107 protein-coding genes and 1 pseudogene (2 of these 108 running past the window's edge) are annotated in these 112,916 nt (G+C 68.5%); 57 read left to right on the top strand and 51 right to left on the bottom strand.

The window, feature by feature from the left end; all coding sequences use genetic code 11:
• Both BC102111_RS11155 and BC102111_RS11150 read right to left on the bottom strand, forming a co-directional pair.
• Positions 1 to 656, bottom strand: partial view of an IclR family transcriptional regulator gene (locus BC102111_RS11155; RefSeq protein WP_101624355.1) — the 5' portion only. The gene continues 94 nt to the left of window position 1, outside the view; only the first 656 of its 750 coding nucleotides appear in the window; the start codon lies at positions 654 to 656; its stop codon lies beyond the left edge, outside the window.
• Positions 657 to 754: 98 nt separating this feature from the next.
• Positions 755 to 1,957: a CaiB/BaiF CoA transferase family protein gene (locus BC102111_RS11150; RefSeq protein WP_101624354.1), complete on the bottom strand. Its 1,203-nt coding sequence runs from the start codon at positions 1,955 to 1,957 to the stop codon at positions 755 to 757.
• A gap of 75 nt (positions 1,958 to 2,032) precedes the next feature.
• Between BC102111_RS11150 and BC102111_RS11145 the strand changes: the two genes are divergently transcribed.
• From BC102111_RS11145 to erm, 7 genes and pseudogenes are all read left to right on the top strand, one after another.
• A complete protein-coding gene (locus BC102111_RS11145) occupies positions 2,033 to 2,446 on the top strand; it encodes an acyl-CoA thioesterase (RefSeq protein WP_063248991.1) in 414 nt (137 codons plus the stop codon).
• A 147-nt stretch (positions 2,447 to 2,593) separates the two neighbouring features.
• Positions 2,594 to 3,211: an HAD domain-containing protein gene (locus BC102111_RS11140; RefSeq protein ID WP_101624353.1), complete on the top strand. Its 618-nt coding sequence runs from the start codon at positions 2,594 to 2,596 to the stop codon at positions 3,209 to 3,211.
• On the top strand, positions 3,208 to 4,065 hold the full coding sequence (locus BC102111_RS11135; protein ID WP_101624352.1) for a glutamate racemase: 858 nt from the start codon (positions 3,208 to 3,210) through the stop codon (positions 4,063 to 4,065). Before BC102111_RS11140 ends, BC102111_RS11135 begins: the two co-directional genes overlap by 4 nt.
• 102 nt (positions 4,066 to 4,167) lie before the next feature.
• Positions 4,168 to 5,430 carry a slipin family protein gene (locus BC102111_RS11130; RefSeq protein WP_101624351.1) on the top strand — a complete coding sequence of 421 codons (1,263 nt, stop codon included), beginning with the start codon at positions 4,168 to 4,170 and terminating at the stop codon, positions 5,428 to 5,430.
• 56 nt (positions 5,431 to 5,486) lie between these two features.
• The gene (locus tag BC102111_RS11125; RefSeq protein WP_101624350.1) at positions 5,487 to 6,083 is read left to right on the top strand and encodes an HdeD family acid-resistance protein; all 597 of its coding nucleotides are present in this window, start codon (positions 5,487 to 5,489) and stop codon (positions 6,081 to 6,083) included.
• A gap of 63 nt (positions 6,084 to 6,146) precedes the next feature.
• Positions 6,147 to 6,620 (top strand): VOC family protein, encoded by a 474-nt coding sequence (locus BC102111_RS11120; protein ID WP_009377508.1) that lies wholly within the window; start codon positions 6,147 to 6,149, stop codon positions 6,618 to 6,620.
• Between the two features lie 500 nt (positions 6,621 to 7,120).
• A pseudogene (gene erm, locus BC102111_RS11115) lies at positions 7,121 to 7,894 on the top strand (23S ribosomal RNA methyltransferase Erm); the annotation flags it as partial.
• A gap of 363 nt (positions 7,895 to 8,257) precedes the next feature.
• On the opposite strand, the gene BC102111_RS11110 reads toward erm, so the two are convergent.
• From BC102111_RS11110 to BC102111_RS11090, 5 genes are all read right to left on the bottom strand, one after another.
• A complete protein-coding gene (locus BC102111_RS11110; RefSeq protein WP_095375150.1) occupies positions 8,258 to 8,920 on the bottom strand; it encodes a metal-dependent transcriptional regulator in 663 nt (220 codons plus the stop codon).
• A 4-nt stretch (positions 8,921 to 8,924) separates the two neighbouring features.
• Complete coding sequence (locus tag BC102111_RS11105; protein WP_101624348.1) at positions 8,925 to 9,956, bottom strand: sucrase ferredoxin; 1,032 nt, start codon at positions 9,954 to 9,956, stop codon at positions 8,925 to 8,927.
• A gap of 56 nt (positions 9,957 to 10,012) precedes the next feature.
• On the bottom strand, positions 10,013 to 11,221 hold the full coding sequence (locus BC102111_RS11100) for a cupin domain-containing protein (RefSeq protein ID WP_009377514.1): 1,209 nt from the start codon (positions 11,219 to 11,221) through the stop codon (positions 10,013 to 10,015).
• A complete protein-coding gene (locus BC102111_RS11095) occupies positions 11,218 to 11,607 on the bottom strand; it encodes a BatC protein (protein WP_081590988.1) in 390 nt (129 codons plus the stop codon). The genes BC102111_RS11100 and BC102111_RS11095 overlap by 4 nt, the downstream gene beginning before the upstream one ends.
• A gap of 224 nt (positions 11,608 to 11,831) precedes the next feature.
• Positions 11,832 to 12,494, bottom strand: coding sequence for a hypothetical protein (locus BC102111_RS11090; protein ID WP_009377516.1), 663 nt, complete (start codon positions 12,492 to 12,494; stop codon positions 11,832 to 11,834).
• A 227-nt stretch (positions 12,495 to 12,721) separates the two neighbouring features.
• Between BC102111_RS11090 and BC102111_RS11085 the strand changes: the two genes are divergently transcribed.
• Positions 12,722 to 14,257: a lipase maturation factor family protein gene (locus BC102111_RS11085; RefSeq protein ID WP_101624347.1), complete on the top strand. Its 1,536-nt coding sequence runs from the start codon at positions 12,722 to 12,724 to the stop codon at positions 14,255 to 14,257.
• 226 nt (positions 14,258 to 14,483) lie between these two features.
• On the opposite strand, the gene BC102111_RS11080 is transcribed toward BC102111_RS11085, so the two are convergent.
• A complete protein-coding gene (locus tag BC102111_RS11080) occupies positions 14,484 to 15,743 on the bottom strand; it encodes an Nramp family divalent metal transporter (RefSeq protein WP_227007131.1) in 1,260 nt (419 codons plus the stop codon).
• A 129-nt stretch (positions 15,744 to 15,872) separates the two neighbouring features.
• Here BC102111_RS11080 and BC102111_RS11075 point away from each other — a divergent pair, with 129 nt between their 5' ends.
• From BC102111_RS11075 to BC102111_RS11050, 6 genes are all read left to right on the top strand, one after another.
• Positions 15,873 to 16,490 (top strand): TetR/AcrR family transcriptional regulator, encoded by a 618-nt coding sequence (locus BC102111_RS11075; RefSeq protein WP_101624345.1) that lies wholly within the window; start codon positions 15,873 to 15,875, stop codon positions 16,488 to 16,490.
• A gap of 52 nt (positions 16,491 to 16,542) precedes the next feature.
• Complete coding sequence (locus tag BC102111_RS11070; RefSeq protein WP_101624344.1) at positions 16,543 to 16,902, top strand: DoxX family protein; 360 nt, start codon at positions 16,543 to 16,545, stop codon at positions 16,900 to 16,902.
• Positions 16,903 to 17,121: 219 nt separating this feature from the next.
• Positions 17,122 to 17,937: a class I SAM-dependent methyltransferase gene (locus BC102111_RS11065; RefSeq protein WP_009377521.1), complete on the top strand. Its 816-nt coding sequence runs from the start codon at positions 17,122 to 17,124 to the stop codon at positions 17,935 to 17,937.
• Between the two features lie 385 nt (positions 17,938 to 18,322).
• Positions 18,323 to 18,754 carry a hypothetical protein gene (locus BC102111_RS11060; RefSeq protein WP_095375159.1) on the top strand — a complete coding sequence of 144 codons (432 nt, stop codon included), beginning with the start codon at positions 18,323 to 18,325 and terminating at the stop codon, positions 18,752 to 18,754.
• A gap of 69 nt (positions 18,755 to 18,823) precedes the next feature.
• Positions 18,824 to 20,317: a cryptochrome/photolyase family protein gene (locus BC102111_RS11055; RefSeq protein WP_101624343.1), complete on the top strand. Its 1,494-nt coding sequence runs from the start codon at positions 18,824 to 18,826 to the stop codon at positions 20,315 to 20,317.
• A gap of 347 nt (positions 20,318 to 20,664) precedes the next feature.
• Entirely contained in the window at positions 20,665 to 22,071 is a 1,407-nt protein-coding gene (locus tag BC102111_RS11050) for a uracil-xanthine permease family protein (RefSeq protein ID WP_101624342.1), read from the top strand.
• Here the strand turns inward: BC102111_RS11050 and BC102111_RS11045 are convergent.
• The 3 genes from BC102111_RS11045 to BC102111_RS11035 form a co-directional block, all read right to left on the bottom strand.
• Complete coding sequence (locus BC102111_RS11045; protein ID WP_095375162.1) at positions 22,059 to 23,126, bottom strand: LacI family DNA-binding transcriptional regulator; 1,068 nt, start codon at positions 23,124 to 23,126, stop codon at positions 22,059 to 22,061. The two genes, BC102111_RS11050 and BC102111_RS11045, sit on opposite strands and share 13 nt — an antisense overlap.
• A gap of 65 nt (positions 23,127 to 23,191) precedes the next feature.
• Positions 23,192 to 23,902, bottom strand: a complete 711-nt coding sequence (locus tag BC102111_RS11040; RefSeq protein ID WP_095375163.1) for a sulfite exporter TauE/SafE family protein — start codon at positions 23,900 to 23,902, stop codon at positions 23,192 to 23,194.
• Positions 23,899 to 25,401: an amidohydrolase family protein gene (locus BC102111_RS11035; RefSeq protein WP_009377527.1), complete on the bottom strand. Its 1,503-nt coding sequence runs from the start codon at positions 25,399 to 25,401 to the stop codon at positions 23,899 to 23,901. The genes BC102111_RS11040 and BC102111_RS11035 overlap by 4 nt, the downstream gene beginning before the upstream one ends.
• Before the next feature lie 202 nt (positions 25,402 to 25,603).
• Here BC102111_RS11035 and BC102111_RS11030 point away from each other — a divergent pair, with 202 nt between their 5' ends.
• Together BC102111_RS11030 and BC102111_RS11025 are read left to right on the top strand one after the other, a co-directional pair.
• Positions 25,604 to 26,929, top strand: coding sequence for a methyltransferase domain-containing protein (locus BC102111_RS11030; RefSeq protein ID WP_180960623.1), 1,326 nt, complete (start codon positions 25,604 to 25,606; stop codon positions 26,927 to 26,929).
• A gap of 104 nt (positions 26,930 to 27,033) precedes the next feature.
• Positions 27,034 to 27,384, top strand: coding sequence for a hypothetical protein (locus tag BC102111_RS11025; protein ID WP_101624341.1), 351 nt, complete (start codon positions 27,034 to 27,036; stop codon positions 27,382 to 27,384).
• Positions 27,385 to 27,440: 56 nt separating this feature from the next.
• On the opposite strand, the gene trpS is transcribed toward BC102111_RS11025, so the two are convergent.
• Positions 27,441 to 28,487 (bottom strand): tryptophan--tRNA ligase, encoded by a 1,047-nt coding sequence (gene trpS / locus BC102111_RS11020; RefSeq protein WP_101624340.1) that lies wholly within the window; start codon positions 28,485 to 28,487, stop codon positions 27,441 to 27,443.
• 332 nt (positions 28,488 to 28,819) lie between these two features.
• On the opposite strand from trpS, the gene BC102111_RS11015 reads away from it, so the two are divergent.
• A complete protein-coding gene (locus BC102111_RS11015) occupies positions 28,820 to 29,200 on the top strand; it encodes a VOC family protein (RefSeq protein WP_101624339.1) in 381 nt (126 codons plus the stop codon).
• 36 nt (positions 29,201 to 29,236) lie between these two features.
• Here the strand turns inward: BC102111_RS11015 and BC102111_RS11010 are convergent, their stop codons facing one another.
• Positions 29,237 to 30,937, bottom strand: a complete 1,701-nt coding sequence (locus BC102111_RS11010) for an ABC1 kinase family protein (RefSeq protein ID WP_101624338.1) — start codon at positions 30,935 to 30,937, stop codon at positions 29,237 to 29,239.
• Between the two features lie 116 nt (positions 30,938 to 31,053).
• Complete coding sequence (locus BC102111_RS11005; protein ID WP_101624337.1) at positions 31,054 to 31,539, bottom strand: DUF2306 domain-containing protein; 486 nt, start codon at positions 31,537 to 31,539, stop codon at positions 31,054 to 31,056.
• Positions 31,540 to 31,621: 82 nt separating this feature from the next.
• On the opposite strand from BC102111_RS11005, the gene BC102111_RS11000 reads away from it, so the two are divergent.
• The gene (locus BC102111_RS11000; RefSeq protein WP_101624336.1) at positions 31,622 to 32,311 is read left to right on the top strand and encodes a MerR family transcriptional regulator; all 690 of its coding nucleotides are present in this window, start codon (positions 31,622 to 31,624) and stop codon (positions 32,309 to 32,311) included.
• A 15-nt stretch (positions 32,312 to 32,326) separates the two neighbouring features.
• On the opposite strand, the gene BC102111_RS10995 is transcribed toward BC102111_RS11000, so the two are convergent.
• The 10 genes from BC102111_RS10995 to BC102111_RS10950 all read right to left on the bottom strand — a co-directional run bounded on the left by BC102111_RS10995 (position 32,327) and on the right by BC102111_RS10950 (position 46,169).
• Positions 32,327 to 33,187, bottom strand: coding sequence for an IclR family transcriptional regulator (locus BC102111_RS10995; RefSeq protein WP_101624335.1), 861 nt, complete (start codon positions 33,185 to 33,187; stop codon positions 32,327 to 32,329).
• Between the two features lie 3 nt (positions 33,188 to 33,190).
• Entirely contained in the window at positions 33,191 to 34,588 is a 1,398-nt protein-coding gene (locus BC102111_RS10990; RefSeq protein WP_101624334.1) for a formimidoylglutamate deiminase, read from the bottom strand.
• Positions 34,585 to 35,874 carry an allantoate amidohydrolase gene (locus BC102111_RS10985; protein ID WP_101624333.1) on the bottom strand — a complete coding sequence of 430 codons (1,290 nt, stop codon included), beginning with the start codon at positions 35,872 to 35,874 and terminating at the stop codon, positions 34,585 to 34,587. The genes BC102111_RS10990 and BC102111_RS10985 overlap by 4 nt, the downstream gene beginning before the upstream one ends.
• Position 35,875: 1 nt before the next feature.
• Entirely contained in the window at positions 35,876 to 37,597 is a 1,722-nt protein-coding gene (hutH, locus tag BC102111_RS10980) for a histidine ammonia-lyase (protein WP_101624332.1), read from the bottom strand.
• 123 nt (positions 37,598 to 37,720) lie between these two features.
• Complete coding sequence (locus tag BC102111_RS10975; protein WP_101624331.1) at positions 37,721 to 39,040, bottom strand: YjiH family protein; 1,320 nt, start codon at positions 39,038 to 39,040, stop codon at positions 37,721 to 37,723.
• A gap of 20 nt (positions 39,041 to 39,060) precedes the next feature.
• Entirely contained in the window at positions 39,061 to 40,302 is a 1,242-nt protein-coding gene (gene hutI / locus BC102111_RS10970; RefSeq protein WP_095375171.1) for an imidazolonepropionase, read from the bottom strand.
• 97 nt (positions 40,303 to 40,399) lie between these two features.
• The gene (gene hutU, locus BC102111_RS10965) at positions 40,400 to 42,157 is read right to left on the bottom strand and encodes a urocanate hydratase (protein ID WP_101624330.1); all 1,758 of its coding nucleotides are present in this window, start codon (positions 42,155 to 42,157) and stop codon (positions 40,400 to 40,402) included.
• A gap of 268 nt (positions 42,158 to 42,425) precedes the next feature.
• Entirely contained in the window at positions 42,426 to 43,520 is a 1,095-nt protein-coding gene (locus tag BC102111_RS10960) for a zinc-binding dehydrogenase (protein ID WP_180960622.1), read from the bottom strand.
• Positions 43,521 to 43,820: 300 nt separating this feature from the next.
• Positions 43,821 to 44,540: a DUF1345 domain-containing protein gene (locus tag BC102111_RS10955; protein WP_101624480.1), complete on the bottom strand. Its 720-nt coding sequence runs from the start codon at positions 44,538 to 44,540 to the stop codon at positions 43,821 to 43,823.
• A 135-nt stretch (positions 44,541 to 44,675) separates the two neighbouring features.
• Positions 44,676 to 46,169: an amidase gene (locus BC102111_RS10950; protein ID WP_101624329.1), complete on the bottom strand. Its 1,494-nt coding sequence runs from the start codon at positions 46,167 to 46,169 to the stop codon at positions 44,676 to 44,678.
• A 74-nt stretch (positions 46,170 to 46,243) separates the two neighbouring features.
• Between BC102111_RS10950 and BC102111_RS10945 the strand changes: the two genes are divergently transcribed.
• Positions 46,244 to 46,786: an AAA family ATPase gene (locus BC102111_RS10945; protein ID WP_101624328.1), complete on the top strand. Its 543-nt coding sequence runs from the start codon at positions 46,244 to 46,246 to the stop codon at positions 46,784 to 46,786.
• 31 nt (positions 46,787 to 46,817) lie between these two features.
• Here the strand turns inward: BC102111_RS10945 and BC102111_RS10940 are convergent, their stop codons facing one another.
• The 4 genes from BC102111_RS10940 to BC102111_RS10925 all read right to left on the bottom strand — a co-directional run bounded on the left by BC102111_RS10940 (position 46,818) and on the right by BC102111_RS10925 (position 51,667).
• Positions 46,818 to 48,014 carry a pyridoxal phosphate-dependent aminotransferase gene (locus BC102111_RS10940; RefSeq protein WP_101624327.1) on the bottom strand — a complete coding sequence of 399 codons (1,197 nt, stop codon included), beginning with the start codon at positions 48,012 to 48,014 and terminating at the stop codon, positions 46,818 to 46,820.
• Positions 48,015 to 48,156: 142 nt separating this feature from the next.
• Positions 48,157 to 48,516, bottom strand: coding sequence for a cupin domain-containing protein (locus BC102111_RS10935; RefSeq protein WP_101624326.1), 360 nt, complete (start codon positions 48,514 to 48,516; stop codon positions 48,157 to 48,159).
• Positions 48,513 to 50,162, bottom strand: coding sequence for a N,N-dimethylformamidase beta subunit family domain-containing protein (locus tag BC102111_RS10930; protein WP_101624325.1), 1,650 nt, complete (start codon positions 50,160 to 50,162; stop codon positions 48,513 to 48,515). Before BC102111_RS10930 ends, BC102111_RS10935 begins: the two co-directional genes overlap by 4 nt.
• Positions 50,162 to 51,667, bottom strand: a complete 1,506-nt coding sequence (locus BC102111_RS10925; protein WP_101624324.1) for an APC family permease — start codon at positions 51,665 to 51,667, stop codon at positions 50,162 to 50,164. The genes BC102111_RS10930 and BC102111_RS10925 overlap by 1 nt, the downstream gene beginning before the upstream one ends.
• A 141-nt stretch (positions 51,668 to 51,808) precedes the next feature.
• On the opposite strand from BC102111_RS10925, the gene BC102111_RS10920 reads away from it, so the two are divergent.
• A complete protein-coding gene (locus BC102111_RS10920) occupies positions 51,809 to 52,453 on the top strand; it encodes a TetR/AcrR family transcriptional regulator (protein WP_176472398.1) in 645 nt (214 codons plus the stop codon).
• A 2-nt stretch (positions 52,454 to 52,455) separates the two neighbouring features.
• On the opposite strand, the gene BC102111_RS10915 is transcribed toward BC102111_RS10920, so the two are convergent.
• Positions 52,456 to 52,818 (bottom strand): cupin domain-containing protein, encoded by a 363-nt coding sequence (locus BC102111_RS10915; RefSeq protein WP_095375180.1) that lies wholly within the window; start codon positions 52,816 to 52,818, stop codon positions 52,456 to 52,458.
• Between the two features lie 165 nt (positions 52,819 to 52,983).
• On the opposite strand from BC102111_RS10915, the gene BC102111_RS10910 reads away from it, so the two are divergent.
• Both BC102111_RS10910 and BC102111_RS10905 read left to right on the top strand, forming a co-directional pair.
• A complete protein-coding gene (locus BC102111_RS10910; protein ID WP_101624323.1) occupies positions 52,984 to 54,435 on the top strand; it encodes an NAD(P)/FAD-dependent oxidoreductase in 1,452 nt (483 codons plus the stop codon).
• Positions 54,436 to 54,614: 179 nt separating this feature from the next.
• Entirely contained in the window at positions 54,615 to 55,784 is a 1,170-nt protein-coding gene (locus BC102111_RS10905) for a pyridoxal phosphate-dependent aminotransferase (protein ID WP_101624322.1), read from the top strand.
• Positions 55,785 to 55,987: 203 nt separating this feature from the next.
• On the opposite strand, the gene BC102111_RS10900 is transcribed toward BC102111_RS10905, so the two are convergent.
• The 3 genes from BC102111_RS10900 to BC102111_RS10890 form a co-directional block, all read right to left on the bottom strand.
• Positions 55,988 to 56,173: a CsbD family protein gene (locus BC102111_RS10900; RefSeq protein ID WP_009377555.1), complete on the bottom strand. Its 186-nt coding sequence runs from the start codon at positions 56,171 to 56,173 to the stop codon at positions 55,988 to 55,990.
• Between the two features lie 70 nt (positions 56,174 to 56,243).
• Complete coding sequence (locus BC102111_RS10895; RefSeq protein WP_009377556.1) at positions 56,244 to 56,528, bottom strand: GlsB/YeaQ/YmgE family stress response membrane protein; 285 nt, start codon at positions 56,526 to 56,528, stop codon at positions 56,244 to 56,246.
• A gap of 189 nt (positions 56,529 to 56,717) precedes the next feature.
• Positions 56,718 to 57,374 (bottom strand): homing endonuclease associated repeat-containing protein, encoded by a 657-nt coding sequence (locus tag BC102111_RS10890; RefSeq protein ID WP_205772182.1) that lies wholly within the window; start codon positions 57,372 to 57,374, stop codon positions 56,718 to 56,720.
• Between the two features lie 175 nt (positions 57,375 to 57,549).
• Between BC102111_RS10890 and BC102111_RS10885 the strand changes: the two genes are divergently transcribed.
• Positions 57,550 to 57,771 carry a hypothetical protein gene (locus BC102111_RS10885; RefSeq protein WP_101624320.1) on the top strand — a complete coding sequence of 74 codons (222 nt, stop codon included), beginning with the start codon at positions 57,550 to 57,552 and terminating at the stop codon, positions 57,769 to 57,771.
• Positions 57,768 to 58,064: a hypothetical protein gene (locus BC102111_RS10880; RefSeq protein WP_146001418.1), complete on the top strand. Its 297-nt coding sequence runs from the start codon at positions 57,768 to 57,770 to the stop codon at positions 58,062 to 58,064. Before BC102111_RS10885 ends, BC102111_RS10880 begins: the two co-directional genes overlap by 4 nt.
• Before the next feature lie 36 nt (positions 58,065 to 58,100).
• Here the strand turns inward: BC102111_RS10880 and BC102111_RS10875 are convergent, their stop codons facing one another.
• Positions 58,101 to 59,714 (bottom strand): AMP-binding protein, encoded by a 1,614-nt coding sequence (locus BC102111_RS10875; protein ID WP_101624318.1) that lies wholly within the window; start codon positions 59,712 to 59,714, stop codon positions 58,101 to 58,103.
• A 174-nt stretch (positions 59,715 to 59,888) separates the two neighbouring features.
• On the opposite strand from BC102111_RS10875, the gene BC102111_RS10870 reads away from it, so the two are divergent.
• Together BC102111_RS10870 and BC102111_RS10865 are read left to right on the top strand one after the other, a co-directional pair.
• Positions 59,889 to 60,707 (top strand): helix-turn-helix transcriptional regulator, encoded by an 819-nt coding sequence (locus BC102111_RS10870; protein ID WP_101624317.1) that lies wholly within the window; start codon positions 59,889 to 59,891, stop codon positions 60,705 to 60,707.
• A 46-nt stretch (positions 60,708 to 60,753) separates the two neighbouring features.
• Complete coding sequence (locus BC102111_RS10865) at positions 60,754 to 63,882, top strand: DEAD/DEAH box helicase (RefSeq protein ID WP_101624316.1); 3,129 nt, start codon at positions 60,754 to 60,756, stop codon at positions 63,880 to 63,882.
• 29 nt (positions 63,883 to 63,911) lie between these two features.
• Here BC102111_RS10865 and BC102111_RS10860 read toward each other — a convergent pair whose 3' ends face one another.
• The 4 genes from BC102111_RS10860 to BC102111_RS10845 form a co-directional block, all read right to left on the bottom strand.
• Positions 63,912 to 64,889 (bottom strand): cation diffusion facilitator family transporter, encoded by a 978-nt coding sequence (locus BC102111_RS10860; RefSeq protein ID WP_176472400.1) that lies wholly within the window; start codon positions 64,887 to 64,889, stop codon positions 63,912 to 63,914.
• A gap of 138 nt (positions 64,890 to 65,027) precedes the next feature.
• The gene (locus BC102111_RS10855; RefSeq protein WP_101624315.1) at positions 65,028 to 66,437 is read right to left on the bottom strand and encodes an aspartate ammonia-lyase; all 1,410 of its coding nucleotides are present in this window, start codon (positions 66,435 to 66,437) and stop codon (positions 65,028 to 65,030) included.
• Complete coding sequence (locus BC102111_RS10850) at positions 66,434 to 67,774, bottom strand: flavin-containing monooxygenase (protein WP_095375191.1); 1,341 nt, start codon at positions 67,772 to 67,774, stop codon at positions 66,434 to 66,436. Before BC102111_RS10850 ends, BC102111_RS10855 begins: the two co-directional genes overlap by 4 nt.
• A 254-nt stretch (positions 67,775 to 68,028) precedes the next feature.
• Complete coding sequence (locus BC102111_RS10845) at positions 68,029 to 68,949, bottom strand: LysR substrate-binding domain-containing protein (RefSeq protein WP_101624314.1); 921 nt, start codon at positions 68,947 to 68,949, stop codon at positions 68,029 to 68,031.
• A gap of 123 nt (positions 68,950 to 69,072) precedes the next feature.
• Between BC102111_RS10845 and BC102111_RS10840 the strand changes: the two genes are divergently transcribed.
• The 9 genes from BC102111_RS10840 (at position 69,073) to BC102111_RS18210 (ending at position 80,719) form a co-directional block, all read left to right on the top strand.
• Positions 69,073 to 69,555 carry a RidA family protein gene (locus BC102111_RS10840; protein WP_095375193.1) on the top strand — a complete coding sequence of 161 codons (483 nt, stop codon included), beginning with the start codon at positions 69,073 to 69,075 and terminating at the stop codon, positions 69,553 to 69,555.
• A complete protein-coding gene (locus tag BC102111_RS10835; RefSeq protein WP_095375194.1) occupies positions 69,552 to 70,235 on the top strand; it encodes a DUF1028 domain-containing protein in 684 nt (227 codons plus the stop codon). Before BC102111_RS10840 ends, BC102111_RS10835 begins: the two co-directional genes overlap by 4 nt.
• Positions 70,232 to 71,452, top strand: a complete 1,221-nt coding sequence (locus BC102111_RS10830; protein WP_232252543.1) for a M20 family metallopeptidase — start codon at positions 70,232 to 70,234, stop codon at positions 71,450 to 71,452. The genes BC102111_RS10835 and BC102111_RS10830 overlap by 4 nt, the downstream gene beginning before the upstream one ends.
• Before the next feature lie 84 nt (positions 71,453 to 71,536).
• Positions 71,537 to 72,934 (top strand): MFS transporter, encoded by a 1,398-nt coding sequence (locus BC102111_RS10825; protein ID WP_095375292.1) that lies wholly within the window; start codon positions 71,537 to 71,539, stop codon positions 72,932 to 72,934.
• Between the two features lie 100 nt (positions 72,935 to 73,034).
• On the top strand, positions 73,035 to 74,543 hold the full coding sequence (locus BC102111_RS10820; protein WP_095375195.1) for an aldehyde dehydrogenase family protein: 1,509 nt from the start codon (positions 73,035 to 73,037) through the stop codon (positions 74,541 to 74,543).
• A gap of 431 nt (positions 74,544 to 74,974) precedes the next feature.
• Positions 74,975 to 76,522, top strand: a complete 1,548-nt coding sequence (locus BC102111_RS10815) for an aspartate aminotransferase family protein (RefSeq protein WP_095375196.1) — start codon at positions 74,975 to 74,977, stop codon at positions 76,520 to 76,522.
• 136 nt (positions 76,523 to 76,658) lie between these two features.
• A complete protein-coding gene (locus BC102111_RS10810) occupies positions 76,659 to 78,080 on the top strand; it encodes a purine-cytosine permease family protein (RefSeq protein WP_095375197.1) in 1,422 nt (473 codons plus the stop codon).
• A 224-nt stretch (positions 78,081 to 78,304) separates the two neighbouring features.
• On the top strand, positions 78,305 to 79,342 hold the full coding sequence (locus BC102111_RS10805) for a DUF2891 family protein (RefSeq protein ID WP_095375198.1): 1,038 nt from the start codon (positions 78,305 to 78,307) through the stop codon (positions 79,340 to 79,342).
• A gap of 288 nt (positions 79,343 to 79,630) precedes the next feature.
• On the top strand, positions 79,631 to 80,719 hold the full coding sequence (locus BC102111_RS18210) for a beta family protein (RefSeq protein WP_095375199.1): 1,089 nt from the start codon (positions 79,631 to 79,633) through the stop codon (positions 80,717 to 80,719).
• A 41-nt stretch (positions 80,720 to 80,760) separates the two neighbouring features.
• Here BC102111_RS18210 and BC102111_RS18205 read toward each other — a convergent pair whose 3' ends face one another.
• The gene (locus BC102111_RS18205; protein WP_141236317.1) at positions 80,761 to 81,339 is read right to left on the bottom strand and encodes a sce7726 family protein; all 579 of its coding nucleotides are present in this window, start codon (positions 81,337 to 81,339) and stop codon (positions 80,761 to 80,763) included.
• Between the two features lie 228 nt (positions 81,340 to 81,567).
• On the opposite strand from BC102111_RS18205, the gene BC102111_RS10795 reads away from it, so the two are divergent.
• From BC102111_RS10795 to BC102111_RS10780, 4 genes are all read left to right on the top strand, one after another.
• A complete protein-coding gene (locus BC102111_RS10795) occupies positions 81,568 to 82,002 on the top strand; it encodes a (deoxy)nucleoside triphosphate pyrophosphohydrolase (RefSeq protein ID WP_095375200.1) in 435 nt (144 codons plus the stop codon).
• A 299-nt stretch (positions 82,003 to 82,301) separates the two neighbouring features.
• On the top strand, positions 82,302 to 82,910 hold the full coding sequence (locus BC102111_RS10790; RefSeq protein WP_232252542.1) for an HNH endonuclease: 609 nt from the start codon (positions 82,302 to 82,304) through the stop codon (positions 82,908 to 82,910).
• Between the two features lie 99 nt (positions 82,911 to 83,009).
• A complete protein-coding gene (locus BC102111_RS10785; protein WP_095375201.1) occupies positions 83,010 to 83,741 on the top strand; it encodes a hypothetical protein in 732 nt (243 codons plus the stop codon).
• A gap of 108 nt (positions 83,742 to 83,849) precedes the next feature.
• Positions 83,850 to 84,110 (top strand): hypothetical protein, encoded by a 261-nt coding sequence (locus BC102111_RS10780; protein WP_101624313.1) that lies wholly within the window; start codon positions 83,850 to 83,852, stop codon positions 84,108 to 84,110.
• 65 nt (positions 84,111 to 84,175) lie between these two features.
• On the opposite strand, the gene BC102111_RS10775 is transcribed toward BC102111_RS10780, so the two are convergent.
• Positions 84,176 to 85,486: an Nramp family divalent metal transporter gene (locus BC102111_RS10775; protein WP_101624312.1), complete on the bottom strand. Its 1,311-nt coding sequence runs from the start codon at positions 85,484 to 85,486 to the stop codon at positions 84,176 to 84,178.
• Between the two features lie 59 nt (positions 85,487 to 85,545).
• On the opposite strand from BC102111_RS10775, the gene arr reads away from it, so the two are divergent.
• On the top strand, positions 85,546 to 85,953 hold the full coding sequence (gene arr, locus BC102111_RS10770) for an NAD(+)--rifampin ADP-ribosyltransferase (protein ID WP_101624311.1): 408 nt from the start codon (positions 85,546 to 85,548) through the stop codon (positions 85,951 to 85,953).
• 102 nt (positions 85,954 to 86,055) lie between these two features.
• Here arr and BC102111_RS10765 read toward each other — a convergent pair whose 3' ends face one another.
• The 3 genes from BC102111_RS10765 to BC102111_RS10755 form a co-directional block, all read right to left on the bottom strand.
• Positions 86,056 to 86,538, bottom strand: coding sequence for a carboxymuconolactone decarboxylase family protein (locus tag BC102111_RS10765; protein ID WP_101624310.1), 483 nt, complete (start codon positions 86,536 to 86,538; stop codon positions 86,056 to 86,058).
• 43 nt (positions 86,539 to 86,581) lie between these two features.
• Entirely contained in the window at positions 86,582 to 86,956 is a 375-nt protein-coding gene (locus tag BC102111_RS10760; protein ID WP_009380084.1) for a GNAT family N-acetyltransferase, read from the bottom strand.
• Positions 86,957 to 87,025: 69 nt separating this feature from the next.
• Complete coding sequence (locus tag BC102111_RS10755) at positions 87,026 to 88,117, bottom strand: pirin family protein (protein WP_101624309.1); 1,092 nt, start codon at positions 88,115 to 88,117, stop codon at positions 87,026 to 87,028.
• A gap of 148 nt (positions 88,118 to 88,265) precedes the next feature.
• Between BC102111_RS10755 and BC102111_RS10750 the strand changes: the two genes are divergently transcribed.
• Positions 88,266 to 89,522, top strand: coding sequence for a glutaminase (locus BC102111_RS10750; protein WP_101624308.1), 1,257 nt, complete (start codon positions 88,266 to 88,268; stop codon positions 89,520 to 89,522).
• A gap of 57 nt (positions 89,523 to 89,579) precedes the next feature.
• Here the strand turns inward: BC102111_RS10750 and BC102111_RS17810 are convergent, their stop codons facing one another.
• The 3 genes from BC102111_RS17810 to BC102111_RS10735 all read right to left on the bottom strand — a co-directional run bounded on the left by BC102111_RS17810 (position 89,580) and on the right by BC102111_RS10735 (position 92,959).
• On the bottom strand, positions 89,580 to 90,077 hold the full coding sequence (locus BC102111_RS17810; protein WP_180960621.1) for a MarR family winged helix-turn-helix transcriptional regulator: 498 nt from the start codon (positions 90,075 to 90,077) through the stop codon (positions 89,580 to 89,582).
• 542 nt (positions 90,078 to 90,619) lie between these two features.
• A complete protein-coding gene (locus tag BC102111_RS10740; RefSeq protein WP_101624306.1) occupies positions 90,620 to 92,176 on the bottom strand; it encodes a PepSY-associated TM helix domain-containing protein in 1,557 nt (518 codons plus the stop codon).
• A gap of 132 nt (positions 92,177 to 92,308) precedes the next feature.
• Positions 92,309 to 92,959, bottom strand: a complete 651-nt coding sequence (locus tag BC102111_RS10735) for a hypothetical protein (protein ID WP_232252541.1) — start codon at positions 92,957 to 92,959, stop codon at positions 92,309 to 92,311.
• 229 nt (positions 92,960 to 93,188) lie between these two features.
• On the opposite strand from BC102111_RS10735, the gene BC102111_RS10730 reads away from it, so the two are divergent.
• From BC102111_RS10730 to BC102111_RS10700, 7 genes are read left to right on the top strand one after another with little or no spacing between them, the layout of a single operon-like run.
• Positions 93,189 to 95,036, top strand: coding sequence for a dihydroxyacetone kinase family protein (locus BC102111_RS10730; RefSeq protein WP_232252540.1), 1,848 nt, complete (start codon positions 93,189 to 93,191; stop codon positions 95,034 to 95,036).
• Complete coding sequence (locus BC102111_RS10725) at positions 95,033 to 95,488, top strand: ribose-5-phosphate isomerase (RefSeq protein WP_009380091.1); 456 nt, start codon at positions 95,033 to 95,035, stop codon at positions 95,486 to 95,488. The genes BC102111_RS10730 and BC102111_RS10725 overlap by 4 nt, the downstream gene beginning before the upstream one ends.
• 3 nt (positions 95,489 to 95,491) lie before the next feature.
• Complete coding sequence (locus tag BC102111_RS10720) at positions 95,492 to 96,343, top strand: triose-phosphate isomerase family protein (protein ID WP_101624303.1); 852 nt, start codon at positions 95,492 to 95,494, stop codon at positions 96,341 to 96,343.
• A complete protein-coding gene (locus tag BC102111_RS10715; protein WP_009380093.1) occupies positions 96,340 to 97,095 on the top strand; it encodes a GntR family transcriptional regulator in 756 nt (251 codons plus the stop codon). Before BC102111_RS10720 ends, BC102111_RS10715 begins: the two co-directional genes overlap by 4 nt.
• A 19-nt stretch (positions 97,096 to 97,114) precedes the next feature.
• Positions 97,115 to 98,056: a sugar phosphate isomerase/epimerase family protein gene (locus tag BC102111_RS10710; protein ID WP_101624302.1), complete on the top strand. Its 942-nt coding sequence runs from the start codon at positions 97,115 to 97,117 to the stop codon at positions 98,054 to 98,056.
• Positions 98,053 to 98,841: an SDR family NAD(P)-dependent oxidoreductase gene (locus BC102111_RS10705; protein ID WP_101624301.1), complete on the top strand. Its 789-nt coding sequence runs from the start codon at positions 98,053 to 98,055 to the stop codon at positions 98,839 to 98,841. The genes BC102111_RS10710 and BC102111_RS10705 overlap by 4 nt, the downstream gene beginning before the upstream one ends.
• A gap of 15 nt (positions 98,842 to 98,856) precedes the next feature.
• Complete coding sequence (locus BC102111_RS10700; RefSeq protein ID WP_101624300.1) at positions 98,857 to 99,738, top strand: NAD(P)-dependent oxidoreductase; 882 nt, start codon at positions 98,857 to 98,859, stop codon at positions 99,736 to 99,738.
• Positions 99,739 to 99,744: 6 nt separating this feature from the next.
• On the opposite strand, the gene BC102111_RS10695 is transcribed toward BC102111_RS10700, so the two are convergent.
• Positions 99,745 to 100,536 (bottom strand): enoyl-CoA hydratase/isomerase family protein, encoded by a 792-nt coding sequence (locus BC102111_RS10695; RefSeq protein WP_101624299.1) that lies wholly within the window; start codon positions 100,534 to 100,536, stop codon positions 99,745 to 99,747.
• A gap of 110 nt (positions 100,537 to 100,646) precedes the next feature.
• Positions 100,647 to 101,861: a CaiB/BaiF CoA transferase family protein gene (locus tag BC102111_RS10690; RefSeq protein ID WP_101624298.1), complete on the bottom strand. Its 1,215-nt coding sequence runs from the start codon at positions 101,859 to 101,861 to the stop codon at positions 100,647 to 100,649.
• Between the two features lie 151 nt (positions 101,862 to 102,012).
• Between BC102111_RS10690 and BC102111_RS10685 the strand changes: the two genes are divergently transcribed.
• The 5 genes from BC102111_RS10685 to BC102111_RS10665 all read left to right on the top strand — a co-directional run bounded on the left by BC102111_RS10685 (position 102,013) and on the right by BC102111_RS10665 (position 106,929).
• Positions 102,013 to 102,741, top strand: a complete 729-nt coding sequence (locus BC102111_RS10685; protein ID WP_101624297.1) for a GntR family transcriptional regulator — start codon at positions 102,013 to 102,015, stop codon at positions 102,739 to 102,741.
• Positions 102,742 to 102,803: 62 nt separating this feature from the next.
• On the top strand, positions 102,804 to 103,775 hold the full coding sequence (locus BC102111_RS10680) for a tripartite tricarboxylate transporter substrate binding protein (RefSeq protein WP_063248693.1): 972 nt from the start codon (positions 102,804 to 102,806) through the stop codon (positions 103,773 to 103,775).
• A complete protein-coding gene (locus BC102111_RS10675; protein ID WP_101624296.1) occupies positions 103,772 to 104,803 on the top strand; it encodes a 4-hydroxythreonine-4-phosphate dehydrogenase PdxA in 1,032 nt (343 codons plus the stop codon). Before BC102111_RS10680 ends, BC102111_RS10675 begins: the two co-directional genes overlap by 4 nt.
• Positions 104,800 to 105,402 (top strand): tripartite tricarboxylate transporter TctB family protein, encoded by a 603-nt coding sequence (locus BC102111_RS10670; RefSeq protein ID WP_101624295.1) that lies wholly within the window; start codon positions 104,800 to 104,802, stop codon positions 105,400 to 105,402. Before BC102111_RS10675 ends, BC102111_RS10670 begins: the two co-directional genes overlap by 4 nt.
• A 9-nt stretch (positions 105,403 to 105,411) precedes the next feature.
• On the top strand, positions 105,412 to 106,929 hold the full coding sequence (locus BC102111_RS10665) for a tripartite tricarboxylate transporter permease (RefSeq protein WP_095375216.1): 1,518 nt from the start codon (positions 105,412 to 105,414) through the stop codon (positions 106,927 to 106,929).
• A gap of 103 nt (positions 106,930 to 107,032) precedes the next feature.
• Here the strand turns inward: BC102111_RS10665 and BC102111_RS10660 are convergent, their stop codons facing one another.
• Together BC102111_RS10660 and BC102111_RS10655 are read right to left on the bottom strand one after the other, a co-directional pair.
• Positions 107,033 to 107,866 (bottom strand): aldo/keto reductase, encoded by an 834-nt coding sequence (locus tag BC102111_RS10660; protein ID WP_095375217.1) that lies wholly within the window; start codon positions 107,864 to 107,866, stop codon positions 107,033 to 107,035.
• A 141-nt stretch (positions 107,867 to 108,007) separates the two neighbouring features.
• Entirely contained in the window at positions 108,008 to 108,421 is a 414-nt protein-coding gene (locus BC102111_RS10655) for an MmcQ/YjbR family DNA-binding protein (RefSeq protein ID WP_232252539.1), read from the bottom strand.
• Positions 108,422 to 108,467: 46 nt separating this feature from the next.
• Between BC102111_RS10655 and BC102111_RS10650 the strand changes: the two genes are divergently transcribed.
• Positions 108,468 to 108,872 carry an arsenate reductase ArsC gene (locus BC102111_RS10650; protein WP_095375218.1) on the top strand — a complete coding sequence of 135 codons (405 nt, stop codon included), beginning with the start codon at positions 108,468 to 108,470 and terminating at the stop codon, positions 108,870 to 108,872.
• Positions 108,873 to 108,968: 96 nt separating this feature from the next.
• Here the strand turns inward: BC102111_RS10650 and BC102111_RS10645 are convergent, their stop codons facing one another.
• Positions 108,969 to 110,240: an NAD(P)-binding domain-containing protein gene (locus tag BC102111_RS10645; protein WP_101624294.1), complete on the bottom strand. Its 1,272-nt coding sequence runs from the start codon at positions 110,238 to 110,240 to the stop codon at positions 108,969 to 108,971.
• An 86-nt stretch (positions 110,241 to 110,326) separates the two neighbouring features.
• Here BC102111_RS10645 and BC102111_RS10640 point away from each other — a divergent pair, with 86 nt between their 5' ends.
• The 3 genes from BC102111_RS10640 (at position 110,327) to BC102111_RS10630 (ending at position 112,415) form a co-directional block, all read left to right on the top strand.
• Entirely contained in the window at positions 110,327 to 110,695 is a 369-nt protein-coding gene (locus BC102111_RS10640) for an ArsR/SmtB family transcription factor (protein WP_101624293.1), read from the top strand.
• Positions 110,685 to 111,209: a GNAT family N-acetyltransferase gene (locus BC102111_RS10635; RefSeq protein ID WP_095375221.1), complete on the top strand. Its 525-nt coding sequence runs from the start codon at positions 110,685 to 110,687 to the stop codon at positions 111,207 to 111,209. Before BC102111_RS10640 ends, BC102111_RS10635 begins: the two co-directional genes overlap by 11 nt.
• Before the next feature lie 96 nt (positions 111,210 to 111,305).
• Positions 111,306 to 112,415, top strand: a complete 1,110-nt coding sequence (locus BC102111_RS10630) for an alcohol dehydrogenase catalytic domain-containing protein (RefSeq protein ID WP_095375222.1) — start codon at positions 111,306 to 111,308, stop codon at positions 112,413 to 112,415.
• Position 112,416: 1 nt separating this feature from the next.
• On the opposite strand, the gene BC102111_RS10625 is transcribed toward BC102111_RS10630, so the two are convergent.
• Positions 112,417 to 112,916, bottom strand: the 3' portion of a protein-coding gene (locus tag BC102111_RS10625; protein ID WP_095375223.1) for an HpcH/HpaI aldolase family protein. Its footprint extends 259 nt past the window's final position; the window shows 500 of its 759 coding nt (coding positions 260-759); its start codon lies off the right edge, out of view; it ends in the stop codon at positions 112,417 to 112,419.

The following is a 112,916-nucleotide window of genomic DNA, read 5'->3' as shown; positions in this document are numbered from 1 at the left end:
CGCATCGTCGGTCCGGAGATGCCGACGGCCGCGACGACCTGGTCATCGGTGCCGAACACGGGAGCGGCGAGCGCGTCGAGACCCGGTTCGAACTCCTCGTGAGCGACGGCGTACCCGCGGTCGCGCACCTCGGCGAGGTCGGACATGAGCTCCCTGCGCGACCCCACGGTCCGCGCGGTGAGCCGTTCGAGCCGGCCGGTGGGCACGGGAATGGCGCCGAACGCATACATCACCTTCCCCAGCGCCGAGGCGTGCGCGGGCACGGTGACGTCGGCCCAGTTCGTCGCCCCGAGGACGAAGGTCGAATCGACCTGCGCGACCTGGACGACCGCGTTCGAGCTCGGCACGGCGAGGTTGACGGTCTCCCCCGTCTCCTCGCTCACCCGCTGGAGGATCGGATCGGCGGCGGCGACGAGGGTCTCGACCCGGTCGAAGCGGGAGGCGTACGTCGCGAAGAGGGAGCCGCCGCGGTAGAGGCCGGCGGAGTTGCGTTCGACGAGGCCGTTGCGCTCGAGCGCGGAGAGCAGCCGGGACACCGTCGATCGGGCCAGCGACGTCGCCTCGACGACGTCGGTGTACGAGATCGGTTCGTCCGCGGTGACGACGAGGGAGAGGATCTCGGCCGCCCGGTCGATCGACTGCGTCCCATTGCTCATACTGCTCAGCTCCGTCGGGGAAAGTTCATCCGGCTGCGCCGCGGCGCTCCGGCGCCACTCACCCTACCGCACCGTCCGGACGGGGCGGGTCGTGGTCGTCATCGGCCGAGACCTGCGATCACCTGGGCGGTGTCGTCCCCGATCCTCGGAGCCCGCCGAGGTGACCGCCCGGTCCCAGCGCCTGCGAACCGGGGCGCGGGGGCGGGCTGGTCGACGCCGTCGGCGTCGGGGGCGAAGAGCCCGCGCGCGACGTTGTGGGCATCGGCCTTCGCCTCGGCCATCGTGAGGACAGGTTCGACGCACGCGTCACGGTCGGCGAAGAGGGTCTCGAGTTCGGTCAGGGAGCGCGCAGCGATCGCCGGGGCGATGATCGCGCGCAGGGCCGGCCAGTGCTGCGGCTGCCAGTGGTCGAGGGACTCGAGCGGTTCGGGAAGCTCGTCCTCGAGGCCGAGAGCTCGGACGAACTCGTTGAAGAAGGGCCGCTCGATGCACGCGACGGAGAGGTGGCGACCGTCGGCGGTGGGATAGACGTCGTAGAACGGGGCCCCGGAGTCGAGGAGGTTGTGGCCCCGGGCGTCGTGGCGCCACAGGCCCATCGCGGCGAAGCCGTGCATCATCGCATAGAGGAGGTTCGCGCCGTCGATCATCGCCGCATCGACGACCGTGCCCTCCCCGCTAACCCGGGCCCGGGTGAGTCCCGAGAGGACGCCGACGACGAGGAGCATGCCCCCGCCCCCGAAGTCGCCGAGGAGGTTGGCCGGGAACTGGGGCGGACCGTCCGCGCGCCCGAGCTGCGCGAGCAGACCGGTCGAGGCGATGTAGCCGAGGTCGTGGCCGGCCTTCTGCGACTTCGGCCCGTCCTGCCCGTAGCCGGTGATGCGCCCGTAGACGAGGGCGGGGTTGAGGGCCTGGAGGTCGTCCGGTCCGAGGCCGAGGCGCTCCGCGGCCCCGGGTCGGAAGCCTTCGACGACGATGTCCGATCGTGCGGCGATGGCGCGGGCGAGCGCGATTCCCTCAGACGTCTTGAGGTCGGCGATGACGGACTTCTTGCCACGGTCGAGGACGGGGTTCATCGCCTCCCCCGTGGCCTGAGGCGGGTCGAGGCGGATGACCTCGGCACCGAGGTCGGCGAGCATCATCGTCGCGAACGGACCCGGTCCGATGCCGCCGAGGTCGAGGACGCGGACCCCGTCGAGCATCCCCGAGTCCGACGCCGAGGCGGTCGTGTCCGTCGCCGAGGTGGTCGGGTCGCTCGCGGTCCCGGGTGCGCTCCTCGTGCCCGTCTCCGGTGGCATCGTCATCGATTTCCCTTTCCTCGGCCCATCCTGATTTACTGTAGAACGTTCGATCAGTTTCGACAACGGAAGCGGTGCGGAGTGAAGACATTCGAGTACTCTCCCGAGGTGCGCTGGTCCGACCAGGATCTGCTCGGGCACGTCAACAACGCGCGGATGATCACACTCATCGAGGAGTGCCGCGTGCGCTGGCTCCACGAGGAGAAGGCCACCCACATCACCGGCGGCGGACTCCTCGTCGCCCACCAGTCGATCGACTACCTCATCCCCGTCATGTACGGCCCCGAACTCAGGCTCACGGTGAGCGTCAAGCGCATCGGCACCTCGTCGTTCACGGTGAATACGATCGGCGAGCAGAGCGGGAGGAAGGTCTTCGACTCCGACGTCGTCCTCGTCCACATCGACCGTCAGACCGGGCGCCCGACCCCGCTCACCGACGACATCCGCGCCGTCTTCGAGCCCTACCTCGCCATCGAGGACGGGCTGGACGAGTAGCACCCCTGGCGCGGTGGGCGAGCGGACAGGCGAACATCCCGGCACATCGCGCCCAGACCGCCCTCAGCAGGTGGGCGGTATCCTGGGATCGAACGTCGACCTGGGCTCAGACTAGCCGGTCGCCCCCGCCGCTCTCAGGAAGGAACGATGGCAGCTGCATCCTCGTCGCCGGTCTCGGCGCGTCGGCAGGCCCGCCATGTCACCGTCTTCCTCGACGTCGACGGCGTCCTCAACTCCTACCCCGTCCCGCAGCTGCGGCTCATGACCGAAGGCCGGAAGAAGCTGCAGGCCTGGGACTTCGAACTCCACTACCGGCCCGCGGTCATCGAGTTCTTCGACCGCCTCGTCGAGACCCACGAGGTCGATGTCGTCTGGCTCTCGACGTGGTCGAGGCGGTGCAAGACCGAGCTCGAACCGAAGTTCGGTCTGCGCAACTCCTTCGACGTCATCGAGATGCCCGATGACACGCACAACCGCTACGCGAACGACCCGGAGAAGTGGTGGAAGGCCCGCGCCATGGAGGAGTGGCTCGACTCGCACGGCCACCAGCGCGCGGTGTGGATCGACGACGATCTCGCCGCCCCTGTGACCAGGCAGTACTTCACGGAGAGGTACTCGGCGCAGCGCCTGAAGATCATCGCCCCCGACTTCGCCCACGGTCTGACCAAAGCGCATCTCAAGGAGATCAGGGAGTTCGCGCACCCGCGCTCGAAGCCGGTGACTGCCGACGATGACGCCTCTGACGAGGACACCGACCACGCATGACCCGCATCGGACTCCTCGACTCGGGCCTCGGGCTCCTCGGCACCGCCGACGCGCTCTTCCACCTCGCCCCGCACGCCGACCTCGTCCTCGCGATGGACCCCGACCACACCCCCTACGGCAGCCTCAGCCCGCAGGACCTCGAGGAGCGTGTGCTCACCTCGGCGGCTCTGCTTGCCGAATGGGAGCCCGACGCGATCGTCATCGCCTGCAACACCGCCTCGGTGCAGGCGCTCGAGGCCGTGCGCGCCCGCTACGAGCCGGCGATCCCCGTCATCGGCACGGTCCCGGCGGTGAAGATGGCCGCCGGCACCGGGCAGGACTTCGCGGTGTGGGCGACCCCGGCGACGACCGGCAGCTCCTACCAGCGCACGCTCATCGAGACCTTCGCCGGCGACCTCTCCGTCGCCCAGATCGCCTGCCCCGGACTCGCCGAGGCGATCAACGCCGCCGATGTCACCACGATCGACGCCGCGATCGAGGCGGCGCTGTCACAGATGGACCCGGGGATGGAGACGATCGTCCTCGGCTGCACGCATTACGGCCTCGTCGCCGACCGGATCACCGCGGCCCGCGCCGGCGCGATCACCCTCTTCGACTCCCCCGTCCCCGTCGCCAAGCAGACCCTGCGCCGGATCGGTCTCGAACACGGCGGGCAGGCAGCTCCCGCCAGCCACCAGGCGCCCGGCGATTCGGCACCCGGCGGAGCCGGCACCGAAGGCGACGACGGCACGGAGGGCCGCCTCGGCGAGATCCTCGCAACCTTCGCCTCGGGACGGCGCGTCCGCCTCCCCGCGGAACTCGCCGCCTACCCCGCAGGCCGGCGCCTCCTCGCTCGGGAGCGGCAGGAATCTTGAGGTAACTCGGCAATCGGCCGAGGATTGCACAGATGCCGGGTGCAAATCCACCTCCCGGTGCTAGCGTTGTAAGGACAGCATTCGTCAGGGGAGGCGATCGTGATGCTGTTCCTCTACATCCTCATCGGTCTCGTCGCCGTCGGCGCCATCACCGTCGCGAACAGCCTCAAGATCATCCGGCAGTACGAACGCGGAGTGCTCTTCAGACTCGGCCGCGTCAGAGGCGAGGCGAAGGAGCCCGGGCTCACCGCGATCATCCCCTTCGCCGACCGACTCCAACGCGTGAGCATGCAGATCATCACCATGCCGATCCCCGCACAGGACGGCATCACCCGCGACAATGTCACCGTCCGGGTCGACGCGGTCATCTACTTCAAGGTCGTCGACCCCCGGAAGGCGATCGTCGACGTCGAGGACTACAATCTCGCCGTCGGGCAGGTCGCGCAGACCTCGCTGCGCTCGATCATCGGGCAGAGCGAACTCGACGATCTGCTCACCAACCGGGAGCGCCTCAACCAGGGTCTGGCGATCATGATCGACAGTCCCGCCGTCGACTGGGGCATCCACATCGACCGCGTCGAGATCAAGGACGTCGCCCTGCCCGAGGCGATGAAGCGCTCGATGTCCCGCCAAGCCGAGGCCGAACGCGAACGCCGCTCACGCATCATCATCGCCGACGGTGAGCTGCAGGCGTCGAACAAACTCTCGCAGGCGGCGGGGGCCATGGCCGACACCCCGGCAGCCCTCCAGCTGCGCCTGCTCCAGACGATCGTCGAGGTCGCCTCGGAGCGCAACTCCACCCTTGTCCTTCCCTTCCCCGTCGAACTCCTCCGGTTCCTCGAGGCGAATACCCCGCAGTCACCCGCGGGAGCAACGGGATCCGGGCAGGGTGCCGCGGGTGCCGGGCAGGGTGCTGCGGGTGCCTGGCAGGGTTCCGGGTCGGACAACCTCGCCGAGGCGGTCCCCGACCTCGATGTGGCCCACCTCATGGAGGCCGCGAAGCTCTCCCTCGACGACCTCGATTCGGTCGTCCGGGCGCTCGCGGATTCCGCACCCGACGAAGAGCGCACCGACGGACTCGACGTCGACCTGCCATGGCTCGACGATTCCGCCGACCGTCCGGCACCGCCCGCCCGGCCGACCGGGCCTCCCGAGGTCCCCGTCTCCGACATCCCGCAGATGCCCGGGACTCCGCAGATGCCGGAGACCCCCGACGTCCCCCGGCCGGCGACGATGGGCCCGGCGTCGAGCTCGCGGACACCGTGGCATGCGGTCAGCCCCGCCGAGGTGGGCATCCCCACCACGGTCACACCGCGGACCCAGCGCCGCAGCGCCCGTACTCGGGAGCGCAAGCAGCCGACGTGAGCTTCGCGAGGGCCGGTGCTCAGCCTCCTTCCATTCCCGCTGACTAGGCTTGGTCCATGGAACTCAAACGCACCGGAACCGTCGTGATCGTCAACGGGGTCATCGCCTTCCTCGTCGGAGTCCTCATGCTGGGTTGGCCGCATGCCACCGCCGAGGTGGTCGCCCGCATCTTCGCCTGCTGGGTCGCGCTCATCGCCGTCACCTCGCTCGTCCTCGCCCCGCGCGGAGGACGCTCGGGCGCGCTCGTCCTCCGGTCGGTGCTCATGATCGTCTTCGCGGCCGTCGTCTTCCTCGCCCCGATGCTCTTCGCCGCCGTCGTCACCGTCCTCGCGGGGCTCGCCATCATCGCGCTCAGCGTCTTCGGCATCGGCATCTCACTCTTCGTCCGGCAGATGGGCGTGCGCGCGTGGTGGCTCATCACCGTCATCGCCGTCGCCGGCATCGTCCTCGGCATGGTGTTCCTCTTCTCCCCGCAGACGGGCATCACCACCCTCATCGTCACTCTCTCGATCTTCATCGCCGTCGTCGGCCTTGCGCTCATCTGGGTGGGCAGCCGTCTGCGCGCGCTCGAGTCGCGCATGGCCGCGGACCCGCGCTTCACCCGCCGCGATGACGGCGGAGGCGAGACCATCCGCGGAGAAGTCATCGAATAGCCACCGACACGCCTGCCGCGCGATCTGCGGCAGGCGGAGACCACCTCGGCGAAGGGACAGATCATGTCAGGGATCCAGCAGCTCTCACCGTTCCTCATGTTCGAGAACGGGCGCGCCGAGGAGGCGTTGAACTTCTACGTCGACCTCTTCGGCGGCGAGGTCGTCCTCATCGACCGGTACGGGCCCGAGAACCCGGCGATGGACGGCAGAGTCCGCCTCGCCACGTTCGCGATCGCAGGCACGCAGGTCAACATCATCGACAGTCCCGTTCCGCACGGGTTCGGCTTCACCCCGGCCCTCTCGCTCTTCTACCGGGCGACGTCGCAGGCCGAGCTCGACCGGCTGTGGACCGGCCTCCTCGGCGGGGGTGGGCACGCGCTCATGCCGCTGGGCGACTACGGGTTCGGGCCCTTCGGGTGGCTCAACGATCGGTATGGAGTGTCGTGGCAGCTCAACCTCGCTGCCGCAGACGCAGGGGTCGGTGACGGCGCTGACGGCGGGGCGGCCGGCGGCGGGATGGCCGAGCGGACCGCGTAACGGCGACCGGACCACTCCGAGACGGTCCCCTGGTGCCGGACTGGTCCCCTCGGCGAACGCCGGGGCTCAGCCCGACGAACTTCGCGCGAACCCTGGCCCGCGCGCGGCCACCTGTGCTACCTTGGCGCTCATGGGAACATTGAATCGTGGCGCAATGACTGCGCTCAACTTCTACATCCGTGACCGCCGCGCCTGACAGCGCGCACGTTCCTCGATCTTTCCTCAGCCGCTGAGCATCGCCCTCAGCCGGAGCTGACCGCGTCGGCACTCATACCCGTCGCGACCTGAACAGGAACCCCGATCCTCTCTCGGGTCGGGCTGTCACCGATCACGCAGTTGCGCGCTGTCCTCCCGGATAGTCATCGGCATCCGGGCGACGCGGCAACCACCGAAGACACACTGTCCGATCCCGCCATCACGGTCGGATCCCGGCATCTCACCAGTGTCTTCGCATTCCGCAGCCTCGGGTGCTCTCCATCCCATTCCTGGAGCACCACGCCATGCGATCCCATTCCCAGCGTCCGCATTCGCGGGCCGGCGGCCGAGAGGAACTCGGCCAGAACTTCCTCCGCGACCACAGCCACATCGCCACGATCGTCAGCCTCACCCGCGGCACCGAGGGCTCGATCCTCGAGATCGGACCCGGCGCGGGTGCCGTGACCGCCGAGCTCTACCGGCTCGGAAGGCCGCTCACCCTCGTGGAGATCGACGAGACGAGGATCAGTGAACTCTCACACCGATTCCCCCGCGCACGAGTCGAACACGCCGATGCTCTGAGAACTCGGTTCGACGCCGAGGTGGTCGTCGGCAACCTGCCCTTCCACCTCACCACGCCCATCCTCCGGCGACTGCTGCGCGCTCGCACGTGGCGGACAGCGGTGCTCCTCACCCAGTGGGAGGTCGCACGCAAACGCGCCGGAGTGGGCGGGGCGACGATGATGACCGCACAGTGGAGCCCCTGGTTCGACTTCCGCCTCATCGAGCGGGTCCCGGCCCACGCGTTCTCCCCGAAGCCGAGCGTCGACGGCGGCATCCTCACCGTCGACCGCCTCCCGACCGGGCTGGTCCCCCACCGGGACCGGTCCTCCTACCAGCAGTTCGTCCACGCGGCCTTCACCGGGCGCGGACGCGGAATGAAAGGAATCCTCACCCACATGAAGCTCGCCGACCGACGACGACTGCAATCGACCATGGACCGCCATCACATCAGAGGAGACGCATTGCCCCGCGAACTCACCCCCGAACAGTGGGCCGGGCTCTACACCGCCCTGTCTGCCAGCAGCCCTGCGACACCGGCCGGACGACCGACCGGACGCCGGACGCAGAGGACCACCACCACGCCGGAGAAGGCACGAGGAAAGGAAGAGACAATGCGCAACGACAAAGGTGCGAAGAAGAACGCTCAGACGAAGGACAAGCCCGTCATCACCGGTGAGCTGCCGATCGTCGGCGTCGAGAAGCCGGCCGCTCGGCTCGAGGCCCCGATCCCGGGAGTCGACACCTCGGCGAAGAGCCACGACAAGGCCCACCTGCAGGCCGAGCGCGGCTACATGCCCCAGCACGGGAAGAAGAGTCAGCCGCAGCCGCGGTGGAACCTTCCCCGCCGGCAGGGGTGAGTTGAAAGGAGCACTGCCTGACTAGGACAGATAAACCGCCGAGGCGGCCGCCGACTCGATCTCGGTCGGCGCGCCGCCGTCGACGGCGACCGCGACCATGCCCTCACCCGCACCGGGGACGACGATAACGGCGGCACCTGGGCGGAGTCCCGCCTCGGCGAGGATCGCAAGCATCTCCGGATCGGCGTCGGAGACCCGCAGCACCACGTACGTGCCCGGGTCCGCCTCGGCGAGGAGGAGCGAGGTCCTATGTGACTCGACGGCACCGTCGGGGCCGGGGATCGGGTCCCCGTGCGGGTCCGCGGCGGGGTGCCCGAGGAACTCGTCGATCCGGTCGATGAGGAGGTCGGAGGCGGCGTGCTCGAGGGACTCGGCTTCGTCGTGGACCTCGTCCCAGCTGTAGCCGAGCGACTCGACGAGGAACGTCTCGATGAGCCTGTGGCGCCGGACCATCGACACGGCGATCGTCTCCCCCGCGGCGGTGAGCTCGGGCGGACGGTAGGGCACCCGGTGGATGAGGCCGAGCTCGTCGAGCCGTTTGAGGACCTCGGTGACGTTGGCCTTCGTCGTGCCGAAGCGCTGGGCGAGTTCGGTGGCCGTCATCGGGTCCCCGCCCCACTCGCGCGCTGACCAGATCGCCTTGAGGTAGTCCTGGCTGACCTCGGACACTTCGCCTGCACGCATGGGCTCAGCGTAGCGGATCGTCCTCCGCCGAGGCGGTCGGTCGGTGGGTCGGCCGGGGCCTCACCTCGGTGACGGTGAAGACGTTGGCCACCGCCCGTTCGACCCCGCGGCACGTGAGGAAGTTCGGGGCCGAGCGACCCACCTCGATGACTACGTCGAAGGATCCCAGCTCAGGCCGTGTGCCCTCGACCCTCACCGTCCACACCCCACCTGCCGAGGTGGTCGCGCCGATCGCGTAGTCGAAGCGTCCGGCCGGTCCCGCATGCTCGAGGACGGCCGCGACCGCGACCTGCTCGAGGGAGTTGAGGTCGGTGTATCCGCGCAGGTGAGACCCGTCGATCTCATCGGCGAGGTGGCCGGCGATGACGTCGACCGCGGACCTCTCGTCGAGGTTGCCGTAGTAGACGCCGTCGGGGACGACGAGGATGTTCGCGGCGAACCGGTCACCGCCGACGTGCGTGCACTCCCACACGAGGTCGGGCCACTCCTCGGCGAGGACTGCGGCCACGGGCCTGCCGCGCACGGCGCAGCAGACATCGTGCTGACCGTGCGCGCAGACGAGGACGACCGGGGGCAGGAGCCCGGCGTCGTACGTCTCGTCGAGTTCGACGGAGGGGAGGTCGACCGCCTCGGCGAAGGGTGCCTCAGGGATCGCACCCGGAGTCGACTCCGCGGGTCGGTTCCGGATCGCCTCCAGGGCGCCGACGATCTCGAGGAGATCGGAGTCGTCGTCCCACGACCCCCACATCTGGTGGAGGCGCCCTGCTCCAGCGAGGTGCATGACACCCCAGACGCCGGGACCGCCGCGCGTGCGCCGGCCGGGACGGCGGATGAGGAGGATCCGCGCGCGCAGCGCTTGCGCGGCGTAGAAGACCTCGGAGCGGACGCGCCAGTCGATGTCGAGGCCCTCGAAGCCGTTGAGCGGCCAGCCGCCGCGATGCTCGATGAGCACCCAGAACGTGCCCATCGGCGCGGTGCCGACGATCCCGTCGCCGCGGTCCCGGGCGGCGTTCGAACAGCGGAAGGCCTGCGTCATCGTCGTCTGCTCATCCTCGGTGCTGCTGGTTCCGGGCCGGTCGGGAGTTCACACGCTCAGACGAGGGCAGGGACGAGGGCGCCGGCGGCCAGCAGCCGTTCGGCCAGGGGGCGTCCGATCTCATCGACCGAACGTGGGACGCCGTCGAGAAGGGCGCGCACGGCCGCGAGGTCGTCGGCGGTGAAGTCGAACCAGCCGATGCGCGTGTGCAGGCGCTCGCCGTTGAGCGTCGGGTCAAGTCCTGCCCGAAGCCGAAGGGGGGTGTCTCCGCTCAGCGACTTCATCGCCTCGTGCTGGGCGAGGGGGCCGAGTGGTGCGGGGCGGGCCTGCGATCGCCGGGTGCGGTCGATGCCTGCGGTCGGGTCGGCCTCGGTCACGGCGGCGATCATCGCCTGCTTGATGCGCTCGAGCACGTCCGCGTCGGGGCGGGACTCCCCCAGCGGCAGGCTCGCGCGCATCGCCGGGTCATCCTGGAGGTGTGCGAGCGCGACCTGGGCGAGCTGTTCGGCCACCGCGAAGCGGGTCCAGTTGTGGATGCCGAGGGTGAGATGGATCGAGACCTCACCCTGAGCCGTGGCCGCATGGAGCCATCCGCGAGGCAGGTAGAGGGCATCGCCGGGTTCGAGGACCGCGTCGATCGCCGGCTCTGTCGCGGCGGCCCGACCGACGGCCTCACGGCGGTCCGTCCACGGCTGGTCGCGCAACGGCGAGTCGAAGACCGGTTCGTGGATGACCCAGCGCTTCGTCCCCTGGATCTGGAGGACGAAGACGTCGTGGACGTCGTAGTGGTCGTCGAAGCCCTGGTTCTGTGGCGGGGTGATGTAGGCGTTCGCCTGGACCGGGTTGCCGAGCTCCTCGCTCAGCGCCGAGGAGAAGGCCCCGATCGGCTCCCAGGTCCGCTGCAGCGCCTGGAGGACGAGGGTCGCCCCGTCATGGAACTGGCGCCACAGGCGGGTGTCGTCAAGCTGGTCGCCGATCGTCGCTCCGACACCGGCGGGAGAGGTGAACGACGAGGTCGGAAGGGTCGCACCGTCCTTGGCGACCCGAAGGAACGGGGACCGCAGTCCTCGTGCGGAGATGAGTTCGTCGACCGCGTCGGCCGAGAACAGGTCGGAGAAGTCGCTGACACCACGGCTGAGCAGGGCGCGCCTGCCCCAGTAGTCATCGGCGAACGTCGTGCGGGGAATGTCGATGAGGCGTGATTCCAACACCCCGGCGCCGTTGTCGACGCCGGGGTGTCGGAGATCAGGGGAGAACGTGCTCAAAGCCGGTCGGCTCCTCCGTCGGCACCACCGTCGTGGACACCGGGCTCACCCGAGGCTCCACCGTCGGCGGGACCTTCGGCACCGCCGTCAGCGCCGCCGTCGTGGACGCCCTGGGTGCCGCCGGCGCCGCCATCGGCCGGACCTTCGGCACCACCGTCGGCGCCACCGTCATGGACTCCGGGCTGACCCGAAGCACCGCCGTCCGCGGGACCTTCCGCACCGCCGTCGGCACCGCCATCGTGGACACCGGGCTGACCCGAAGCACCGCCGTCCGCGGGACCTTCGGCTCCACCGTCAGCACCGCCGTCGTGGACACCGGGCTGGCCTGCGGCGCCGCCGTCGGCCGGGCCCTCGTTCTCGTTGGGATCGAAGTTGGACTCTGTCATGATTCCTCCTTGATGTCACTTGCCCTCGGCGGCACCCGCGTCATGTCTCGAGTGGTGTGCGGGTCAGCGTCGTCCCCCGTGGAACGAGCCGCCATGCTGACAGGCTACTTGTGAAAACTGCCGTTGTGAACAGGGACGGAGAGGATTCTCACTGCGTTCACCGAACCGACCTGGGAGTCACCGCCCGCGGAGTCCCCGAGGCGTTCACCGAACCGCCCTGGGACTCACCGCCCGGCGAGCTCCTGAGCCTTCTTCTCGATCTCGGGAAGACCCGCGGCACTGAGGTCGATGACCCCGGAGGCGATGACGTGCTCGTGGAGCGGCTCATGCCGGAGGGCGAGGAACTTCTCGAACTCCTCGGCGGCGTTCGACGTACCCGTGCCGTGCCCGAGGAGGACGAAGTCGCGACCGGAAGCCTCCTTATCGATCTCGGTGACGAGATCGTCGAAGAACCGGTCGAGGTCCTTCTTGTCGTCACGACCGGTCTTCTTCTCCACCGTGCGCATGTGGTGCCCGCGCGAGTCGGGGTTCTTCTCATGCTTGTGCTGGTCGACCTCGACGTCGTGGGCGCTGAGGTCGAAGTCGTAGAAGCGGGCGTCCTCGTCCGTCATCGTCACGACGAAGAGGTGCCCCTGGCCTTCGGTGCTCTCGTGGGAGGCGAAGAGGTGGCGAGCGCGTTCGATGTCCTCGATGCTCACGAGTCCGTCGTGCTGACGGCGGAAGACGACGCGGTGGCCGTTCATGTCCACCGCGAGACGATCGCCCGACTCCTGCTCGACCTTGTCGGCGTAGTTCTCCCACATCGTGATGAAGTGCTTCCACTCGATGTCTCGCGGAGCGGGATGGCCGAGGATGGCCTCCTTCGTCTTCTGCGGGTGATCGCTCATGATGCCTCCTGGGTGCTGTGGGGAAACCAGCCCGGCGGCTCTGCGACCGAGGTCGCGGCAAGCCGACGTGCTTCGACACGGGTTCGCGCCGTAGACCAGAGGATAGCGGTTCCCGCTGTTGCCCACATCACAGAATCGGTCCATAGTCGGAAGTGAGGGGCGTCGCGGCTGCGGCAACCGAGCCTGCGGGCGGCGACGGCGACCGCCTCGGCGGGAAGGAGGAGACGATGGACTTCGGCGCACTGCTCGTCCTGCTCGAGGCGCCCGACTACACGATCGCCCGCGAGATCCTCCAACGCGGCTTCGCCGTCCTCTTCCTCATCGCCTTCCTCAACGCGTGGAACGAGTTCCCGGCCCTCCTCGGCGAGAAGGGTTTGCTGCCGGCGCCGCGCTTCCTCGCGCTCACCACCGCGAAGCAGGCACCGAGTCTCTTCCGGTGGTCGCGCACTCCGTACTCCGACCGGAACCTGCGGATCGTCTGCGCCCTCGGCATGGTCCTCGCGGTCACCGTCATCGTCGGCCTCCCCCAGGCCGGCCCCGCGTGGGTGCCGATCCCGGTGTTCCTGACGATGTGGTGGTTCTACTTCTCGATCTCGTCCATCGGCCAGCGCTTCTACGGCTTCGGCTGGGAGAGCCTGCTGCTCGAGGCCGGATTCCTCGTCGGCTTCCTCGGATCGCACGCGGTCGCCCCGCCGCTGCTCATGATCCTCCTCCTGCGCTGGTTCACCCTCCGCGTCGAGTTCGGCGCAGGGATGATCAAGATGCGCGGCGACAGCTCATGGCGCGATCTCACCGCGATGAACTACCACCATCAGACCCAGCCGATGCCGAATCCGCTCAGCCGCACCGCCCACCTCATGCCGACGTGGTGGCACAAGGGCGAGACCCTCGGCAGCCACATCGTCCAGCTCATCGCTCCGTGGCTGCTCTTCCTCCCCCAGCCGATCGCCTCGTTCGCGGCCACGGCGATCATCATCACCCAGCTCGCGCTCGTCATCACCGGCAACTATGCGTGGTTGAATTGGGCGACGATCCTCCTCGCGTGCGCGGGGATCAGCGACTCGTTCTTCCGCTGGATCGTCGGGGGTCCGTGGCCCGAGTGGGGCATCGACGCCGCCGTTCGCCGGGTGGACGAGGCCTCCCTCGCCGAGGCGACCGGCACTCCCGCTGACACCCTGACCTCCCCGTTGTGGTGGGTCCTCCTCATCGTCGCGTTCGTCGTGTGGCAGTGCGTGCTCAATGTCCCCGCCTTCCGCAACCTCTTCTCGTCGCAGCAGCTGATGAACGCGCACTTCAACCGGTGGGGGCTCGGCAACGCCTACGGCGCGTTCGGGTCGATGTCCGAGGTCCGCCACGAGATCGCGATCGAGGGCACCCTCGACCCTTCGGGCACCGACGGGTGGAGAGAGTACGTGTTCAAGGGCAAACCCGGAGACGTCGACCGTCGCGGACCCGTCGTCGCCCCCTACCATCTGCGCCTCGACTGGCTCATGTGGTTCGCCGCTCTCGGCGACTATCGGGACTCGTGGTTCCTCGCCCTCGTCGAACGCCTCGGCACCGGCGACCCCCTCATCCGCAGGCTGCTCGGCCCCGACCCCTTCGACGGCGAGGCACCGGCGCTCATCCGCGCGCGGATGTTCACCTACCGCTACGCCACCCGGGACGAACGCCGCGCGGCGAAGGCAGCCAGTGAGCCCGTGCCGTGGTGGGTGCGCTCCGACCCGCGGACTATCCTCCGCCCGGTCGACCTCCGCGGGCGCTGAGCCCGTCGAGACCGCCAGCGCGCCTCGTCGAGACCGCCACTCAGCGCCGAGACCGCCACTTCGCATCGAGACAGCCACCTGACGCCGAGACAACCACCTCGCCTCATCGAGACGGACACTTAACGCCGAGACCGACGCTCAGAAGTGTCGGTCTCGGCGCGAAGTATCCGTCTCGGCGCACCGGCTCGCGCGGCGCCGAGGCCACAATCGCCCCAGGGCGCCCGGCCTACTCGATGCCGAGGGCGAGCAGCACGAGGAGCGCGACATTGAGGGCGATGATGAGCGCCGAGGCGATGACCGCGGCCGTCGTGATCCACCGCCCGTTGGCGTACTCACCCATGATCGACCGGTTCGCCGTCAGTCTCACGAGCGGAACCATGGCGAAGGGGATTCCGAGGCTGAGGACGACCTGGCTGAGGACGAGCGCCCACGTGGGATCGGCGCCGATCGCGAGGACGATGAGCGCGGGGATCATCGTCACCGCCCGCTGCCACACGATGGGAATGTCCACCCGCAGCAGCCCCTGCATGATCGAGGCCCCCGCATAGGAGCCGACCGCCGACGACGCGAGCCCCGAGGCGAGGAGTCCGATGCCGAAGAAGAGCCCGACCACCTCGCCGAGGTTGGCTGTGACGACCGCGTGCGCGCCCTCGATCGTGTCGGTGCCGCCCTCACCGCGCAGGGCAGCGGCGGCGAGGAGGAGCATCGCTATGTTGACCGATCCGGCGATGACGAGGGAGGCGACGACGTCCCACCGGCTGGCCCGGAGCAGACGCGGGATCGCCGTGCGTGGCTGTCCGCCGTGCCGATCGACCGAGAGCGCGGAGTGGAGGTAGATCGCGTGCGGCATGACCGTGGCCCCGAGCATCGAGGCGGCGAGGACGAGCGAGTTCGTCCCCTCGAGCCGTGGCACCAGCCCGCCCGCGGCCTGCCCCCAGTCGACATCGCCGACGACGAGCCCGGCGAGGAAGCCGATCGCGATGATGGCGAGGAAGCCGATGATGACGAACTCGAAGGGCCGCTGCCCGCGCGAGGACTGGATCGAGAGGAGGACAAGGGAGACGATGCCGACGATGACCCCGCCGAGGAGGAGCGGAAGGTCGAAGAGGATCTTGAGCGCGATGGCGCCGCCGACCACCTCGGCGAGGTCGGTGGCGATCGCGACGATCTCCGCCTGCCCCCAATAGGCGAGCCGACGCCTGCGCCCGAGTCGCCGACCGAGGATCCCGGACAGCGACTGCCCGGAGACGAGGCCGAGCTTCGAGGACAGGTACTGGACGAGGACGGCGATGAGGTTCGCGGCGACGAGGACCCAGACGAGGAGGTACCCGTACTCGGCGCCGGCGGTGAGGTTGGCCGCGACATTGCCGGGATCGACGTAGGCGACGGCCGCGACGAAGGCCGGCCCGAGCAGGAGGAGTGAGGACGTCCCCCGCTTCCTCGCCGAGGCTGTCCCCCGCTGTGTCTCCGACGCGTTCGATGGCATGAAGTTAAGGTACATTAACTTTCCTGTCGCGACAACACAGGGTGCATGCACCTCCTGTGCGCGCGATCGTCACCTCTTCGACACCTCGGCGACCTTGTGCCGGATGACACTCAGACCTAGAGTGGATGCATGTCCACTGAACATGTTCAGTCAAATCTGCGCTCCGCTCAGCGACAGCGGACCGAGGAACGCATCCTCACGGACGCGGCCGCACTCTTCCTCGACCGCGGGTACCGGGGAACGACCGTACGGGCGATCGCGGAGTCCGCCGGAGTGTCCGTGGGCCGGGTGATGGCCGTCGGGGACAAGGATGCCCTCCTCATCGCCTGCTACGACCGGTGGATCGCGCAGCTCCAGGCGGGCACGTACGCGCTTCCGCACGCTCGCGCGGAACGGCCGCCCGCCTCGGCGGTCCAGGACCATCTGCTCGGGATCTTCCTCCCGTTCCTCGAGTTCTTCGCCGCACACGAGGACCTCGCCCGCGACTACGCGGCCGCGCTCATCCGCGTCCACGGCAGGCCCGACGTCTTCGCCGGACTCTCCGAGGCGCTCCAGGCCTCGCTGCGGGACAACCTCGTCTCGATCGGGATCAGCGAACCCAATGCGCGGGCCTCGGCGGCGGCGCTCTACGACTCGTACATGGGTGTGCTCTTCCGATGGGCGGCCAGCGACATGGGCTTCGACGACGCCGTCGCGGCACTCGCCCACATCATCGCCTTCCACACCCGGTTCCGGGGTGCGCCGTGAGCGCGCCCACCGCGGTAGCTGCGGTGGGGATCCCCTCGCCGAGGTGGCTGCCGTGACCCTGCTCCCCGATCCGTGGTGGCCGGTGGCGGCCCTCGCCCTCATCGTCTTCGGCGACGGCGTGATGACGTTCCGCCCGCCGAAGGCGATCGCGGCCTGCCTCGACGGGGTCGGGCTGCCCCGGGACTGGTGGTGGGTGCTCGCCGTCGTCAAGTTCCTCGCGGCGGCCGGACTCGTCGCCGGCTTCTGGATCCCCGGCGTCGGTCTCGCCGCGACCGTCGGCATCGTCGTCTACTTCCTCGCCGCGGCGTGGTCGCACCTCCGCGCCCGGTACATCGGTCGGGACTTCTGGCTCAACTGCCTCGGGCTGCTCGCGCTGAGCATCGTCGTCCTCGTCGTCTCCTTCCTCGTCTGAGTCGATCTTCTCGGCGCGTCGCCGGAGGATCCCGAGGCGCCACGTCGGCGATCCGTCGGCGCGCAACCGGCGATGTCGTCGGCGCGTCGCCGGCCACATCGTCGCCCGCCTGCGCCGGAGCCGCCGAGTCCGAATCGTGCTCGAACGGTGCTTCGCATGCCGCGGGGACTCGGCTACGCTCGAAGCAACGGCCGCCGTGCCAGACGAAGGAGCGTCGAGATGCCCGAATTCGCCGACAGCAGCCGCGCTCGCGCCGAATCCACGGCCGAACGCCATTCCCGGTGGACCTGGATCCACGAGACCGCAGCGATGACCGGATGGAACTTCACCGCCCTCGAAGGCCGCCTCATCGCCGATGACCCGCCCTGGGACTTCGACACCATGTGCCTCGACGCGATCGAGGACGCCGACGAGGTGCTCGACATGGGCACCGGCGGCGGCGAGCGCCTCATCTCCATCGTCAAGCGCTTCCGCGGCCGCAATGCCGCCTCCGTCCCGGATGTCGCGATCCACGCGAGCGAGGGGTGGGCACCCAATGTTCCCGTGGCCACCTCGGCGCTCGAGGACTACGGGATCGACGTCACCGAGTACGACAGCGAATCCGGGGACCCCATGCCGTGGGAGGACGGGCAGTTCGACGTCGTCATGAACCGGCATGAGAGCTATGACATCGCCGAGGTGGCCCGCATCCTCGCCCCTGGCGGCCTCTTCCTCACCCAGCAGGTCGACAGCACCGAGGCCGAGGAGTTCCGCCGGTGGTTCGGCGGGACCCCGGAGAACCCCGAGGTCCAGCTCGAACGCTGCGTCGACGAGGTCGAAGCGCAGGGGCTCACGGTCGAGGCGGCGCGGAGGTGGATGGGCACGATGCGGTTCACCGACGTCGAGGCGGTCATCGAGTACCTCGCCTACGTCCCCTGGGATGTTCCGGGCTTCGTCGTCGGCGATCACATCGGCGCCCTCGAACGACTTGCCGCCGAGCGCCGACCGATCGAGGTCACGCAGATGCGGTTCCTCATCGCCGCGACCAAGGGCTGAGAAGGGACTCGGGCGGGAGCAGGTCACTGGTGCCTCAGGGAGTGCTGCCCGCCGAGTGGGATGCACGCCGGGTGGGAGAGGCCGCCGGGTGGGATGCACCCCGGGTGGGAGAGGCGGCCGCACGTCGCTGCGATGAGAGTGTGAGGTTTTCCCGACCCGGGGCATGGGGAAGCCGCATGGGACCCGCGCTCGGGCGTGCGTAGCGTCGTGACCATGACCTCGCCGAACTTCGCGTTCCCCCAGCCCACCGATGACGAGCTCGCGGCACAGGGACCGGCCATCGCCCCGACCGACCCGCCTGCACGCGCCACTCTCGCCCAGCCCGGTGGCACCGTCTACCCAGGCCCAACCGTCTACGGCGGCACCGTCTACGGCGGCGCCACTGGTGCAGCCTCCGTGTCTGCCGACGCCGTCCCGGCGGTCCACCGCCCGGTGCAGACCGGCCCCGTCGACGCCGCCGTCGCATCGGGCACTCCCCGGGTCGTCTCGACTCGGGAGGTGGGCGCTCCTCCTCGCTCTCGCAGCTGCCGGCATCTCCCTCGTCGCCTCGGCGATCCTCGGAGTCACCGCGGGGCCTGCGGAGGCGGCGACCGGCTCGTACTTCGGCGACGATGCGTGGTACACGAACCTCGGGGTGACGCTCTTCAGCGTGCAGGCACTGTGCACGGTCGCAGGCCTCACCGGTCTCGTCCTCGGCATCGTCGCAGCCGTGTCCGACCGGGGCCGCACTCTGGGCATCATCGCAACCGCGGTCGCAGTGGTCGCCCCGATCGTCTCATTCGCGCTCTTCCTCATCCTCAGCTTCGCCTTCCTCTGAGCGCACAGCCTTCCTTCCTCTGAGCGCACAGCCCGCCGAATCGGCAGTCTCGGTGTCATAATCCTCTTCATGGCCTTCACCGATCCGCGCCACCTCACCCTGCTCTGGTTCCGCGACGATCTGCGCGTATCGGACCACGAAGCGCTCAGCGCCGCGCGCGCCGACGGCGACGTCGTCGCGATCTGGGTCCGCGAGGTCCGCGACGAGGAAGGCCGGGGCCCCCGACCGCTCGGCGCAGCCGCCCGGTGGTGGGTGCATGAGTCGCTCACCGTCCTCGAGCGGGAACTCGATTCGCTCGGCATCCCCCTTCTCGTCGCGGCCGGACCCGCGGCCGAGATCATCCCCGCGGTCGCAGCCGACCTCGGAGCGGACACGGTCCGCTGGTCGCGCCGCTACGCACCGGCCTCACGTGCTCTCGACGAGGTCGTCACCGACGCACTCGGCGAGAACGGCATCGCCGTCGAAGCCTCACCCGGCGCCCTCCTCGTCGAACCGTGGCAGGTCGAACCATCCTCGGCGAGCGCGTACTACAAGGTCTTCACCCCGTTCTGGAACGCCGCCCGCGAGGTTCCGGTCGGCTCGCCGCTGCCGGTACCGCCGGCGCAGACACTCGATTCCGACACCGCCGCCCGGATCGAGCAGGTCCGTGAGTCCGACTCGCATCTCGTCGCCACGATCGACGACCTCGCACTCCTCTCACCCGCGGGCCCCGCCGGTGGGGACAGCGGCACCGAGGGTTCGCGCACCTCACCGTTCCCGTGGTGGGAGGACACGATCGCCGGGCACTGGACGCCCGGATGCACTGCCGCCGAGGAGGAGGTCGACGACCTCGGCGCCCGGGTCGACGGCTACGCCGAGGACCGCGACATCCCCGCAGACCGGGACGGCACGTCGAGGCTCTCGCCGCGACTGCGGTTCGGCGAGGTCTCCCCGCGGCAGCTCCTCGCCGCCGTCACCGCTCTCACCGATGTCGGTGCCAGCGATCGCGAGGCGTGGGTGCGGCAGCTCTACTGGCGCGAGTTCGCGTGGCACCTCACCTTCCACGTGCCCGACCTGGACTGGCGTCCGATGAGACCCGAGTTCGCCGAATTCCCCTACGAGGACGACCCCGAGGCGCTCGCGGCCTGGCAGCAGGGCAGGACCGGCATCGCCCTCGTCGATGCGGGAATGCGGCAGCTGTGGCAGACCGGCTGGATGCACAACCGCGTGCGCATGGTCACCGCCAGCCTGCTCATGAAGAACCTGCTGCTGCCATGGCAGTCCGGGGAGCAGTGGTTCTGGGACACGCTCGTCGACGCCGATGAGGCGAACAACCCGGTGTCGTGGCAGTGGGTCGCCGGCTGCGGGGCCGATGCCTCACCGTTCTTCCGCGTCTTCAATCCCGAGCGGCAGCGCGCCCGCTTCGATCCTGAGCGCGTCTATGTCACACGGTGGCTCAAGGAGTCCGGACCCCGTCTCGACGGTCCGGTGGGTGAGGGCGATCCGATCGTCGACCTCGGCGAGTCACGGCAGGCGGCGCTGGCCGCCTACGATGCGATGAAGAGCGCCCAGACCGCGGACTGAGTCGCCCGCGCAGCCCCCTCGGGTCGACGGAACCATCCCGAGGGGACCGCTCCGAGGCGAGCGCACCAGCCTCGGCCGGTCCCCTCGCCGCGACATGGTTCCCGCGCGTCCCCACGACCCCTAAGTCCCCGCACGACCCCCAAGTCCGCGCACGACCCTCCCATCCCACGCCGGCGGCCGACCCGGCATCCCAGTATCCGAATCCGCCCTTGACAGTCGAGTGTGACTCCCGCCACGATTGAACAAATCGATTTGGCTCTAGTGAATCCCTACTCACGCGCCTGCGGCCTCGGCCGCGGTCGATGGGCCTCAGCGACGAGGTCCCTGGCGAAGGAGAGACCCCAGCGATGGCAGCTGACACGAACACCGACCATGCGGCATCCGACCCCTCGCGCATCCACCCTGTCGACCGATTGCGACCGGTGCACACGCTCATCCCGTTTGCGATCCAGCACGTGCTCGTCATGGTGGCGACGCCGATCTCAGCCGTCTTCCTCATCGCCAACGCACTGTCGCTGTCGCCGCAGACGACGTCGGCGGTCCTCTCGGCGGTGTTCGTCTTCTCCGGGCTCGGTTCGATCCTCCAATCGGTGGGCGTGTGGAGGATCGGGGTGCGACTGCCCTTCGTCATGGTTCCCGGCGGTGCGGCGACGATCCTCTTCATCTCGATCGGCCAAGGCACCGACCTCTCCACGGCGGTCGGAGCCGTGCTCATCACAGGCGTCTTCTACATCGTCGCCGTGACGCTGTTCGTCAGACTCCTCAAGTTCTTTCCTCCACTGGTCATCGGCGTCATGGTCGTCGTCATCGGAATCAACCTCATCCAGGTCACCGGCAAGCTCATCGTCGGAGAACCGGGAACCTACTCGTACGGAGACCCACAGAACCTCCTTCTCGGCTGCGTCACGATCGTCATCACCGTGCTCTCCTTCAGATTCCTGCGCGGCATGCTCGGCAAGCTCTCCATCGCCATTGGCCTCGTCGGAGGGACAGTGCTCGCGGCCGTCATGGGAAAGACCACCTTCACCGAACAGCTCGACGGTCCTCTGTTCGCGACCCCGACGCTCCTGCCGCTCGGGGCACCGACCTTCGATCTGGCCGCAGCGATCCCCATGCTCCTCTGGGCACTGGCCTCGATGGCCGAAGCCACCGGCCAGACGATCATCAACGGGGAGATCGTCGGGAAGAAGGTCGAACCCACCCGAGACGTTCCCCGCCTCATCCGGGCCGATGGCCTCATCACCGTGGCCGGAGCCCTCTTCGGCACCCCTGCGCTGGTGACGAGTGGGGAGAACGTCGGAATCGTGCGCGCATCAGGAGTCCGCAGCCGATTCGTCACCGCATTCGCGGGCATCCTGCTCATCCTCATCGGCGTCAGCCCGCTCGCCCGCATCCTCAACGGCATCCCGCCGGCCGTCGTCGGGGGCAGCGCGGTCGTCGTGTTCGCGATCATCGCCGTCCTCGGGATTCAGATGCTCGCCCGTGTCGACTTCAACCAGACCGGCAATCTCATCACGGCAACCGTCGGCCTCGCCGCTGGCCTGCTCCCCGTCCTCCTCCCCGGCATGTACGCACACCTGCCCGCGAATGCGGCATCTCTCCTCGGCAGCGGTGTGGCGATGGCGGCATTCGTCTCCGTCCTCCTCAATCTCCTCTTCCACCACACCGGACGCAGAGACAGGCACCCGAAGTCCCGCACCCCGATCGAGGATCCGAGCCGGCTCGAACAGCGGCCAGGGGACTACCGGATCTGAGGGCGCTCGCCGAGGTGGCCGCCTGGTCCCGCGGTCGACGCCCGGACGATCAGTCGTGGATCCGGCCGGTGGGGCCTCTCGACCTCCGGAGAGGCGGGCGATCCATCGAGCACGGCAAGCAGAAGCTCGACGGCGTCTCGCGCGACCTCGTCGAGTCCGAGATCGACCGCGGTGAGCGGCGGGGTGCTCGTCCGCGCCCGCAGGCCGTCATACCGTGTCGCGACGAGGAGGTCGACGCCGACCGAGCGCCCCGCGGCCTCGGCCGCCCGCACCGCACCCGAGGCGAACGTGTCGATCGGCACGAACAGGGCGTCGACATCCGGGGCATCGCTGAGGATGGCCCCAGCCGCATCGGCACCGGCCGGCTCGCCTTCCTCTTCGTCCGCTTCGGCGATGACGGGTGCGAAGCCGTACTCGGCGGCGGCCGCCAGATACGCGTTTCGCGCGGCCACCTGGGCTCCGCGCTCGCTGGTGCCGACGATGAGGGCGGGCCTGCGAGCCCCCTGCGCGATGAGGTGCTCGACGAGCAGCTCTGCCGTCTGCGCATGCCGGAGGTCGACGACCCCACTGGCCTGCGCAGCCCCGCCGGGACCGTCGATCGTCACGTAGGGGATCCCCCGGGCCTCGAGGGCGGAGGCGATCGGGTCGTCGACGGCGGGTTCGAGGAGGACCGCACCGTCGATGTCGAGGCGGTCGACAGGGTCGGTGCCGCTCACCGGAGGCGTGAGCATGAAGACGTACCCGCGCAGCAGCGCGGTGCGGGCGCAGCTCATGGCCAGCTCTGTGAAGAAGCCGAGTTGCGAGGGGCCCGCTGAGACCGCCGCCGGCATCGAGGACAGGAGGGCGAGACTCTGCGATCTCCCCTTCCGCAGGCCCTGCGCCCGCACGCTCGGACGATAGTTGAGTTCGGCGGCAACAGCCATGACCCGCTCACGCGTCTGCGAGTTGACCTTGCCCAGACCGTTGAGGGCATGGGAGACCGTCGTCCGCGAGACTCCGGCCTCGCGGGCGACATCGGCGATCGTCGCGCGATGCGGACGCGGTTGAGCAGGCATGGGTTCAGGGTACTTGAGGTTGCACGGTGGAACGGCCGGCGCGGGGGACAGCCGAGCCTGTCGCATCACGCCTGGATGATGACGAGGGCACCCGAGACGATCGCGAACCCGAGGACCGTGTAACGGAGCACCGGACCATCGAGGCGGTGGTGGACGTAGCGGCTGAGGAAGGACCCGACGACGAGGAAGGGCAGCAGCATCGCCGTCGTGACCAGGGTCGGGCCGGCGACCTGGCCGCTCAGCGCCAGCACGAGCAGGGAGATCACCTCACCGACGAGGAAGCACACGGCCACGGTCGACCTCAGTTCGGGGCCGGGACTGTGCTGGTAGGCGAGCGCGTACGGCGGGCCGCCGACTCCTGTCGATGTCTCAGTCACCCCCGTGATGAGGCCGACGGCTGCGAGGGCGGTGCGATTCGGTGAGAACTTCGGTGCGAGCAGTGCTGCGACGGCGGCGATGAGCGTCGACCAGCCGATGAGGAGGGAGAGCTGGTGCAGGTTGACGATGAGGAGGATCCAGAGTCCTGCGAATGTCCCCGCGAAGCGTCCGACACTGATCCACTTCACCCCGTGCCAGTCGATGGCGCTCCTCTCCCGAGCCGCGACGTAGGCGTTGAGCGGGATCATGAGCACGAGGAGCATGACCGGGATGAGGGTCGGGTCGATGAAGCTGACGACCGGGGCGACGATCATCGCGAACCCCATACCTGTCGACCCCTGGACGAACGCGGAGATGAGGACCGTCGCTGCGACGATCGAGAATGCGAGGACCGTCATCCGCGGACCCCTGAGGCACCGCGGGCGCTCAGAGGCCCCGGAGTCTCGTAGGGATCGACTGCGCGGACAGCGGATTCCGCCTGAGCCACCTCGGCGCCGTGCTCCTTCATCCAGGACGCCCGATGCTCGGTGGACAGCGGGTCCACGCGGATGATCGGCGAACCGCCGACGACGCGATCGGCCGCCTGCCGGGCACGCTCAAGCAGACCGTGCCCGTCCCAATCGACGGGCCACCCTCGGTGCAGGCGCAGACGCCCGGCGACGATGACCGACTCGATCTGGTCGCGGTTGCCGAGGCGCACGAGTTCCCACGGAAGGTCCCACGAGGGCACGAACTCGGGCACATCGAGGTCGACGACGAGGAGGTCGGCATGGGCGCCGGGAGCGATCTCGCCGACTCTGCCGGCGAGTCCGACGGCGTCGGCGCCTCCGCGCAGGCCCTTCTCCAACCAGGTCCACCCACCGCCGCTCGAGGAGTCACCGGATGCCACGCCGGTCGTCAGCCGCTGGGCGGTCTCAGCGGCATCGAGGAGGCGGAACGCGTCGGACCGGGTGCCGTCCGTGCCCAGGCCCATGCGCACCCCGAGTTCGTGGAGGAGCAGGGCCGGGGCGACGGCGTTGCCCTTCCACGAACTCGCGACGGGGTTGTAGCTGATCGCCGCTCCGGACTCCGCGAGCAGGCGGATCTCCCGGGGAGTGACAAGGGTCGCGTGGGCGGCGAGGAGTTCGGGACCGAGCACGCCGAGGCGGTCGAGTCGTTCGAGCGGTCGTTCGCCGCCCGTGATGAGCGAGCGCTCGACCGCCGCCAGGTGCTCGTTGAGGTGCGTCTGGAAGACCGAACCCGCCTCGCGGGTGAGTTCGGCGAGGACGACCAGCGCCTCGTCCGAGGCGGCCTCGGGAATGGACACGGCCAGGGACGGATGGACGAGGTCGGCATCGTCCCACCTGCTCAGGTGGTGTTCGGCGGCGGCCCTCACCTCGGCGACGGAGGCCGTGCGCACCCCGCCGCCGAGGTCGTTGCCGATGATCCCGAGGACGCACCGGAGTCCGACCTCGGTCGTGGCTTCGGCCATCCTGGCGACGTCGACCCCGGCCCTCGTCCCGGCGTCGGCGACCGTGGTGAAGCCTCCGCGCAGCGACTCCCATGCCGCCAGCCTGGTGGCGACCTCGATGGCCTCCGCATCCATGTGTCCTTCCATGGGGACCCAGACTCGGGCGAAGATCTCGGACGGCTCTCCGAAGACGAGTGACTTGCCGAACGCCTGCGAGAGGTGATGGTGGGCGTCGATGAATCCCGGCATGAGGAGTCGGCGCGGAAGGTCGATGCGGTTCGCGCCCAGGCAGGCCGGGCGGGAGGCGAGGGCATCGAGGGAGTCGACCTCCGCGATCCTTCCGTCGACGACGAGGACCGCGCAGTCGCGCTGCGGGCCGTGGGGCATGAGGACCTGCTCGGGGACGAGGAGCGTCGGAGCTTCATGGAGGGTGCGCAGAGGATTCATGATGTCCTTCGGGATTCTCCGGTGCCGTGGCACACCGTGAGCCAAATCGATTTGGTTACTCCGAGTCTATGGCCCCTCCGTGAGGAGGTCAATGCATTCGGCACTCCCCGGGTCGACGGAACCATTCCGAGGGGACCGCTCCGAGGCGAGCGCACCAGCCCCAGGCGGTCCCCTCGCCGCCACATGGTTCCCGCGACGTAAAATGGCGGTCATGACCACGCTGCCCCTCACCCCCGCCTCGGCGACCTCCGGGGGCCTGGTCTGCCCGTACTTCGAGGCGCACCGCTGCCGGTCGTGCACGCTCATCGAGACTCCGCACGCGCAGCAGATCACCGATAAGGAATCCTGGTGCCGCGACGTCCTCGCCGATCACCCGCCGCGCACGTGGCTGCCGGCCGCCGCGGGTCCCGACCACGACTTCCGCAACCGGGCGAAGCTCGCCGTGGGCGGCAGCGCCGGTGCGGTGACGCTGGGCATCCTCGATGCCGAGTTCGACGGCGTCGACCTCCGCGACTGCGGCATCCAGGCACCGGCGATCCGCGCGGTCATCCCGACCCTCGCCGACTTCCTCGACGACACCGGACTCGACCCCTACGATGTCCCCACCCGCCGAGGCGAACTCAAGTTCGTCCACGTCACCGCGGCCCCCTCGGGGGACCTCATGATCCGGTTCGTCGTCCGCTCACAGTTCGGACTCGAGGTCATCACCGCACGTCAGGACCGGCTGCTCGCCGCCCTCCCGCAGGCGACGGTCGTCTCCGTCAATCTGCTGCCCGAGCACAAGGCCGCACTCGAGGGCAGTCGGGAGGTCATGCTCCGCGGAGAGACGCTGCGGATGGACCTCGAGCGCGTCGACCTGCACCTGCGCCCGCAGAGCTTCTTCCAGACGAACACCGAGGTGGCCATGCGCCTCTACGATCAGGTCGCGGCCTGGGTCGACGAGATCGCACCCCGAACCCTGTGGGACCTCTACTGCGGTGTCGGCGGGTTCGCCCTGTGGTGCGCGGTGCCCGGCACGGGTGCAGACGCCGACCTTGGTCCGGGCACCGACCCGAGACCCGGCATGGACACGGCCGCGGGAGACGACCACGGACGGCCGCCTCGGCGGGTGACCGGCATCGAGGTGAGCGAACAAGCGATCGAGTCGGCTCGAGCGAGCGCGGACGAACTCGGCGTCGACGTCGAGTTCACGGCCGCCGATGCCACGGAGTTCGCGCAGTCTCGGCTGGCGGACTCCCAGCAGGCGGACGGGGACCGGCCGGACTGCATCATCGTCAATCCGCCTCGGCGAGGGATCGGGGCGACGCTGTCGACGACCCTCGAGGACTCACGCGTCGAGCACATCGTCTATTCGAGCTGCAACCCCCTCACCTTGGCCAAGGACCTCGACCGGATGCCGAGCTACGTCGTCGAGCAGGCGCGCGTCTTCGACATGTTCCCGCACACGAAGCATCTCGAGGTCGCCGTCCTCCTCCGTCGACGGAGAGGAGGTGACGACGCTTCGCCGGTACGGAAGGACGGGCGGTGAGGTCGCGGCGACGGCGAGGCAAGGACACCCCCACCGAGGCGGCCGGAGAAACTGTCAGCGGAAAACCCGTGCGCTTTCCCCATTCGGCAGGCTACATTGACTCCATGACGATCTCACTCAACACCGATGCCGTCGAGCACGCTCGTGAGCTCATCCGCGCCGGCAAGGTGGACAGCAACGACCTCGGCGACTGGTCGGCGGAGAAGCCGACGGCCGAAGGCGAAGACGTCTTCATCGCCAACAACGGCTGGGACGCGTACGCGAAATGGCATCTCGGCATCGACGAGGAGGCGGATCCGCGGACGAAGAAGGCGTATTCGTTCCCCTACGGCGACTTCGTCGAGGTCCACCGCGCCGGCGTCATCGCCGCGGAATCCCGGGCCGGCGAGTACAAGCACACGGAGATTGAGAAGGCGGCGAAGGAGCTGCTCGACCTCATCGACAAGGACAAGTAGCGGGCGCACGTGTGGCGGAGTGCCGGCTGACCGGCCCCCGTGACGCTCCCGCCCGATCAGCGCCCGTAGTCCATGCCCATCGCCGTGCGCACCTCGGCGAGCGTCTCCTCGGCGATGACGTTCGCCCGGGCGTTGCCCGCTGAGAGGATCTCACGGACCGCGGACGGATTGCGTTCGAGCTCGCGCCGTCGGGTCCGGTGGTCGGCGAGGAACTCGTTGACCGCCTCGGTGGCGGCCTTCTTCAGGGCTCCCGCCCCGGAGTCCCCGATCTCCTCGGCAATGGCCTCCGGTGTCCGCCCGGCGCACACCGCCGCGGTGGTGAGCAGGGCGGAGACCCCGGGGCGGCTGTCCGGGTCGAAGGTGATCCGCCGGTCGGAGTCCGTCGCCGCCCTGCGGATGACCTGCGCCGTCTCGTCCGCGCTCATCCCCAGGGCGATGGCGTTGCCGTAGCTCTTCGACATCTTCCGTCCGTCGAGTCCGGGCAGTTCCGGGGTCGTCGTGAGCATCGCCTCGGGTTCGGCGAAGACACGGTCGTAGCGTTCGTTGAACCGCCGGGCGATCGTCCGGGTGATCTCGACATGAGGCAGATTGTCCTTGCCGACCGGGACGAGATTGCCCCGGCAGAAGAGGATGTCCGCCGCCTGGTGCACGGGGTAGGTGAGCAGGAGTCCGCTGAGCGGGCGATCGGAGGCGGCGAGCTCGGCCTTGACCGTCGGGTTGCGCCGCAGTTCGCTGTCGCTGACGAGGCTGAGGAACGGCAGCATGAGCTGATTGAGCGCGGAGACCGCCGAATGCGTGAAGATCGTCGTCCGCTCAGGGTCGATCCCGGCGGCGACGTAGTCGAGGTTCGCCTCGTGGACGTTGTCGGCGACGTTCGCCGAGGTGGCCCGATCGGTGATGACCTGATAGTCGGCGAGGACGATGAAGGTCTCGATCCCCTGGTTCTGCAGGGCGACCCGTTCGAGGATGGAGCCGAAGAGATGGCCGAGGTGGAGCCGGCCGGTGGGGCGTTCGCCGGTGAGCATCCGGTAGCGTTCGGGATGGGCATCGATGTCGGTGCGCAGCTGCGGCATGCGATCGAGGGTGGCGGAAAGGGAATCCATGTCTGTTCTCCGTGGGGTGCGTGTGCGGTCTGGTGTGCACGGGTCGCACGGAGAGATCCCACCTCGTCAGCGGGCTGCCATGCAGCCCGCGGGTATGCGTCAGTCGGCTGCGTCGTCGAGCAGCCACCACCAGTTGAGTCGGGTTGTGCGCATGGGACGAGTCTACGACCTCGCAGGTTCGGTGCGTACACTGGATCGCGATGACCGGATTGGCCCAGCGCCGCTCACGGATCGGTGACCCGGTCCGTACGTGAGCCGCCCGGGGCGCGAGCGCGCCCCTCCTTTCGAGACCACGACCTCAGATCGTCATGCCCAATTCGAAAGGACCATTCATGTCAGCAACCTTCAACCACACCATCGTCGCCGCCGCGGACCCGCAGGAATCGGCGCAGTTCTATGTCGACATCCTCGAGGCCGAGCACACCCGGTCATGGGGTGTCTTCGCCAACGTCATGCTCTCCGGCGGGGTCATGCTCCAGTTCGCCTCTCCCCCACCGCCTTACGAAGTCTCCCCGGTGCACATGGCCTTCCTCTGCACCGATGAGCAGTTCGATCGGGCACTCGGCCTCCTGCGGGACCGCGGCCTCGACCACTGGGCCGACCCGCAGCGCACCCGGCCGGGCGAGACGAACACCGAGCACGGGGGACGCGGCGTCTACTTCCTCGACCCGGCTGGCCACTACCTCGAGCTCATCACCGCGCCATACCTGTGAGCCCAGCACCCGACTACGCCAACGGCCGCCGCCCGCTCACCGCGCGCGTTTGGCGAGCTTGAGCACCTCCTCGGTGACAGTGACGTGACTGGTGCGGCGCACGGAGAGGTTCCGCCAGGTCACGGCGGCCAGACCTGCCGCGGCGAGACCGGCGATCGAGACTCCTTTGATCGTCGGACCCGTCCGGTTCGCGAGCAGCTGGGAGGCCGCGAGCAGCGACGATGAGGCCATGAGCCCATCGACGAGCTTGTCGGTGAGTTCGTCGGGGTCGCGGAGGTTGATCTCGAACCGGGTGTCGCCGTTGCGCAACTGCTGGACGAGGATCTCGAGGTCGCGGGGCAGGTTGTTCGCCATCCGCGTCCAGTTCGACGTCGACCGGACGAAGCGCTCGAAGAGCTTCTGCGGAGAGTTCTCCTTCTTCGCATGCTCACGCAGATACGGCCCGAGGTACTCCTCCATCGTCACGGTGCTGCCGATCTGGATGCCGAAGCCTTCGAGCCTCGACATGACGCGCACGAGCATCGCGAGGTCGCTGGGGAAGCTGAGCTCCTTCTCGTGGAGGAGCTGCATGCACGCGTTCATCGCCGCACTGAGATCGATGTCGGCAGACGCCGTGTCCTCGGGCAGGTACTGCGCCATCCACTTGTCGATGGCCATCTCGAGGTCTTTGACGTCCGTCGAGGCCGGCGCTTTGCACACGACGATGATGACGTCGGTGAGCCCGGAGACGTCGCGTCCGACGACCGCGGTGAGCAGCCGGATGACGTCGTTGCGGCGGGGTCCGGCGAGGTAGCCGACGTCCCCGTAGTCGAGGAGGACGACGTGCTCGGAGTCGGAGACGAGGAAGTTCCCCGGGTGCGGATCGGCGTGGTAGAGACCATGGTCGAAGATCATCGTCATCCACGCATTGGTCACATGCTGGGTGAGGTCGTTGACGGTCCACCCGCTCGCGGTGACGTCGGCTGCCGTGCGCAACGACGACCCTGCCATCTGCTCCATCGTGAGCACTCCCGCGGCGCTGAGCTCCGGGAACGGCTTGGGCACGAGCAGCCAGTCGAATTCGCTGAGTTCCTGGGTGAAGCGCTGCATCGCACCGAGTTCGTTGCGCAGGTCGACGGCCTGGGTCATCATCTCGGCGAACTGTTCGACGGCCTTCACAGGGTGGAAGCGGGCGAGGTCGGGATCGGCGGATTCGGCGAAGCGGGCGACCTTGCGCATGAGGTCGAGATCCCCGCGCACCTTCTCCTCGGCGCCGAAGTGGAGGACCTTGACCACGGCCGGCGTTCCGTCCTTGAGCACGGCGTGGTGGGCCTGAGCCACCGATCCGGAGGCGAAGGGTTCGTCGTCGAAGGAGGCGAAGAGTTCGGTCACGGGCGCCCCGAGGTCGGCTTCGACGCGTTCCCGAGCCTTTCCCGGTGGATCGGCGGGCACTTCGGCCTGCAGCCCGGCGAGCGCCTCGGCGATGTCCGTGCCCACGAGGTCGGCGCGCATGCTCAGGGACTGGCCGAGTTTGATCCACGTCGTCCCGAGTTCGGTGAACGCCGCGGTCAGACGCGCTCCTGCGTCGAGTTCGACGAGGTCGGGGTCGGCGAGCTTCGTCGCCAGGCTGGTGTCCCCGTCGGCGGCGGCGAGCTTGCGGGCGGACTGTTCGGCGATGCCGTACCGGGCGAGGACTTCGAGGATCTCCCGCGCGCGGGCGGCGTCTCCGCCGAACATGGTCGGGTGTGGGGATGCCATGGCTGCTCCTGTGTCTGGCACGAAGATCCGGTCGACCTCCGCTTGAGGTGGGCACAGTGTAACCACCGGACATCGGCACGGGGTGCGAATCGACCCCGCCGAGGCGGGTGCCGGGTTCACGTCACCGCGTCCTCGGGGACCGGCTCGGGGGCCTTGGCCCTCACCGTCACCACCCGGACGAACACCGTGACCGTCGCGGCGACCGCGAGCACCGTGACGATGACGACGAGGGGCTCGCTGCGCAGCATCTGCGGGATGAGGCGAGCGGGAATGATCGAGGCGAAGACGAAGGCGATCAGGGTGCCGATGTAGGCGCCGATCATGAAGTGGCGGTGGACGCGGACCGAGCCCAGGCGAATCGCGGTGATCGCCGCGGCAACGCAGACGAGCGTCCAGATCGAGAGTCCGTGGAGCCAGGTGAATCCGTTGGGCATGATCCAGAAGCTCGAGACGCACACGGTGACGATGGCGGTCACCCAGCCGGCGCCGAGGATCCGGTGGGCCGTGTCGCGCCGGCGGCGGAAGATCTGCACAGGACCGAGCAGAAGGACGTAGAGGGCTGCGATGGCATGGATGGCGATGACCGGAGTGAGCGTGTCCATGCCTGTAGGATAGTTTCACTATCTACGCCGGCGCCATCAGGATAGTCGCCGGTGGGAGGACTATCCAAGCGGGGAGGGGACCATGCTGCTCAGTGAGTTGGCCGTCGCCAGCGGATGTTCGGCGGCGACGATCAAGTACTACCGCCGCGAGGGACTGCTGCCGCCCGGCGAGCGGATCACCGCGACTCGTCAGAACTACGGCACCCGACATCTCGAGAGGCTCGCTCTCATCCAGGTGCTGCGGGAGGTCGCCGATGCCCCGATTCCCGCGATCCGCAGGCTCACCGCGCTCCTCGATGATCCGTCGGTGCCCCTCATCCGGGCGCTCGAGGAGGCGCAGGCGATCGCCCTGGGCGACCTGGCGGCCGGAGGCCCGGCCGCCGGCGACCGTCCTGAGCACCCCACTGTCGCCGCACTGCTCGAGCGGATGGGCTGGCCGGACATCGGGTCGATCCCGCGCCGGGCTCTCGACGAGGTGCTGCACACTCTGGCGGCGTGGGAGATGCCCGATGGGATCGACACCGTCATGCGCTACGCGGTGCCGATGGCGGAGATCTCCCGCGGGGACGTCGCGTCTCTGCACAGAGGCTCCCTGCAGAAGGGCTCCCTGCAGAGAACCGAGGACGGGGACGAGCCCTCGGAGGACGTCAAGGTCATGCGCGCCGTGGCCGGGAGCATCGCCTTCGACCAGCTCATCCGGGCGCTGCGGGCGCTCGGCCACGTCTCGCTCAGCGTCACCGCCGATCGCAGCCAAGGATCCGAACAGCCCTGAGACCCGACCGAGCGCTCACCGCAGCTTCGCGGTCACCTCGGCGGCTGCGGCGAGCACACGCTCGACGAGGTCCTCGGACACCTCACCGGCGCCCGAGGTCACCGAAGCGTCATCGGACCCGGCGCCGGCCCGGTCTGCACTGTCAGCGCTCGCACCGGCTCCCGCCTCGGTGCCGGCCCCCGCCTCGGTGCCGGCCTGAGCACCGACCGCAGGGTCGGCGACGGAGAGCCCGATCGCGGCGATCGGACGGGAGAGGACGTCGTAGACCGGAGCGGCGAGCGTCGAGATCCCCGGCGTCACCTCACCGTGCTCGATCGCCCACCCGGCCCGCCTGGTCTGGGCGAGCAGAGCGCTCAGCTGTCTGAACGAACCCGGCCCGACCCCGGTGCGGGTGACGAACGACGACTCGGACTGGAACATCGCGAGCACCTCGGACTTCGGCAGCTGCGCGAGGATCGCCCGCCCGGTCGCCGTGAGGTAGCTCGGCATCCGCACGCCGGTCGCGGTGACGACGGCGACGGACCGCAGCGACTGCTCCTTGAGGACGTAGACGGTCTCCCATCCGCGGATGATCGCCAGCTGCGCGGTCGCCGAGGTGTCCTCGGCGAGCTGGCGGACGACCGGCTGCGCGAGGCGCTGCAGCGGGTTGGTCCGCAGGTACGAGCTGCCGAGCTCGTGGACTCCGGGACCAAGCACATACCCCGGTTCGGTGCGCACGACGAGCCCGAGCTCCTCGAGCACGGAGAGGAGCTCGTAGACGCTCGAGCGCGGGATCTCGAGGGCACGGACGAGCGCGCCCGCGGAGATCGCGCGGTTCGATGAGGCCAAGTGCCTGAGGATCGCCACCGACCGTCGCAATGCAGGGACCTCCGCCATACCTCAGCTCGCCGCCGAGGCGTCGGCTGCGGACAGGGCGGACGCCGGGGTCCCCGGGGCCATGCCCAAGGCGGCGAACGCCTCGGCGTAGAGCCCGGGAATCGGCCCGAGCGCGGTGTGGACGCCGTCGCGGACGCGCACGACTCCCCCGCTCACGGTCATGTGGATGTCGGTTGCGGTCGCACTGAGCACGACCTGCTCGCCGAGCGAGCCGAAGGTGCGCATGCTGTCGGTGCGCACGGCGATGAAGTCACACGCCTTCCCGACCGTGAGCTCGCCGACGGGCAGATCGAGGCTGCGTGCACCGCCGAGGGTGAGCGCGTCGATGAGCTCGGCCGGGGAGAAGCGACCGCGCTCACCGCTGCGCAGACGCTCACCGGCCTCGAGCCCCTGGGTCTCGCGCAGCGCATCGAGGACGACGTGCTGGTCGGAGCCGAGGGCGATCGTCGCTCCCGCCTCGGCGAGTTCGCGGGCCGGACCGATGCCGTCGGCGAGGTCGGCCTCCGTGCACGGGCACATGACGATCGTCGTCGCACCCTCCCCGAGCGTCGCGATGTCCGCATCGGTCAGGTGTGTGGCATGGACCGGGGAGAGCCGCTCCGTGACGACTCCGGCCCGGGCGAGCACCTGGGTCGGCGTCGTCCCGTAGGCGGCGATCGAGGCCTCGTTCTCCGCCGGTTGCTCCGAGAGGTGGACGTGGAGGGGTCCGGTGATCTCGGCGAACCGCGGCAGGTCGGAGGCGGGCACCGCCCGCACCGAGTGGATCGCGGCCCCGACGGTGACGAAGCTGTTGCCCGCGGCGTCGACGGGGAACTCCGCCGCGAAGTCCGATGCGAGGCGGGCGTGCCGGTCGAGGTAGTCCTCGATCGTGCCGTCGCCGAAGCGGGCCTGCTCGTCGGAGAGTTCGGTGCCGATGCCGCCGGTGAGGTAGCACGTGTCGAGGAGGCGGATCCGGATCCCCGCCGAGGCGGCCGCCCGTGCCAGCGCCCGCTCCATCGCGTGGGCCTCAGGGTAGGGGGTCCCGTCCGGGGCATGGTGGACGTAGTGGAATTCACCCACCGAGGTGTAGCCGCCGGCGAGCATCTCCGCGAAGACGGCGCGGGCGACGGTCTCGTAGCTCTCCGGGCTCAGGCGCCCGGCCACGGAATACATGACCTCGCGCCACGTCCAGAAGGTGCCGCCGTCGCCGTGGGTGCGTCCGCGCAGGATGCGATGGAAAGCGTGCGAGTGGGCGTTGACCCCTCCGGGCAGGGTGAGACCGCGAATGACCTCGGCATCGGCGGGCGCCTCCGCGACCCCTGTGTCGACCGAGGTGAGCGTGCCGGTCTCATCGGCGGTGAGGAGGACGCCGCTGGTGACCGCCCCGTCGAGCCATGCGGATTCGCACCAGAAGCGGGTCATCGCGTGCCTCCTGTCGCCTGTGGTCCGACGAGCTCGCTCTCGAGCACGGCGACGAGCGCGGAGACTCCGGCGCGCGCATCGTCGTCCTCGCAGGCCTCCTCCGGCGCATGGGAGACGCCGGTGGGGTTGCGGACGTAGAGCATCGCCGAGGGCACATGGGCAGCGAGGATCCCCGCGTCATGACCGGCACCCGAGGGCAGCATCGGCGATTCCGGCAGCACCGCGCGCAGACGGTCGTTGAGCTCGGCGGTGAAGCGCGTCGTCGGCGAATACGACTCCTGGGAGACGGTGACGCTCACCCCGGTGTCGGCGGCATGCTCCTGGGCACGGGCGGTGATCGCAGCAAGGACCTGCTCGACGACGGCATCGGACTCGTGCCGGATGTCGAGCCAGAAGCTCATGGCCGAGGCGATGACGTTCGTCCCGCCCGGGTGGATGAGGGTGCGCCCGACGGTGGCGACGGCCTTCGCGTCAGTGGCGGCCGCTAGGGTCGGGATATCGCCGATCACTCGCGATGCGGCCACCACCGGATCGGCGCGGTGGCTCATCGGAGTCGTTCCCGCGTGATTGCCCTGACCGGCGAACGCGAGATGCCAGCGTCCGTGTCCGATGATGGAGGAGCCGATGGCCACAGCCTGATCAGTGCCCGCCAGCCCGATGCCCTGCTCGACGTGGAGTTCGATGAACGAGCCGATGCTCTGCAGGCGAGCGGGGTCGGTGCCGATGCGCTCAGGGTCGAGCCCGTAGCCGCGGGCGACGTCGGCGAACGTGTCCCCGTTCGCGTCGGTGAGCCCGAGCGCGCGGTCGGCGTCGATCGCCCCGGTGATGAGCCGCGACCCCAGGCAGGCGACACCGAAGCGCGAACCCTCCTCCTCGGGGAAGACGGCGAGCGCGAGCGGCCGGGTGGCGCGCTCGAGAACGCCCGAGTCCCGGAGGTCGTCGAAGGCCGCGAGCGCCGAGGCGACCCCGAGGGGGCCGTCGAAGGCACCGCCGCCGGGAACGGAGTCGAGGTGGGATCCGGTGACGACGGCATTCGTCCGCCCCGCCGTCGAGTCGCCTCCCGCCGCCGGGTCGTCGCCGGTCGTCGCGTTGGGCGTGTGCGCCCATGCCCACGTGATGCCGTTGGCGTCGATCTCGGTGTCGAGTCCGCGCCGGTTCGCCTCGGCGAGGAACCAGTCGCGCAGATCGCGTTCCGTCGTCGAGAAGCCCGGCCGCTGGTAGCCCGGCCCTCGCGGGTCACGTCCGGTGTCCTCGATCTGCCCGAGCAGGGAGACGACGTCGCTCATCTCAGCGGCCCTCTCCTGCGGTCTCGCCCGCGCTGCCGGCCTCGTCCGGGTGGTACTCGGTCGTCGCGGCGGCCGTGCCCGAGGCCTCGGCGGCGGCCTCGAGGTTGCCGAGCGCCGTGAAGTCGGGGTCGTCGACGGCCGGACCGCCGCCAGCAGGCTGCCAGGTGCCGGCGGCTGCGGTGACGGTGTGCGTGAGCGGGGTGACCGCCTCGGCGGCGGCGACGAGGGATCCGTCCTTGACCTTGGCGATCGTCTCAGCGAGCTCCGGGGAGAGGAAGCGGTCGGGTCCGGGACCGGGCACGGTCTCACGGATCGCGGCGATCACTGCTCCGGTCACCGGTGCCGGCTCGGCCTCGCGCATGTCGCAGGCGCGGGAGGCGGCGTAGAGCTCGATGCCGATGACGCTGGCGAGGTTGTCGACGACCTTGCGCAGTTTGCGGGCGGCCGACCAGCCCATCGACACGTGGTCCTCCTGCATCGCCGAGGACGGGATCGAGTCGACCGAGGCGGGGGTCGCGTTGCGCTTGGCCTCGGAGACCATGGCCGCCTGCGTGTAGTGGGCGATCATCAGACCCGAGTCGACGCCGGCGTCGTCGGCGAGGAAGGGGGTGAGGTCCTGGTTGCGGGCGACGTCCATCATCCGGTCGGTGCGACGCTCGGCCATCGATGCGACGTCGGCGGCGACGATCGCGAGGAAGTCGAGGGCGTGAGCGAGCGGGGCGCCGTGGAAGTTGCCGTTCGAGGACACCATCCCGTTGGTGAGCACGACGGGGTTGTCGATCGCCGCCCGCAGTTCGCGTTCGGCGACCTGCGTGGCGAAGGCGAGCGCGTCACGGGCGGCGCCGTTGACCTGCGGGGCGCAGCGCATCGAGTAGGCGTCCTGGATGAGGTGCGTCGAGTCGCGGTGGCTGGCGGTGATGCCCGAGTCCTTGAGGGCGGCGAGCATGTTCGCCGCCGAGGCGGCCTGACCGTCGTGCGGGCGCAGCGCGTAGTGGAGCTCCGGGGCGAAGACCGCGTCGGTGCCGAAGAGTCCTTCGATGCTCATCGCCGCAGAGATGTCGACGGCGGTGAGCAGGCTCTCGAGGTCGGTCAGGGCCATGATGAGCATGCCGAGCATCCCGTCGGTGCCGTTGACGAGGGCGAGGCCCTCCTTCTCGGCGAGCGTGACCGGGGTGATGCCCGCAGCGGCGAGGATCTCATCGGCGGGACCGGCGACACCGTCGGGGCCCTCCGCGACGCCTTCGCCCATGACGACGAGCGCGCACGCGGACAGGGGCGCGAGGTCGCCCGAGCAGCCGAGCGAGCCGTACTCGTGGACGACGGGGGTGATGCCGGCGTTGAGCATGTCGACGTAGGTCTGGAGCACCTCGGCGCGGACACCGGCGCGCCCGGTGGCGAGCGTCCGGGCGCGCAGAAGCATGAGGGCGCGCACGACCTCGCGTTCGACGGGTTCGCCGACGCCCGCGGCATGCGAGCGGATGAGGGACTTCTGCAGCTGCGTGCGCAGTTCGGCGGGGATGTGGCGCTGGGCGAGGGCTCCGAACCCGGTCGAGACACCGTAGACGGGCTTCGGGGCGGCGGCGAGCGCGTCGACGGCCTCGCGGTACTTCGCGACCCGGGCCAGGGTCCTCTCGCTCAGCGACACCTTCGCGTCGCCACGGGCCACGTCGACCACCTCGGCGAAGGTGAGGGTGTCGGGATCGAGATCGATGACAGCGGGCATCGGGAGCCTTTCTTCTGTGTCGGTCGGACCGGTCGGTCCTGCCGGGGTGGTCGCGTTGGTCGGGTTGGTCGAACTGGTCGGGGTCGGGCCCGCAGAGCAGTGTAGGCGCTGCGGGCCCGGACGTTACAGGAGCAGGTGGGCGAGCGGGGCGGAGATGAGGATCGTGAGGACGACGCGTTCGAACCAGATGATGACGAGCGCGCCGACGGAGATCGGGATCTCGGTGGCGAGGATCGAGGGCACCATGGCGGAGAAGAAGATGATGCCGGCCACGGAGACGACGGCGATGACGAAGCGCAGCACGAGGTCGTCGGAGCCGGCGACCTGGGTGGCGGGCAGGAACATCTCGACGAGCCCGAGAGCGGAGGCCTTGCCGGCGAGGATCGGGTCGGAGAGCTGAGTCACCCACGTGAAGGGCACGAAGATCCATCCGAGCCAGTCGAAGATCGGGGTGTACTTCGCCAGCAGCAGGCCGATGAGGCCGACGGAGAGGATCGAGGGCAGGATCGACGATGCCATGAGCAGGCCGTCACGGAAGTTGATCCAGAGGTTCCGGCCCAGGCTCGGGGTCTCCGCCAGTGTCGCCTTCGCCTCCCGCCACGCGATGCGGAAGCGGTGCTTGGTCACCTTCTCCTCGGGCTGCGGGGTCGCCCCCGGGTAGTACGTGTCCGGGATCCGCCGCAGCGGCGGGAGGTGGACGGTGATCGCGGTGACGACGAACGTGACGACGAGGGTGAAGAAGAAGTAGAGCAGCCAGTGGTCCATGAGGTCGAGCGTCTTCGCGACGACGATCATGAACGTCGCCGAGACCGTGGAGAACCCGGTGGCGATGATCGCAGCTTCTCGTGCGGTGTACTTGCCCTCCTTGTACACGCGGTTGGTGATGAGCAGACCGAGCGAGTAGCTGCCGACGAACGAGGCGACCGCGTCGATGGCCGAACGGCCCGGAGTCTTGAACACCGGGCGCATGATCGGCTGGACGAGGACGCCGATGAACTCCATGAGCCCGTACCCGACGAGGAGGGCCAGGAAGATCGCACCGACGGGGACGATGAGGCCGACGGGGATGACGAGCTTGTCCCAGAGGAAGGGCCCGATGTCCTCAGCGGCGAGCCAGGCCGGCGGGGCGGTGAGGATGAGGATCGCGACGACGAGTCCGACGACGCCGAGGACGGCGAAGATCCCCTTCGTCACCGAGGACTTCCATGTTCCCGTGACGAAGGGGCGGACGGCGCCGAGGAGGATGAGCGCGAGCACGATGAACGGCACGACGGGTCCGGCGAAGGTGCGGATCGCGGTGACGATGTGGTCGAGCGGGATCGTCGAGGTGCCGGCGATCGTCACGGGCACGAAGAACATGACGATCCCGATCGCACTGTAGGCGAAGAACCGCCAGGTGCCGGGCCGTTTCGTCGAAGTCTGTGCCTCTGTCGGGGTGTCCATGATTCTCCTTCGAAACGGGCTCAGTGCTGGGGCCGGTTGTCGGCGACGAGCTCGCCGCCTGCGAAGACGCGGTCGACGAGCTGGACACCGGGCCGGTAGGCGAGGTGTCGGTAGCTCGGGGCGTCGAGGACGACGAGGTCGGCCCGCGCTCCGGCGCCGAGGTGGCCGACGTCGCTGCGATCGAGAGCGTGGGCACCGCCGGCGGTCGCCGCCCACACGGCCTGGTCGACGGTGAAGTGCATGTCCCGCACGGCCACGGCGATGCAGAAGGGCAGGCTGTTGGTGAAGCACGAGCCGGGATTGCAGTCCGAGGCGATGGCCAGGCGCACCCCGGCGGCGAGGTAGCGGCGGGCGTCCGGGTAGGGCTGGCGGGTGGAGAACTCGACGCCGGGCAGCAGGGTGACGACGGTGCCCGCCTCGGCGAGGACGGCGAGGTCCTCATCGGAGGCGAAGGTCGCGTGGTCGACGGAGGTGCAGCCGAGCGCGGCGCCGAGACGCAGCGCCCCACCCTGGGTGAGCTGGTTCGCGTGGAGGCGGGCCTTCATCCCCACGGCCTTGCCGGCCTCGATGATGCGCCGGGTCTGGTCCTCGTCGAAGGCACCCTCTTCGCAGAAGACGTCGATCCACTTCGCCTTGCCGACGGCGGCGGGGATGATCTCGTCGATGACGAGGGCGACGTAGGCCTCCGGGTCAGCCTTGTACTCCGGGGGCACGACGTGGGCGGCGATGAGCGTCGACTCCGGCGTGTGCCGGCCGATGATCTCGAGCGCCCGGATCTCGTCGTCGCGTGTGAGTCCGTAGCCGGACTTGATCTCGAACGTCGTCGTTCCCTGCCGGGTGGCCTGGTCCACGAGGTGGACGAGGTTGGCTTCAAGCTCCTCGTCGGTGGCGGCGCGGGTCGCGGCGACCGTCGTCGCGATCCCCCCGGCCGAGTACTTCTCACCGGCCATGCGCGCGGCGAACTCCGCGGAGCGGTCACCGGCGAAGACGAGGTGGTTGTGGCTGTCGACGAAGCCGGGGATGACGGCCTTCCCACCGAGGTCGATCGTCTCGACGGGGGCGTCGGGGGCAGCGAGCGTGAGCGAGTTCAGGGCGGCGTCCGCCTCGGCGGCGGGACCCGACCAGGCCACCTTCCCGTCGTCGATGATGAGCGCCGCGTCGGTGAGGGTGTGGAGATCGCCCGCGCCGAGGCTGGGGCGGGCCATGAGCTCGGTCGGATCCGAGTTGGTGACGAGTTCGCTGATGCCGGTGATGAGCTTCATCGCAGGGCCTTTCGGGTCGGGAACGCCGGAGTCCCACCGCCTCGCAGGCCGGTCGTCCGAGGGACGGCACGGCCGGCGGGGCGATGGGATCGACGGGTCACTGGGCGGCGGATTCCTCGTCGCGGACGTCGAGTTCGGGGATCATCGGGATGCGCATGCCGCGCTCCTCGGCGACCTCGACGGCCCGTTCGTAGCCGGCGTCGACGTGGCGGATGACGCCCATGCCCGGGTCGTTGGTGAGCAGGCGGGCGAGCTTCTTCGCCGCGAGCTCGGTGCCGTCGGCCACGGACACCTGACCGGCGTGGATGGAGCGGCCGATGCCGACGCCGCCGCCGTGGTGGATCGAGACCCAGGTCGCACCCGAGGAGGTGTTGACCAGGGCGTTGAGCAGCGGCCAGTCGGCCACGGCGTCGGTGCCGTCGAGCATCGCCTCGGTCTCGCGGTAGGGGCTGGCCACCGAGCCGGAGTCGAGGTGGTCGCGACCGATGACGATCGGTGCGGAGACCTTGCCCTCGGCGACGAGCTGGTTGAACAGCAGTCCCGCCTGGTGGCGCTCCTTGTAGCCGAGCCAGCAGATGCGGGCGGGCAGGCCCTCGAACTCGACGTACTCGTGGGCGGCGTCGAGCCAGCGGTGGAGGGACTCGTTCTCGGGGAAGAGCTCCTTGAGGGCGGCGTCGGTGACCTCGATGTCCTTCGGATCGCCGGAGAGCGCGACCCAGCGGAACGGCCCCAGGCCCTCGCAGAAGAGGGGGCGGATGTAGGCGGGGACGAACCCGGGAAACTCGAAGGCCCGGTCGTAGCCGGCCTTGCGGGCCTCATCGCGGATCGAGTTGCCGTAGTCGAAGACCTCGGCACCGCGGTCCTGGAACTCGACCATGGCACGCACGTGCTTGGCCATGGCCTCCTCGGCGCGGAGCGTGAACTTCTCGGCGTCCTGTTCGGCCTCGGACTGCCAGTCCTCGAGGCTGACGCCGAGCGGGAGGTAGGAGAGCGGGTCGTGGGCGGAGGTCTGGTCGGTGACGATGTCGACCTCGGCGGCCTCATCGCGGTCGAGGATGAGCGGGAGGATCTCGGCGGCGTTGCCGACGAGTCCGACCGAGAGCGCCTGCTTGTTCCTCTTCGCCTCGATGACCTTGGCCAGTGCGGTGTCGAGGTCGGTCTCGACCTCGTCGAGGTAGCGCTTGGCCTGCCTGCGGTCGAGGCGGGTCTTGTCGACGTCGATGATGAGGCAGGCGCCGCCGTTGAGGGTGACCGCGAGCGGCTGGGCGCCGCCCATGCCGCCGCAGCCGGCGGTGATCGTCAGGGTTCCTGCGAGCGTCCCGTCGAAGCGCTTGCGGGCGATCGCGGCGAAGGTCTCGTAGGTGCCCTGGAGGATGCCCTGGGTGGCGATGTAGATCCACGAGCCGGCGGTCATCTGGCCGTACATCATCAGGCCTTCGGCTTCGAGTGCGCGGAAGTGCTCCCAGTTCGCCCAGTCGCCGACGAGGTTGGAGTTGGCGATGAGGACGCGCGGTGCCCATTCGTTGGTGCGCAGCACTCCCACGGGCTTGCCGGACTGGATGAGGAGGGTCTCGTCGTCCTCGAGGTCGTCGAGGGTGCGCACGATCGCGTCGTAGGCCTCCCACGAGCGGGCTGCCCGGCCGGTGCCGCCGTAGACGACGAGGTCCTCGGGGCGTTCGGCGACCTCGGGGTCGAGGTTGTTCATGAGCATCCGCTTCGCGGCCTCGGTCTGCCAGTTCTTCGCGGTGATCTCGGTGCCGCGGTCGGCGCGGATGACCCGGCTGGGGTCGTGCTGGGTGAAGGTCGGCTTCGTCGCCGAGGTGGTCGCCCCGCTGTTCTCGGTCGTGGCGGTCATGTGGCTCCCTTTCGTTCCGTCCCCTCCTGCGTCGTGATGTCGCAGGTGGGGCCGTTGCTGTGTGCGATCTGAGCGGTTCGGCCTGTCCGACTGAGTGGAAGGCGGCCTGCTGCCCGTCCATGGCCGGTCGATGTGTCGCCTGCCGTGGAATCGTCTCTGTCTACACACACCATTGTGTCCGTTGGGAGCCGGAGCGGAAGTGGCCCGGATCAAGTTCTGTCCGAAATTTCGGACAGCACGTGATCCGGGCCCAGCGGAGCGGGGTCGCTCAGAACCGGGTGATGATCGAGCGGATGACCTCGCCGCTCTTGAGCTTCGCGTAGGCCTCGTCGACCTCGTCGATGGAGATCTCCTGGCTGATGAGATCGTCGAGGTTGAGTCGGCCCTGCATGTAGAGGTCGGCGTACATGGGGATGTCGCGTTTGAGGTTGGTCGAGCCCATCGAGACTCCCTGGACGCTGGCGTGGGAGACGAGCGCCGCGAGTGAGGTGTCGAGGGTGACGGTGGCATCGGGCTTCGCGATCCCGATGAGATAGGCGTGCCCGCCGACCTTGCGCAGGGCGATCGCCTGCTCCTGGGTCGCCGGCAGGCCGATGACCTCGAAGGCGTGGTCGACGCCGCCCCCGGTGATCTCCCGGACGGCTGCGACGGCGTCGACGCTCGCGGAATTGATGACATCGGTGGCGCCGAAGCGTTTCGCCACCTCGAGTTTGTCGTCGATGATGTCGATGGCGATGACCGTGCTCGCTCCGGCGAGCAGGGCTCCGGAGATGACGTTGAGTCCGACTCCGCCGGTGCCGATGACGGCGACGGAGTCACCCACTCGCACCCCGGCGGTGTTGATCGCCGATCCGGCCCCGGTGACGACCGCGCAGCCGAGGATAGCCGCCTGCGGGAAGGGGATGTCGGCACGGACGACCGCGAGCTGGTTCTCGTGGACGAGGGCCTGCTCGGCGAATCCGCCGAGTGCCCATCCCTGCGCCAGCGGCGTTCCGTCCTCGGCGCTCAGCCGGGGAGGGGCGTCAGGGCCGCGCAGCGTCGCCTGCGGGTTCGGGCATTCGTAGGTGCGACCGGACAGGCAGGTGGTGCAGGCGCCGCAGAACTGGATGAGACAGCCGACGACATGGTCGCCGACGGCGATGGTGCTCACCTCCGGGCCGACGGCTGTGACGACGCCGGCGATCTCATGGCCGAAGACTCCCGGAAAGCCGAAACCGTAGCCGCTTTCGACGATGTGGAGGTCGGAGTGGCAGAGCCCTGAGGCTCGGACGTCGATGAGGACTTCGCGGTCGAGGGGGTCGGCGATCGAGATCTCCTTCGTCGTGAAGGGCGATCCGACCTGTTCGGACACTGATGCGCGCATAGCTGCTCCTTTGCAATCCCATGAAGTGGTGTCGACCAGCGGCACAGTCCCGACTGGCCCCGGACACCGGAGAGCGATCACTGCGAAGGAACGACGATCACAGAGAGATCAGTGATCGAACCATCGGCACCCACGTTGAGCGTACGCCCGTTAAGAAACGGTGTCGAGGGGTCGACAGCCACCCGCCACCAGCCTCTTTGCGCTGGTCAGCAGGCTGACCTGCCGATTCTCGAGAGCGGCGGGAAGGCCACCGGAAACCGCCCCGAGTCCGTCCGCCCGACGCCCACGGCGAGGCCCCGCTCACATCGTCACGGAGGAGAGGATCATCGAGACGAGGGTGGCGACGACGATGGAGTTGAAGGCGAAGGCGACGATGACGTTCGTGCGCACGAGCGTCCAGCCGGCCCGGGTGATCGCCTTGCCGGGCAGGGCCGCGGTCATCGTCGAGGAGAGCACGGAGAACGTCAGGTAATCGCCGAACGTTCGGTTCCCGCCCATGTCGAACTCGAGCTGGCGGGCCCCAGCGCTGCCGCCTTCGCGGAGGTCGAGACGCATGTACTCGAGCGCGAACGAGTAGACCATGACCGCCCAGGACGCGACGACGTTGGCCAACCCGAGCACCGCGGCCATGCCGCTGCGGGCCTCGTCGCCGACGGTGATGAGGTAGAGGTTGAGGAGGATCGCGACCGAGGCGGCGATGATCGTCCACGACACCGCTCCCCCGCTGCTCAAGAGGATCGAGATCCACCGGCGTCGGCGCGCGATCGCCCACCGCGAGTGGACGACGAGCTCGGTCTCGGTGAGGTCCTTGAGCCCGGCATGGGTCCACAGCAGGTAGACGAGTGCGTAGACGGGCCAGCCGATGAGGAAGATCTCGATGAGCCGCTGGGTTGCATCCGTGAGCTGGGAGTCGTGGGACCCGAGCGGGGTGAGGCCGAGCCCGAGGACGACGACTCCCCCGACGACGACGGCGGGCAGGATGCTCACGTTCGAGCGTGCGTCGTCGGAGATTGTGATCATCTGACTGTGGCGGGGTCTCATCGTCGGCATCTCTCCGGCTCGCGCGTCGCTGGTCTCCTTCCCGCTCACCCTAGCCGAGGCCGGCGGACCCTCCCGGGTGCACGGTCGACCCGTGTGCCGGATCGGGCGAGCCCGTCACCCCGGTGCGAGTCCTGCCCACGGGCGGAGCAGTTCGACAGCGGCGGCGACGTCGAAGACGCTACGGTCGGAGAAGGGATGTCCGACGATCTGGACGCCGGTGGGGATGCCGCAGTCGGCCATGCCCGAGGGCACGTTGACGATGGGCACCCGGTTGCAGATGTTGAACGGCATCGTCATGTGCGCCTGCCAGTAGTGCTCGAGCCGGGCCCCGGCCCCGGTGCCCTCCCGACCGATGCCGTCGGCGCCGATCCGGATCCCGTCGAGGTAGCTCGCTCCCGCAAGGAGTCCTGCCACCGCCGAGGTGGGGGCGAGCAGAACGTCGAACCCGGCCATCGCGGTGGCGAGTTCGGCCTGGATCTCGGCCTCCATGACGAGCCCGTCGTAGAGGGACCGACGGGCGGCGACCGCCTCGGCGTCGGCCATGAACCGCCTCGTGTAGTCGGCGAGGGAATCCTCGTTGCCCCGGGTGGCCGCCCTCATCGCGGGGGCGAGGATGGTGCCGAAGTGAGTGAAGGCGGTCTCGAAGATCCGCTCGGCCGTCCACGGCAGTTCGATCTCGGCGACCTCGGCCTCGGCGAAGGCGAGGGCCGACGCGACGGCTCCGGTGTTGCGGATGATGTCGTCGCCGACGGGGAAGTCCCCGAGCCGCAGGCACACGGCCACGCGTTTGCCCTTGAGGCTTTCGACCACCTCGGCGGGGGTGCGGTCGAATCCGGCGAGGAAATGGGGGGAGTCGATCGACGACGGATCGGTCGAATCGACACCGGCCATGACCCGGGCGAGGAGCGCGGTGTCGGCGACGGTCCGGGCCATCGGCCCGTCCCCGCGGTACCAGTCGGCCGAGAGCGGGGGCTCGCCGGGAATCCGGCCGTACGGGGCTTTGAACCCGACGGTGCCGGTGAACGCGGCGGGCAGCCTCGTCGATCCGGCGATGTCCGAGGCCGTGGCCAGGGGCCCGAAGCCTGAGGCGAGCGCGGCACCCGACCCGCCGGAGGACCCGCCCGGGGACAGCACCGGGTTCCACGGGTTTCGGGTCACGCCCCACATCGGCGAGTGCGTGATCGTCGCGCAGCTGAACTCCGGGGTCGTCGACCGGGCGTGGATGTAGCCGCCGGCGTCGCGGATGCGGCGGATGACGGCGGCGTCGCGGTGGGCGACGGCGAAGCGGTTGTGGAGCAGCCCCTGGGTGTGCGTGTGCCCGGCGAGCGCGTGCTTCTCCTTGGCGATGACGGGCAGGCCCGCGAGCGGACGCATCGCGAGGATGTCATCGAGTTCGTCCTCCCGGGTCTTGGTGTAGAACCGTTCCGCGTCCCTCGCCGAGGCGGTCGCCTCCGGGAGGACCTCCGTGAGAGCGCCGAGGTCGTCGTCCCTGTCCTCGATGCGCGCGGTCAGGGCTTCGAGGTACTCGACCGGGGAGAGGTCTCTGGTCCGGAAGCGCGCGAGCACCTCGGTCGCCGGCAGCGCCCAGAGCTCGGTGGCCGCGCTCATGCGCTCAGACCTGACATCGCACCCTCCTCGGCGTCGCGCAGCCGGATGACGATGGTGCCGCTACACTGCCGACTATGCACGGTGATGTCATCATTCTCGCCGGTCCGCCCGGCGCTGGGAAGTCGACGACGGCGCGGGCGCTGGCCGCCGAGTTCGCTCTCTCCGTCCACCTGCACACCGACGACTTCTGGCACTTCATCGCTGCGGGATCGATCCCGCCCTATCTGCCGGAATCGGACCGACAGAATCAGACGGTGATGACCGTCATCGCCTCGGCGGCGGGCATCTACGCCCGGGGAGGGTACACCGTCATCGTCGATGGGATCGTCGGTCCGTGGATGCTCGATCACTTCCGGGGGCTGGCCCGCGAACCGGAGGCGCCGACCATCCACTACTGCCTGCTCCGACCTCGGCGGGAGGTCGCTCTTGCTCGGGCGACGGCCCGCACCGGTCCGAACGACCTCACTGACAACGGGCCGATCACGGCGATGTGGGATCAGTTCGCCCACCTCGGCGAGCTCGAGCCCCACGCGATCGACAGCAGCGATCAGACGAGGGAGGAGACGCTGTCCGCCGTCCTCGACGGCATCGACGCACAGCGGTTCCGCCTTCCCTGAGCCGACGTCCGGTGCCACCGCCTGCCGGCCCTCACCCCGCCTCGACCCACTCCCTCAGCTTCGTCAGGCCCTCGACGATGTCGTCCTCCCCGATGCCCGAGTAGGCGAGGCGGATGTACTTCCGGTCCTCGCCTGGCAGCGGGCGACCGAAGTGCTCGCGAGTGCAGAAGGAGACCCCGGTGGCGTGGAGGGCCTCGGTGGAGAAGTCGGACAGGGTCGCGATCCCCTTCGCCGCCATCGCCTCGGTGGCGTCGGGGAAGATGTAGAACGTCGACTCGGGGACGGCGACCTCCATGCCGGGGATCGCGTTGATGAGCGTGCATGCGGCATCCCGGCGGGCCCGGAGGACGTCGAGCATCTCCGCGACCCCGCCCTGCGGACCCTGGAGTGCCGAGATCCCCGCCCACTGGACGTAGTGAGTCGTGCACGATTCGTCGTTGGTGTTCATCGTCGAGATCGCCTCGGCGATCTCCTTCGGGGCGACCGCACACCCGAGCCGCGACCCGATCATCGCGAACTTCTTCGAAAACGTGTAGAGGATGACGGTGCGCTCGCGCATGCCCGGCAGGGTCGCGATCGACGTCGACTCCCCGCCGTAGCGCATCTCGAAGTACGCCTCGTCGGAGAGCACCCAGAGGTCGTGCTCCTGGGCGATCTGCGCGATCGCCTCCCGCTCCTCGGCCGTCGATTCCGCGGAGATCGGGTTCTGCAGATCGTTGTAGATGATCGCCACGGTCGTCTCGTCGATCGAGTCCCGCAGCCGGTCGAGATCGATGGCGAATCCGTCCTCGGTCGGCACGTACCCGTAGGGCAGGCCCCTGCCGCCGAGGTATTCGATCTGGGATTCGTAGATCGGGAACCCGGGGTTGGGGTAGAGCACGGACTGACCGGGGTCCATGACGGCCTGGAGGAACTTCGTGATTACGGGCTTGCCGCCGGTCGTGACGACCACCTCGGCGGGGTCGATGTCGATGCCGCGGCGCGACCCGATGTCCTCGGCGAGCGCTGCCCGCAGTTCGGGGATCCCCGGACCCGGGCAGTACCCGGTCTTCCCGTCCGCGATCGCCCGGTTCATCGCCTCGACGATGTGCGGGGCCATCGGAAAGTCGAGGTCGCCGAGGTGGAACGGATAGACCCGGTTCCCCTGCGCCCTCCAGTCCGCGGCCGCCTGCGCGACACGGAACGCGGTCTCCGTGCCCAGGTCGGACAGTCGCTTGGCAGTCTTCATCGGCGGCTCCTTCGTGTGCCCCCGGCACCGGCGCCGAGGTGGTGGTGCAGCTGGCAGGAGGAGGCGCTCCGCAGAGCGGAGCGCCGACCTACCCCACACGATAATCGACGGCGTCAAGGGCGGCTGTCGAGTCCCGGCCGGCTCACTCGGTGACGCCGATGAAGACCTTCCGGGTCGGTTCGAGCGTGACCCACCGGCCGGAGAAGCCCTGCGGGATGGTGAACGCGTCTCCGGGGCCGTATTCGAAGCGCTGTGTGCCGTCGCTGCTCTCGACGGCGACCCTGCCGGAGACGATGACGCAGAACTCCCGGTAGGGCCACGAGTCGAATTCGACCCAGCCGGGTTCGCCCACCCATCGGCCTGCCACCGTCGACGGGCCGGTCTCGACCTGGAACTCCGTCTCCGACCAGCCCTCCGAGTGCGCGTCGTAGTCGCTCAGCGCCGGGGTGACGGCCCGGTTCGGGTCCTCGGTAAGCGTCTGGACGGTGTCCGCTGCGCTCATCGCTGCTCCTTCGTGTTCGTCGCCGGCGCCTGAGCGCCGTCTCGTCCGGCCGCGATGAAGCGGTCGAGGACGTTGCGGGTGATGATCGTGACGAACGGGTCGTTCGCTTCGAGTCCGTAGGGCCAGTCGGTCGTCCCGGCGCAGAACACCTCACCGTCGCCGCGGGTGAAGGTCACGACCATGGACGATCCGTAGCCGGGCCCCTGGTGGTGGGGTGGGATGCCGTCGGGGTAGATGCCCGCGTAGAGGTCGGCGAGTTCGGCGGCGGGTGCCCCGATCGGCACCCGCCCGGACCAGCGGTCCTCTCCCCCGGAGACCGCAGGCGCCATGGCGATGATCTCGAGGTCCTCGGGGGCACCGTCGGCGCCGGTGGCGTAGGGCAGTCCGTGGCGGAACGTGTAGTCGCAGCCGTCGACTTCGAACGCCGCGATGCACAGCGGTGCCTGGCCGAACACGTCGCCGTAGTAGAGGTCGGTGCCGGTGAGTGCCCAGTGGTTCTCGCGGTAGACGGTGTATCCGCCGCTGCCGCGCGGCACCGCCGAGCCGTAGCGGATGTAGGCACCGCCGAGGCCGGTCAGGCCCATCGTCTCAGCGCCGGGCCGGCCGATCTCGGGGGCGTCCCAGGCCGTGGTCAGGCGGGTCGGGTCGGTGGCGCGGATCGGGTCGGCGCTCGGGTCCTTGAAGCAGGTCTGCACACCGGTGTCGAGGTCGAGGCGGACCTGCCACACGTAGTTGCCGCCGAAGCGGGCGAGGTGCCCGCCGCCGTCGACGTAGGCGTCGAGGGTGTCGCGCATCTCCCACGACCAGTACTCGTCGTGTCCGACGATGACGACGACCGGCGCCCCGTCGAGGCAGTCGGCTTCGGCGTGGAGTTCGTTCTGGGTGAGGTGGCCGACGCGGTAGCCCTGCTCCTCGGCCCAGATCGTGAACGGGCGTTCGTAGTTCGCCCACCCGGCGTCGTTGTGGTGGCGGGAGTATCCGCGCTGCCACGCCCACTCGTACGTCGGGTGCCGCGGCTCCCAGCCGATCGGGACGCTGAGATCGGTGTGCGCGTTGCGCGGGGCCCCGACCGGTTTGCGCAGCATCCCGCGGGCGATGGGCCTGTGCATCGACGAGTACGGCGAGGGGATGTCGTTGCGGTCGCCGTCGGGCAGGCCCCGGTAGTGGTTGCCGCCGCCCCAGTCGTTGTAGGCGAGCATCGTCGAGGTGGCGTGGACGAGGACGATGTCGACATCGGCGGGGCTGTCGGGGCGGACGATGAAGAACGACTCCTGCTCGATCTCCCGCCCGTGCTCGTCCTGGGTGCGGAAGATGACGAGGTGGTAGCCGGGAGTGAAGTCCTCACCGAGGTCGATCGTCAGGCAGCTCGACCACCCGCAGCCGGTCGCGTACGCATCGGCGGGGGTCTCCTGCCGCGTGCCCGGCACCCCGGTCTCCGTGAAGACGGTCTCGGGTCGGGCGCCCTCGCGGATGATCTCGACGTCGAAGGTCTCAGCGGTCGTGTGCACCCGGAGGTCGACCTGCTCTCCCTGCCGGTAGGCGAAGCGGTCGGTGTAGCCCCACAGCTCGGTGGTCTCCGGGTACTCTCCGGGGCGTTCGACGAGGCCTCTCGGGGTCGACCAGGCGTAGTCGGTGCGAGTGTTCATCATCCTTCTCTCTCTGTGCTGCGGTGATGGTCGGGGGTCGGGTTCTCGGGTCGAGGGTCGGGGCGATCGGCGGGGCCGGTCGTCTCGGCACCGAGGGTGGCCAGCGTCGCCCGTCCGGGGTGGACCCTCCGTGCCCGGAGGAGGCCGTAGGCTCCGGCGAGGACGAGCGGGGCGATGACGCACGCGTTGCCCGCGGGACCGAGGCCGGTGAGCGCCCCCATCTGCGCGATGAGGAGGACGAGGGCGACGGTGACGAGGACGGCGGAGAGCGCGGGTGCGATCGCTGTCGTCCACCGAGTCTCTCTGCGGCGGTTGCGACGGAAGTAGCTGACGACCGAAATCGAGGTGAGGATCTGGAGAACGAGGACGGCGATGATCGTCGGAGTGTTCGTCCACGTGACGATCTGCGTATACGGGTCGGCGCCGACGGCTGCGAAGATGACGAGCGCGATGAGGACGAGACCGGCTTGGACGAAGTTCGCCGTCAGCGGGCTGCCCGAGACCGCCAGCCGGGAGAGTCCTCCCGGCAGCAGTCCGCCGCGGGCGAGGTTGACGAGGTAGCGGGCGGACGTGTTCTGCAGGGCGATGACGCCGGCGATGAAGCTCGTGACGACGAGGATGAGCATGACGGCTGTCGCCGCGGGGCCGACGAATTCGTCATTGAGGGTGAAGACGAGTTCGGACGGGTCGCCTGCGAGGAGGGCGGTGACGCGCGACTGCCCGGCGGCCTGGAGGATCACCCACGCGCCGAAGGTGTAGCCGACGAGCAGGATCGCGACGGCGAGGTAGGTCGCTCGCGGGATCGTGCGGTTCGGGGCCCGCGTCTCGGTGCGGTAGACCGTGGTCTGCTCGAAGCCGACGAAGGCGGTGAAGGTGAGGACGAAGACTCCCGGCAGCGCAGCGCTCACCCACTTCTCGGGAGCGAAGGCCGCAAGAATGAGCCCTTCGTACCCGCCCTGGATGAGGACGGCGACGGCGAAGACGGCGAGGATCGCGCATTCGGCGACGAGGAGCACGGCCACGGTGGCCGCCCCCACCCCTACCCGTCGGAGTCCGAGGGTGAGGACGAGGACGGTGATGACGACGGCGATCGGCAGCCAATGGAGACGGATTCCGGTGAGGGTCTCGATCGTGAAGGAGGCGAAGACCGACGCCGAGGCGGTGAAGCCGATCTGTCCGCCGAGGTAGCCGACGTAGGCGATCATGCCCGCCACCGATCCGGTGCGGGCGCCGAGACCGGCGGCGATGTAGGTGAGGAACGCGCCGCCGCCGGGGACGTGGCGGGCGATCGTCGTGTAGCCGACGGCGAAGAGGAGGTAGACGAGCCCGGGGTAGAGGAATCCGAGGACGATCGCATCCCCGCCGGCGAGCATGCCGAGGGGAACGAAGCCGGCGAGGATCGTCAGCGGTGCGGCTGCCGCGAGGACGAAGAAGACGAGCCCCGGGGTGCCGATGCCCCGTCGGCTCGAGGGACTGGTTGTCTCGGTGGGCGCAGAGGGTGCCACATTGCATCCCTTCGTAGGAGGTGACGCCGAGGCGGTCGCAACCGGAGCGACCGCCGCTCGGATTAATCTATCGGTCGATAGATTAATGTGTAACCTATCATCCGATAGGCTGTTTGTGAATCATTTTTTCGGGAGGCGATGATGGCGAGGCCGCGCAGTGTCGACGTCAATGGCGACACGAAGGAGCGGATCCTCTCCGAGGCCGCCCGACTGTTCTCCGAGCTGGGATACCAGGGCGCGAGCACTCGGGCGATCACCGAGGCGGTGGGGATCAAGCAGCCGTCCCTGTTCCACTACTTCGCCGGCAAAGAAGCGATCGGCCAGGAGCTCATCGACCGGCGGGTGACGATGTCACCCCTGCTCAGCGACTGCTTCGACCACACCCCAGACGACCCCGCGCTCGACCTCTTCCGGCTCATCCGCGACGAGACGGCGCTCGAGCTGACGATGTCGCTCGACACTCGGTGGCTCTTCCGGCTCCCTCCTGCGACCGCGGAACTCTTCCCCCGATGGGAGACCGCCGTCGAGGTGGCGCGCGCGACGACTGCGACCGTCATCCGCCGCGGAATCGAGTCAGGCGATTTCACTGCCGAACATCCCCGTGCCGTCCTCGAGATCTTCGATGCCGTGGCGAACGAGTCGATGTTCTGGTCCCACGACGATCACGGTGTCCCGCCGGATACGATCGCCGAGGTGCTGCTGCGTCTCGTCATCACAGACGCGAGCACGATCGCCGCCGTCGTCGAGCGGGCCAACGAGGCCGGGTCGACGGGCGAGGCCGTGTGACCTCAGTCCTCGCTCGGGGCGATGAAGAGCTTCCGCAGCGGGGCGTCGTCGATGTACCAGCGGGTCTTCATCCCGTCTTCGAGGCGGACGAGACTGCCGGGTGAGAGCTCGACGGGCCCGCGCGCGGGGTCGTCGAACTCGATGCGTCCGGTGCCGGCGATGACGAGGAAGACCTCGTCGCCTTCGATGTCGCGCATCGCGCCGGTGCTCATCTCCCACAGTCCGTAGTCGACGCCGCCGATGGTGCCGAGCTCGGCGAAGGCCGTCGTCGCGGTCCCGGCAGCCTCGTCGAGGCGCTGCCAGTCCTCGATGGGCTCATGCTCGAGAGGGAAGGTGCGGGTGTCGATCGGCTCCATTGCGCTCATGGCCACAGTGTAATCACACGATCACGGATTCCGGGGACAACCTCGGCGATTTCATATGTCAATACACGTACGGACAACCATTTACATCGCCGATGGGCATGGGATAGAACTGGATTCGTACGGTCGCAGACAGCGCGCCGCACCCCTGCGACTAGGAGATGTCCTGTGAGCTACCTCAACGGTGAGGCCTCGTTCTGGTTGGCCCAGTCCCCGGCCGGGCCCATCGATTCCCCTCTGCCCCAGGCGAAGCAGGACCTCGTCATCGTCGGCGGGGGCATGACCGGGCTATGGTCGGCCTATTGCGCCCGGCAGGCGCACCCGGACTGGGCGATCACGGTCATCGAGGCGCGCACCGTCGGCTACGGGGCTTCGGGACGCAACGGCGGGTGGCTCTCGACGCTCATGCCCGGCAATCGCGCCCGCTTCGCCGAGGCGGTCGACCGCGCTGTCGCCACCGACCCGCACGGCCCGGTCGGGTCGGCAGGGGTCTCGGGCATCGAGTCCGTCCGAGCCTTCCAGTCGGCGCTCTTCGACTCGATCGACGAGGTCCTCGAGACGCTCGAGACCGAGGGCATCGACGCGCAGCAGGTCCGCGGCGGGCACATCGACATCGCACAGTCCGAGGCCGGGATGGCCAGGGTGCGCGAGCTCGTCGAGGCCAACCGCGAGTACGGCTACGGGCCGGACGACATGGAAGTCCTCGACGCCGAGCAGACGCGGGCGCGGATCAACGTCGACAACGCCCACGGCAGCGTCTTCGTCCCGGCCACCGCGCGCATCGATCCGGCGCTCCTCGTCGAGGGGCTCGCCCGCGTGCTCCGGGACCAGGGCGTGACGATCTGCGAGGGCACGAAGGCCGGGCACATCAGCACAGGCACCGTCGTCACCGATCGCGGACCGGTGCACGGGGAGACGATCTTCGTGTGCCTCGAGGGGTATTCGGACACGGTGTCGGGAAAGCTGCCGGGGCTCGAGGGACGCCAGGTCATCCCCGTGTTCTCGTCGATGATCGCGACCGCTCCCCTGCCGGCCGCGGCGTGGGAGGAGATCGGCTGGGAGGGCCGGGAGTGCCTCGGCGATGCCGCGCACACGTTCATCTACGCCCAGCGCACGGCCGATGATCGGATCGCGCTCGGCGGCCGGGGTGCGCCGTACGCGTTCAACTCGGGTCTGCCCGGTGATGGTCGCGTCCCCGCCGAGGTGGTCGACCTCCTCCGCACGCGCCTGTCCTCGCTCTTCCCGAGCCTCGACTTCGAGGTCGCCCACGCGTGGCGGGGCGCGCTCGGGGTGACGAGGGACTGGTGCGCCGGCATCTTCTTCGATCCCAGCCAGCGCATCGGCGTGGCGCGCGGGTATGCCGGGCACGGGGTGACGGCGACGCATCTGGCGGCGAAGACCCTGCTCGATCGGGCAGGCGGCACTCCGACTCCCCTGACCGCCCTGCCGTGGAACGACCACGTCTCCGGGCAGTGGGAGCCGGAGCCGATCCGCTGGCTCGGCATCCGGTCGATGTATCGGATCTTCAACCTCGCCGATGAGTGGGAGCGCGTCACGGGAGCGACGAAGACGAGCCTGCTCGCCCGCTTCGGGGCAAGGTTGGCGGGGTTGGCGGAGTAGGTCGCGCCGGGCACACGTGGTGCCCGGCTGCCCGTCTCCTGGACGTTCTAGACAGGTTCTCAGGCCGAAAACCTGCCCATTTCGTCCAGGAGACGGGCAGCCGGAGACCTCGCGCCCTCATCTGACACACTCGAGACATCCTCACCTCGCTCGAGACACCCCGACGAAGGAGCGCATCCGTGACCGACCCGTACCGGCGCATCTCCCCGATGGCGCAGACCTACCCTGCCTCGGACATCCGGAAGATGTTCAACCTCGCGCTCGACTTTCCCGACGCCGTCAAGCTCACGGTCGGCGAACCGGACTTCCCCACGCCTGAGCACATCAAGGCCGCAGGCATCCGCGCGATCGAGGACGACGCGACGAAGTATGTCGCCAACGCGGGGCTGCCCGGCCTGCGGGAGGCGATCGCCGGGAAGTACTCCACGCGGTGGAATCGCGAGATCGGCATCGACAATGTCATGGTCACCTTCGGGGCGATGGAAGCGCTCACCCTCTCCCTCGACACGACGGTCTCCCCGGGTCAGGAGGTCATCATCGCCGACCCCTGCTTCCCGAACTATCTCGGGCAGATCCACCGCCTCGGCGCCGTTGCCGTTCCGGTGCCCGTGCGGGAGGAGTCGGGGTTCAAGGTCCGTGCCGGCGACGTCCGGGCCGCGGTGACCGAGAAGACGGCGGCGATCATCCTCAACAGCCCGTCCAATCCGCTCGGGTCGATCATCGACCGCGAGGACCTTGAGCTGATCGCCGATCTCGCCGATGAGTTCGGGTTCACGGTCATCTCCGACGAGGTCTATGACGAGATCGTCTTCGACGACTCGACGTTCACCTCCATCGCCGAGGTGCGACCCGGGTTCGATCGGTTCCTCGTCGTCGGCAGCTTCTCGAAGACCTATGCGATGACGGGCTGGCGGTGCGGCTTCGTCATCGCTCCGGCCGAGTTCATCCCGCCGATGCCTCTGCTCCAGGAGGGCCTGACGTCGAGCCTGCCCGGGTTCGTCCAGGAGGCGGCGATCGCCGCGATCACGGGCCCTCAGTCGGTCGTCGGGGAGATGGTGCAGTCCTACGCCGAACGCCGCGACCTCATCGTCGACCGGCTCAACGCCATCGACGGCATCAGCGTGCTCCGCCCCGAGGCGACGTTCTATGCGTTCGCCAACGTCAAGGACTGGGGAATGACGTCATGGGAGGTCGCAACCCAGCTGCTCGAGAAGCACGATCTCGCGACGATCCCCGGTTCCGCGTTCGGCCCTGAGGGTGAGGGGTATCTGCGCCTGACCTTCGCCGTCTCCCCGGAGACGATCGTCGAGGCGTGCCGCCGGCTGGAGGCATTCGCCGCGACCCGCTGAACCCGACCCGCTGAGCGCGGTCCGCTGAGCGCGGTCCGCTGAACGCTGTCCGCTGAGTCCGACCGCCGGACATCGTCCGGGCACAGCAGAGGCGGGGACAGCACGATCGTGCACCCGCCTCTGTGTCATCCGGTCAACCGCGGAGAGCGCGATTGCCGGGGTCTATCGCCGACGCTCAGGCGCGCCGGAGTTCCTACGACCGATCAGTGACGACGGTCGGTGACATCCTTTGCGGTGTCCTTGAGCTTCTCGCCGGCCTGCTTGGTGCCGGCGGCAGCCTGATCGGCCTTGCCCTCGGCCTGCATCTGCTCGTTGCCGATGGCCTTGCCGGTGGCGTCCTTGGCCTTGCCCTTGAGTTCCTGGGCCTTATTGTCGAACTTGTCCTTCATGCTCACGGCATGCTCCTTTTCTCTGGATGTGCGTTCTGGTCTGGTCAGTTGAGGGCTGACCAGCGTTCCGTCAGGCGGTCTTGGCTCCGCGGTTCTTCGTGATGAGACCCCAGACGAACGCGAAGACGATCGCACCGATCACAGCGATGAAGAACGAGCCCCACGACCAGGGATCCGAGAACACAGCGCCGATGCCCTTGCCGCCGAACAGTCCGAAGAGGAGTCCGCCGACGAAAGCGCCGATGACTCCGAGGATGATCGTGCTGATCCATCCTCCGGCCTGCTTACCCGGGAGGATGAGCTTCGCGAGGGCGCCCGCGAGCAGCCCGACGATGATCCAACCGATGACAACCATGATTTCAGTCCCTTCGATTCAGTCACCGAGCGCGTGCGCCATCTGCGCACGTCAGTCGGTTCCATCTATACAGACGTTCAGAGACTACAAACCTCACGCACGATTCGCAAGGATTTTTGCCGGATCGTGTCCCAAGTGATGTTGTCGTTTCGAATCGTGGAACTCAGGCGACGAAAAGTGGATGAAGCCTCACTTCGCCGAGGTGAGAGCCGTGTTCCAGCTTCCGTAGAACTTTCGCACGGCGGCAGCAGAGGGCACCGTTCCTTTGTGTTCGGCGGCGTAGTTCCCGTACTCCTTGTAGGTCGCCGCGACTCCGCGGGATTCGCAGTCGGCGAGGAAGGCGGTGATCGCCGAATCGTAAGCGGCGGCATCGAATCGCAGTTGACCCTTCGCTCGCCCCACACTGCTCGTCGCCAACCCGGCGGCCGTGAGAGCGGCGTTCCATGATCCGAACCGCTGCACTGCCGTCTGGCTGGTCGGCGGCCACGTGCTCGCCCCCTTGGTCGAACCCACCCCGAGGTGGTCGAGCACAGCCGTACGCGCCAGGTCGTACTTCGCGGCGGTGAGGCTCGGCTTCTCTCCACGGTTGCGGATGAACCGGATGGCGGAGGCCACCTCGTCGACGGTGTCGGTGATCAACGTGGGGGAATCGGAGAACTGGGCCTGCAGGACTGCCTCGACTCCGGCGATGATGTCCTTGTCGCCTCGGCCGAGCGGCCTCGTCGGATTCCGCGGAGGAGCGGCGTTGAGCAGATCGACCGTGCGCGCGGTCGCGAGCAGCAGTGCACCGAGAATCGCGGGAGACGAGATGTGGGACCGATCGGAGGCTTCTTTCACGCCTCTCATCCTACGGTGGCACTATCGTTGTCGTCATGAGGATGGCGCACGAACTCACCGTCGAGGATCTCGTTGCACGCGTCTTCAACGACCTGCAGGACTTCGTCGCCGAGTCGTCATTCGGGTGGGGCGAGCTGCGCGGCGAATAGGCACGCGTGAGCGATTTCGTGGCTATGCTCCGATCATGGACGCCACCGAACGCACATCCGCCGACAAGGCGATCGAGTGGGCGAAGACATCCCAGACTCCTCCAGCACGACTCACCGAGGTCTTCGCCATCATCAACGGACAGGGCAAACGCAAGGAATCCATCCTCATCGCTCGCTACGACCGCAGACCGCCGTTGCCGCCGGGAGTCGAGCGCGAACCCTGGTACTCCGAGTCGTCGCTGACGTTGTCCTCATGACCCGATCACCGCGCCTGAGAGACGACCAGGTCATGGAGCGCATCGTCCGACCCGCCGTCGATCGCATCCTCCGCGACGGTGAACTCGACCGTCTCGACATCATCGAAGGGCGCAGCCGCAACCTCATCGACGTGCGCATCACGGTCGGCGACGAAGTCTTCATCCTTCCGGTGACGGTTCCCCGCGCCGATGACGACGAGGAGATAGCCGAGATGGCCCAGCACTTCTTCGACATGCTCCAGGACTTCGTCGCGGAGTCCTCCTTCGCATGGGGTGAACTCCGCGGGGAGTGACCGGCCGCTTCACGGCCGCACCGTCACGTTGACCCGTCACACCTCGAGGTCGCGGAGCACGAAGCGTTGGACCTTCCCGCTCGGAGTCTTGGGCAGCTCCTCGACGACGTGGACCCGGCGCGGGTAGGCGTGGGCTCCATAGGTGCCGCGCACCGCGTTCTGCAGGCGCGTGACGAGGTCGTCGTCGGCGCCGACCGCGGGATCGATGACGACGAAAGCCTCGATCACCTCACCGCGGATCTCATCGGGACGCCCGACCACGGCCGCCTCGATGACGGCATCGTCGGTGACGAGGATGCTCTCGATGTCGAACGGTGCGATCCGGTATCCGGCGGCGAGGATGACGTCGTCATCCCGCGACGCGAAGAAGAAGTCCGGGCCGTCGACGCGTCCGACGTCTCCCGAGAAGTACCATCTCCCGTCGGCCGTGAAGCGCTCGCGCGTCTGCTCGGGTGCGTCGACGTAGCCCGTGAACCACATGAGCGGGCTGTCGTCGACCGACAGCGCGATCGACCCGCCGATCGTGCCTGCGACGAATCCCGGCAGCGCCTGGCCCATGGACCGCTCTGCCACGGTGGTGCGCAGGCGCTCGTCCCACGCGTTGCCGATCGCCATGCCCTGTTCGGTCTGTCCCCAGTGGTCGCGCACGGTGACCCCGAGGGCTCCGGAGGCCCACTCGACGACATCCGAGGTCAGCGGCTCCCCCGCCGAGGAAGCGGCCCGCAGCGGCTGCGCGGCGGTGATCCCGGCCTTCTTCAGCGCCCGGTAGACCGTCGGTGCGGCCGCGATGTTGGAGACCTCGAGGTCGTTGAGCAGCCGACCCGTGGTCTCCGGGCTGAAGCCGCCGGCGAAGAGAATGTTGGGTCGACCGATCGCCAAGGGGCCGACGATGCCGTAGTAGAGCCCATAGGCCCAGCCGGGGTCGGCGGCGTTCCAGAACACATCGTCGTCGGAGACCCCCAGCCCGTAGCGCATGTAGGCGATGAACGCCCCGATCGCCGATGCCGGCACTCCGACGGCCTTCGGTGTGCCCGTCGTGCCCGAGGTGTAGAGCTGGAGGAAGAGCCCGTCGCCGCCGACCGCCTCGGCGGTGCCGGTCGGCTCATGACCGTCGATCTCCCGGTCGAGGTCGTCACCGGTGCTGAGCACGGGAATGTCGATGCCCTCGAGCTTGGGCTGCTGGGCGGCATCGGCGACGATGAGCGCCGCCTTCGCGCCGTTGACTCGCGCCGCGATCGCCGGCCCGGCGAAGGCCGTGAACAGGGGGACCTCGACGGCACCGAGTCGCCACAGCGCCATGAGCACCACGGGAAGCTGGCGCGTCTTCTCCATGAGCACACCCACGCGTGAGCCGCGGTCGACGCCGAGTTCGGCGAGGTACGCCGCGAGCCGCCTCGAGCGATCGGCGAGCTCCCCGTAGGTGAGGTGGTAGGGCTCCATGCGATCATCGACGCAGACGAACGCCGTGTCCGCGCTCGGGTGACCGTCACAGAGCACCTCGGCGACGGAGACATCGGGAGCGGTGAAGCGTCGGCTGAGGGCGGCGACCTCAGCGACGATGTCGGGATGGTCTTGCCACGGCGCGGGCGCGGTCAGCAACTCTTCGGTCGAACTCTCAGTCGCACTCTCGGTCGGGGTCGCATCGGTCATCGCTTACTCCTCGCTCGGACTCGGCGCCGGCATCCTGTCGGCGGCGCCTCACGGTGCGGACGGGGTCCGCACCGCGTTGAAGTGAGACTAGGCAACGCCCCGCATCGTTGACTACCCTCCGAAGAGGGGTGCCGGCCGTCACCGCAGACGACTGGGCGCGAGATCTCGAGGGGAATGGGGGCGACGTTGGCCACGCCGGGCAGTGAACGCATCCGCCGCTCACTCGACCGCATCCGCTCCGCGACGGGCGCGGATCTTGCCTTCGGAGGCGAGGTCACCGGTGATCGCGGACTGCGCCTCGCTCATTTCTTCGGCCATACCGTGGGCGCGCTGCCCGGCGTCACCCTCCACTACGACGCAGGCCTCGGGGGTCGTGCCGTCGCTCTCCGCCGCCCCCTGGCCCTCAACGACTACGTCACCTCCGATGCGATCTCCCACCACTACGACGAAGTGATCACGGCTGAACGGCTGCGCGGGATCGCCGCCGCTCCCGTCGTCATCGACCGGGAGACGACCGTCGTCCTCTACGCCGCCTTCCGCACCGACACCGGCATCGCCGACCGGCTCCTCTCCCTGCTCACCGACGAAGCGCGGGACCTCGAGCATGCCCTCATCACGGCAGACGATGAGATCGACGATACCGCCGAGGCGGCCCGTGCCCTCCTCTCCCGCGTCCGGCTCGTCCACGGCGAGCTGCGCACGCTCAGTGCCGGCGTGCACGACCGCCGCCTACAGCGCGAGCTGCGCGCGATCGCCGATTCCCTGACAGCCACCGAGGAGAGCGGGAACCGAGGCGTCGTCGGGCTCACCGACCGCGAGACCGATGTGCTCGCACTTGCCGCGACCGGGTTGACGAACCAGGAGATCGGCGACCGGCTCGGCCTCACCCTGCTCACCGTCAAGGCCTATATGAAGGCGATCATGGCCAAGCTCAACGCCCGGACCCGGTTCGCCGCCGTCGTCGAAGCACAGAAGGCGGGCCTCCTCCCCTGACCTCGGACCGACCACCCGTGTCACCGGGCAGTGAGAGGATGGGGTCGTGACCGCGAACCGACCGAGCACTCCCCCGAATCCGCGGGGTCGTGCATCCGGATCGGCCACCCCCGCCGACTGGAGGACGGCCTTCGCCTCCTTCGCCGAGGCGGCCCCCACCATGCACACGCCCGCGGCCCTGGGATTCGAGCTCGTCGAGGTCGTCCCCCGATCATGGTTCGAACCCCAGCACACCACCCTCCTCACGAGGGCTGAGGTGAGCCCGGGTGCGAACCCGAGACTCGCGATCCGCCCACTCGTCCTCAGCGACTCCGGCAACTGGGTGAAGAAGTCGCTGAGCTGGCGCACGATCGACCGTATGAGCGCCCAGTTCGGTGCCGACCCCCGCCACCAGGAGTGGTTCTCCCAGCTCGCGGGCCTGCGCACCCGGGACAAGACGGACTTCACGCCCGACGGGGCGGCGTACAACCTCGGCGATTTCCACACCTCCCTGCTCTGGGACGTCTTCACCCACGGTGCCGAGCTCGGGATCGCCTTCGTCGGGGTCAACCAGGGCATGGATGTGCGCATCGGCCGCGAGGCGACGGCCGTCATCGACGTGCGCACGGTGCGGGGCGGCCTGCGCGTGCAGCCGCAGGTGACGATCGACGAACGCCCTATCGCTCCGGGGCTCGCGAAGCCGATCTGGACGCACGGGTTCTTCGGCGTCGACACCCGCACCGGGTTCACGGTCACGCTGGCGCCCGCGGAGAAGGCCACGACCGCCTCGGCGCTGCCGGCCCTGTCCGCACCGGGACCGATCACGATCCCCCGCGACGACGCCGAGGAGTTCTTCGAGGAGTACTACCCGCTGCTGCGCACGAGCACCGAGGTCGTGAGCAGCGACGAATCCGTCCGCTTCCCGCACTACCGGGATCCGCGGCTCACCCTCGACCTCACCTTCGGCGCGCAGGACCGGCTGAGCGTGCGCTGGTACTGGGAGTACTCGGGTCCGCGCCGGACCCTGCCGGTGCGGCAGCCCTCCGGCTCCCGGCGCGCCGAGGGAACGGTCCAGCCGAACCCGGGCTCCGCCTCGGCGGGGAGGGACACCGAACTGCGCGACGTCGACCACGAGGACTCCGTCCTCGCCGAGGTCACCTCCCTGCTGCAGGCGTTCACCCCCTCCGACCCGGGCACGGACTTCCCGACCGCCCCGAGCGACCTCGAGCTCACCGACGCCGACACCGCCGACTTCGTCACCACGGTCCTTCCCGGGCTCGAGGAGATCGAGCACGTCCACGTCGTCACCCGCGGGAAGCGGCAGCCCTACCGTGAGCTCGGCGGGGAACCGAGCGTGAAGATCACCTCGGTCGAGGCGGAGAAGAACGACTGGTTCGAGCTCGGCTTACAGATCAGCATCGGCGGGCGGCCCGTGCCCTTCGTCAAGCTCTTCACCGCGCTCGCGAAGGGCCAGCGCAAGCTCAAGCTCGCCGACGACTCGTACCTCTCGCTCGACCGTCCCGTCTTCGACCGGCTCAAGTCCCTCCTCGCCGAGGCGGACCTCATCCCCGAATGGGAACCCGAGTCCCCGAAGATCAGCCGCCTCCACGTCGGGCTGTGGTCGGAGTTCGAGGATCTCGCCGACGAGGCCGAACCCGCCGTGACCTGGCGCGAGTCCGCACAGGCCCTGCGTGATCTCGAGCATCTGCCGGCCACCGAGGTGCCCGAACTCGACGGCGTCACCCTCCGCCCGTACCAGGTGCAAGGGTTCCGCTGGCTGTCCCTCCTCCACCGGTGCCGCCTCGGCGGGATCCTCGCCGACGACATGGGGCTCGGCAAGACCGTGCAGACGCTCGCGCTCGTCGCCCACGCCCGCCGCACGGACCGCAGGACCGGGGCCGACGGCCGGACGGCACCGCCGTTCCTCGTCGTCGCCCCCACCTCGGTGGTCCCGTTGTGGGCACAGGAGGCGGCGAAGGTCACCCCTGACCTCGACGTTCGCGTCATCGGTGAGTCCCGGCGGAAGCGGAAGATCCCCCTCGCCGAGGTGGTCGCCGGGGCCGATGTCATCGTCGTCTCGTACGCGATCCTCCGGCTTGATGAGGACGAGATCGCCGCACACGAGTGGGCGGGGCTCATCCTCGACGAAGCGCAGTTCGTCAAGAACGGCTCCTCCCAGGTCCATCAGGCGGCGAAGGCGGTGAGCGCCCCGTTCCGGCTCGCGCTCACGGGCACACCGCTCGAGAACTCGCTGCGGGATGTGTGGTCGCTGTTCTCGATCACCGCGCCCGGGCTCTTCCCCTCCCCGCACCGGTTCGAGGAGGAGTACGTCCGGCCGATCGAATCGGGGGAGAACCCGGGGCGGATGCAACGCCTGCAGCGGCGGATCCGCCCGTTCCTCCTGCGCCGGACGAAGGACCTCGTCGCCGCCGACCTGCCGGAGAAGCAGGAGCAGGTCATCACCGTCGAGCTCAGTCCCGCACACCGACAGCTCTACGACCGGATACTGCAGAAGGAGCGGAAGAAGCTGCTCGGGTTCATCGACAGCGACTACGACCGGCAGCGCTTCATCGTCTTCCGCTCGCTCACGCTCCTGCGCATGCTCGCCCTCGACCCGCGCATCGTCGACGCCGAGCATGCCGACGTGCCCTCGAGCAAGCTCACCGCGCTCCTCGAGCGTCTCGACGAGGTCGTCGCCGAAGGCCACCGGTCGATCGTGTTCAGCCAGTTCACCTCGTTCCTCGACCATGTCGGCGAGGAGTTGGAGTCCCGCGGGATCCCCTACGTCGTCCTCGACGGGTCGACCCGCAACCGCGCCGAGGTGGTCGAGGCCTTCCGCACCGGCACAGCACCCGTGTTCCTCATCAGCCTCAAGGCCGGCGGGTTCGGTCTCACGCTCACCGAGGCGGACTACGTCTTCCTCATGGATCCGTGGTGGAATCCCGCCGCGGAGAATCAGGCGATCGACCGCGCCCACCGGATAGGGCAGACCGATCACGTCATCGTCTACCGCTACGTCGCCGAAGGCACGATCGAGGAGAAGGTGCTCGGCCTGCAGCGGAAGAAGGCCGAGCTCTTCGACGACCTCATGACAGACGAGCTCGCCGACCGTGACGCTCCCCTGCGCAACGCCTCAGGTCAGGCGTTCAGTCAGACGATCAGCGCCGAGGACATCCGTCAGCTCTTCGAGGGGTGAGGGCCCTGGAGGCGGGTAACGACATCTCGTCACTGCCCGTTCGGCACCAACGCCTTCTCCCCCGGCGCGGCCGGGGTGAGGATGATCTCCTCGACCATCGGGTGCTCCTCGAGGTGGCGTTCGACGGTGCGCAGGCGCACGGCGAGCTCGCTCTCCTTCGCATCGCCGACGAGGTCGACGGCCGCGACGACGAAGACCTTGCCCGAACCGACGAACTCGACGTGGAGGTAGGTGACCTCGACGATGTCCTTGTCCGCGAGCAGGTCGGTGAGGATCATGTCGCGGATGTGCGGGGTGACGTTCTCCCCGACGAGGTACCGGCGATTGCGGTCGATGAGGACGATCGCGACGATGCCGAGGAGCACACCGACGAGGATCGACCCGATCGCGTCGAACGCGGCGATGCCGGTGATCTGGTGGAGGAACATCGCGAGGAATGCGATGACGAGCCCGATGAGCGCCGCGGCGTCCTCGGCGAAGACCGCCCGCAGGGTCGGGTTCGATCCCTTGAGGACATAGCGCAGGGTCGGCTGCCGCAGCTGACCGGCGCGCCTGCGCGACTGCCGGACCGACTGGAGGAACGAGAAGCCCTCGAGGACCGCGGAGATCGCGAGGACGATGTAGCCGACCGTGTAGTCGGAGTCGGCCTCGTCGACGAAGAGCGACTGGAAGCCGTGCCAGATCGAGACCGCTGAGCCGACGGTGAAGATTCCGAACGCCGCAAACATCGACCACACGTAGGCTTCGCGCCCGTACCCGAGCGGATGCGACGCATCGGCGGGCCGAGCGGCCTTGCGTTCGGCGATGAGGAGGAAGACCTCGTTGCCGGCATCCGCCCACGAGTGGGCCGCCTCGGCGACGAGGGCCGCCGATCCGGTCATCCCCGCCGCGATCGTCTTCGCGATGGCGACGGCGACGTTCGCGGCGAACGCGATGATGACGGTGATCCAGCTGCTGCCCGCGGCCTTGTGCGCCTCGGTGTCGACTCGGCCCGAACGCTCGGCCATGGCAGTGTCCTCCCCGTCGCAGGTCGTTGAGCCGTCGGTCGGCTCGCAGGTGACCAGCATACGGTGAACCGCCTCGGCGAACGAGACCCTCGCCCCTCGGAACGGGTCGCAACCCGCCCTGCCGGACGAGGGTCCGGTTCACACCCCCGTCAGCCGTGACGGGGTGAGCAGCGCATCGAGCTCACCGAACTCGAGCAGTCCGCGGCTCTCGACGAGATCGGCGACCCGGACATCGCCGGCGAGCGCCTCCTTCGCGAGGGCGGCCGCCGAGGCATAGCCGATGACCGGGGCGAGCGCGGTGATGACGGTGACCGACCGGGCGACCGTGTCGGCGAGCTTGGCCTCGTTCGCGGTGATCCCCTCGATGCAGTTGACCCGGAACGTCCGGCACGCGCGTTCGAGCCACGTGATCGACTGGAACAGCGAGTGGGCGATGATCGGCTCGAACGCGTTGAGCTGCAGCTGCCCCGCCTCGACGGCCATCGACACCGTGACATCGGCCCCGGCCACGGCGAACGCGACCTGTGTGACCGCTTCGGGGATGACCGGATTGACCTTTCCCGGCATGATCGACGACCCCGCCTGCCGCGGCGGCAGGCCGATCTCGCTGAGGCCGGCCTGCGGACCCGAGGAGAGCAGCCGCAGATCACCGGCGATCTTCGAGAGCTTGAGGGCACTGCGTTTGAGTGCGGCCGAGAACGTCACGAACGCCCCCGTGTCACTCGTCGATTCGACGAGATCACCGGCCGTGACGAGGTCGAGTCCCGTGACCGTGCGCAGGTGCCGGATGACCGCGTCCCGGTAGCCGACCGGGGCGTTGATCCCCGTCCCGATCGCCGTCGCCCCCATATTCACCTCGCCGAGGAGGCCGACCGCCTCGTCGAGCCGTTCGATGTCCTCCCGCAGGGTCACGGCGAAGGCCGTGAACTCCTGCCCGAGCGTCATCGGCACGGCGTCCTGGAGCTGGGTGCGCCCGACCTTGACGATGTGCGCGAACTCGGCTCCCTTGGCCGCGAACGCCTCGGCGAGGAGTCTGAGTTCGCTGGTCAGCGACGTGAGGGAGAAGGCGAGCGCGATCTTCACCGCCGTCGGGTACGTGTCGTTCGTCGACTGGCTGCGGTTCGTGTGGTCGTTGGGGTTGAGGTGCGCGTAGTCGCCCTTGCTCCACCCGCCGAGTTCGAGGGCCCGGTTCGTCACCACCTCGTTGACGTTCATGTTCGTCGAGGTCCCGGCTCCGCCCTGGACGACGCCGACCGTGAACTCGTCGAGGAGCCGACCGGCCTTGATCTCTTCGCACGCGACATCGATGAGGCCTGATCGTTCGGCGTCGAGGGCGCCGATCTCGAGGTTCGCCCGGGCGGCCGCCTGCTTGACGCATGCGTAGGCGCGCACGAACTCCGGGTAGACGGAGATCGGGCGGGCCGCGATCGGGAAGTTCTCCATCGCCCGGGCCGTATGGACGCCCCAGTAAGCGCCGGCGGGGATCTCAAGGCTGCCGAGCGCATCGGTCTTGGTGCGGGTGTCGCCTTCGCCGAGGCGGGCGGTCATCCCGCAGCCTCGAGCAGTTCCGCGGTCGCGGACTCACCGGTGCGGGCGGTGCCGGGTTGGGCACCGGAGCGGGTCCCCGTCGGCGTAAAGTCGCGGTACATCCGCTGGATCCCGATCTGGTCGGCGAGGTACTTCGCGTCGTGCCACACGCCCCAGATGAAGCTCGAGCCCCTCCTCGACAGCCATGGCAGGCCGAGGAAGTAGACCCCGGGCACCGGGGTGACGCCGCGCTGCTGGACGGGGTAACCGCGCTCGTCGAGGACCCCGGGCACGTCGAGCCACGAGTAGTCGACGCCGAACCCGGTCGCCCAGATCACCGTGCGCACACCCGCCTCGGCGAGGTCGAGTTCGCGGATCGGATTCCGCACACCCTCGGGGTCGGGCCCGAGTTCGTGTGCTTCGGGCTCCTCCGGCAGGTCGAGACCGTTGCGCTCGATAAAGTCATCGGCGGCCCGGAGCAGGGAGAGGTAGTTCTCGTCCCCGCGGGCGATGTTCTCGCCGAGGTCGTCGCCGACGAAGAGGGTTCCATCCGAGAAGCCGTTCGCCCGTCCGAGCAGGGTGATGCCTGAGGCCTCGAGGTCGCGGAAGTCGACGGTGTGGCCGCCGCGGGCACCGCTGACGGCGATCGTCACATGGTCGGCTCCGACCGGCGGCGCCGCGAGGTCCCAGAGGCCGAGCGCTCCGAGCCACCAGCAGAAGTCCCGACCGCGGTAGGAGCGCGGCGGCCGGTCGTGGGGTCCGACGGCGAGGTGGACCTTCCGGCCCGAGGCCTGGATCTCGGCGGCGATCTGGACCCCGGAGGAGCCGGCACCGACGACGAGGACCCCACCGTCGTCGAGCTGCTCGGGGTTCTTGTACGCGTTCGAGTGCAGCTGGGTGAGACCCGCCTCGGCGGGGATGATCGCGGGGACGTTGGGCACCTGGAACGGTCCGGTGGCGGCGACGACGTAGTCCGCGTCGATCGTCCCGGTGTCGGTCTCGACGCGGTAGCCGGGAGCACCGTCGAGCGCCTTCACCGAGGTGACGGTGACCCCGGTGCGCACCGGCAGGCGCCTGCGGTCGACGAGGGTCTGGAAGTAGTCGGCGACCTCGGTCTTCGTCGCGAACGCCTCGGGGTCGGTGTCCTCGAACTCCTGGGTGGGGAACCGGTCGTGCCAGGCGGGGCCGTTGGCGACGAGGGAGTCCCAGCGGCGAGTCCGCCATGCCTCGGCGACGCGGTCGCGTTCGAGGACGATGTGGGGGACGCCTTGGGACTCGAGGTGCTCGCTCATCGCGATTCCGGCTTGTCCGCCGCCGACGATGACGACCTCGGTGGTTTCTGCGGCTCTCTGCGGCATGGGGTGCCCTTTCTCCGGCCCGCATCCGGTGATCGGTGCGGGGTGTGCGTCGTTGCTGTCAGGGCCGAACGTCGTCGTCGCCCTTCGCTTTCCAGCAAACCGCAGGGCAGAGAGCCGATGCCAATAGTCGTTGGCGGACCACTGCATCTACTGGGCAGATGCAGTCGTCGAATCCCCATCGCTTCAGGGGATGGGAAGGTGCTGCCCTCGGTAACCCCGGCACCCCAGCGGGCGCACTGGGGATGGGAGCCGCCCTACTCCGGGGCCGCCTCGGCGAGGATCGACCGGGCAGCGGCGGTGACGGCCTGCGCCTTCGCCGTCGTCCCCGAGCGGGAGAGCGTCGAGGTGACGACGTGAAGGCTCGGGGCGGGGTCGGCGATCTCGAGGATCACCGTCCGCTCACCGGTGTAGGTCTCGGAGATCCGCGGGCGCTGGTTGAGAATCGAATAGCCGAGCCCCATCGCGACCATCGAGCGCACGGTCTCATAACTCGAGCTGCGGTGTTTGACCCGGGGCGTGATCCCGCCCGAGCGGAGGATGCTGAGGAAGTACTCGCGGCTGTCGGGGAGGTCGAGGAGGACGAGCGGGTCGTCGTCGAGGTCGGCCAGGCGGACCTCGGTCCGGCCGGCGAGGCGGTGATCGGTGCCGACGATGAGGTGCGGGCGGACCGTGCCGACGCGCTGAGCGTCGATGCCGTCGTTCTCGGTGAGGTCGTAGTTGAGGGCGATCTCGGCGCGGCCGCTGCGCAGGGCGGCGAGGCACTCCTCGTGGTCGCCTTCGACGACCTCGACGGTGAGCTCGGGATGCTCGGCCTCGAGCGCGCCGAGGAGCTGCGGGAGGAGGAACGGGGCGATGGTCTTGAAGCACGCGAGGACGATCGTGCCGCGGACCTCCTTCTGCCCGGCCTGGATCGTCTCGACGGCGTCGGTGATGAGCCCGAAGATCTGACGCGTCTCCTGGAGCAGGCTCTCCCCCGCCGAGGTGAGGACGAGCCCCTTCGAGTGCTGCCGGACGAAGAGCGGGGCGCCGAGCGCCTTCTCGAGCTGGTTGATCGCCGTCGAGACCGCCGACTGGGCGATGTGGAGTTCCTGGCTCGCCGTCGTCATGTTGAGTGTCTTCGCGCATTCGACGAAGTACGTCAGCTGCGTGAGCGTGATCGGGAACCTGTGGACCATGGCGGCCTCCTCACCGTCGTCATCTGTTTTCCAGATGATCTGTCTAGATAATAACTATTTCACAGATGAAGCGTGGGTTCCCAGAATGGAGGTCAGCACAGCCGCACTCGACGAGGAGAGACGATGACCGCACCGACGCACACCCGACTGCGCATGTTCAACACGAAGGACACGTACCCCGAGCAGAACCTCGACAACGATCTCTGCCAGGCCGTCGTCGCAGGCGGAGTCGTCTACCTCCGCGGGCAGATCGGCCAGGACCTCGAGACCCGCGAATCGGTGGGCATCGGCGACGTCGTCGCGCAGACGGAGAAGGCGATGGCGAACATCGCGATGCTCCTCGCCGAGGCGGGCAGCCGGCTCGAGGACATCGTCAAGGTCACCGTCTACATCGTCGATCCCCGCTACCGCGAGGACGTCTACCGGACGATGGGCACATGGCTGCGGGGCGTCTTCCCCGTCTCGACGGGCATCGTCGTCCAGGCCCTCGCCCGCCCCGAGTGGCTCGTCGAGATCGACGCGACCGCCGTCATCAGCGACCCCGACACCGGGGAGGCGCCGCGTGCCGTCCGTGCCGAGCCCTCCCTCGCCGAGGTGACCCGATGACCTTCTCCCTCCTCCTCCACGACCCGGTCACCGGGGAGTTCGGTGCCGCGATCTCCTCGTCGTCCCCGGCCGTCGCCGCCCGCTGCCTCACCCTGTCCGACGGCGTCGGCGGCGTGAACTCGCAGAACATCACCGACCCGCGCCTGGGACCGGCGATCGTCGCCGAGATGGCCGCCGGGGCCTCTGCCCGGACGGCCCTCGACGCCGTCGTCGCGGCCACTGACCCGGAGACGATCACCTACCGACAGCTGCTCGTCATCGATGCGAACGGGGAGACCGCCGCGCATTCGGGCACGGAGGCGCTCGGGATCTTCGGTGCCCGCACGGAACGCAACGCGGTCGCCGGGGGCAACATGCTCGCCTCGCTCGAGGTCCTCGACGCCTTCGTCGAGACCGCGCTGACAGCGACCGGCCGGATCGAGGAGCGACTCTTCGCGGGCTTCCAGGCGGCGATGGCCGCCGGCGGTGAAGCCGGACCGGTCCACTCCGCGGGGCTTGCCGTCGTCGGCGACGCCGGGTGGCGGGTGACCGATCTGCGCGTCGACTGGGCCGAGGACGACCCGATCGGCGAACTCGGCCGCCTCCTCGACATCTGGATGCCCCAGCGCGAGGACTACATCACCCGCGGACTCGCCCCTGCCGCGTCCCCGTCGTACGGCGTGCCCGGAGACGACCGATGAATCCGTTGACCGGTGGCGCGGACCCTGCGCTCAAGGAGCGGATCGCCGAGCGCATCGCCAGGGTGACCGAGCCCCTCATCGCGCTCTCGACCTCGCTCCACGACGATCCCGAGCTCGGGTGGCAGGAGCACCGGTCATCCGCCTCGGTGGCCGACGTGCTCTCCGCGCACGGGTTCGCCGTCGAACGCCCCTACCTCGGACTCGAGACCGCTCTGCGGGCGAGGATCGGGAGTGGGGACTTCACGGTCGGATTCCTCGCCGAATACGACGCGCTGCCCGGGCTCGGGCACGCGTGCGGACACAACCTCATCTCCGCGATGAGCGTCGGTGGCGCGATCGGGCTCGCCGCCGTCGCCGACGAGCTCGGCCTCACGGTCGAGGTCATCGGCACCCCCGCCGAGGAGGGCGGCGGCGGGAAGATCGAGCTGCTCGACCGCGGTGCGTTCACCGAGCTCGACTTCGCCCTCATGGCCCATCCCGCCCCCGTCGACGTCGCCGAGGCGCGGCCGTTCGCGGTCGCCCACTGGCACGTCGAGTACACCGGTCGGGCCGCGCATGCCGCGGCGTATCCCGAGCGCGGCATCAACGCCAACGATGCGTTCCTCGTCGCGCAGACGGCGATCGGCCTCCTCCGACAGCAGCTGCCGCCGAGCGTGCGCGTCCACGGCGTGATGACGAACGGCGGGGAGGCGCCCAATGCGATCCCCGAGAAGACCGAGGGCCGCTGGTATGTGCGGGCGGAGACGACCGAGGAGCTCCTCGCCGTCGAGCAGCGGGTCATCGACTGCTTCGAGGCCGGGGCCCTGGCCAGCGGCGCGAGACTGACGATCACCCCCGAGAGCCGTCGGTACGCGGAGATGCGCACCGATGAGGTCGCACTCGAGGCCTATCGGGCGAACGCCTCGGCGCTCGGTCGGTCCTTCGACGTCGTCCCCGCCGAGGCGACGATGAACCGGGCCTCGACCGACATGGGCAACGTCTCCCAGGTCGTCGACGCCATCCACCCCTACATCGGCGTCGGCGGCACGGCGAGCAACCATCAGCCCGCCTTCGCCGACGCCTGCGTCGGGCCGCTCGCGGAGAAGGCACTCGTCGACGGTGCCACCGCCCTCGCCTGGACCGCCGCCGACATCGCCGCCGCACGCAGGCCTGACCTGGCCGACACACGCACGCCCGACCTCACCGCCGCGACAGGCCTGAACCCACCGACGCGGTGATCCGACAAAAACGCGGTCTGCACACCGCGTAACTGTCGGCTCACCGCGTCGAAGCCACCACCGATTCCAATGGAGGAAATCGACATGACTGGCACAACACCCGTCCACAGCTCTGCCCTGACCCAGAAGAAGGGTCTGCAGAAGAGCATCGTCGCCGGATCGATCGGTGTCCTCGTGCACTGGTTCGACTGGGCCGTCTACGCGTACATGGCGACGACGATCGCCGCGATCTTCTTCCCCGAATCGGACAGGACGGCAGGGCTGCTCGCGACCTTCGCGGTCTTCGCCGTCTCGTTCCTCGTCCGTCCGCTCGGAGCGATCCTCTTCGGCCGCCTCGGCGACAAGCTCGGACGCAAACTCACCCTATCCGTCGTCATCCTCTCGATGGCGGTGTCGACGCTCGTCCTCGGCATCCTCCCGACCTATCAGACGATCGGTGTGCTCGCCCCGATCCTCCTCATCCTCACCCGCATCGTCCAAGGACTGGCGGCGGGCGGCGAGTTCGGAAGCGCGGCGGCGTTCCTCGGTGAGTTCTCACCCCGGAATCGCCGAGGCTTCGGCTGCAGTTGGCTCGAATTCGGCTCGCTTCTCGGGTTCCTCCTCGCGTCGTTCGCCGTCTACCTCCTCAACGTGGCGCTCACCCCTGAGCAGATCACCGAATGGGGATGGCGGATTCCGTTCCTCATCACCGTGCCACTCGGCTTCGTCGGCCTCTACATCCGCCGGAAGATCGAGGACACCCCGGAGTTCGAAGCACTGCAGAAGATGGAGACCGTCGCCCAGTCGCCTCTGCGGGAGGTCTTCAAGCGCAACCCGAAGGAATTCATCCAGACCTGCGGGATGGAGATCTTCATGAACGTGACGTTCTACGTCGTCCTCGTCTACCTGCTCACCTACCAGGAGACGAGCCTCGGCTTCGACGCCGGACGCGCCGCTCTCCTCTCGACCCTGGCCTCGGCGCTCGGACTCATCATCGTCCCGCTCGCCGGCATCGCGTCGGACCGGTGGGGACGCAAACCTGTGCTCATGACCGCGGCCGTCGCACTCACCGTCCTCTCGGTGCCGTTGTTCATGCTCATGGGCGTGCGCAGCGACTGGGCGGCATTCGCATCGACCTTCGGGCTCGCCTTCATCCTCGCGATCATCCTCGGCACGCATGCCGCCACCGTCGTCGAGCTATTCCCGACGCGGACCCGACAGACCGGTCTCTCGATCGCCTACGCCATCACTGCGGCGCTCTTCGCCGGCACCGCCCCGTATGCGCTCACGTGGCTCATCGACCGCACCGGCAGCACGCTCAGCCCTGGATTCTTCCTCGCCGTCGTCGGAGTCATCGGCATCGTCACGGTCGCCTCGATCCCGGAGACCCGCGGCGTCGACCTCCTCAAAGACTCCGACAAGCTCACCGACACCGACGACCCAGCCACCCACCACACCGAGTCGACCGCCGCCGAGGCGAAGACCCCCTCGGCGACCGACTGACAATCCACCGACGCGATGAACCGACACAAACGCGGTCTGCACACCGCGTAATTGTCGGCTCACCGCGTCGAAGCCACGGAACACACGAAGGAGCACCACCATGACCGACACACTCACCCGCACCCCCGCCGCCGAGGAGTGGCGAACGAAGGCGGCCGCGCTCACCCTCGACGGGCGACCCGTCATCGACGGCGCGCGGGTCGACGCCCAGTCCGGGCAGACCCACGCGAAGACGAACCCGGCGACCGGCGAGGTCATCTCGACCCTCCACCTCGGCGATGGCGCCGACGTCGACCGTGCGGTGGCGAGCGCCCGCCGGGCCTACGACGACGGAGCGTGGTCGAGGGCCTCGGCAACGGACCGGCGGGAAGTGCTGCTACGCCTCGCCGACCTCATCGAGGCCCGGGCCGACGAGTTCGCGCTCCTCGACACCCTCGACATGGGCAAGCCGATCGGCGAGTCCTCGACGATCGACGCCCCCGGCGCGGCCGCCCTCTTCCGGTTCTACGGCGAGGCGATCGAGAAGGTCACCGACGAGATCCCCGCGACCCCGAGCGGATCGACAGCGCTCGTCACCCGCGAACCGCTCGGTGTCATCGGCGTCATCGTGCCGTGGAACTACCCGCTCGAGATCGCGACGTGGAAGATCGCACCCGCCCTGGCGGCCGGCAACTCCCTCGTCGTCAAGCCTCCGGTCGAGGCCTCGCACTCGACCCTGCTCCTCGCCGAGCTCGCCGTCGAAGCCGGTCTGCCGGCCGGTGTGCTCAACGTCGTTCCCGGACGCGGCTCGGTCGTCGGCACGGCGCTGGGCCGGCACATGGACGTCGACATGCTCGCCTTCACCGGCTCGACCGCCGTGGCCAAGCAGCTCCAGATCTACGCCGGGGAGTCGAACATGAAGCGCCTCGCCCTCGAAGCCGGCGGCAAGAGCGCAAACGTCATCTTCGCCGAAACCGACGACCTCGAGGCCGCCGCGCAGAAGGCGGCGTTCGGGGCGTTCTACAACCAGGGCGAAGTGTGCTCGGCGACCTCGCGGATCTTCGTCGAACGTCCCGTCTACGACGAGTTCGTCCGCCTCCTCACCCGCGCCGCGGAATCGTTCCAACCCGGCGACCCGCTCGATCCGGACACCGCGATCGGCTCGCTCGTCTCCGAGAAGCACGCCGAGGAGGTGTGGGAGTGCGTCGAGCAGGCTCGCGCCGATGGGACGATCGTCGCCGGCGGCGAGCGCCCGGCGATCAACGGGATGTCGACGTTCATCACCCCGACCGTCGTCACCGGCCTGCCCGCCGACCACCGGCTCCACGAGCACGAGATCTTCGGGCCCGTCGCCCTCGTCACCCCGTTCGACTCCGAGGACGAGGCGATCGCGAAGGCGAACGAGACCCCATACGGTCTCGCCGCGGCACTGTGGACGGGCAGCATGGCCCGCGCCCACCGGGTGGCCTCCCGCCTCGTCGCGGGCACGGTCTCGGTCAACACCGTCGACGCGCTCGGCTTCACGACGCCCTTCGGCGGCTTCAAGCAGTCCGGTTTCGGCCGCGACCTCTCGATCCACGCGCTCGAGAACTACACCGACCTCAAGACCACCTGGCTGCAGTGGGGGTGAGGGGCAGCTGACGGCCCCGAGGCTGCGCACGCTCCAGCACGGTAACCCGCACCAGCACGGCGCATGGACCGTGCTGGTGCGGGTTCACCGTGCTGACAATGCGGCGCCCGGGCATGCCGCCGCGTCCACGCTCCCAACCATCTGTTTTTCAGATGCCCTTGAGAACGAGAAACTATTTCACTTATGGACCGGCGGGTGAAAGCATGAATGGACAAGGTGATCCACACCACCTCGATCACCGCTTCACCGGCTCGGCAGTCGCGGCCACCACTCGCAGACACGGAGTCGCAGAGGCCGCACCGCAGACCACGAACCGCCGCAGACTCGGACCCCTGACCACGCACCACCGCTGACGTCGAACCACCGACACTGAACCACCACCGAACGTGCACCACCCCGCAGTTGAGCACCACCGCTCGAAAGGACACACCATGACACTCAACAGCACGCTGACCACGCCGGACGACACGGCAGCATCGGCCGGCAACGGTGCCGCCGGCGCACCGACCACCTCGGCAGCGTCCACCACCGATGCCCCGGCCACCGCACCCACAACCACTGCGAACCCCACCGCAGACTCGGCCACCGACACTCCCACCGAGAACCTCGCCGAGATCGCTAAGCGCCACCTCGTCATGAACTTCACCCCCGCAGCGAAGTACCGCGACGCCGAGCTGCCGATCTTCGTCCGCGGCGAGCACTGCTCGGTCTTCGACGAGAACGGCACTCGCTTCTTCGACGGACTCGCCGGACTCTTCTGCGTCCAGCTCGGCTACACCCACGGCGCCGAGGTCGGCGACGCGGTCCGCGAGCAGATGGCGGCCCTGCCCTACCAGACGACGTGGTCGGTCGCCCATCCCCCGGCGGCCAAGCTCGCGCAGAAGATCGCGTCGCTGGCCCCCGGCGACCTCAACCGCGTCTTCTTCGCTTCCGGCGGCGGCGAGTCGAACGAGGCGGCGATCAAGCTCGCCCGCCAGTACCACATCACCCGCGGCGAGTCCTCGCGGTACAAGTTCCTCGCCCGCCGTGTCGCCTACCACGGCACGAGCTTCGGAGCGATGTCGCTCAACGGCATGACCGACGTCCGCAAGATGTTCGAACCTCTCATGAACGGCGTCCGCCACACGCACAACACGAAGCGCTACCGCCGCCCCGACGCCGAGACGGAGAAGGAGTTCACGGCGTTCCTCCTCGGCGAACTCGAATCCCTCATCGTCCAGGAGGGCGCGGACACGATCGCGGCGATCATCATGGAACCGCTGCAGAACGCCGGCGGCAGCCTCACCCCGCCCACCGGCTACTTCCAGGGCGTGCGCGAACTCTGCGACAAGTACGGCATCCTCCTCATCGCCGACGAGGTCATCACCGGCTACGGACGTCTGGGCTCATGGTTCGGCTCCGACCACTACGGCTTCCAGCCGGACATGATCACCTTCGCCAAGGGCATCGCCTCGGCGTACATGCCGCTCGGCGGGCTCATCGCCAGCGACCGCGTCATCGAGACCGTCCTCGACGGCCCGCTCGGCATGTACAACCACGCCCTCACCTACGGCGGGCACCCGGTCGCGTGCGCGGCGGCGCTGAAGAACATCGAGATCATGGAGCGCGAGGGCGTCGTCGAGAACGTCGCCCGGCTCAGCCCGTACCTCGGTGAGAAGCTTGCCGAGGTGGCCGCCCGGCACTCCGCGATCGTCGGGGATCTGCGCGGCGACGGGTTCCACCGCACCTTCGAACTCGTCACCGACCAGGCCGCGAAGCGGTGGACGGATGAGGTCATCGGTGCCGGTGACTTCGTCAACGGGCACCTCAACCCGGCCCTCGCCGAGGTGGGGCTCATCGCCCGTGTCGCCATCGACGCCGAAGGCAATCCGTTGGTCCAGGTCTCGCCGCCGCTGGTGATGACCGCAGCCGACATCGACGAACTCGCCGGTCTCCTCGACCGGGCGTTCACCCTGGCCACCGAGCGCGCCGGTCTCTGACCCGGTCCGCATCGATCCCGACCGGGGGGTTCGGATCCCACCCCGAGCGCCCGGTCGGGGTCAGCGGAAGGCCAGGGCCACCTCGGCGCCGGACTTCTGCCGATCACCGTGAGAGTCACTCAAAGGAGAGGAACTCATGTCCCACCATTCCCATTCCGAGTCGAAGACGTTCGTGCGCTTCGAACAGCAGCACATCATGCCGATCCCCGAGGCGGAGCGGACCGGGACGAACTGGTCGATCTTCGCGATCTGGGTCAGCCTCAACATGATGCCGCTGACCGTCGTCACCGGTGCCGTCGCCTCGGGCGCGTACAACCTGCCGGTCGGGTGGAGCATCACTGCGATCCTCATCGGCAACGTCATCGGCGCGTTCGGGTCGGCGCTGCACGCCTCGCAGGGCCCACACCTCGGGATCCCGCAGATGCTCCAGGCCCGGGCGCAGTTCGGGTACATGGGTGCGAGCCTCTTCGCGCTCATCGCCTTCGTCATGTTCATCGGCTTCTTCGCAAGCATCCTCATCGTCGCGAAGGACTCGCTGCTCGCGGTCTTCCCCGACTTCGACGGGACGACGGCGATCATCGCCTTCGCGGTCATCGGCGTCGGACTGTGCGCGGTCGGCTACGACCTGCTGCAGAAGACGATGGTGTGGCTGTCGATCCTCATCGGCGGCACGGTCGCGGTGTCGATGGTGCTCTTCTGGATGCAGCCCGACGTCACCTCGCGCAACGCCGAGGCGGCGTTCAATGCCGAAGGGTTCTTCGCGATGCTCGCGATCGGCATCGTCTGGCAGCTCGCGTACGCACCCTACGTCTCCGACTACTCGCGGTACCTGCCGCAGAAGACGGGGCCGAAGACGGCGTTCTGGAGCACGTATCTCGGTCTCGTCGTCAGCTCGGTGTTCGTCATGTCCCTCGGCGTCCTGCTCGGGGCGGCGAACCCGGAGAACCCGCTTGCGGCCCTCGGCGAGCACCTCGGCGCCGTCGGCATGGTCGTCCTCATCATCTTCGCGATCAGCTCGGCGCTCATCAATGGGGTCGAGCTCTACTCGGCGGTGATGAATGCGCTCACGGTCATGCAGTCGAACTTCAAGGCGCGGATCACCGCGGGGACGCGGGTGTGGGCGACGATCGTGTGCGGTGCGGGGGCGACGCTCATCGCAATCCTCGGCCAGGGCGACTTCATGGCGACGTTCGAAAGCTTCCTCACGCTCTTGCTCTACGTGCTCATCCCGTGGTCGGCCATCAACCTCGCCGACTACTTCATCGTCCAGAAGGGCGACTACCACGTCGACGATCTCTTCGCCCCCGACGGCGGCCGGTACGGGAAGTGGAACGCGGTCGGGCTCTCGAGCTATGCGATCGGGTTGGCCGCGCAGGTGCCGTTCATGATCACCCCGCTCTTCACCGGGCCACTCGCGGCGCCGCTGCAGAACATCGACATCGCATGGCTCGTCGGCTTCGTCGTTACGGCCATCGTCTACCTCGCGCTCTCCCGGTCACGCGCCAGGCGCGGGCGTTCGGATTCTCAGGAGGCTGCGCCAGTGCTTGACGGAGCGTAACAAGGCCGCCTGTTCACAATCGACGGCTGGCCACCCTGCCCATCGCGGGGTGGCCAGCCGTCGTCGTGTGTCTGCTCTGCCCCGTCGGAGACCGCCGGGGCAGCTCCCGGGCGGGCGTCTTGTTCCTCAGCGAAAGAGTGGCACAATCGAGTCATTGCGAAGACCGCGGCTCGAGATCGGGTTGTAGGACTCCGACGCTGACCGCTTGAGATAAGGACCCGCGCATGCCCACTCCCGACGATGTCATTCACCCCTTCGCACAGGTCGCGCTGACGAACATCACGCAGGACTACCCGTACGCCTCGCATCATGTCGCGAACAGCCTCGCCGACATCGTGCCGGCGAGTGAGAAGAACCCGGCGTTTGCGAATTCCTTCGACTGGCATTCCAGCGTGCACATGCACTACCTGCTCGTCTCGCTGCTCGACACCGAGGAGGCACAGGACGCGCCGTGGCGTGATGAGGCGATCGAGCTGCTCCAGTCGCATCTCAGCGAGGCGAAGCTCAATGCCGAGGCGTGGTTTCTTCGGGAGAATCCGAGCTGGGAGCGTCCGTATGGGTGGGCGTGGGCGGTCGAACTCGCCGAAGCGCTGCGGAACAGCCGTGATCCGCAGCTGCGCGATCTCGCGGCGAATGCGCAGATCCTCGCGGACACGGTCTTCGACCTCACCGCTGAGTGGCTGCCGAAGCTGCCCGAGCCAGTGCGGCACGGGGTTCACACCAACACGGCCTTCGGTCTGCGGAAGATCCTCCTCGGTGCCCGCGCGCAGGGGCGGCGGGATGTCGTCGACGTCATCGCCGGTGCTGCCAGGAGGTTCTACGCCGAGGATCGGACGTGGAACTTCGCGCAGGAGCGCAGCGGCCACGACTTCCTGTCGGCAGGTCTGTGCGAGGCCGATCTCATGACTGAGCTGCTCACCGAGGACGAGCTCGCCGTCTGGCTGCCCGGCTTCCTTTCGGAACTCTCACCCGAGTCGCCTGCCCTCACCCCGGTCGAGGTTCTCGACCCGACCGACGGGCATCAGAGTCACCTCTACGGGCTGGGACTGTCGGTGGCGGCATCGATCATGCGGTTGGCCCCGCACCTCGAGGCGATCGCGGAGAAGACCGGCAATGAGGACCTTGCTTCCTTGGCGAAGGGCATGCTCACGCGTGTCGACGCCCTCATGGCGCCGGGCCTCGAGGCCGCAATCTCCGATGAGTACATGTCCTCGCACTGGGTGGCGACGTTCGCGTGGGAGGCGCTTGAGCTGCAGGCGTAGACCGATCTCAAGTACCGACGATCCACCGAACAATCTTGGGCTTGCAGTTCGTCAGTGAGTAAATCCATATCCGGCGGCACGCACAACCTTGAGCATGCTCAGGGAGCGATTCGCGACAGCATGGAAACTACTATCTCTCCGGACTCTTCTCTCACCGACTCTCTTTGTAGTAGAGTCAGAAACAACAAGTGAGCATGAGGACGAGAGGAGCAGTCGGCTAAACGCAGGTCCCGGCAAACGCCGTCATGAGCCATGCCGGCGTGCAAAAACTGAAACCTGGAGAATTAAATGAGAGCCGCAAGCAAGCATTATGTTCCCATACTGAAAGCACGCGAAGCCGAAATAACGGCACTCAGAAACCGCCCGGCCAGCTTATCAGTAACACCATACTTCGAACTCCAGAATGCCACCCCCGGAACTATTGATCCCGCCACCGGATTATCGAAACGGAGCAAATCGACGGTCACCGACGCTTCATACTTTATGGACGATATTGCGCGACTATGGGACGGGAGTCTGTATTTAGACGTGTCCCGCGTCTCCAACCCAACCGACGGGGCACAATGGTGGAATCTAATTTCGAGTATCACAAGCCTATCGCCCTCGAATAGCGCTCAAATAATTCCTGCTATCGCCGAATCCGATCCGTCACCCTCATGGAGAGCAGCGGCCCCCCTTGCCCAAGCGGCCGGACGCGCAGCAATGCGCGTCAAATTGCCGCACTCTGATCTACCATCGCTTGCAGGGGTCATCTCGAACGCAGCCTCCGATGTCGGGTTGCCGACTTCCAGCATAGACGTCGTGATGGATTGGGGTGACAATCTAGAAGCGAGCGCTATTAGCCTCGACTCACTTACCGCACACACTTCCACCTTGATTTCCGCTCTGGGCGGTTTGCACGGTGAATTGATTAGTGCAGGGACGCCCAACAGCAAGGGTTTCGTTCGAGATGGCTACTGGCATACCACGCGAAGGGAGTGGTGGCTTTGGCTAAGGCTAATCGCAGCCGACCAAGACGTGTCGTACGGCGACTATTGCCTATATCCACCATCGGATCCCGTGCGGGCAACGCCCCAGTATGGCCACCTTCGTTATTCAAATGGGGAAATATTGCACGTCCACCGCAAGCCTAAGCCATCAACAGGCGGTGGAATTAGTGCAGCATTCTCCGACTGTTGCACTGATCTAATTGGGAGCACCCACTACTTAGGTAAAGGGTACAGCCTTGCTGACGATTACTTTGATGACATAGCAAACGGCCACAAGTCCACTGGCCAACCGGGCATTTGGAGACAATATGCCGCGATCCATCACTTCGCGCTAGTCGCTAACCAACTTCAAGCCCCACCACCCCCGCCTCCATCTGGCACACCCTAACCGACCGCACCAAATTGCAAAGTAATGGCAATACATACCAGTCAATTTACGATTGAGCGCCTTTGCCAGTCAACCCGATCGAGCATGCCCTCCCTAGCGAAACTGATTGTGCGCCTTTTGCCTAGTCGCCCCACAAGTAACAGCCGCAGCTCATCAACAGTTTTTGATGAGAGCCCTGTTTCACCCAACTGGGACAAACGAGACGTCAGTTGAGCGCGTGAAAGAAATGAGGTGACTGCCACAGGATTGACTGCTGGGTTGAGACGCCCACGGCGAGTCTCTCGGACCTGGACATCTTCTCCCCTCCAAGACGCCGACCAAATATGCCACCAAGGAGGTACTATCTCCGAAGCTTTGAGCAAGTGCCGCTCGCCCACTACAAGGTAGGCACGCTCGACAACTTGCCCATAGGCTTCAACCTGCCGCGGAAGTCTCGCGAGCGAGTCCACATCGGACTTGATCTCGAACCCACAGATGCGCTCTCCTATTAGAAGTGCGTCTGCTCGAGCCGGAACGGTCCATCGAATGTCTACCTCTGGCACAAGGAGGTGCCTACCGTCGCCAATCCTTGACTCGATGGCGACCCTGAGACCCCGCCGTACATCTGTATCCCGCACCATGCTCACAGTACCATCCAAGCATTCGCCGGGCTTGCAACTGTGGCGCGCCGAAAGATCTTTATCCGTTTGAACTTACCGACTTTGAAGATGCTTTGTCCCCTAGCTGAATCTTCATTGCACCTTATCCTGCCGGTGGACTGCGGCTCGTCCGCCTTGGTGCTTGAGAAAGATTCACCAACTTCAAACCCAGACCATACATCTTGCTGTTTCGTCACGTAGGCTGAGGCTATGCCCAACGCGTTGCGAGTAGTAGCCGCCGTGATCAGTCATGGGGACCGAGTTCTCGCCTGCCGCAGGAACCAAGATAAAGCCGCCGGCGGTAAATGGGAGTTTCCCGGCGGAAAAGTTGAAGCTGGCGAAACCGACCAAGTGGCGCTCGCCCGAGAACTTTCAGAGGAACTAGGTCTCAACAATGTGGTGGTCGGGGACCTAGTATCCCGCTCGACAAGTAATGGTTCAGACCAATCGATTGAGCTCGCCTGTTACTGGGTTCGCGCCACGCGTCTCCCCGTGGCTAGTTCAGACCATGATTCCCTACGTTGGTGTTCCGTCGATGAACTCTCCAGCCTCGATTGGGCGAATGCCGACAAGGACGCAATTAAAGAACTGCAGGCCCTCGGTTCACTTACAACCGGTTCTCGATTCGATAGGGCAAACTCATGACAGAGCCGCCCGGTCTACGGATGGCGGCCATTGAATGGCTGCAAGCCCGTTCAGATGGTGGACGCGCGCCTCTAACACGAGAATAAATCCTCGACTTCACATTCCACGGCGAACAATTTCGCCTGCAAGCCCCTTACCAGGGAATTTGGAAGCCCAAGGGTTTTCAAGGGGCGTTGGCCGTTACAACTAAGTTCACCCGAGAGGGCGAGAAGCCGCCTTACGACGACGACTTTTCTGATGACGGCATCCCCACATACATGTGGCGGGGCGACGACCCGTACCATCCTGAGAATGTGGGCGTGCGCACTGCCATGGAACTGGGACAGCCAGTCATTTGGTTTCTCGGCATGGGTGGAAAACCTCCACTTTATCTTCCGATCGCGCCCATGCTCGTCGTAGACGAAGATCGAAAAGCGAAATGCTTCTATCTGGCCCCGGTCGATGACTTTGATTCCATCCGAGCGCTCGAGTCGTCAACGGTCGAGGGAGCACTCAAGCGCTATGTCATACGGCAGACGAAAGCACGAGTTCACCAGCCGGCCTTTCGCGCTAGCGTGTTAGCGGCTTACGAGAACCGATGCGCCGTTTGTTCGCTAGCACATCCTTCACTTCTTGATGCAGCGCACATCGTTGCTGACCGGGAGGAGAAGGGTATCGCTTCTGTGGTCAATGGTCTCGCAATGTGCAAAATTCATCATGCGGCATTCGATAGCAACTTCCTTGGAGTCAGACCCGACTACGTGATTGAAATCCGGAGTGACATCCTCCGAGAAGTCGATGGACCGATGCTCCGACACGGCTTGCAAGATCTACATGGCCACGACCTTATGTGCATCCCCCGCAACAGGCGCGATCGTCCGCTCCCGGAACTTCTCGAACACAAGTTCGCCGAGTTCAGGAGCGCCTAATATCGTTGGCTTAAACAGTCGTTCTCAGTAGTCAGCGTAGGCACCTTTGAATCCACGCCATACTAAGGTCATCGACCGTGACGACCCTAGGAGCCACCGATGACCCGCCACACCCTGTCTCCTGAGGCCACCGGCGCTGTCGGCCCGGGTGCCCAATGGACTGTAGACTCCGGCGGGGCGAGCACCCAGACCGATCCCCTGAGGTGCGAGTTCGCCGGCTGGCTCGGTGACGACCTCGTCAGCGTCAACCCTGACTTCGTTGTCTTGGGTACGCTCGCCGACGCTCTGCGCGCCTCCGGCCTCACCGGATTCGAGCTCCGTGCCGACCCCGTCATCACGAAGTCATCCGAGTTCGTCTCAGAGAGCAGCGCCGATTTCCCCGACCGCTGGGAACGCCTCATCCCCGACCCCGAGCCGAGCACGACCACAGAAGAACAGGAAACCACCGACTTCGCCCGCCAGGGTTCCGACCTCCTCGTCAGCGAACGGGCACTGGCCCTCCTCAACGACCATCGCATCACCCACGCACGCCTCACCCCGGCCGGCGACTCCCCTGAGGCCGCCCGGTTCACCCGGAACCAGGACCAAGCCGACGAGGCTGCGCGTGCAGAGGCCGTCTCGGAGTTCTCCGCTCTCAAGGCGTCAGGTGCGAAAGAGGCGGCGCGCATCACCGCTGTGCTCGAGGCTGCGTCTGCCCCCGCCTCGGCGCCGCCGACGATGAACACCCAGAACAAGCGCAAGATCACCGGCGACCTCACGCGAGCGGTGGCCGCAGTGGGAAAGCCCATCGATGACGAGAAGGTCCTCGCCGTCCTCCGGTTCGTCGACTGACCGATCGAAGTCCATGAGCGCGATGACGGCTGGCGCGACTACGACAGGAACAGGATCGACGGCTCACAGCTGAGCGCCGTCAACGTCGTCCTCCCGCCCAACGCCAAGGTGAAGTTCATCCAGTTCAACTTCCGCAACCCCACCGGCGACGCCACAGCCGTCTACCGGCGGATCGGGGAGCTCATCACAGGCGTCGACCCCTTCACCCGGGAAACCGTGCTCGACCACCTCGGCGAACCCGAGGGAACGACGCCGACCAGGCAGAACACGATCTTCGACACCTATCGGATCGGCCGCCAACGTGTGCTCTTCTACTGGGACGCGGACGACATCTCCCCGCAGACCATCGTCGTCGGACGCAAAGCCTGACCACGGCACCGTGGCCCCGACGCACCGACGCACCGTGGCACCGAGGCCCTAGAGCCCCGCACTCCCTACCCCACGAGCCCCGACACGGACTCGATGACCTGGAGCACCGCGAGGAACCCGAAGAGGCCCAGGCACACGGCCAGCAGCACATTCGACCACCAGCTGTTGCGCAGCGACTCGGGCACCGATGAGCGGTTGAGGATGACGAGGAGGGCGAGCGCGAGCACGGGGAGGATGAACGCGCTGATCGCGGCGTAGACGAGGACGAGGGTGACCGGCTTGCCCAACCCCATGATCACCAGGGCCGCGACGCTGAGGTAGACGAGGACCACGCGGAACTCAACGGACTTCGCTGACATCTCGAACCGCTCCTCGTCCTGATGCGGGTAGCGGCGCAGCACCCGGATCGCGTCGGCAGTGACGTAGGCGATCCCGGAGAAACCGCCGAGCACACTCGTGTAGACGACTGCGAGGAACGACAAAAGGAAGATCAGACGCCCGACCTCACCGATCGAGGCCACGAGGCTGTTCGCGATCGCGAAGAGCGCATCGTTGTCGGCGATCGTGAAGCCCTGCCCGTAGAGGATGAACCCGCCCACCGCGCTCATCGCCACCGCGAAGACGAACACGAGCCCGTAGCTGATGAGTAGATCGAGCCTGACGACGGGCTTCCAGTCGGCACTGCGCCACGACTTCTCACGGATCCAGAACGAGTACGCGAGGATCCCCGTCGCTCCCCCGACCCCGCCGATGAGCGACATCACCGTGATCATCGACCCCTGCGGGAACACCGGGACGATCGTCGCCGCGGCGACGTCCTGCGCCTCCTGACCCTGGAACGCGGAGATCGCGAGCGCGATGATCCCGACGAACATGATGATGCCGAAGCCCATCATCGCCTTCTCGACGATCCCGTAGCGTCCGATCCCGACGAGGATCGCCGCCGAGAGCAGCACGACGACCGCCGTCGGCCAGAACGGGAGGACGGGGAAGATCGCCTGGAGGATGTTCGCCGTCACCGCGACGACCCCGGCCCCGAAGAACAGCCCGACCAGGAGTTCGGCGACGAGGAGGAGCGCCGGGAACAGCCGACCCCCGAATCGCGTGAGGTGGGAGAGCAGCGACCGATCCCCGCTCATCTGCAGCCGCGAGACCGCATCCGAGAGGACGAACTTGAGCAGGATCCCGACCGTGAACACCCAGATGAGCGCGAGACCGTACTCGGCCCCCGAGTTCATCGTCGTGATCATGTCCGAGGCCCCGACGCTCGCAAGCGCGAGGACGATGCCCGGACCGATGAGCCTCAGCCGTCCGGAGAAGGTCCCCGGCGCCGAGGTGGTCGGTCCTGACCGCTGGTGTGTCGTCTCCGAGGTCATGAGTGGGTCCAGGCTCCTTCGCGTGAACGGGCGGATCGTCAGGTCAGTATATTGGTGGCATGGCCACGCCACTCGACGAGGGACCGTTCTTCCACGGCACGAAGGCCGCCCTCACACCCGGAGACCTGTTGCGACCCGGGTTCGCGTCGAACTACCGGCCCGAGATCATCATGAACCACATCTACTTCACCGCCCTGCCCGACGGTGCCGGCCTCGCCGCCGAGATCGCCGCGCTCGAGGGCGCACCCCACGTCTACGAGGTCGAGCCCACCGGTCCGTTCGAGAACGACCCGAACGTCACCGACAAGAAGTTCCCCGGCAACCCCGCCCGCTCCTACCGGAGCACCTCACCGCTGCGCATCATCCGCGAAGTCACCGACTGGAAGCGGCTGAGCCCCGCGGACCTGCGGATGTGGCGGGAGCGGATCGCAGCGATCCGCGACGAGGGCACAGAAATCATCAACTGAGACCCCGCCGGAGTCGGAACCAGCACCGCCGGACCCGCACCAGCACCGCCGGACCCGCACCGCCGCCGGCATCCGCTTCGCCGCCCGCGGCAACGCGCACCCTCACTCCGCGAGCTCGGCGGCCTTCTTCGCTCCCACCGTCGGGTGGTTGCTCGCGATCGAGATGCGGTTGAACGCGTTGATCATCGTCGCGATCCATTCGACGGCCGCGATCTGCTCCGTCGAGAGGTGCCTGGCCGCCTCGGCGGCGATCTCATCACGATCGACGGGCACGTCGAGGTTCGTCAGCGATTCGGCGATGAGCAGCGCCGCGCGCTCCCGGTCATCGAAGATGTGCGACTCCCGCCACGCGGCGAGCACGTCGAGCTTGAGCTGCTCGACCCCTGCCTTCCGTGCCGCAGGCACATGGATGCTCAGGCACGTATGGCAGCCGTTGATCTGCGAGACGCGGGTGTTGATGAGCTCGATGAGGCCGACGTCGATGCCGGCGGCCACGGCCGCCTTGCGAGTCGCGCTCGCGGCACTGACGGCGGCCTTGTAGACCTCGGGATGCGACTTGTCGATGAAGGGCCTGTTCGCGTTCATGCTCTGCTCTCCCGGGTCCGACTCCCTCGGGTCCGACCCGGACTCACGCGTTCTGTTCGACGTAGACGAAGTCCTCCGAAGTGGGGTTGCGGAACTTCCCGCCCTCGGCGATGTAGTCGTCGCCGGACTCCCGCAGCCTCTTGACGAAGAGCGGGCAGATCGCCACGACGGTCTCGCCCTTCTCCCGCGCATCGGCGAGCGCTTCGGAGACGAGGACCTTCGACAGCCCCCGGCCGCCGAACTTCTCGTCGACGACGGTGTGGTAGAAGATCCGTTCGTTGTCGTCGTTCTCACCGACGAGGTAATGGGCGCGACCGGCGACCTCACCGTCGGCGACCTTGATGACGTAGGCGAGGCCAGGCTCGTCGAGTTCGACGGTGACAGCTTCGCCCTTGGAGTCCGTGAGGTTCTCGTTCATCGCTGGTGCTCCTTCTTCTCTGCTCTGGTGGGGATCTCTCGGTGCAGCCATGCTGCAGGTGGGGTCATACTACGCGGTGGTCGACGCTTCGGTGTCGGTCGTGGAGCCCTCCTCGGGTCCGCCTTGGACGTGCGGTGGCGGATTCCTCCGCGCCCGGATCTCCACGTCGGGCAGAGTCGGCGCGGGCAGCCGCCCGAGCCCCTCGGCGTTCCGGCCGGGGCCGCCCTGTCCGACGTAGCCCTCGACGACGCCGAACCTGTCACTGCCGGACTCCCATTCGCGCCGGTACTCGACGATCTCCTCATGGGAGCGTCCGACGAAGTTCCACCACATGACGATCTCCTCGGTGAAGGGCTCCCCGCCGAGGAGGACGATCCGTGCCGGATCCTCGCCGAGGTTGGCGATCCGCATCTCCGTCAGCCCGGTCCCCGTGTAGCCGATCCCGGCCCGCGGCACCGGCACGTTCTCGACGGCGACCTCGCCGGCGTCGACGAGCACACCGTGTTCGAAGTCGGGGTTGACGGGCAGGTCGATGCTCGCACCCGGGTCGAGTCGGAACTCGGCTCCGAGCAGCGGAGTATGCGTCGTCACGGGTGAGGACTGTCCCCACAGGTCGCCGAGGAAGACGAGGAACTCGCCTCCGTCGAAGCTCTGCGCCTGCGGCGCATAGTGCTCGAATTCGCGTTCAGGCTGGTGTCGGGAGATTTCGGGCAGGGCCAGCCACAGCTGGACTCCGTGCAGGGTCGTGGTGTCGTCGGTCGAGACCTCGGAGTGGCAGATCCCGCGACCTGCGGTCATGAGGTTGACCTCGCCGGGGAGGACGAGGCCGGCGTTGCCGCCGGAGTCGATGTGCTGGATGGCACCGTCGAAGAGCCAGCTCACCGTCTGCAGTCCCGTGTGCGGGTGCGGGGCGACATCCATGCCGCCGGAGCCGGAGACGTCATCGGGGCCGTAGTGGTCGACGAAGCACCACGGTCCGATGAGGGAGCGCTGGCGCTGCGGCAGAGTCCTGTGGACGGTCATCGCCCGCGGTCCGCCCAGCGGCACGTCGCGGGCGGTGATGATCTCGACGGGGGCCCGACCGCGCTGGTCGCATTCGGGGCCCGGCAGACCACCGGATCGGCACACCATCTGGTCGGGAAGGGTCTCAGCATTGCTCATGGCGGCCTACCTCTCTCACCGAACCGCGGCGACAGGTGGGGTTGTCTGCGCCGAATGCGATCCGAGTCGTTGCTCGTTCAACCATTCCATAGTTGTATGGTTGCGTCCAGGGGGCGGCCCCGCGCCCCACCCGACGAGAGGGAGACCGATGCGAACGCCCATCCCCGACTACCTCGAAGAGATCCTCGAAGCACTTCGCTCTGAGGACAACGGCGCAGTGGCCGACTACATTCCCGCCCTCGCCGCCGCCGACCCTGACCGCTTCGCCGTGGCCGTGACCACCGTCGAAGGCCGCACGTACACCGCCGGCGACAGCGATGTCGAGTTCTCCATCCAGTCGATGTCGAAGCCCTTCGCCTACGCCGCGGCGATCGCCGATCGCGGTGTCGACGTCGTCGACGCCCACGTCGGCGTCGAACCCTCCGGCGCGGCCTTCAACATGCTCTCCCTCGAGGAGGGCACGTATCGTCCGAAGAACCCGATGATCAACGCCGGTGCCCTGACCGCGCACAGTCTCCTCGTCGGGGCCGGGGCCTCCCGAGACGAGCGGGTCGAGCGCGCCCTCGAGTTCTTCTCCGCCCTGGCCGGGCGGCAGCTGAGCATCGACGAGGAGGTCTACCGCTCCGAGCGCGAGACCGCTGATCGCAACCTCGCGATCGCGCACATGCTCCGCAGCTATGGCATCCTCGACGACGACCCGCATGAGATCGTCGACGGCTACACCGCGCAGTGTTCGATCCTCGTCACCGTGGGCGACATCGCGACGATGTCGGCGACGCTCGCCGGCGGAGGCACCCACCCGATCACGGGTGAGCGGGTCATCGCCCCCGGCGCGGCCCGACAGACCCTGTCGGCGATGGCTGCGGCCGGGATGTACGATTCGGCGGGCACGTGGTTCACCGAGGTCGGCATCCCCGCCAAGAGCGGTGTCGCCGGCGGCCTCCTCGGCGCCCTGCCGGGCCAGATCGGCATCGGCTCCCTCTCCCCGCGCCTTGACGAGCACGGCAACAGCGTGCGCGGGATCAAGCTCTTCCGCCGGATGTCGAAGGACATGGGATTCCACCTCATGGAGACCGAACCGACGGGCACACGGGCGGTCCGCGACGTCCGCACCGACGGCGAGGCGACGATCGTCGACCTCCAGGGGGCGATCAACTTCAGCAGCGCCGAATCGATCCTCCACTCACTCGAGCAGGATGCGCCGAGCACCGGCACCGTCGTCATCGACGTCTCCCGCGTCGACGGCTTCACCGACGTCGGCCGTCGGATGGTCCTCGAGGGGATGCGCAGGCTCAGCCTCGACGGACTCACGGTGGGTCTGGCCGACCCCGAGGGGAAGCTGCCGGATCCGGACCTCGGGGACGGCACCTACCCGTTCGACGCGACCGGGTCCGCCCCGGTCTGACGACTCCCCCGCCGAGAAGGGCCTGAGCACTGCCCGACCCCGCACGGACGATGGGGCTCAGTTCCCTTCGGCCGCCTCGGCGATGTGATCGGACGGCTGGATCGGCCTGATCTTGCTCACGAGGGAGAACAGCTCGTCGGCCTCGGAGGCGGTGAGACCGGAGAAGCCGGTGAAGATGATCTCCGCGTTCGTCTGCGCCGATTCCTCGCGCAGCTTCCGGCCCGCCTCGGTGAGTTCGACGAGGACCCCGCGCTGATCCTCGGGGTCGGGGCTCTGGATGACGAGCCTGCGGGCCTCGAGCCGGCGCAGCAGACGGCTGAGCGCACTGCGGCTGAGCACCATCGAACGCAGGAGGTCGCGGTGGCGGATCTGCTCGTCCGGCGGGGTGTTGATCAGGGTGTCGAACTCATTGAGGGTGAGGTTGTGGCGGTCGCGGAACCCGATCTCGAACTGCTGCATGAAGTCCTGGTGCTTCTCCATCATCAGTCGCCAGGTCGCGAGCTGGATGGGCGCGATCCGCTTGAGGATGCTGCTCACCGGTGTGGTCTCGTTCATCGGTCGCCTCCCCGTCCTACGGCGACGAGGCCGCACGAAAGTCGGGATCGGCGGGGTGCGGGGACCATGGCGACTCCTCCTGAGATGACGGTGAAGGCTGATGCGACGAGGAGTACGCCCCAGAGTCTGCGATGACCTGGCAAGTGAACTCTTCCCGACTTTTGTTGCCCTGACAACAATTTCATTGTTCAATGGAACTGTCCAGAGTTCCCACGGACCCGTTTCGCGGCAACACTGGCATCTCCCCTCGGAGTGCGCCCGGATGCATCCCCGCAGCTTCCCCATCCCGGGCTGTTCGTGCGGTGCCCATGGGCACCGCACGACTGAGGTTCTCATCCTATCCCGCGCCGAGGCGCTGCTTTCCCGTCCGTTTCCGTGCGGTTCCAGCCCGGCGGCAGTGCGATGACCCGACGTCTCATTCACCGGGAATCCGCGACCAGAAGCGCCTAACCCATTCGGCCCGCACACGCACGGCCGCCTCGGCGGGGAACTCGATCCCTCGCCGAGGCGGCCGTCCGTTTCAGTGCGATCTGACCGCGGTGCTATGCCCTGACGCGCTCAGACTCGGAGTCCGCCGCGGCTGCGCGCGCCTTCCGTCGGGCCCGCAGGCCGAGGAGGACGTCGACGGCGAGGAAGACGACGAGACTGAGCCCGACGAGCGGGAGGAACCAGGCCACTGCTGCACCGACGACGACGACCGACGCGATGCCCCACCACGGGGCGCGGGCGATCGCTCCTCTGGCGGGGGCGACGCCGAAGCGGCGCGAGGGATCGTGCTTGGGTCGGCGCTGCCACCACATGACGTAACCCCAGACGACCATCGCGGCGATGCCGACAGCGAGGACGAAGAGGCCGATCTGGTTGGCGAGGCCGAAGAGCATGCCCATGTGGAAGAAGATCCCCCAGTGGGTGAGCTTCGCCGGGATGCTGTAGTCCTCGAAGTCGAGGCGGTCGACGATCTCCATCGTGTTGGGGTCGATCGCCACGGAGTCGACCTCCGAGGGGACGCTGCGCTGAAGCTCGCGGACCCTCCACGCGGTGTTCGCATCGGTGGGCGGGTTGATCTCGACGATGCTCGTGTTGACGTTGACCTTCTGCGCCATCCCGAGGATCATGTCGAAGTCCTCCGGTGCCGGCTTCGCGGCAGGTGCTGCCGCAGAGTCCCCGGAGGCACCGTGGCCTTCGTGACCGCCACCGGAACCGCCGCTCTCTGCGGCAGAGGAGTCGAGTTCCCGCGACAGCGACGGTGACCCCCACCCGAGGGCTTCGCGGACCTTGTCGACGTTCGCACCGGCCAGCTGCGACCAGGTGATGCCGGTCGCGGAGAGGAAGAGCATGCCGATCGCGGCCCACACGCCCACCGAGGCGTGCCAGGAGAAGGTGCGGCGCAGACCCTTGCGCTTGTTGCTCGGGCGCAGCATCGTCGAGAGCTTCTTCGTCGTCTTCGCCCGCATGAACCAGAGGATCAGGCCCACCACGACGACGACGCCGAGCCATGAGGCGGCGAGTTCGCTGTAGAACTCGCCGGGTGCGCCGAGGTTGAGGTTGATGTGGAGCTGGTCGATCCACTTCCGCAGCGGAAGCGCACCTTCGGAGCTGAACGACGTGAGGTCACCCTGCACCTCGGCGGTGGCGGGGTCGATGAAGATCGCACGGGACTCGTTCTCCCCGAGGGTGGGATCGTCGTAGAGCACCCGGGTCGTCGCGCCCGGCTCAGGAGCCGGGAGCACGGCCTTGAGGGTCTCGGTTCCCCCGGTGAAGGCCTCGGCCGCTGCGACCTGGTCGGCCAGAGGCAGGGCGGGCCCCGTCGAGTTCGCGTAGAGCTCGTCAGCGTAGATGAGCTTCTCGAGCTGCGGGCTGAGCGCGTAGAGCGCACCGGTCACCGCCGCGGTGAAGATGAAGGGACCGATGAAGATGCCGGCGTAGAAGTGGAGTCGGCGCAGCAGCGCCGAGAACCACCCGGATCGCTTCGCCGCCGCTTGCGCGGGCTGGTCGCGGACGAGGATCCGGCGCGCCGGGACGGAGTCGGAAGACGACTGTGCCGACGCGTCGGCGTCGGCGCCCGAGCGTTCGGGCAGGGATGATGACGGTGAGGTCATGATCAGGCTTTCTGTGTCGTGGTGTCGGCCGCAGGCGCGTTCGGGCGCGCTGACGGCGCGCTCGGCGGACGAGGGCGCGGTCGAGCCGCAGCGTCGGTGGAGTCTCAGCCGAGCTGGTGAAGATGAAGTGGGTCAGAAAGCCGGGTGCGGGGGCCCGCGCCGGAGCACAGGAGAGCGGAGGATCGTGAGCGCGTGGGGCGCGAGGACGGTGATCGCGACGGTGAGGCGCGGGCGCTCCGGGAGCGGCCGGATCGTCACGAGGACGGGGACGATGGCGTCGATGACGCGGCGGGCGAATTCGCTCAGTCGCGCCGGCAGCGCCTCAGCCCAGTAGATGACCGCGATCGTGACGATCCCGGCGATGACGTGCATGAGCATCATCTGCGGCGACGCATGCGAGTGCATCATCGCCCCGGACCCGCCCATCGACGGCATCGACGCCATCGCCGAGCCGGGGTCGTGGCCCATCCCGGCATGCTGCATCGCCTGGCGGTCGAGCGCCGTCATCGGGCCGGTCATCGTGTGCGTGGGCGTGAAGACGGAGAAGAGGGAGTGGAAGAGGGTCTGGCTGATCCCCACCGAGACGGACAGCCGCGGCAGGGAGAGCTTGCGGCCGGCCAACAATACGCAGACGAGGGTGGACAGGGCGAGTGGAACGGCGATGCCCATGAGGGTGGGCATCGACCCGCCACCGAGGATGTGGGAGGTGAGCGCAAGAAAGGTCGCGAAGACGGCGGCAGCAGCGCCGCGTCGGGCCCGTCGGCCCCGCATCTCCGGTTTCACGCCCACTATTGTCACATGATCGGAAGGCTGCTTTCGGCCGTTTCCGCAACCTGCGGCAACCTCACTTGAACGCCGAATCGAGGGCCCCTGACCGCGTGTCCAGCGGCGATGAGTCCGGATTCCAACCTGCCGTCGCGACCGATCCCCGCACCGGGATCGCCGAGGGGTTGCGCTCGATTTGTGATCCTATAGGATATTGGAAATAGGAACTGGTTCGAGGGGGAACTGCGTGACCCGATTGTTCAATGACCCGAATGACTTCGTCGCGGAGATGACGCGCGGATTCGCACTGGCATCCTCACGGTGGATCCGCTCGGCACCCGGCGGCGTCGTGCGTGCGACGCGATCGGCGGAACCGACCGTGTCCGTCGTCATCGGCGGCGGCAGCGGCCACTACCCGGCCTTCTCCGGCCTCGTCGGCCCGGGCCTCGCCCACGGAGCGGCGATGGGCAACGTCTTCGCCTCACCGTCGACGAAGCAGATCGTCTCGATCGCCAAGGCCTGCGACCAGGGTCGCGGCGTCCTCTTCAGCTACGGCAACTACGCCGGAGACGTCCTCAACTTCGATCAGGCGGCACGCCGGCTGCGCGACGAGGGCATCGACGTGCGCACTGTCGTCGTCACCGACGACATCTTCAGCGCACCCGACTCCGAGATCGAGAAGCGCCGCGGCATCGCCGGGGACCTCACGGTCTTCAAGATCGCCGGCGCGGCCGCCGAAGCCGGCGCGGACCTGCCCGAGGTCGAACGCCTCGCCGCCGCCGCGAACGACCGCACCCGGTCGATCGGCGTCGCCTTCTCCGGCTGCACCCTGCCCGGAGCCGACGCACCCCTCTTCACCGTCCCCGAGGGCCGCATGGCCATCGGGTTGGGCATCCACGGTGAACCCGGCATCGACGAGGTCGCACTCCCGACCGCCGCCGAGCTCGCCGACCTCCTCGTCTCCCGCCTCCTCGCCGAAGCACCCGAAGCGCCGGGTCGCGTGGTCCCGATCCTCAACGGCCTCGGGGCGGTGAAGTACGAAGAGCTCTACCTCCTCTACGGACTCATCGACCCGTTGCTGCGCGAGGCCGGCCTTGAGGTCGTCACTCCTGAGGTCGGCGAGTTCTGCACGAGCTTCGACATGGCCGGCCTCTCCCTCACCCTGCTCTGGCTCGACGACGAACTCGTAACCCTCTGGACCGCCCCCTGTTCGACGCCTGCCTTCTCCCGCGGCACGGTCGTCGGCGACCAGGTGCCCGCCCCACTTCCGGAGACCGTCTCCCCCGAGGCGCATCCCCAGGAGGCGGCGCACGGCGGGACCAGTCCCGACGCGGCTGGTCCCGCCGTCGCCCGTCCCGCCTCGGAGACCTCGCGTCGACTCGGACGCGAGGTCGCCTCCGTCCTCGCGGCCATCGCCGCCCTCCTCGACGAATCCGCTGCGGAGCTCGGCCGCCTCGACAGCATCGCCGGCGACGGCGACCACGGGATCGGGATGCAGCGGGGCTCGCAGGCGGCGGCCCTCGAAGCCGCCTCGGCGAGCTCCCACGACCAGGGACCGGCGGTGATCCTCCGCACCGCCGGGGAGGCCTGGGCCGACGTCGGCGGCGGCACGTCCGGCGCGATCTGGGGGCGCATCCTCGCAAGCCTCGCCACCGGCTTCGACGGCCCCGATGCCCCGACTCCATCCGACATCTCCCGGGCACTCGAGGCCACCGTCGCCGAGGTGCGGGCCTTCGGAGGCGTCGACGTCGGCGACAAGACCCTCCTCGACGCCCTCGCCCCGCTCGCCGCGGAGTTCACCCGTGCCGTCGGCGACGCCACCGACCCCGACGAGGGAGCGCTCACGGTCTGTGCCTCCGCGGCGGAGCGCGCCGCCGAAGCGGCGACACGCGGGGCCGAGGGCACCGCCGACCTCGCCGCCCGCCGCGGTCGCGCCCGGGCACATGGCGAGAAGAGCGTGGGCACCCCCGACCCCGGCGCGATCTCGCTCGCCCGCATCGCCTCGGCGGTGGCAGACGAACTCACCGCCCGCACCGGTCTCGAACCGGCTCCCACCCCACCCTCACACCGCGAACGGAAGGCAGCCCGATCATGACACTGCGACTCGTCATCGGATCCGACGACGCCGGCTTCGACTACAAGGAGGCCATCAAGGCCGACCTCGCCGCCGACGAGCGGATCTCCTCGGTCACCGACGTCGGCGTCGACGCCGACTCCCACACCTTCTACCCGTCGATCGCGACGACCGCCGCTGAGATCGTCGCCCGCGGCGACGCGGACAGGGCGATCCTCATCTGCGGCACCGGCCTCGGGGTGGCGATCTCGGCGAACAAGGTCAAGGGCATCCGGGCGGCCACGGCGCACGACTCCTTCAGCGTCGAACGCTCCGTCCTCTCCAACGACGCCCAGGTCCTCTGCATGGGCCAACGCGTCATCGGCCTCGAACTCGCCCGCCGGCTCGCCCGCGAATGGCTCGGCTACACCTTCGACCCGACGAGCGCCTCGAACGACAAGGTCGCCCAGATCAGCGAATACGAGTCCCGCTGAGCGATGGCCGCCGCGACCACCGCTGCCACCCGCGCCGCAGGAGCGCTCACCGGCCCCGCAGGCGACTCCACCGCTGCGACGCTGCCCGACCGGATCATCGGGACGAGCCTGAAGATGTACTTCTCGCACGCCCGGACCCTGGAGTGGGCCGCCGAGGTGAGCGAGCTCGGCCGCACGCATCCCGCCGTGACCTCGGGCGCCGCCGGACTCTTCCTCCTCCCCCAGTTCCCCTCGATCCCCGAATGCGTCGCGCTCGGCGGCCCCCTGCTCATCGGTGCCCAGGACGTCGCCGCGGCCGACTCCGGGGCGTGGACGGGTGAGGTCTCGGCCTCGGTGCTCGCCGAACTCGGCTGCCGGTTCGCCGAGGTCGGGCACGCGGAGCGCCGTCGGCACTTCCACGAGACCGACGACGTCGTCAGCGCCAAGACCGCCACGGCGCTGCGCCACGGACTCGTCCCCGTCCTCTGCGTCGGCGAAGAATCCTCGGTCTCCCCCGAGCAGGCCGCCGCCGAGGTGATGGTCCAGATCCGCTCCGCCCTGCCCCCGGCGAGCGCTGAGCTTCCCCGCCCGATGTCCGTCGTCCTCGCCTACGAACCGGTGTGGGCGATCGGGGCACCTGCTCCCGCCGACCCCGAGCACATCACCGAGGTGTGCAGGCTCGTGCGCTCACGCACCCGCACCCACTTCCCCGCCCTCGACTTCCGCCTCATCTACGGCGGCAGCGCCCGCCCGGGACTCCTCACCCGGCTCGGCCCCGCCGTCGACGGACTCTTCCTCGGCCGGTTCGCCCACGAGACCGATTCCGTGCGGGAGATCCTCGATGAGGTCGCCGACGTCATTAAGCTGTCACCATGAATTCGCTCCCCGCCGTCCCCCGCCCCGACATCGAACGGCGAGGTCTGCGCGACCTCGTCTACGACCACATCCTCGAGATCCTCCTCACCGGCGAGATCTCTCCCGGCGAACGCGTGTCCATCGACGGTCTCGCGCGTCGCCTCGACGTCTCCCCGACCCCGGTCCGCGAAGCCCTCGTCGACCTCGAACGCACGGGCCTGGTCGTCAGGGAGGCGCTGCGCGGCTACCGGGTCGCTCCCCCACTCGACCGCGGGCAGCTCGAAGAGCTCTTCGTCGCCCGGGAGACCCTCGAGACCACCGCCACGCGCCTCGCCACCCCCGCCGACGACGCCTTCCTCGAGGACCTGCGAGCCGCCCACGCCGAACACGAGCGGGCCGGTGCCCGCGTCCGGGAGGCGACGGCGGCCGCGGAGAGCGCAGCGGCCGACGACGAGGAGGCCCAGCACCGGCTCGTCGCCGCCGCCCAGGACTACTACGCGCGCGACCGCGCCTTCCACGGCGTCATCTTCGACCACTGCGACAACCGCTACCTGGTCCGGATGTCCGACGACCTCGGCGCGCAGGTCCACCGCCTCCGGCAGGCCCTGCCCCACGGCATCACCGACGTCGACGAAGCGGTGAGCGAGCACCGGGCCATCCTCGAGGCCTTCGCCTCCCCGGATCCGACCGCCCCCGAGGCGGCGATGCGCCACCACGTCCGCATGGTCGCCCACCGCGCCCTCGTCGAAGACCCCCAGCCACCGACCACCTGATCGTGAACTGCGAGGACCCATGATCCCCACCGAGCCGATGATCGCCTGCTGCATGCACGGCTTCCCTACCGTCGACCGTGACGGCACCGCCCTCCACGAGGCAGGCCCCGAGGAGTGGTCGGACATGCTCGCAACCGTGGCGGGCCTCGGCTTCACCGCCCTCGAGATCGCCGACAGCCACATCCGGCCGGCCGACCTCACCGCGGACGGTCGGTCCGAGCTCGCCCGGGCGGCCGCCTCGGCGGGGATCGACTTCTCCGCCGTCCACGTCCAACGGCGCTCGGTCATCGACCCCGACCACGGCGAGGACAACCTCGACTACGCCCACCGCACCATCGACGCCGCCGCCGAACTCGGCTGCCGGGTCTTCTCCACCGGGCTCCACCAGCCCTTCACCGAGGCGCAGCGCCGGGCCCTGTGGTTCTGGACCGCCCCGGGCTGGCAGGATCCACCGGACCCCGAGGTCCGGGCGCTCGCCGTCCGCCGCCTCCGGGAGCTCGGACGCCATGCCGCCGAGGTGGGTCTGCCGATGTCGTTGGAGATGTACGAGGACACCTACCTCGGCACCGCCGACTCCGCCGTGCGCCTCATCGAGGAGATCGGGCTCGACACGGTCGGGCTCAACCCCGACATCGGCAACCTCATCCGCCTCCACCGCCCGATCGAGGACTGGCGGGAGATGCACGAGGCCACCCTGCCCTTCGCGAACTACTGGCATATGAAGAACTACCAGCGCGACGAAGCCGGCGACGGCTCGTGGGTGACGACCCACCCGACGACCCTGCGCGACGGCCTCATCGACTACCGCGCGATGGTCGCCCGCGCCCTTGATCTCGGGTTCTCCGGCCCGTTCCTCATGGAGCAGTACGGCGGCGACAGCCTCGGCGTGTGCGCGGAGAACCGCACGTATCTCCTCGGGCTGCTCCAGGGCCCCTCGCCCCGGAAGGACTCCGCAGCATGAGCGCACCGACGACACCCGGCCCCGCGTTCCCCGACTCGCGCACCGCCGTGCTCACCGGGGTCGGCAGCGCCCACGGCATCGGTCGGCACACCGCGCACCGGCTCGCCGAGCACGGCTGGAACCTCGGACTCATCGCCCGCCGCGCAGATGAGGCCCACACTCTCGCCGAGGAACTCACCGCCACCCACGGGATCCAGGCCCTCGGTGCGGGCGTCGACGTCACCGACTCCACGGCCATCGCCGAGGCGGCAGCCGCCTTCGAGTCGGGACTTCCGCAGATCGTCGCGCTCGCGAACTTCGCCGGCGTCTCCTCCTCGGTGACGTACTTCGAGATCTCCGAGGCGGAGTGGACCCGGGTCATCGCGAACAATCTCACCGCCACCCACCTCGTCACGCAGGCGTTCGGGCGGATCATGGCCGCCAACGGAGTGGGGCGCATCGTCGGTCTCTCCTCGGTCACGGCGCAGAAGGGCGGCGGAACGTACTCGAAGACCGCGTACGCGGCCGCCAAGGCCGGCATCGTCGGCCTCATGCGCGGTGTCGCCCTCGAACTCGGCCCCTTCGGGGTGACCGCGAACTCGATCTCCCCGGGCCCCGTCGACACCGACATCATGGGCGGGCCGCTCGACGACGAGAGACGCGAGGCGATGGGATCGGCGACGCCGCTGGGCCGGATCTCCGTCCCCGAGGACGTCTCCGCCACCGTCGCCTTCCTCATCAGCGAAGGTGCCGGCCACATCACCGGGCAGACGCTGAGCATCAACGGCGGACTCTACTTCCACTGATCCGCAGGAGGATCGATGACCGACCAGATCACCTTCCTCGGGCTCGGCGCGATCGGGCTGCCGATGGCGCTGCGCCTCCACGCCTCCGGAGCCGCGGTCACGGGCGTCGACCTGTTCCCCGAACCGCGGGGGCGCGCGGCTGCGGCCGGCCTGCCCACCGAGGCGGAACCCCGGTCCGCGGCGTCCGCGGGCACGGTCATCGTCATGGTCGCCACCGGCGAGCAGCTCGACGCCGCCCTCAACGGGGACCCCGATGCGGGCGTTCCCGGGCTCCTCGACCTCATGGCGCCCGGAGCGGTGCTCATCGTCATGAGCACGGTCGGCCCCGAAGCGGTGAGAGCGGCCGGAGCACGTGCGGCGGAGCGCGGGATCAGCACCCTCGACGTCCCCGTCACCGGCGGCATCGCCGGCGTGCAGGCAGGGACTCTGCGCATGCTCGCCTCCGGTCCGTCCGAGGTCCTCGACTCCCGCCGGCCCGTGCTTCAGGCCCTCGGGACGATCATCGACTGCGGTGAGCGCCTCGGCGACGGCCAGGCGTACAAGGCGGTCAACCAGCTGCTCTGCTCGGTCCACATCGTCGCCGCCGCCGAGGCCCTGTCCTTAGCCGGACGGCTCGGCCTCGACGAGGAGTCCGTGCTCGCGGCGATGACCGCAGGCGCCGGACAGTCGTGGATGCTCGCCGACCGGGGGCCGCGCATGCTCGCCGGACTCGACGCCCCGGTGGCGAGCGCTGTGGGAATCTTCGTCAAGGACACCACCCTCGTCGCCGATCTGGCCGCCGACCTCGACATCGACCTCGCCCTGCTCCCCGTCGCCGCGCAGCGGTTCGCCGCCGCAGCCGAACTCGGGCTCGCCCGCCGTGACGACTCCCAGGTCATCCGCACCTACGATGCGTGAGCGGGATCAGCGTCCCGTCCACTCGTAGTCCTCCTTGGCGATGAATGCCCGCACCGCCTCGTGGAAGTCCTCCGACCCGTAGATCCGCTCGACGACATCGGCATCGTCGATGCCCCCGCCGAGGTCGGAGAGCCGTCGCACGATCTCCTTGACCGACCACATCGTCAGCGGGGCATGGCCCTTGAGTGTCGCCGCCCACTCCGCCGCCGTCGCGTCGACGTCGTCGGTGACGGTGCCGAGGAAGCCCGCGGTGAGGGCTTCGTCGGCGTCGATGAAGCGGGCGCGCAGGAGCATGTCGACGACGCGGCCGCGTCCGAGGAGGGCGATGAGGAGACCGAGGGTGTCCCCCGACAGGCAGTTGCCGAGCGTCCGCGCGATCGGCACGCCGAAGCGCGACCCCGGGGAGGCCAGACGCAGGTCTGCGCACGCGGCGATCCCCAGACCCCCGCCCACGCAGTACCCGTCGATGGCCGCGATGACGGGGACGTCGACCGCCCGGAGACGGGCGAGCACCTCGGAGATCCGGCGTTCGTAGGCGACGCCGGCGGGGCCGTCGAACTCGGTGAACTGGGCGATGTCGGTGCCGGCGACGAAGGCTCGTCCGCCCGCCCCGCGGAGGACCATGACGCGCACCGCGAGGTCGGCATCGACGGCGTCGCACGCCTCGGCGAGGCCCTGGTACATCTCCCAGGTCATCGCATTCCTCGCCTCGGGCCGGTTGAAGGTCACGGTGAGGACGCCGTCGTCCCGCTCGACGAGGAGGTCCTCCGTCCCGACTGCTGCGTGCTCGTCGCTCATGGTCGTGCTCCTTCGCTCATCGTCGCTCTCCCCATCATCCTGCAGGTGTCCGTGATCGTGCCGCCGCCGTGCGTGATCATTCCGCTGCCGTCCTTCCGCCGAGGTGCATCTCAGCGCCCTTTGAGTGCGGCGAGTTCCTCCGCGGTGAACCCGAGGTCGTCGAGCACTGCGTTGTCGGCGCCGAGCGAGGGCCCGGCCGGGCCGCGTCGCGCCGGCGTGCGCGACATCCGCATCGGTGAGCCGATCTGCCGGACCGTGCCGGCGACCGGGTGCGCGGAGTCCCAGTAGAAGTCGCGCGCGAGGAGATGGTCGTCGGTGAAGACCTCCCCGTAGTCGCTGATCGGTGCGCACGGGACTCCGGCCTCGTTGAGCAGTCCGACGACCTCGTCGGTCGTCAGCTGCCCGGTCTTGTCCTCGATGAGGGCGATGAGCGCCTCCCTGTGCGTGAGCCGGTCATAGGACCGGGTGAACCGCGGGTCCTCGAGGAGGTCGTCGAGTCCGAGCGCCCGACAGAACCGCTCCCAGTTGCGCGGCGTGTTCGCCCCGACCGTGACGAACCCGTCGGCGGAGTGCACGGCCTGGTAGGGGGCCTGATTCTGGTGAGCGGATCCGTTCGGACGTCCGACCCTGCCCTCGGTGAAGTAGGCGGCCGCCTCCCACACGGCGTAGGAGACGCCGCTCTCGAAGAGGGAGACGTCGATGTACTGCCCCTGCCCCGAACGGTCCCGTTCGACGAGGGCGGCGGTGACGGCGAGAGCGACGTAGAGCGCCGAGGTGAGGTCGCAGATCGGGACCCCGACCTTGGCCGGGGGCGAATCGGGGAAGCCGGTGATGCTCATCAGCCCGCTGCGCGCCTGCGCCATGATGTCGAGTCCCGCGAGATCCGCGAGAGGACCGTCCTGGCCCCACCCGGAGGCTGAGGCGTAGATGATCCCGGGATTGCGCTCGCGCACGCTCTCGTACGAGGTTCCCAGACGGGCCATGACGCCGGGCCTCATGTTCTCGACGACGACGTCGGCGGTCTCAGCCAGGCGCATGAACGCCTCCCTGCCGATCGAGTCCTTGAGGTCGAGGGTGACGGACTCCTTGTTCCGATTGAGGAGCATATGGGGCACGCTCTCGCCGTCGACGTACGGCCCGGTGCTGCGCGTCTGGTCGCCGCCATCGGGATTCTCGATCTTGATCACCCGGGCGCCGAGGTCGGCGAGCTGCATCGTCGCGAACGGTCCGGCCATGAACACGCCGAGTTCGAGCACCGTGACGCCGCTGAGAGCGCCCGGCGCGCGCGGTCCCGCGGACTCGTCGGGAGGTGTGTCTGCGCTCATGAGAACTCCTCTGATCTTCATCGATCCTCTAGGAACAGCTCACTCGACGTCGTCGATCTTCGACGACAGACCGAGCCGACCCATTGAAATTGCAGTGTGATGCGGGTTACAGTCTTCACACTACTGTATACAAAAGAGGATCTATCGAAAAGTGTCCACTCTCCTCCCGGCTCAGCCGAGTCTCGCGATGCAGGCGAGGCACGCTCTCGAGCGCACGATCCTCGCCGGCGACTATCTCCCCGGCGAGCGGCTCGTCGAGGAGCGCCTGTGCGCAGAGCTCGGGATCTCCCGTCCCCCTCTGCGCGAGGCGCTCAAGGAGCTCGCGCACACCGGTCTCGTCGAGCACATCCCGCGCAAGGGGGTGAGGATCATGTCGATCACCCAGCACGACGTCTTCGAGATCGCCACTCTGCGCCGCGATCTCGAACGGATGGCGCTGCGTCTGGCCCTGCCCGACCTCGCCCCCGAGCGGGTCGAACGATGCCGGGCCGCCCTGCGGGAGATGGAGAGGATCGCCGAGTCCGGGACCGAAGGGGACATGGTCTCCGCCGGGTTCGAATTCCACTTCGCCGTGGTCGGGCTGGCCGGTCACGGCCGCATCGAATCGACGTACCGGGCGATGGCGATGCAGCTGCAGATGTGCATGGCACTGAACAACCAGGCCCGGCGGGAGATCGAGGACCTCGACGGCAACGTCGCGCGCCACGCCCGGATGCTCGACGTCATCCTCACCGGCGACCCCGAGGCCATCGAAGCGGAGTTCGACGACCACGGGAACCTCTCGTTCCTCGTCGACGTCGTCGACCGCCTCGACGGGGCCACGCCCGAATCGGACCGCTGGCTCGAGGAGGTGCGCTCCGCCCTGCCCCCGGCGACGTGACCGCCGCGGACCCCCGCGTCCCACACCGACACCACCTCACACTTCTGTCAAAGGAGATGGAAATGCACCTGAAGAGACTGCTCACCGCCACGGCCGCAGCCGGCGTCCTCGCCCTCGGGCTGAGCGCCTGCGGGCAGGGGTCGACCGCCTCGTCCGACGGCGGCTTCGAACCCAAGGGCAACGTCACCATGATCGTCCCCTTCGCCGCCGGCGGCGGCAGCGACATCGCGGGCCGCGCGACGGCCTCCGGACTCGAGGAGACGACCGGCAAGACGATCACCGTGCAGAACATCGAAGGCGGCTCCGGGGCCGTCGGCTACTCCGAGTTCCTCGGCCGCAGCGGCGATCCGAACTACCTGCTCGCCACCGAGACGGCGATGCTCGCCCTGCCGGCGACCCAGGACGTCGAATTCACGTATGAGAGCTTCACCCCGATCATGAAGCTCGGCGACGACTACACGCTCATCGTCGCCAAGGCCGATTCGCCGCTCAATACCTGCTCCGACCTCGTCGAGAAGGCGAAGAAGGAGCGCACCGTCGTCGCGATCTCCGGAGCGACGGGACTCGACAACATCACCTTCACGCTCATGGAGAAGGCCACGGGGGCGAAGTTCGATCGCGTGCCCTTCGAATCGGGGTCCGAGGTCATCACCGCAGCCCTCGGCGGACAGGTCGAGGCGATCTCGGTCAACCCGGGTGAGGTCCTCGGTCAGCTCGAATCGGGCGATCTCAAGCCCCTGTGCGCCGCCTCGGAGGAACGCTACGAGTACCCCGAGCTCAAGGACATCCCGACCGCGAAGGAACAGGGCATCGATGTCGCCTTCGCCCAGTTCCGCGGCGTCATCGCACCCGGCAACATCCCCGACGAGGCGAAGCAGTACTGGATCGACCAGGCGAAGGCGTTCGCCGAGACCGATGCCTACACGAAGTACATCGAGGACAACATGATGCAGCCGAACACGGCCTACGGCGACGACTTCTCGAAGTACCTCGCCGAGAACGACAAGGAGCTGCGGGAGGCGATCGGAAAGTGACCGCCTCGACGCCCAAGCCGCGCATCGTCCTCGTCCCCGGCGACCTCTCCGGGGTCGGCCCCGAACTCCTCGCCCGCATCCTCGTTGACGAGGGCAATCGGGCGCGCGCCGACCTCACCGTCACCGCGACGCCGGACGAGCTGCGCTCGTTCGCCGACACCGCCGGCGTCGACCTGCCCGACCTCGAGGAGATCGAGTTCGTCGGCACCGCCTACGACGGTCCCGCCATCCCCGTCGGCGAGGTGAGTGCCGACGCGGGCAGGCGGGCGCTGATCGACCTCGGCGCCGCGCTCGACCTGTGCGCGGCCGAGGACGCCGACGGAGTCCTCTTCTTCCCCCTCAACAAAGGGGCGATGTCGCAGGCGGGCATGACTCAGGAGGACGAGCTGCGGTGGTTCGCCGAGCGGCTCGGCTACCGGGGCTTCACCTCCGAGCTCAATTTCATCGATGCGCTCGTCACCGCCCGGGTGACCTCGCACATTCCGATCTCCGAGGTCGCTGCGGGCATCCGCGCCGGCAGGGTGCTCGAGACGATCGAGCTCCTCGACCGCGTCGTCCGGGAGACGAGGACGCCGACCCCGCGACTGGCGGTGTGCGCGCTCAACCCGCACGCGGGTGAGGGCGGGAAGTTCGGGCGCGAGGAGATCGACGACATCGCCCCGGCGATCGCCCTCGCCCGCTCCCGCGGGATCGACGTCGCAGGCCCCTTCCCCTGTGACACTCTCTTCTCCCGGGCCGCCGGCGGCGACTTCGACGGTGTCGTGACGATGTACCACGATCAGGGGCAGATCGCGATGAAGCTGCTCGGCTTCGACCAGGGCGTCACGGTCCACGGCGGCATCCCGATCCCCATCGCCACCCCCGCCCACGGCACCGCGCACGGGATCGTCGGCACGCGCACGGCGGAGCTGAGCCCGAGCAGCCATGCCTTCGATCTCGCGGTGCGCATGTCCGCCCACCGCGCGGCGGAGCGGGCGAGGACCGCCGCACCGGAGAGTGCGGCCCCCGCGGAGGTGGGCGTCCGATGAGCACGGTGGCGGAGCGGACCCCTCCGCGGAACCGACCCGAGGTCTCCGACGTCATCGGCACGGCGATCCTCGGCATCGTCGGCGCGGTGGCCGCGATCATGGGGCTCGGGTACGGGCTCACCGTCGAGGGCGGCCAGGTCGGTCCGGGCATGCTTCCCTTCCTCACCGGTGGGTTCATCTTCCTCGCCTCGGTGGCGGAGATCTTCCGTCTCTTCTTCGCCAGTGTCGGCACCTCGGGCGGACGGATCATGTCAGCGGTCGAGGACATCGAGGCCACCGCCGCGGAGTCGATCGACGCCGCCTCCGATGCCGTCTCCGCCGACGGGGAGGCCGTAGACACCTTCGGCCGCACGGAGAGGCAGCGCAACCGCGCGCCCTTCGTCATCTTCCTCACCTTCGGCATTGCGCTCGCGCTCGTGCCCGTCCTCGGGCTCATCATCGCGCTCTCGGGGGCCATCCTCTTCCTCCTCCTCGTCGTGGAGAAGCAGAAGTGGTGGGTCTCCGCCCTGGCGACGATCGGTGCGGCAGTCTTCGTCTACATCGTCTTCGGCCTCGTCCTCTCGGTCCCCCTGCCGACCGGGATGCTCGGCCTCGTCTGAGGAGTTCCCATGTTCGACAACCTCATGATCGGGCTGGAGACCGCAGTCACCCCCGAGAACCTGCTCTGGTGCTTCGTCGGCGTCCTGCTCGGCACCGTCATCGGCCTGCTGCCGGGGCTGGGATCGACGACGGGTGTCGCGATCCTCCTGCCGGTCACCCTCGCCTTCGATCCCGTCACCGCGCTCATCATGCTCGCCGGCATCTACTACGGATCCCAGTACGGGTCCTCGATCAGCTCGATCCTCATCTCCACACCCGGGGACTCCTCGAGTGTGGTGCTCACCATCGACGGCTATCAGATGGCGCGGAAGGGCAGAGCCGGCGCGGCGCTCGCGATCTCCGCCCTCGCGTCGTTCTTCGCCGCCATCGTCTCACTCATCGCCCTCATCGCCTTGGCCCAGCCGATCGCACGGTTCGCACTCAACTTCGGCCCCGCCGAGAACCTCGCGATCATCCTCCTCGGGATGGCGACGATCGTCTCGTTCGCCGGGGAGAACATCCTCCGCGGCATCACCATGGCCGCCGCCGGGCTCCTCGTGTCGATGGTCGGGGTCGCCTCCGGCTTCTCCACGGCCCGCTTCACCTTCGGCAGCGTCAACCTCCTCTCGGGGCTCGACTTCGTCGCGGTGATGATCGGCATCTTCGCCGTCGGTGAGGTCCTCCACCAGATCCGCCGAGGCGGGGAGAAGCCCATCCGCGCCCGTTTCCGGGATCTGCTCGTGACGAAGGAGGAGCTGCGACGTGCGGCACCGTCGACGGTGCGCGGGACCGGTCTCGGCTTCACCGTCGGGGTCCTGCCCGGTGCCGGGGCGACGCTCGCGACGTTCCTCGCCTACGGTGTCGAGAAGCAGGTGAGCCGGTTCAAGCACCTCATCGGCAAGGGCGCGCCGGAGGCGGTCGCCGCACCCGAGGCGGCGAACAACGCGGCCGCGAACGCGAGCTTCATCCCGACGCTCGCGCTCGGCATCCCCGGCAGCGGGACGACGGCCGTCCTCCTCGGTGCCTTCGTCATCTTCGGACTGCAGCCGGGACCGCTGCTCTTCCAGCAGGAGCCCGACATCGTCTGGGGTCTGCTCGTGAGCTTCTTCTTCGGCAACCTCATCCTGCTCGTGCTCAACCTGCCGCTGGCACCGGTGTTCGCGCAGATCCTGCGGATCCCCTACGTCTTCCTCTACCCGATTGTGCTCATGATGAGCTTCGTCGGCGCCTTCGCCCTGGGCAACAACATGTTCACCCTCTGGGTGGTGTTCTTCTCCGGGCTCCTCGGCTTCTTCATGAAGCGCTTCGACTTCCCGGCCGCCCCGTTCGTCCTCGGACTCGTCCTCGGTCCGCTGCTCGAGAAGTACCTCGTGCAGACCTCGGCGCTGGGCAACGGGAACCTCTTCATCATGTTCCAGCAGCCGCTTTCGCTCATCCTCACCCTGGCCGCACTCTTCGCACTCGCCTACCCGCTCATCGGAGCGGTGGTCCGGAACCTCCGGACTCGGAGAGCGGACGCCCGCCGCCGGGAGACCGTGTCGCACTGAGGCCGCTGCACCAGCTGCCCGGGTGCTCGGTCAAGGCGTAGCGCGGATGGCCGACGATGCACCACCGGCTATCCGCGCTGCGCCTTGAGTGAGGCCCGGGGCCTCACATCTCCTCGTGGGAGAGCGGATCCCGGTCCTTCATCCGGCCGCGCTCGAGACCGGAGATCGCGGCCACCTCGGCGGGGGTGAGGTCGAAGCCGAAGATGTCGGCGTTCTGCCGCTGCCGTTCGGGATTCGCCGACTTCGGGATCGGGATGCTGCCGATCTGGGTGTGCCAGCGGAGGACGACCTGGGCCGGTTCGACGCCGTGGGCCCGGGCTGCCTCGGTGATGGGGTCTTCGGCGAAGAGGCCGCCGTCGCGGTAGAGCGGGGACCACGATTCGGTCTGGACGCCGATCGATTTGTGGAAGTCGACGAGCGCGGTCTGCGGGAAGTAGGGGTGGAGTTCGACCTGGTTGACCGCGGGGGTGACTCCGGTCTTCTCGATGAGTTCGGTGAGCATCTCGGCGGTGAAGTTCGAGACGCCGATGGACTTGACGAGCCCGCGGTCGCGCAGTTCGATGAGTCCGCGCCACGTGTCGACGTACTTCCCGACGCTCGGGTTGGGCCAGTGGATGAGGTGGAGGTCGAGGTAGTCGAGGCCGAGGCGGGCGAGCGATTCCTCGGTGCTCGCGATCGCGTCATCGAATCCGTGGTGGCGGCCGGGGATCTTGCTCGTGACGAAGAGGTCGGCGCGGTCGACGGGGCTCTCCGCGATCGCCTGGCCGACTTCCCTTTCGTTCTCGTAGTTGACGGCCGTGTCAAGGAGGCGGTAGCCGCTCTCGATGCCGGCGGCGACCGATTCGACGCCCTCAGGGCCGGTCATCGCATACGTGCCGAGTCCGATCTCGGGGATCGGACGTCCGTCGTTGAGTTCGAGAGTGGGAATCGCAGTCATGACTCCACCCTAAGACCGCCGAGGCGGTGAGGACCAGGGGTGCGGCCAAGTCGGCTTGCCGTGGGGTGCTGTCGGTCGGGCCTCAGTCCTCGGACTCGACGCCGACGCGCCGACGGACTCGACGCCGACCGCGTCCTCGGGTTACGACTCGGCCTCGTCCGCGGCGACATCGTCGATGAGCCGGGCGAGCCTGGCCGGGGCTGTGCTGCGATAGGAGTCGGCGAGGAGATCGCGCAGCTCGTCCTCGGCGACGTCGGCGAGGTCGAGACCGATCCAGCCGGTGGGGCCGAGGTACATGGGGACGAACGTGTCCTCGCGCTCGAGCATCACCTCGGCGTCGAGCGGATCGAGCAGGAGGAGGACGGCGTGGGGATGCTGTTCGATCTCCCCGGTGACGTGCTTCTCCGCGGCGCCGAAGTAGGCGAAGACCTTCGTCGTGAAGAACGCCGGGCGACCGTGCGAGACCTTCTCCTGCGCTTCGGGGAAGCTCAGCGCGACCGTCCGGAACCACGCGAGCACGGAATCATCGGCATCGAACATCTGCGGGTGGGCCATGGGGCCACGATACGCCGACTCCGCTCGTCTCTGAGAGAATTCGACCATGAGCGAAGAGAAGCCGTCCGTCCTGTTCGTCTGCGTCCACAATGCCGGTCGCTCCCAGATGGCCGCCGGATACCTGCGCGAGCTGGCCGATGGCCGCATCGAGGTCCGCTCTGCCGGCTCGATGCCTGCCGATCACCTCAATCCCGTCGCCGTCGAGGCCATGGCCGAAGAGGGCATCGACATCACGGCCGAAGAACCGACCGTTCTCGCCGCCGACGATGTGCGTTCCTCCGATGTGGTCATCACGATGGGCTGCGGAGACGCATGCCCGATCTTCCCCGGCAAGCGCTACGAGGACTGGCAGCTCGACGACCCCGCCGGACAGGACATCGGTGCCGTCCGCCCGATCCGCGACGCCATCAGAAGTCGCGTCGCGGCCCTCGTCGACGATCTGATCGGCTGAGGACGACCACGACTCAGCTCATCGACGCGGACAGCCGTCGCGTCAGCGGGAGGCGTTGCCGACCGTCCCCAGACGAACGGTCTGCGGGCTGCCCGTTCAGCACGATCCGCCTGTGTTCGCCTCCTCGGGCACGTCGAAGAGCCCGGCACCACCGCAGACCCCCGTATCCGGCAGAATGAGATCGACCCTGGCCGCGCCTTCCCGGTCGCCGGCGATGTCTGCGACGACGCTGCGCACCTGTTCGAAGCCGGTGAGAGCGAGGAATGTCGGTGCTCGGCCGTACGACTTCGCGCCGACGATGTAGAAACCGGGTTCAGGATGGGCGAGGTCGGCGGCTCCGGTCGCACGCACCGAACCGCACGAGTGCACGTTGGGATCGACCTCAGCGGCGACCTTCGCCGGTGCCTGCAGCCGCATGTCGAGATCAAGGCGGATCTCGGAGAGGAAGGACAGATCGGGACGGAAACCCGTGAGTACGATGACGCGATCGGCAGGCGCGAGGCTCCGGCCGTCCTCAGCGATGAGCGTCGCCCGCTCGCCGGAGACGACGATGCGCTCGGTGCGGAAGCCGGTGACGAGGTCGACGAGCCCGTCGTCGACGGCGCGCTTGGCGCGTTGGCCCAATGCTCCCCGCTCCGGCAGCTCGTCTGCGTCTCCTCCGCCGAAGGTGTTCCCCACCGCGCCCCTGCGCAGAACCCAGCTCACCCGCGTCTCAGGTGCCCGTTTCACGATCCGGGCCAGCAGACCGATCGTCGTGGCCGCCGAATGACCGTTGCCGACCACGACGACACGGCCACCGGCCCACCGCCGCGCGTCGTCGATGCTCGGGATCCGATGCTCGACGAGACCGGAGGCGACTGCCGCCGACTCGCCGAGCGCGGGCAGACCGTCAGCGCCCGCGGGGTTCGGGTGCCCCCACGTTCCCGATGCATCGATGACCGCGCTTGCGTCGATGCGCTCCTCGGTGCCGTCTCCTCGACGAACGTGGACGACGAACGGCGCCTCGTCACGTCTGTCGTCGACGGAGAGATCCCGGCCCCTTCGGCCGACACCCACCACTCGCGCACCGTACTCGATCCGATCCCCGATGACGGCGGCGAGCGGGCGGAGGTACGTCTCGATCCACTGGGCGCCGGTCGGGTAACCCCGCTTGGGAACGCTCCATCCCGTGGGGGCGAGCAGGCGGCGGGCCGCTGCATCCGTGAGCTCTGACCACGGTGAGAACAGCCGAACGTGCCCCCATTCGGCGACCGCCGCCGCCGGAGAGTCCCCCGCTTCGAGGACCCGCAGTTCCGTTCCTCGCTCGAGCAGATGGGCGGCAGCCGCGAGGCCCTGAGGGCCGGCACCGATGACGACGACAGGATTCATTTCGATCTCCACATATTGATGATCTTCGATGTTTTGATCCTCATCGACATATCGACATATGTCAATCTGCTGTGGAGAATGGGGTCATGTCCTCCACGCCCGCTAATGTCGAGACCCAATCGCCAGCAGATCGCGGCTGCGCCGAGTGCGCACCGATCGACGGTGCCGACGCCGAGCGGATCGCGAAGGTCTTCAAGGCTCTCGGCGACCCCACACGGCTGAAGCTCCTGTCGATGATCACTGCGAGTCCCGCCGGTGAGATGTGCGCATGCGACCTCACCGAACCCGTCGGCCTGTCCCAGCCGACGGTGTCCCATCACATGAAGCTCCTCGTCGACGCCGGGCTCGCCACCCGCGAACAGCGCGGGCGCTGGGCCTACTATCGCCCCGTTCCGGACATCCTCGATGAGGCGGCGAAAGCTCTCTTCCGACGAGAGCCAGACCATGAACGCTGACGCACTCTCGTTTCGGCCGCTGACGGCCACGGACTGGCCTGTCGTCGACGCCATCTACCGGCAGGGAATCGCGACCGGACACGCGACGTTCGAAGCCGAGCCGCCGCAGACCTGGGACGCCTTCGCAGCCGCCAAGCACCCGCACCTCATGCTCGGCGCGGCCGACGCTGACGGGACGCTCCTCGGGTGGGCCGCCGCCGCGTCGGTCTCCTCCCGAGCGGTCTACCGCGGCGTCGTCGAGCATTCGATCTACGTCCGTCCCGACTCCGAGGGCCGCGGGGTCGGCACCCGCCTGCTCGCCGCGTTCGTCAGCCTCGCCGACCGGTCGGGCATCTGGACGATCCAGGCATCGGTCTTCCCCGAGAACGAGGCGAGCCTGCGCCTGCATGAGCGCGCGGGCTTCCGCGCGGTCGGTCGCCGCGAACGCATCGCCCGCATGTCCTACGGACCGCTGGCGGGACGCTGGCGAGACACGGTCCTCATCGAGAGGCGCACCGAGCTCTCTCCCGAATGAGCCCGCAGGTGTCCGAGTGAAATCGTCGTGGCGTGAGAGTGAACTCGCCCCACTTGTGTAGACAAGTCCCCGCCGAGGCTGGTCAACTGGACCCCTATGAGTGACCTCTCCAGCCCCGAACTCCACCCTGCCGGTTCCGGTGCGACCGGCACCGCGACCCGCACCGCCGACAGCGACCCTGCAGTCTCGTCGACCGCCGAGGCGCTCGTCTGGCTCGGTGGCGACCGGTTCGAACCGCGATCGCTTCCGATTCCGCCCCTGGCTCCCGGAGAGACGCTCGTCCGCCTGACCACGGCGACGGTCTGCGGCTCCGACCGGCACACCGTCGCCGGTCACCGGCCCGCCCCGAGCCCCTCGGTGCTCGGGCACGAAGGCATCGGGGTCATCGCGGCGACGACCGCCGACCGCACGGTCGGGCAGCGCATCGTCTTCGCCGTCACCGCGGTGTGCGGGGACTGCCGCAACTGCCGTCGCGGCCTGAGCGCGAAATGCGTGTCGGTCGCCAAGGTCGGCCACGAATCGACCGAGACCGGATGGGCGCTCTCGGGCACGTACGCCTCCCACATCGTCCTGCCCGCAGGCGTCGCGATCGCCGCGGTCCCCGACACGGTGCCCGACGCCGTCGCCGCGACCGCCGGCTGCGCCGTCGCCACCGTGATGGCGATGATCGAGGCCGCCGGCGACCTGTCCGGGCGCCGGGTGTTCGTCAACGGCATCGGGATGCTCGGGCTCATCGCCATCGCCGCCGCGAAGTCCCGCGGTGCCGCCGAGGTCATCGCCTTCGACCCCGCACCCGAACGCCGCCGCCTCGCCGAGGCGAGCGGTGCCGACACCCTCGTCGCCGCGGCCGCCGACCTGCCCGCCGACGTCGACGTCTCCCTCGAACTCTCCGGTGCCGAAGCCGGGGTGCGCGCCTGCCTCGATGCGATCGGCATCGGCGGCACGGCCGTCCTCGCCGGCAGCGTCTCCCCCGGCCCGCATGTGACCCTCGACCCCGAGCACATCGTCCGCGGCTGGCGCACGATCACCGGGGTCCACAACTACGAACCGCGGCACCTGAGGCAGGCGGTCGACTTCCTCGCCGGGGACGGCGCGGCCATGCCCTGGGACGACATCCTCGGCGGCCCGATCCGCCCGGCCGACCTCCCGGACGAATTCGCGCACCCCACCCCGGGACTGCGCACCGTCGTCGACCTCGACGGCTGAGTCAGGCGCGGGCGGTGTCGAGGTCCGCCCGCAGCGCGCGGGCGGCCGCCCCTATGTCGAGCGCCGAGGTGATGAACCGGTACCCCTCATCCCGGCGGAGGTTCGCCTCCGCCCCGTCACCGCAGTGGATGCCCGGGACGATGCCCGCGGCATCGGCGGCGGACCGGATGCGCAGGAGCGCCTCGGCGTGGGCGTCGTTGGGCTGACCGGGAACGGCACCGACGGCGAACGCGAGGTCGGCCGGACCGACGTAGACCCCGTCGACTCCGGGGACCCGGCAGATGTCCTCGACGGTCTCGAGGCCCTCAGCGGTCTCGATCATGACGAAGAGGAGGGGGCGCTCGGCGCGGGTGTCCCTGATGTCCCGGGTGAGGAACTCGACCGTGGGGCCCCACGACCGGTCGCCGCCGCGACTCGGGTAGTCCAGCGCCCGGACGGCCGTCTCGGCGTCGGCGACCGCGGAGACAAGGGGCACGATGATCGCCTCGATGCCCGCGTCGG

Source organism: Brevibacterium casei CIP 102111 (assembly GCF_900169275.1).
GTDB lineage: Bacteria > Actinomycetota > Actinomycetes > Actinomycetales > Brevibacteriaceae > Brevibacterium > Brevibacterium casei.
Note: the sequence above shows the minus strand (reverse complement) of the source record. Positions and strands in the feature narration are given on the sequence as shown.

Coding starts and splice junctions, on each gene's coding strand:
- BC102111_RS10785 (WP_095375201.1), top strand. CDS start 83,010: ATGACCCGCCACACCCTGTCTCCTGAGGCCACCGGCGCTGTCGGCCCG.
- BC102111_RS10895 (WP_009377556.1), bottom strand. CDS start 56,528: ATGGTTGTCATCGGTTGGATCATCGTCGGGCTGCTCGCGGGCGCCCTC.
- BC102111_RS10655 (WP_232252539.1), bottom strand. CDS start 108,421: ATGGCCCACCCGCAGATGTTCGATGCCGATGATTCCGTGCTCGCGTGG.
- BC102111_RS10660 (WP_095375217.1), bottom strand. CDS start 107,866: ATGACTGCGATTCCCACTCTCGAACTCAACGACGGACGTCCGATCCCC.
- BC102111_RS10920 (WP_176472398.1), top strand. CDS start 51,809: ATGGCGAGGCCGCGCAGTGTCGACGTCAATGGCGACACGAAGGAGCGG.
- BC102111_RS10935 (WP_101624326.1), bottom strand. CDS start 48,516: ATGAGCGCAGCGGACACCGTCCAGACGCTTACCGAGGACCCGAACCGG.
- BC102111_RS10975 (WP_101624331.1), bottom strand. CDS start 39,040: ATGGACACCCCGACAGAGGCACAGACTTCGACGAAACGGCCCGGCACC.
- BC102111_RS10630 (WP_095375222.1), top strand. CDS start 111,306: ATGAGTGACCTCTCCAGCCCCGAACTCCACCCTGCCGGTTCCGGTGCG.
- BC102111_RS10715 (WP_009380093.1), top strand. CDS start 96,340: ATGAATTCGCTCCCCGCCGTCCCCCGCCCCGACATCGAACGGCGAGGT.
- BC102111_RS10835 (WP_095375194.1), top strand. CDS start 69,552: ATGACCTTCTCCCTCCTCCTCCACGACCCGGTCACCGGGGAGTTCGGT.
- BC102111_RS11010 (WP_101624338.1), bottom strand. CDS start 30,937: ATGGCATCCCCACACCCGACCATGTTCGGCGGAGACGCCGCCCGCGCG.
- BC102111_RS10720 (WP_101624303.1), top strand. CDS start 95,492: ATGGCCGCCGCGACCACCGCTGCCACCCGCGCCGCAGGAGCGCTCACC.
- BC102111_RS10995 (WP_101624335.1), bottom strand. CDS start 33,187: ATGGCGGAGGTCCCTGCATTGCGACGGTCGGTGGCGATCCTCAGGCAC.
- BC102111_RS10850 (WP_095375191.1), bottom strand. CDS start 67,774: ATGCCGCAGAGAGCCGCAGAAACCACCGAGGTCGTCATCGTCGGCGGC.
- BC102111_RS10665 (WP_095375216.1), top strand. CDS start 105,412: ATGTTCGACAACCTCATGATCGGGCTGGAGACCGCAGTCACCCCCGAG.
- BC102111_RS10830 (WP_232252543.1), top strand. CDS start 70,232: ATGAATCCGTTGACCGGTGGCGCGGACCCTGCGCTCAAGGAGCGGATC.
- BC102111_RS10750 (WP_101624308.1), top strand. CDS start 88,266: ATGCGAACGCCCATCCCCGACTACCTCGAAGAGATCCTCGAAGCACTT.
- hutH (WP_101624332.1), bottom strand. CDS start 37,597: ATGCCCGCTGTCATCGATCTCGATCCCGACACCCTCACCTTCGCCGAG.
- BC102111_RS10815 (WP_095375196.1), top strand. CDS start 74,975: ATGACACTCAACAGCACGCTGACCACGCCGGACGACACGGCAGCATCG.
- BC102111_RS11120 (WP_009377508.1), top strand. CDS start 6,147: ATGTCAGGGATCCAGCAGCTCTCACCGTTCCTCATGTTCGAGAACGGG.
- BC102111_RS10960 (WP_180960622.1), bottom strand. CDS start 43,520: ATGCGCGCATCAGTGTCCGAACAGGTCGGATCGCCCTTCACGACGAAG.
- BC102111_RS11085 (WP_101624347.1), top strand. CDS start 12,722: ATGGACTTCGGCGCACTGCTCGTCCTGCTCGAGGCGCCCGACTACACG.
- BC102111_RS10695 (WP_101624299.1), bottom strand. CDS start 100,536: ATGAGCGACGAGCACGCAGCAGTCGGGACGGAGGACCTCCTCGTCGAG.
- BC102111_RS10705 (WP_101624301.1), top strand. CDS start 98,053: ATGAGCGCACCGACGACACCCGGCCCCGCGTTCCCCGACTCGCGCACC.
- BC102111_RS10845 (WP_101624314.1), bottom strand. CDS start 68,949: ATGGTCCACAGGTTCCCGATCACGCTCACGCAGCTGACGTACTTCGTC.
- BC102111_RS10820 (WP_095375195.1), top strand. CDS start 73,035: ATGACCGACACACTCACCCGCACCCCCGCCGCCGAGGAGTGGCGAACG.
- arr (WP_101624311.1), top strand. CDS start 85,546: ATGGCCACGCCACTCGACGAGGGACCGTTCTTCCACGGCACGAAGGCC.
- BC102111_RS10900 (WP_009377555.1), bottom strand. CDS start 56,173: ATGAAGGACAAGTTCGACAATAAGGCCCAGGAACTCAAGGGCAAGGCC.
- BC102111_RS11015 (WP_101624339.1), top strand. CDS start 28,820: ATGTCAGCAACCTTCAACCACACCATCGTCGCCGCCGCGGACCCGCAG.
- hutU (WP_101624330.1), bottom strand. CDS start 42,157: ATGACCGCCACGACCGAGAACAGCGGGGCGACCACCTCGGCGACGAAG.
- BC102111_RS10940 (WP_101624327.1), bottom strand. CDS start 48,014: ATGAAGACTGCCAAGCGACTGTCCGACCTGGGCACGGAGACCGCGTTC.
- BC102111_RS10740 (WP_101624306.1), bottom strand. CDS start 92,176: ATGACCTCACCGTCATCATCCCTGCCCGAACGCTCGGGCGCCGACGCC.
- BC102111_RS11140 (WP_101624353.1), top strand. CDS start 2,594: ATGGCAGCTGCATCCTCGTCGCCGGTCTCGGCGCGTCGGCAGGCCCGC.
- hutI (WP_095375171.1), bottom strand. CDS start 40,302: ATGAAGCTCATCACCGGCATCAGCGAACTCGTCACCAACTCGGATCCG.
- BC102111_RS10700 (WP_101624300.1), top strand. CDS start 98,857: ATGACCGACCAGATCACCTTCCTCGGGCTCGGCGCGATCGGGCTGCCG.
- BC102111_RS10650 (WP_095375218.1), top strand. CDS start 108,468: ATGAGCGAAGAGAAGCCGTCCGTCCTGTTCGTCTGCGTCCACAATGCC.
- BC102111_RS11080 (WP_227007131.1), bottom strand. CDS start 15,743: ATGCCATCGAACGCGTCGGAGACACAGCGGGGGACAGCCTCGGCGAGG.
- BC102111_RS11005 (WP_101624337.1), bottom strand. CDS start 31,539: ATGGACACGCTCACTCCGGTCATCGCCATCCATGCCATCGCAGCCCTC.
- BC102111_RS10890 (WP_205772182.1), bottom strand. CDS start 57,374: ATGAGAGGCGTGAAAGAAGCCTCCGATCGGTCCCACATCTCGTCTCCC.
- BC102111_RS11095 (WP_081590988.1), bottom strand. CDS start 11,607: ATGACAGAGTCCAACTTCGATCCCAACGAGAACGAGGGCCCGGCCGAC.
- BC102111_RS11125 (WP_101624350.1), top strand. CDS start 5,487: ATGGAACTCAAACGCACCGGAACCGTCGTGATCGTCAACGGGGTCATC.
- BC102111_RS10950 (WP_101624329.1), bottom strand. CDS start 46,169: ATGAGCGCGGCCACCGAGCTCTGGGCGCTGCCGGCGACCGAGGTGCTC.
- BC102111_RS11105 (WP_101624348.1), bottom strand. CDS start 9,956: ATGACGCAGGCCTTCCGCTGTTCGAACGCCGCCCGGGACCGCGGCGAC.
- BC102111_RS11090 (WP_009377516.1), bottom strand. CDS start 12,494: ATGAGCGATCACCCGCAGAAGACGAAGGAGGCCATCCTCGGCCATCCC.
- BC102111_RS18210 (WP_095375199.1), top strand. CDS start 79,631: ATGAGAGCCGCAAGCAAGCATTATGTTCCCATACTGAAAGCACGCGAA.
- BC102111_RS11130 (WP_101624351.1), top strand. CDS start 4,168: ATGCTGTTCCTCTACATCCTCATCGGTCTCGTCGCCGTCGGCGCCATC.
- BC102111_RS11025 (WP_101624341.1), top strand. CDS start 27,034: ATGACGATCTCACTCAACACCGATGCCGTCGAGCACGCTCGTGAGCTC.
- BC102111_RS10775 (WP_101624312.1), bottom strand. CDS start 85,486: ATGACCTCGGAGACGACACACCAGCGGTCAGGACCGACCACCTCGGCG.
- BC102111_RS11040 (WP_095375163.1), bottom strand. CDS start 23,902: ATGACGGTCCTCGCATTCTCGATCGTCGCAGCGACGGTCCTCATCTCC.
- BC102111_RS10640 (WP_101624293.1), top strand. CDS start 110,327: ATGTCCTCCACGCCCGCTAATGTCGAGACCCAATCGCCAGCAGATCGC.
- BC102111_RS10755 (WP_101624309.1), bottom strand. CDS start 88,117: ATGAGCAATGCTGAGACCCTTCCCGACCAGATGGTGTGCCGATCCGGT.
- BC102111_RS10680 (WP_063248693.1), top strand. CDS start 102,804: ATGCACCTGAAGAGACTGCTCACCGCCACGGCCGCAGCCGGCGTCCTC.
- BC102111_RS10880 (WP_146001418.1), top strand. CDS start 57,768: ATGACCCGATCACCGCGCCTGAGAGACGACCAGGTCATGGAGCGCATC.
- BC102111_RS10810 (WP_095375197.1), top strand. CDS start 76,659: ATGTCCCACCATTCCCATTCCGAGTCGAAGACGTTCGTGCGCTTCGAA.
- BC102111_RS17810 (WP_180960621.1), bottom strand. CDS start 90,077: ATGAACGAGACCACACCGGTGAGCAGCATCCTCAAGCGGATCGCGCCC.
- BC102111_RS10915 (WP_095375180.1), bottom strand. CDS start 52,818: ATGAGCGCAATGGAGCCGATCGACACCCGCACCTTCCCTCTCGAGCAT.
- BC102111_RS18205 (WP_141236317.1), bottom strand. CDS start 81,339: ATGGTGCGGGATACAGATGTACGGCGGGGTCTCAGGGTCGCCATCGAG.
- BC102111_RS11135 (WP_101624352.1), top strand. CDS start 3,208: ATGACCCGCATCGGACTCCTCGACTCGGGCCTCGGGCTCCTCGGCACC.
- BC102111_RS10670 (WP_101624295.1), top strand. CDS start 104,800: ATGAGCACGGTGGCGGAGCGGACCCCTCCGCGGAACCGACCCGAGGTC.
- BC102111_RS10725 (WP_009380091.1), top strand. CDS start 95,033: ATGACACTGCGACTCGTCATCGGATCCGACGACGCCGGCTTCGACTAC.
- BC102111_RS11050 (WP_101624342.1), top strand. CDS start 20,665: ATGGCAGCTGACACGAACACCGACCATGCGGCATCCGACCCCTCGCGC.
- BC102111_RS10870 (WP_101624317.1), top strand. CDS start 59,889: ATGGGGGCGACGTTGGCCACGCCGGGCAGTGAACGCATCCGCCGCTCA.
- trpS (WP_101624340.1), bottom strand. CDS start 28,487: ATGGATTCCCTTTCCGCCACCCTCGATCGCATGCCGCAGCTGCGCACC.
- BC102111_RS10990 (WP_101624334.1), bottom strand. CDS start 34,588: ATGACCCGCTTCTGGTGCGAATCCGCATGGCTCGACGGGGCGGTCACC.
- BC102111_RS10760 (WP_009380084.1), bottom strand. CDS start 86,956: ATGAACGAGAACCTCACGGACTCCAAGGGCGAAGCTGTCACCGTCGAA.
- BC102111_RS11055 (WP_101624343.1), top strand. CDS start 18,824: ATGGCCTTCACCGATCCGCGCCACCTCACCCTGCTCTGGTTCCGCGAC.
- BC102111_RS10885 (WP_101624320.1), top strand. CDS start 57,550: ATGGACGCCACCGAACGCACATCCGCCGACAAGGCGATCGAGTGGGCG.
- BC102111_RS10825 (WP_095375292.1), top strand. CDS start 71,537: ATGACTGGCACAACACCCGTCCACAGCTCTGCCCTGACCCAGAAGAAG.
- BC102111_RS10710 (WP_101624302.1), top strand. CDS start 97,115: ATGATCCCCACCGAGCCGATGATCGCCTGCTGCATGCACGGCTTCCCT.
- BC102111_RS10855 (WP_101624315.1), bottom strand. CDS start 66,437: ATGACCGCCCGCCTCGGCGAAGGCGACACCCGCACCAAGACCGATGCG.
- BC102111_RS10690 (WP_101624298.1), bottom strand. CDS start 101,861: ATGAGCGCAGACACACCTCCCGACGAGTCCGCGGGACCGCGCGCGCCG.
- BC102111_RS10930 (WP_101624325.1), bottom strand. CDS start 50,162: ATGAACACTCGCACCGACTACGCCTGGTCGACCCCGAGAGGCCTCGTC.
- BC102111_RS11000 (WP_101624336.1), top strand. CDS start 31,622: ATGCTGCTCAGTGAGTTGGCCGTCGCCAGCGGATGTTCGGCGGCGACG.
- BC102111_RS11110 (WP_095375150.1), bottom strand. CDS start 8,920: ATGCGTGCAGGCGAAGTGTCCGAGGTCAGCCAGGACTACCTCAAGGCG.
- BC102111_RS11035 (WP_009377527.1), bottom strand. CDS start 25,401: ATGAATCCTCTGCGCACCCTCCATGAAGCTCCGACGCTCCTCGTCCCC.
- BC102111_RS10795 (WP_095375200.1), top strand. CDS start 81,568: ATGCCCAACGCGTTGCGAGTAGTAGCCGCCGTGATCAGTCATGGGGAC.
- BC102111_RS11030 (WP_180960623.1), top strand. CDS start 25,604: ATGGCGGTCATGACCACGCTGCCCCTCACCCCCGCCTCGGCGACCTCC.
- BC102111_RS10805 (WP_095375198.1), top strand. CDS start 78,305: ATGCCCACTCCCGACGATGTCATTCACCCCTTCGCACAGGTCGCGCTG.
- BC102111_RS10875 (WP_101624318.1), bottom strand. CDS start 59,714: ATGACCGATGCGACCCCGACCGAGAGTGCGACTGAGAGTTCGACCGAA.
- BC102111_RS11065 (WP_009377521.1), top strand. CDS start 17,122: ATGCCCGAATTCGCCGACAGCAGCCGCGCTCGCGCCGAATCCACGGCC.
- BC102111_RS11150 (WP_101624354.1), bottom strand. CDS start 1,957: ATGACGATGCCACCGGAGACGGGCACGAGGAGCGCACCCGGGACCGCG.
- BC102111_RS10765 (WP_101624310.1), bottom strand. CDS start 86,538: ATGAACGCGAACAGGCCCTTCATCGACAAGTCGCATCCCGAGGTCTAC.
- BC102111_RS10635 (WP_095375221.1), top strand. CDS start 110,685: ATGAACGCTGACGCACTCTCGTTTCGGCCGCTGACGGCCACGGACTGG.
- BC102111_RS11045 (WP_095375162.1), bottom strand. CDS start 23,126: ATGCCTGCTCAACCGCGTCCGCATCGCGCGACGATCGCCGATGTCGCC.
- BC102111_RS11075 (WP_101624345.1), top strand. CDS start 15,873: ATGTCCACTGAACATGTTCAGTCAAATCTGCGCTCCGCTCAGCGACAG.
- BC102111_RS10645 (WP_101624294.1), bottom strand. CDS start 110,240: ATGAATCCTGTCGTCGTCATCGGTGCCGGCCCTCAGGGCCTCGCGGCT.
- BC102111_RS10945 (WP_101624328.1), top strand. CDS start 46,244: ATGCACGGTGATGTCATCATTCTCGCCGGTCCGCCCGGCGCTGGGAAG.
- BC102111_RS10985 (WP_101624333.1), bottom strand. CDS start 35,874: ATGAGCGACGTCGTCTCCCTGCTCGGGCAGATCGAGGACACCGGACGT.
- BC102111_RS10955 (WP_101624480.1), bottom strand. CDS start 44,540: ATGATCACAATCTCCGACGACGCACGCTCGAACGTGAGCATCCTGCCC.
- BC102111_RS10840 (WP_095375193.1), top strand. CDS start 69,073: ATGACCGCACCGACGCACACCCGACTGCGCATGTTCAACACGAAGGAC.
- BC102111_RS10860 (WP_176472400.1), bottom strand. CDS start 64,889: ATGGCCGAGCGTTCGGGCCGAGTCGACACCGAGGCGCACAAGGCCGCG.